The organism is Streptococcus sp. KHUD_010, assembly GCF_040207525.1.
Lineage (GTDB): Bacteria > Bacillota > Bacilli > Lactobacillales > Streptococcaceae > Streptococcus > Streptococcus hominis.
The window spans coordinates 171,129-286,471 of the sequence record NZ_CP157941.1 but is presented as its reverse complement, the minus strand read 5'-3'; the positions used below and the strand labels follow the sequence as shown (position 1 = coordinate 286,471).

General features: G+C 39.8%; 108 protein-coding genes, 2 tRNA genes, 1 other RNA gene, 4 pseudogenes and 1 riboswitch (2 of these 116 cut by a window edge). Of the genes and pseudogenes, 10 read left to right on the top strand and 105 right to left on the bottom strand.

Annotated features, from left to right (window positions below):
- The 15 genes from groL to ABKA15_RS01420 form a co-directional block, all read right to left on the bottom strand.
- Window positions 1-93 carry the 5' end (the start) of a chaperonin GroEL gene (gene groL / locus ABKA15_RS01490; RefSeq protein ID WP_049513151.1) on the bottom strand. The gene continues 1,530 nt to the left of window position 1, outside the view, so 93 of the gene's 1,623 nt are visible here — the first part of the coding sequence; the start codon lies at window positions 91-93; its stop codon lies off the left edge, out of view.
- Between the two features lie 32 nt (window positions 94-125).
- Window positions 126-407: a co-chaperone GroES gene (groES, locus tag ABKA15_RS01485; protein WP_049513153.1), complete on the bottom strand. Its 282-nt coding sequence runs from the start codon at window positions 405-407 to the stop codon at window positions 126-128.
- 144 nt (window positions 408-551) lie between these two features.
- Window positions 552-842 carry a PTS fructose transporter subunit IA gene (locus ABKA15_RS01480; RefSeq protein ID WP_049513155.1) on the bottom strand — a complete coding sequence of 97 codons (291 nt, stop codon included), beginning with the start codon at window positions 840-842 and terminating at the stop codon, window positions 552-554.
- Window positions 843-857: 15 nt separating this feature from the next.
- Entirely contained in the window at window positions 858-1,688 is an 831-nt protein-coding gene (locus ABKA15_RS01475; protein WP_003035287.1) for a PTS system mannose/fructose/sorbose family transporter subunit IID, read from the bottom strand.
- Window position 1,689: 1 nt separating this feature from the next.
- Entirely contained in the window at window positions 1,690-2,541 is an 852-nt protein-coding gene (locus ABKA15_RS01470; RefSeq protein WP_003030857.1) for a PTS sugar transporter subunit IIC, read from the bottom strand.
- 32 nt (window positions 2,542-2,573) lie between these two features.
- Window positions 2,574-3,068, bottom strand: coding sequence for a PTS sugar transporter subunit IIB (locus tag ABKA15_RS01465; RefSeq protein WP_049513158.1), 495 nt, complete (start codon window positions 3,066-3,068; stop codon window positions 2,574-2,576).
- A 23-nt stretch (window positions 3,069-3,091) separates the two neighbouring features.
- Window positions 3,092-3,526: a PTS fructose transporter subunit IIA gene (locus ABKA15_RS01460; protein ID WP_003028528.1), complete on the bottom strand. Its 435-nt coding sequence runs from the start codon at window positions 3,524-3,526 to the stop codon at window positions 3,092-3,094.
- Window positions 3,527-3,722: 196 nt separating this feature from the next.
- Window positions 3,723-5,009, bottom strand: a complete 1,287-nt coding sequence (locus ABKA15_RS01455) for an extracellular solute-binding protein (protein ID WP_049513160.1) — start codon at window positions 5,007-5,009, stop codon at window positions 3,723-3,725.
- On the bottom strand, window positions 5,006-5,689 hold the full coding sequence (locus tag ABKA15_RS01450) for a response regulator transcription factor (protein WP_049513162.1): 684 nt from the start codon (window positions 5,687-5,689) through the stop codon (window positions 5,006-5,008). Before ABKA15_RS01450 ends, ABKA15_RS01455 begins: the two co-directional genes overlap by 4 nt.
- Window positions 5,682-6,995, bottom strand: a complete 1,314-nt coding sequence (locus tag ABKA15_RS01445) for a sensor histidine kinase (protein ID WP_049513164.1) — start codon at window positions 6,993-6,995, stop codon at window positions 5,682-5,684. The genes ABKA15_RS01450 and ABKA15_RS01445 overlap by 8 nt, the downstream gene beginning before the upstream one ends.
- Window positions 6,995-7,981, bottom strand: a complete 987-nt coding sequence (locus ABKA15_RS01440; RefSeq protein WP_049513165.1) for a sugar ABC transporter substrate-binding protein — start codon at window positions 7,979-7,981, stop codon at window positions 6,995-6,997. The genes ABKA15_RS01445 and ABKA15_RS01440 overlap by 1 nt, the downstream gene beginning before the upstream one ends.
- A gap of 292 nt (window positions 7,982-8,273) precedes the next feature.
- Window positions 8,274-8,669 carry a single-stranded DNA-binding protein gene (locus ABKA15_RS01435; RefSeq protein WP_049513167.1) on the bottom strand — a complete coding sequence of 132 codons (396 nt, stop codon included), beginning with the start codon at window positions 8,667-8,669 and terminating at the stop codon, window positions 8,274-8,276.
- A gap of 80 nt (window positions 8,670-8,749) precedes the next feature.
- On the bottom strand, window positions 8,750-9,376 hold the full coding sequence (gene ytpR, locus ABKA15_RS01430; protein ID WP_049513169.1) for a YtpR family tRNA-binding protein: 627 nt from the start codon (window positions 9,374-9,376) through the stop codon (window positions 8,750-8,752).
- Window positions 9,377-9,392: 16 nt separating this feature from the next.
- Window positions 9,393-9,710, bottom strand: coding sequence for a thioredoxin family protein (locus ABKA15_RS01425; RefSeq protein WP_003028520.1), 318 nt, complete (start codon window positions 9,708-9,710; stop codon window positions 9,393-9,395).
- Entirely contained in the window at window positions 9,707-9,994 is a 288-nt protein-coding gene (locus ABKA15_RS01420) for a DUF4651 domain-containing protein (RefSeq protein ID WP_049513171.1), read from the bottom strand. Before ABKA15_RS01420 ends, ABKA15_RS01425 begins: the two co-directional genes overlap by 4 nt.
- A 119-nt stretch (window positions 9,995-10,113) precedes the next feature.
- Here ABKA15_RS01420 and pepA point away from each other — a divergent pair, with 119 nt between their 5' ends.
- Window positions 10,114-11,178 carry a glutamyl aminopeptidase gene (pepA, locus tag ABKA15_RS01415; protein ID WP_049513173.1) on the top strand — a complete coding sequence of 355 codons (1,065 nt, stop codon included), beginning with the start codon at window positions 10,114-10,116 and terminating at the stop codon, window positions 11,176-11,178.
- A 62-nt stretch (window positions 11,179-11,240) separates the two neighbouring features.
- Here the strand turns inward: pepA and ABKA15_RS01410 are convergent, their stop codons facing one another.
- The 39 genes and pseudogenes from ABKA15_RS01410 to pbp1b form a co-directional block, all read right to left on the bottom strand.
- Window positions 11,241-11,801 carry a folate family ECF transporter S component gene (locus ABKA15_RS01410; RefSeq protein WP_049513174.1) on the bottom strand — a complete coding sequence of 187 codons (561 nt, stop codon included), beginning with the start codon at window positions 11,799-11,801 and terminating at the stop codon, window positions 11,241-11,243.
- 33 nt (window positions 11,802-11,834) lie between these two features.
- A riboswitch (THF riboswitch) is annotated at window positions 11,835-11,924 on the bottom strand.
- A 54-nt stretch (window positions 11,925-11,978) separates the two neighbouring features.
- On the bottom strand, window positions 11,979-13,283 hold the full coding sequence (locus tag ABKA15_RS01405; RefSeq protein WP_065428426.1) for a folylpolyglutamate synthase/dihydrofolate synthase family protein: 1,305 nt from the start codon (window positions 13,281-13,283) through the stop codon (window positions 11,979-11,981).
- Window positions 13,284-13,348: 65 nt separating this feature from the next.
- Window positions 13,349-13,986, bottom strand: a pseudogene (locus ABKA15_RS01400) (CPBP family intramembrane glutamate endopeptidase).
- 265 nt (window positions 13,987-14,251) lie between these two features.
- Entirely contained in the window at window positions 14,252-16,111 is a 1,860-nt protein-coding gene (locus ABKA15_RS01395; protein WP_049513179.1) for a proline--tRNA ligase, read from the bottom strand.
- 33 nt (window positions 16,112-16,144) lie between these two features.
- The gene (locus ABKA15_RS01390; RefSeq protein WP_049513181.1) at window positions 16,145-17,416 is read right to left on the bottom strand and encodes a M50 family metallopeptidase; all 1,272 of its coding nucleotides are present in this window, start codon (window positions 17,414-17,416) and stop codon (window positions 16,145-16,147) included.
- A gap of 441 nt (window positions 17,417-17,857) precedes the next feature.
- On the bottom strand, window positions 17,858-18,661 hold the full coding sequence (locus ABKA15_RS01385; protein WP_049513183.1) for a phosphatidate cytidylyltransferase: 804 nt from the start codon (window positions 18,659-18,661) through the stop codon (window positions 17,858-17,860).
- Between the two features lie 8 nt (window positions 18,662-18,669).
- Window positions 18,670-19,419 carry an isoprenyl transferase gene (locus tag ABKA15_RS01380; RefSeq protein ID WP_049513184.1) on the bottom strand — a complete coding sequence of 250 codons (750 nt, stop codon included), beginning with the start codon at window positions 19,417-19,419 and terminating at the stop codon, window positions 18,670-18,672.
- 344 nt (window positions 19,420-19,763) lie between these two features.
- Entirely contained in the window at window positions 19,764-20,102 is a 339-nt protein-coding gene (yajC, locus tag ABKA15_RS01375) for a preprotein translocase subunit YajC (RefSeq protein WP_003026971.1), read from the bottom strand.
- A 102-nt stretch (window positions 20,103-20,204) separates the two neighbouring features.
- A complete protein-coding gene (locus tag ABKA15_RS01370) occupies window positions 20,205-20,693 on the bottom strand; it encodes a prolyl-tRNA synthetase associated domain-containing protein (protein ID WP_049513186.1) in 489 nt (162 codons plus the stop codon).
- 93 nt (window positions 20,694-20,786) lie between these two features.
- Window positions 20,787-22,763, bottom strand: coding sequence for a transketolase (tkt, locus tag ABKA15_RS01365; RefSeq protein ID WP_049513188.1), 1,977 nt, complete (start codon window positions 22,761-22,763; stop codon window positions 20,787-20,789).
- Window positions 22,764-22,873: 110 nt separating this feature from the next.
- A complete protein-coding gene (gene ulaG / locus ABKA15_RS01360) occupies window positions 22,874-23,965 on the bottom strand; it encodes an L-ascorbate 6-phosphate lactonase (protein ID WP_049513190.1) in 1,092 nt (363 codons plus the stop codon).
- Window positions 23,966-24,125: 160 nt separating this feature from the next.
- The gene (locus ABKA15_RS01355) at window positions 24,126-25,796 is read right to left on the bottom strand and encodes a transcription antiterminator (protein ID WP_049513192.1); all 1,671 of its coding nucleotides are present in this window, start codon (window positions 25,794-25,796) and stop codon (window positions 24,126-24,128) included.
- 196 nt (window positions 25,797-25,992) lie between these two features.
- The gene (locus ABKA15_RS01350) at window positions 25,993-26,694 is read right to left on the bottom strand and encodes an L-ribulose-5-phosphate 4-epimerase (RefSeq protein ID WP_049513194.1); all 702 of its coding nucleotides are present in this window, start codon (window positions 26,692-26,694) and stop codon (window positions 25,993-25,995) included.
- Window position 26,695: 1 nt separating this feature from the next.
- Window positions 26,696-27,556, bottom strand: a complete 861-nt coding sequence (locus ABKA15_RS01345) for an L-ribulose-5-phosphate 3-epimerase (RefSeq protein ID WP_049513196.1) — start codon at window positions 27,554-27,556, stop codon at window positions 26,696-26,698.
- A gap of 3 nt (window positions 27,557-27,559) precedes the next feature.
- Window positions 27,560-28,225 (bottom strand): 3-keto-L-gulonate-6-phosphate decarboxylase UlaD, encoded by a 666-nt coding sequence (locus ABKA15_RS01340; protein ID WP_049513200.1) that lies wholly within the window; start codon window positions 28,223-28,225, stop codon window positions 27,560-27,562.
- Between the two features lie 46 nt (window positions 28,226-28,271).
- Window positions 28,272-28,757, bottom strand: coding sequence for a PTS sugar transporter subunit IIA (locus ABKA15_RS01335; protein ID WP_049513202.1), 486 nt, complete (start codon window positions 28,755-28,757; stop codon window positions 28,272-28,274).
- Window positions 28,758-28,959: 202 nt separating this feature from the next.
- Window positions 28,960-29,241: a PTS sugar transporter subunit IIB gene (locus ABKA15_RS01330; RefSeq protein WP_003032305.1), complete on the bottom strand. Its 282-nt coding sequence runs from the start codon at window positions 29,239-29,241 to the stop codon at window positions 28,960-28,962.
- 30 nt (window positions 29,242-29,271) lie between these two features.
- A complete protein-coding gene (locus tag ABKA15_RS01325; RefSeq protein WP_049513204.1) occupies window positions 29,272-30,732 on the bottom strand; it encodes a PTS ascorbate transporter subunit IIC in 1,461 nt (486 codons plus the stop codon).
- 167 nt (window positions 30,733-30,899) lie between these two features.
- A complete protein-coding gene (locus ABKA15_RS01320; RefSeq protein WP_350015363.1) occupies window positions 30,900-33,029 on the bottom strand; it encodes an ATP-dependent Clp protease ATP-binding subunit in 2,130 nt (709 codons plus the stop codon).
- Window positions 33,030-33,460: 431 nt separating this feature from the next.
- Window positions 33,461-35,275 carry a glutamine--fructose-6-phosphate transaminase (isomerizing) gene (gene glmS, locus ABKA15_RS01315; protein ID WP_049513230.1) on the bottom strand — a complete coding sequence of 605 codons (1,815 nt, stop codon included), beginning with the start codon at window positions 35,273-35,275 and terminating at the stop codon, window positions 33,461-33,463.
- Window positions 35,276-35,667: 392 nt separating this feature from the next.
- Window positions 35,668-36,867 (bottom strand): acetate kinase, encoded by a 1,200-nt coding sequence (locus ABKA15_RS01310; protein WP_049513208.1) that lies wholly within the window; start codon window positions 36,865-36,867, stop codon window positions 35,668-35,670.
- 46 nt (window positions 36,868-36,913) lie between these two features.
- Complete coding sequence (locus ABKA15_RS01305) at window positions 36,914-37,867, bottom strand: class I SAM-dependent methyltransferase (protein ID WP_049513210.1); 954 nt, start codon at window positions 37,865-37,867, stop codon at window positions 36,914-36,916.
- A 71-nt stretch (window positions 37,868-37,938) separates the two neighbouring features.
- Window positions 37,939-38,265 (bottom strand): competence type IV pilus minor pilin ComGG, encoded by a 327-nt coding sequence (gene comGG, locus ABKA15_RS01300; RefSeq protein WP_264340993.1) that lies wholly within the window; start codon window positions 38,263-38,265, stop codon window positions 37,939-37,941.
- Window positions 38,246-38,683 carry a competence type IV pilus minor pilin ComGF gene (gene comGF, locus ABKA15_RS01295; protein WP_049513212.1) on the bottom strand — a complete coding sequence of 146 codons (438 nt, stop codon included), beginning with the start codon at window positions 38,681-38,683 and terminating at the stop codon, window positions 38,246-38,248. The genes comGG and comGF overlap by 20 nt, the downstream gene beginning before the upstream one ends.
- Complete coding sequence (comGE, locus tag ABKA15_RS01290; protein WP_049513214.1) at window positions 38,667-38,960, bottom strand: competence type IV pilus minor pilin ComGE; 294 nt, start codon at window positions 38,958-38,960, stop codon at window positions 38,667-38,669. Before comGE ends, comGF begins: the two co-directional genes overlap by 17 nt.
- Entirely contained in the window at window positions 38,932-39,360 is a 429-nt protein-coding gene (gene comGD / locus ABKA15_RS01285; protein ID WP_049507639.1) for a competence type IV pilus minor pilin ComGD, read from the bottom strand. The genes comGE and comGD overlap by 29 nt, the downstream gene beginning before the upstream one ends.
- Window positions 39,320-39,637 (bottom strand): competence type IV pilus major pilin ComGC, encoded by a 318-nt coding sequence (gene comGC / locus ABKA15_RS01280; protein ID WP_003028473.1) that lies wholly within the window; start codon window positions 39,635-39,637, stop codon window positions 39,320-39,322. Before comGC ends, comGD begins: the two co-directional genes overlap by 41 nt.
- A complete protein-coding gene (gene comGB / locus ABKA15_RS01275) occupies window positions 39,634-40,656 on the bottom strand; it encodes a competence type IV pilus assembly protein ComGB (RefSeq protein WP_185952230.1) in 1,023 nt (340 codons plus the stop codon). The genes comGC and comGB overlap by 4 nt, the downstream gene beginning before the upstream one ends.
- Window positions 40,598-41,539: a competence type IV pilus ATPase ComGA gene (gene comGA, locus ABKA15_RS01270; protein WP_049513218.1), complete on the bottom strand. Its 942-nt coding sequence runs from the start codon at window positions 41,537-41,539 to the stop codon at window positions 40,598-40,600. The genes comGB and comGA overlap by 59 nt, the downstream gene beginning before the upstream one ends.
- A gap of 69 nt (window positions 41,540-41,608) precedes the next feature.
- Complete coding sequence (locus tag ABKA15_RS01265) at window positions 41,609-41,974, bottom strand: DUF1033 family protein (RefSeq protein WP_049507022.1); 366 nt, start codon at window positions 41,972-41,974, stop codon at window positions 41,609-41,611.
- A gap of 187 nt (window positions 41,975-42,161) precedes the next feature.
- A pseudogene (gene glnA, locus ABKA15_RS01260) lies at window positions 42,162-43,504 on the bottom strand (type I glutamate--ammonia ligase).
- A gap of 10 nt (window positions 43,505-43,514) precedes the next feature.
- Entirely contained in the window at window positions 43,515-43,895 is a 381-nt protein-coding gene (locus ABKA15_RS01255; protein WP_350015362.1) for a MerR family transcriptional regulator, read from the bottom strand.
- Window positions 43,896-44,056: 161 nt separating this feature from the next.
- Window positions 44,057-44,557: pseudogene (locus ABKA15_RS01250) on the bottom strand (aromatic acid exporter family protein); the annotation flags it as partial.
- A 149-nt stretch (window positions 44,558-44,706) separates the two neighbouring features.
- Window positions 44,707-45,390 carry a CHAP domain-containing protein gene (locus tag ABKA15_RS01245; protein WP_049513227.1) on the bottom strand — a complete coding sequence of 228 codons (684 nt, stop codon included), beginning with the start codon at window positions 45,388-45,390 and terminating at the stop codon, window positions 44,707-44,709.
- A gap of 183 nt (window positions 45,391-45,573) precedes the next feature.
- Entirely contained in the window at window positions 45,574-49,284 is a 3,711-nt protein-coding gene (locus tag ABKA15_RS01240) for an antigen I/II family LPXTG-anchored adhesin (protein WP_350015361.1), read from the bottom strand.
- 217 nt (window positions 49,285-49,501) lie between these two features.
- Window positions 49,502-50,701 (bottom strand): phosphoglycerate kinase, encoded by a 1,200-nt coding sequence (locus ABKA15_RS01235; protein ID WP_049513884.1) that lies wholly within the window; start codon window positions 50,699-50,701, stop codon window positions 49,502-49,504.
- Between the two features lie 131 nt (window positions 50,702-50,832).
- Complete coding sequence (gene rpoC, locus ABKA15_RS01230) at window positions 50,833-54,471, bottom strand: DNA-directed RNA polymerase subunit beta' (protein WP_003032220.1); 3,639 nt, start codon at window positions 54,469-54,471, stop codon at window positions 50,833-50,835.
- 44 nt (window positions 54,472-54,515) lie between these two features.
- Window positions 54,516-58,082, bottom strand: coding sequence for a DNA-directed RNA polymerase subunit beta (gene rpoB, locus ABKA15_RS01225; protein WP_049513886.1), 3,567 nt, complete (start codon window positions 58,080-58,082; stop codon window positions 54,516-54,518).
- A gap of 288 nt (window positions 58,083-58,370) precedes the next feature.
- Entirely contained in the window at window positions 58,371-60,710 is a 2,340-nt protein-coding gene (gene pbp1b / locus ABKA15_RS01220) for a penicillin-binding protein PBP1B (RefSeq protein WP_049513888.1), read from the bottom strand.
- 182 nt (window positions 60,711-60,892) lie between these two features.
- Here pbp1b and tyrS point away from each other — a divergent pair, with 182 nt between their 5' ends.
- Both tyrS and ABKA15_RS01210 read left to right on the top strand, forming a co-directional pair.
- Complete coding sequence (tyrS, locus tag ABKA15_RS01215; RefSeq protein ID WP_049513890.1) at window positions 60,893-62,149, top strand: tyrosine--tRNA ligase; 1,257 nt, start codon at window positions 60,893-60,895, stop codon at window positions 62,147-62,149.
- Between the two features lie 245 nt (window positions 62,150-62,394).
- Window positions 62,395-63,231, top strand: a complete 837-nt coding sequence (locus ABKA15_RS01210) for a putative RNA methyltransferase (protein WP_049513891.1) — start codon at window positions 62,395-62,397, stop codon at window positions 63,229-63,231.
- A 57-nt stretch (window positions 63,232-63,288) separates the two neighbouring features.
- Here ABKA15_RS01210 and ABKA15_RS01205 read toward each other — a convergent pair whose 3' ends face one another.
- The 15 genes from ABKA15_RS01205 to ABKA15_RS01135 all read right to left on the bottom strand — a co-directional run bounded on the left by ABKA15_RS01205 (window position 63,289) and on the right by ABKA15_RS01135 (window position 77,307).
- Window positions 63,289-63,969 carry a rhomboid family intramembrane serine protease gene (locus tag ABKA15_RS01205; RefSeq protein ID WP_049513893.1) on the bottom strand — a complete coding sequence of 227 codons (681 nt, stop codon included), beginning with the start codon at window positions 63,967-63,969 and terminating at the stop codon, window positions 63,289-63,291.
- Window positions 63,953-64,489, bottom strand: coding sequence for a 5-formyltetrahydrofolate cyclo-ligase (locus ABKA15_RS01200; RefSeq protein ID WP_049513895.1), 537 nt, complete (start codon window positions 64,487-64,489; stop codon window positions 63,953-63,955). Before ABKA15_RS01200 ends, ABKA15_RS01205 begins: the two co-directional genes overlap by 17 nt.
- 44 nt (window positions 64,490-64,533) lie before the next feature.
- Complete coding sequence (locus tag ABKA15_RS01195) at window positions 64,534-65,664, bottom strand: N-acetyldiaminopimelate deacetylase (RefSeq protein WP_049513897.1); 1,131 nt, start codon at window positions 65,662-65,664, stop codon at window positions 64,534-64,536.
- A gap of 12 nt (window positions 65,665-65,676) precedes the next feature.
- On the bottom strand, window positions 65,677-66,375 hold the full coding sequence (gene dapD, locus ABKA15_RS01190; RefSeq protein ID WP_049513899.1) for a 2,3,4,5-tetrahydropyridine-2,6-dicarboxylate N-acetyltransferase: 699 nt from the start codon (window positions 66,373-66,375) through the stop codon (window positions 65,677-65,679).
- Window positions 66,376-66,489: 114 nt separating this feature from the next.
- Complete coding sequence (gltX, locus tag ABKA15_RS01185; RefSeq protein ID WP_049513901.1) at window positions 66,490-67,947, bottom strand: glutamate--tRNA ligase; 1,458 nt, start codon at window positions 67,945-67,947, stop codon at window positions 66,490-66,492.
- 86 nt (window positions 67,948-68,033) lie between these two features.
- The gene (rhaD, locus tag ABKA15_RS01180; RefSeq protein WP_049513902.1) at window positions 68,034-68,864 is read right to left on the bottom strand and encodes a rhamnulose-1-phosphate aldolase; all 831 of its coding nucleotides are present in this window, start codon (window positions 68,862-68,864) and stop codon (window positions 68,034-68,036) included.
- Window positions 68,861-69,043 (bottom strand): hypothetical protein, encoded by a 183-nt coding sequence (locus ABKA15_RS01175; protein WP_049513903.1) that lies wholly within the window; start codon window positions 69,041-69,043, stop codon window positions 68,861-68,863. Before ABKA15_RS01175 ends, rhaD begins: the two co-directional genes overlap by 4 nt.
- The gene (locus ABKA15_RS01170) at window positions 69,044-70,387 is read right to left on the bottom strand and encodes a PTS transporter subunit IIC (protein ID WP_049513905.1); all 1,344 of its coding nucleotides are present in this window, start codon (window positions 70,385-70,387) and stop codon (window positions 69,044-69,046) included. It abuts the gene before it with no gap.
- A gap of 24 nt (window positions 70,388-70,411) precedes the next feature.
- Complete coding sequence (locus ABKA15_RS01165) at window positions 70,412-70,690, bottom strand: PTS sugar transporter subunit IIB (RefSeq protein WP_003033436.1); 279 nt, start codon at window positions 70,688-70,690, stop codon at window positions 70,412-70,414.
- Between the two features lie 22 nt (window positions 70,691-70,712).
- A complete protein-coding gene (locus ABKA15_RS01160) occupies window positions 70,713-71,165 on the bottom strand; it encodes a PTS sugar transporter subunit IIA (RefSeq protein WP_049513916.1) in 453 nt (150 codons plus the stop codon).
- A gap of 25 nt (window positions 71,166-71,190) precedes the next feature.
- The gene (locus ABKA15_RS01155) at window positions 71,191-73,119 is read right to left on the bottom strand and encodes a PRD domain-containing protein (protein ID WP_049513907.1); all 1,929 of its coding nucleotides are present in this window, start codon (window positions 73,117-73,119) and stop codon (window positions 71,191-71,193) included.
- 328 nt (window positions 73,120-73,447) lie between these two features.
- Complete coding sequence (gene radA / locus ABKA15_RS01150) at window positions 73,448-74,866, bottom strand: DNA repair protein RadA (protein ID WP_106388356.1); 1,419 nt, start codon at window positions 74,864-74,866, stop codon at window positions 73,448-73,450.
- Window positions 74,826-75,269, bottom strand: a complete 444-nt coding sequence (locus tag ABKA15_RS01145; protein ID WP_003029453.1) for a dUTP diphosphatase — start codon at window positions 75,267-75,269, stop codon at window positions 74,826-74,828. Before ABKA15_RS01145 ends, radA begins: the two co-directional genes overlap by 41 nt.
- Window positions 75,270-75,362: 93 nt before the next feature.
- Window positions 75,363-76,394: a S66 peptidase family protein gene (locus tag ABKA15_RS01140; RefSeq protein ID WP_049513909.1), complete on the bottom strand. Its 1,032-nt coding sequence runs from the start codon at window positions 76,392-76,394 to the stop codon at window positions 75,363-75,365.
- A gap of 223 nt (window positions 76,395-76,617) precedes the next feature.
- Entirely contained in the window at window positions 76,618-77,307 is a 690-nt protein-coding gene (locus ABKA15_RS01135; RefSeq protein WP_350015360.1) for a gamma-glutamyl-gamma-aminobutyrate hydrolase family protein, read from the bottom strand.
- 251 nt (window positions 77,308-77,558) lie between these two features.
- Here ABKA15_RS01135 and ABKA15_RS01130 point away from each other — a divergent pair, with 251 nt between their 5' ends.
- Complete coding sequence (locus ABKA15_RS01130; protein WP_049513912.1) at window positions 77,559-78,575, top strand: NAD(P)H-dependent glycerol-3-phosphate dehydrogenase; 1,017 nt, start codon at window positions 77,559-77,561, stop codon at window positions 78,573-78,575.
- A gap of 28 nt (window positions 78,576-78,603) precedes the next feature.
- Window positions 78,604-79,503: a UTP--glucose-1-phosphate uridylyltransferase GalU gene (gene galU / locus ABKA15_RS01125; RefSeq protein WP_350015359.1), complete on the top strand. Its 900-nt coding sequence runs from the start codon at window positions 78,604-78,606 to the stop codon at window positions 79,501-79,503.
- A 454-nt stretch (window positions 79,504-79,957) separates the two neighbouring features.
- Here the strand turns inward: galU and ABKA15_RS01120 are convergent, their stop codons facing one another.
- From ABKA15_RS01120 to tsaB, 6 genes are all read right to left on the bottom strand, one after another.
- Complete coding sequence (locus tag ABKA15_RS01120) at window positions 79,958-80,902, bottom strand: IS30 family transposase (RefSeq protein ID WP_350015358.1); 945 nt, start codon at window positions 80,900-80,902, stop codon at window positions 79,958-79,960.
- 91 nt (window positions 80,903-80,993) lie between these two features.
- Window positions 80,994-81,317 (bottom strand): AzlD domain-containing protein, encoded by a 324-nt coding sequence (locus tag ABKA15_RS01115; RefSeq protein WP_350015357.1) that lies wholly within the window; start codon window positions 81,315-81,317, stop codon window positions 80,994-80,996.
- Window positions 81,307-82,002 carry an AzlC family ABC transporter permease gene (locus ABKA15_RS01110; RefSeq protein ID WP_049514491.1) on the bottom strand — a complete coding sequence of 232 codons (696 nt, stop codon included), beginning with the start codon at window positions 82,000-82,002 and terminating at the stop codon, window positions 81,307-81,309. Before ABKA15_RS01110 ends, ABKA15_RS01115 begins: the two co-directional genes overlap by 11 nt.
- 2 nt (window positions 82,003-82,004) lie before the next feature.
- A complete protein-coding gene (tsaD, locus tag ABKA15_RS01105) occupies window positions 82,005-83,018 on the bottom strand; it encodes a tRNA (adenosine(37)-N6)-threonylcarbamoyltransferase complex transferase subunit TsaD (RefSeq protein ID WP_049514489.1) in 1,014 nt (337 codons plus the stop codon).
- Window positions 83,011-83,451, bottom strand: coding sequence for a ribosomal protein S18-alanine N-acetyltransferase (rimI, locus tag ABKA15_RS01100; protein WP_049514486.1), 441 nt, complete (start codon window positions 83,449-83,451; stop codon window positions 83,011-83,013). Before rimI ends, tsaD begins: the two co-directional genes overlap by 8 nt.
- Window positions 83,448-84,131 (bottom strand): tRNA (adenosine(37)-N6)-threonylcarbamoyltransferase complex dimerization subunit type 1 TsaB, encoded by a 684-nt coding sequence (gene tsaB / locus ABKA15_RS01095; RefSeq protein ID WP_049514485.1) that lies wholly within the window; start codon window positions 84,129-84,131, stop codon window positions 83,448-83,450. The genes rimI and tsaB overlap by 4 nt, the downstream gene beginning before the upstream one ends.
- Window positions 84,132-84,408: 277 nt before the next feature.
- Between tsaB and ABKA15_RS01090 the strand changes: the two genes are divergently transcribed.
- Complete coding sequence (locus ABKA15_RS01090; protein WP_020999859.1) at window positions 84,409-84,639, top strand: DNA-directed RNA polymerase subunit epsilon; 231 nt, start codon at window positions 84,409-84,411, stop codon at window positions 84,637-84,639.
- Between the two features lie 3 nt (window positions 84,640-84,642).
- Window positions 84,643-86,325, top strand: coding sequence for a ribonuclease J (locus tag ABKA15_RS01085; protein WP_049514483.1), 1,683 nt, complete (start codon window positions 84,643-84,645; stop codon window positions 86,323-86,325).
- Window positions 86,326-86,548: 223 nt separating this feature from the next.
- On the opposite strand, the gene gap is transcribed toward ABKA15_RS01085, so the two are convergent.
- The 11 genes and pseudogenes from gap to rsgA all read right to left on the bottom strand — a co-directional run bounded on the left by gap (window position 86,549) and on the right by rsgA (window position 97,300).
- Complete coding sequence (gene gap, locus ABKA15_RS01080; protein ID WP_003026445.1) at window positions 86,549-87,556, bottom strand: type I glyceraldehyde-3-phosphate dehydrogenase; 1,008 nt, start codon at window positions 87,554-87,556, stop codon at window positions 86,549-86,551.
- 244 nt (window positions 87,557-87,800) lie between these two features.
- Window positions 87,801-89,882: an elongation factor G gene (gene fusA, locus ABKA15_RS01075; protein ID WP_049514482.1), complete on the bottom strand. Its 2,082-nt coding sequence runs from the start codon at window positions 89,880-89,882 to the stop codon at window positions 87,801-87,803.
- A gap of 436 nt (window positions 89,883-90,318) precedes the next feature.
- The gene (gene rpsG / locus ABKA15_RS01070) at window positions 90,319-90,789 is read right to left on the bottom strand and encodes a 30S ribosomal protein S7 (RefSeq protein ID WP_003026449.1); all 471 of its coding nucleotides are present in this window, start codon (window positions 90,787-90,789) and stop codon (window positions 90,319-90,321) included.
- Between the two features lie 19 nt (window positions 90,790-90,808).
- Window positions 90,809-91,222 carry a 30S ribosomal protein S12 gene (rpsL, locus tag ABKA15_RS01065; RefSeq protein WP_003026451.1) on the bottom strand — a complete coding sequence of 138 codons (414 nt, stop codon included), beginning with the start codon at window positions 91,220-91,222 and terminating at the stop codon, window positions 90,809-90,811.
- Between the two features lie 201 nt (window positions 91,223-91,423).
- Window positions 91,424-92,008: pseudogene (locus ABKA15_RS01060) on the bottom strand (hypothetical protein).
- A 13-nt stretch (window positions 92,009-92,021) separates the two neighbouring features.
- The gene (purR, locus tag ABKA15_RS01055) at window positions 92,022-92,840 is read right to left on the bottom strand and encodes a pur operon repressor (RefSeq protein WP_003026455.1); all 819 of its coding nucleotides are present in this window, start codon (window positions 92,838-92,840) and stop codon (window positions 92,022-92,024) included.
- Window positions 92,841-92,932: 92 nt separating this feature from the next.
- A complete protein-coding gene (locus ABKA15_RS01050; protein WP_049514480.1) occupies window positions 92,933-93,877 on the bottom strand; it encodes a 3'-5' exoribonuclease YhaM family protein in 945 nt (314 codons plus the stop codon).
- Complete coding sequence (gene rmuC, locus ABKA15_RS01045; protein ID WP_049514478.1) at window positions 93,867-95,123, bottom strand: DNA recombination protein RmuC; 1,257 nt, start codon at window positions 95,121-95,123, stop codon at window positions 93,867-93,869. Before rmuC ends, ABKA15_RS01050 begins: the two co-directional genes overlap by 11 nt.
- Window position 95,124: 1 nt before the next feature.
- Window positions 95,125-95,757, bottom strand: a complete 633-nt coding sequence (locus tag ABKA15_RS01040) for a thiamine diphosphokinase (RefSeq protein WP_049514477.1) — start codon at window positions 95,755-95,757, stop codon at window positions 95,125-95,127.
- Window positions 95,750-96,409: a ribulose-phosphate 3-epimerase gene (gene rpe, locus ABKA15_RS01035; protein WP_049514475.1), complete on the bottom strand. Its 660-nt coding sequence runs from the start codon at window positions 96,407-96,409 to the stop codon at window positions 95,750-95,752. Before rpe ends, ABKA15_RS01040 begins: the two co-directional genes overlap by 8 nt.
- 12 nt (window positions 96,410-96,421) lie before the next feature.
- Window positions 96,422-97,300, bottom strand: coding sequence for a ribosome small subunit-dependent GTPase A (gene rsgA, locus ABKA15_RS01030; protein WP_049514473.1), 879 nt, complete (start codon window positions 97,298-97,300; stop codon window positions 96,422-96,424).
- A gap of 110 nt (window positions 97,301-97,410) precedes the next feature.
- Between rsgA and ABKA15_RS01025 the strand changes: the two genes are divergently transcribed.
- Window positions 97,411-97,493, top strand: a tRNA-Leu gene (locus tag ABKA15_RS01025).
- A gap of 125 nt (window positions 97,494-97,618) precedes the next feature.
- Window positions 97,619-97,707 (top strand) — tRNA-Ser (locus ABKA15_RS01020).
- 59 nt (window positions 97,708-97,766) lie between these two features.
- Here the strand turns inward: ABKA15_RS01020 and rsmA are convergent.
- From rsmA to ABKA15_RS00925, 19 genes are all read right to left on the bottom strand, one after another.
- Window positions 97,767-98,642 (bottom strand): 16S rRNA (adenine(1518)-N(6)/adenine(1519)-N(6))-dimethyltransferase RsmA, encoded by an 876-nt coding sequence (rsmA, locus tag ABKA15_RS01015; RefSeq protein WP_049514471.1) that lies wholly within the window; start codon window positions 98,640-98,642, stop codon window positions 97,767-97,769.
- Window positions 98,643-98,660: 18 nt separating this feature from the next.
- Window positions 98,661-99,377, bottom strand: coding sequence for a hypothetical protein (locus tag ABKA15_RS01010; RefSeq protein WP_049514469.1), 717 nt, complete (start codon window positions 99,375-99,377; stop codon window positions 98,661-98,663).
- A 323-nt stretch (window positions 99,378-99,700) separates the two neighbouring features.
- Window positions 99,701-100,555, bottom strand: a complete 855-nt coding sequence (locus tag ABKA15_RS01005) for an SDR family NAD(P)-dependent oxidoreductase (RefSeq protein ID WP_049514465.1) — start codon at window positions 100,553-100,555, stop codon at window positions 99,701-99,703.
- 9 nt (window positions 100,556-100,564) lie between these two features.
- Window positions 100,565-101,137 carry a ribonuclease M5 gene (gene rnmV / locus ABKA15_RS01000; protein WP_049514464.1) on the bottom strand — a complete coding sequence of 191 codons (573 nt, stop codon included), beginning with the start codon at window positions 101,135-101,137 and terminating at the stop codon, window positions 100,565-100,567.
- Complete coding sequence (locus tag ABKA15_RS00995; protein WP_186832729.1) at window positions 101,137-101,916, bottom strand: TatD family hydrolase; 780 nt, start codon at window positions 101,914-101,916, stop codon at window positions 101,137-101,139. The genes rnmV and ABKA15_RS00995 overlap by 1 nt, the downstream gene beginning before the upstream one ends.
- A gap of 128 nt (window positions 101,917-102,044) precedes the next feature.
- Window positions 102,045-102,179, bottom strand: a complete 135-nt coding sequence (rpmH, locus tag ABKA15_RS00990) for a 50S ribosomal protein L34 (RefSeq protein ID WP_003026476.1) — start codon at window positions 102,177-102,179, stop codon at window positions 102,045-102,047.
- A gap of 154 nt (window positions 102,180-102,333) precedes the next feature.
- Window positions 102,334-102,966 carry a hypothetical protein gene (locus ABKA15_RS00985; RefSeq protein WP_049514462.1) on the bottom strand — a complete coding sequence of 211 codons (633 nt, stop codon included), beginning with the start codon at window positions 102,964-102,966 and terminating at the stop codon, window positions 102,334-102,336.
- A gap of 92 nt (window positions 102,967-103,058) precedes the next feature.
- Complete coding sequence (gene jag, locus ABKA15_RS00980) at window positions 103,059-104,096, bottom strand: RNA-binding cell elongation regulator Jag/EloR (protein WP_003028695.1); 1,038 nt, start codon at window positions 104,094-104,096, stop codon at window positions 103,059-103,061.
- A gap of 12 nt (window positions 104,097-104,108) precedes the next feature.
- A complete protein-coding gene (locus ABKA15_RS00975; RefSeq protein WP_024052327.1) occupies window positions 104,109-104,924 on the bottom strand; it encodes a YidC/Oxa1 family membrane protein insertase in 816 nt (271 codons plus the stop codon).
- Entirely contained in the window at window positions 104,908-105,267 is a 360-nt protein-coding gene (gene rnpA / locus ABKA15_RS00970; protein WP_022526011.1) for a ribonuclease P protein component, read from the bottom strand. Before rnpA ends, ABKA15_RS00975 begins: the two co-directional genes overlap by 17 nt.
- A 244-nt stretch (window positions 105,268-105,511) precedes the next feature.
- Complete coding sequence (gene glpK / locus ABKA15_RS00965) at window positions 105,512-107,023, bottom strand: glycerol kinase GlpK (RefSeq protein ID WP_049514461.1); 1,512 nt, start codon at window positions 107,021-107,023, stop codon at window positions 105,512-105,514.
- Window positions 107,024-107,176: 153 nt separating this feature from the next.
- Window positions 107,177-108,526, bottom strand: a complete 1,350-nt coding sequence (locus tag ABKA15_RS00960) for a glucose-6-phosphate isomerase (RefSeq protein ID WP_049514459.1) — start codon at window positions 108,524-108,526, stop codon at window positions 107,177-107,179.
- A 238-nt stretch (window positions 108,527-108,764) separates the two neighbouring features.
- Window positions 108,765-110,012 carry a transporter gene (locus ABKA15_RS00955; RefSeq protein WP_350015356.1) on the bottom strand — a complete coding sequence of 416 codons (1,248 nt, stop codon included), beginning with the start codon at window positions 110,010-110,012 and terminating at the stop codon, window positions 108,765-108,767.
- Between the two features lie 181 nt (window positions 110,013-110,193).
- Entirely contained in the window at window positions 110,194-111,060 is an 867-nt protein-coding gene (locus ABKA15_RS00950; protein ID WP_049514456.1) for an Rgg/GadR/MutR family transcriptional regulator, read from the bottom strand.
- 98 nt (window positions 111,061-111,158) lie between these two features.
- Window positions 111,159-111,254, bottom strand: an RNA gene (gene ffs / locus ABKA15_RS00945) — signal recognition particle sRNA small type.
- Between the two features lie 148 nt (window positions 111,255-111,402).
- Entirely contained in the window at window positions 111,403-111,870 is a 468-nt protein-coding gene (gene tadA / locus ABKA15_RS00940) for a tRNA adenosine(34) deaminase TadA (protein ID WP_049514455.1), read from the bottom strand.
- Window positions 111,867-112,085: a restriction endonuclease gene (locus ABKA15_RS00935; protein ID WP_239684968.1), complete on the bottom strand. Its 219-nt coding sequence runs from the start codon at window positions 112,083-112,085 to the stop codon at window positions 111,867-111,869. The genes tadA and ABKA15_RS00935 overlap by 4 nt, the downstream gene beginning before the upstream one ends.
- Window positions 112,086-112,150: 65 nt before the next feature.
- Window positions 112,151-112,783: a hypothetical protein gene (locus tag ABKA15_RS00930; RefSeq protein ID WP_239684967.1), complete on the bottom strand. Its 633-nt coding sequence runs from the start codon at window positions 112,781-112,783 to the stop codon at window positions 112,151-112,153.
- Between the two features lie 267 nt (window positions 112,784-113,050).
- Window positions 113,051-114,343 carry an adenylosuccinate synthase gene (locus tag ABKA15_RS00925; RefSeq protein WP_003030580.1) on the bottom strand — a complete coding sequence of 431 codons (1,293 nt, stop codon included), beginning with the start codon at window positions 114,341-114,343 and terminating at the stop codon, window positions 113,051-113,053.
- Window positions 114,344-114,632: 289 nt separating this feature from the next.
- Between ABKA15_RS00925 and gshAB the strand changes: the two genes are divergently transcribed.
- Window positions 114,633-115,343: the 5' end (the start) of a bifunctional glutamate--cysteine ligase GshA/glutathione synthetase GshB gene (gene gshAB / locus ABKA15_RS00920; protein ID WP_049514453.1), read on the top strand. Its footprint extends 1,542 nt past the window's final position; only the first 711 of its 2,253 coding nucleotides appear in the window; its start codon is at window positions 114,633-114,635; the stop codon falls past the right edge of the window.

Sequence of the window (115,343 nt, the reverse complement as noted above, 5' to 3'; positions counted from 1 at the left end):
GCCTAAGGTTACTTTAACGGTATCTGCCAAAATATCAACACCACGCACCATGGCGCTTCTTGCATCCGCTGAAAATTTAATATCTTTTGCCATTTTTACAATTCCTCTTTCTATAAATGTTTAATTTATTCAACAATCGCTAGAATATTTGCTTCATTGACAACGAGGTACTTTTCTTCGCCGTCTTTAACATCAATTCCCGCGTGGCTTTCAACAAGAACGGTATCACCAGCTTTTACGCTTGGAGCAACGAGTTCACCGTTGAGTGTACGAATCCCTTCCCCGACAGCCACAACTTTTGCCGTCTTTGTGGCATCTTGTCCTGCACCTGCAATGACAAAACCACCAACTTTTTGTTCTTTTTCTTCTACTTTTAAGACCACACGGTCGCCTAATGGTTTAAGCATTTGTTTACCTCCAATATCTTGTTTTAGCACTCCATTAGTACGAGTGCTAATATTTACATTTTCTATTGTATCACTTGGTCAGAAATAGTCAAGAAAAAAACTCTGTCAAACGACAAAGTTTTTAGGGGGAAAGCAAATAAATTTTTATCGAACCAATCTTAATTTTTCTTCAAAATCATCAATGACTTTTTTGAGATTCAATCGTCCTTTGTAAATACCATAGCCAAAAACGAGCATGGCTAATATTCCCAACACTGCTAGGATCATTCCAAGAACAAAGGCAATGAGATTGATTTGACGGGAAAAATAGACCAGAACAAGACCGATACTAGCAATGGTAAAGAAGAGACTAAACCAACGTCCGAGATTTTCAATCATGTGTTTTTGATATTGAATTTCCGTTTCATATCCTTGAATCAATTCTTGTTCTGTCATAATTTTCTCCTATTTTTAGTATTTCAATCCTGGGTTGAAGAATCCAACCAATACACCAAGGAAGGCTACTACAACAAGAAGCAACATTACTTTGATTGGTGAAAGGTTTTTCTTCGCCATCAACCACCAGCAAAAGACGATAAACAAAGCTGTCAATAGACCTGGATAAACACCATCTAATTGATCTTGCAGTACCAAGAAAGCTTTTCCTGAAGAGTCTTTCAACTTGAAAGCTGTCTTCACAGGTACCCATGTTGCTGCAACAGCACCGATGACCATACCACCGATGATAGAAACAGACTTACGAATAGCTTGTCCTTGAGGGCCTACAAGAAATTCAACTGCTTTATCTCCTAGTTCGTACCCTTTAAAGTAGGCGAATTTCATACCAAAGTAGGCGAGCAAGTTCCAAACCACGATATAGAAAATCGCACCAAGTGGCGAGCCACCATTTGACAAACCGAGAGCAATACCTAGTATAATCGGAATCAAGGTACCAACAATCAGTGAATCACCAATTCCTGCAACAGGTCCCATGAGACCAGCACGAAGACCGTTGATTGTTTCGTCATCTACTCCATCAGCGCCATTAGCACGCGCCTCTTCTAGACCAGCTGTAATTCCTACAATCAAAGCACCTAATTGAGGTTCTGTGTTGAAGAATGCAGTGTAAGTATGCATTGCTTTTGCTTGGTCTTCTTTTTTAGGATACAATTCTTCCACGATTGGCAGCATTGAAGCTAGGTAACCAAATGTTTGCATATGTTCTTGTGAGAAGCAAGTTAAGTTCCCATAATACCAATGATGGAAAGATTTTCCTAATGTTTTTTTCGTTAATTTAACCATTTTAAATATCCTCCTCATCGTCGTCATCATCAAAACTTGCACTTGCGGCTGCTTGTGCTCTTACATTTTTAGCCATTTGAATTTCATAGAATAATACTGCGAAAATCAATGAAATCACTGCACAAGATACAAGGTTAAGTCCTAGTGAAGCTGCTAATGTAAATCCAACAAAGAATGGAATGAAATCGACAGCTTTTTCAACAATTTGTTTCAAGAGGATTGCAATTCCGACACATGGAAGGAGAGAACCAACTGTGAAGAGGGTTTTCATTGGAATACCGTCCAATGGAAGTGCCGTTTTTAAAGCCGTAACTGCATCTGCACCTAATTTACACATAATGAGGGTTGGCAAGAATGAGAATACCAAGTGTGAAATCCAAGGGAAGCCCCAGTCTACTACATATAAGCGTTTAAACTCACCTTTTTCAACAGCTTTCCAACCAATATGTTGCCAAAGCAAGTTCATGGTAGCTGTACCATAGAAAAGAACTGTACCAACTGTACCAACGAGTGTTCCCATTGATTTAGCCAAGTTAGCAGCGTCTGCAGAGTCAAGTGATAGTCCTTGCGATTGGATAGCTACCATTGCCAACGGAATTCCAATATAAGAAACCGCACGAACGTCAGCCGAAACCGTACCACCAGGTGTTACCAAAGCGATATAAACGAGCTGCATCGCAACCCCACAGATGATACCTAATTTCACATCTCCTAGGATCAGTCCTGAAACTAAGCCACCTACAAGTGGGCGTCCAAGAGTATAGTTACCAATGGAAGTACCACCTAAACCAGGCATAGATGATAGACAGGCAAATAATCCTAGTAAAGCGGCTTGAAACCACGAAATTGTCATAATAAAGCCTCCTTAATGCTTATTATATTTTTTTAAAAACCAAATTTAGATTTGAAATCGTCCCAGTAGCCAATAGACACATCTGGTAAGAGTTGGAATTTCACTTTATAGCCAGCTTTTTGAATCGCTTCAAGTGCTTCCGCTTCTTCCTGTGTAATGGATTGATTATTTCCTAATTTAATAGCTCCTGGACGGTCATTGGCTGGACCAACAATAATTTCTTTGATATCGCTAGGCACAAAACCTTGATCAACTAGTATTTCTTTCATGTCAATTGGATTTTTAGTAATCAAGAAATAGCGACTATCGGAATCCAATACCTTTTGTGATTTTTCTTTCCATGCTTCTTTTGTCCAAACGAATGTTTTTTTATCAGAAGCTGCTTTGTAGGCTTGTTTCAAAACTGTATTTCCTGCTGCAGCATTATTGACAGCAACTAAGCCGTCACAAGGATATTCTTTTGCCCAACGAGTTACTGTTTGACCGTGAATCATACGGTCATCAATACGCACAAATGAAATTGTCATGATAAATCTCCTTTTATTTCTTCTTAAATGTCATCTTCGTCATCTTCATCACTAGCAGTCACATCAAATTCTTGCAGAGCTGCGGATGCTTCTGAGAGAATGGCTTGTGCCAAGTCTTTTCCTTCCAACATATCCTTCATTACTAAGCCTGTGAGTGCCATTGTCAAATTGAGACCACCAAGTACGACTGCCGTGTTTAACTTACCAAGTTCTGACAAAACGTTGCAAGCTGTCGTCAAAGGGCTTCCTCCGACAATGTCTGCCAACACCAAAACCGTATCTTCTGTTCCCAGATTTGCTAACGCTTGACGAAAGTCAAGAGCGAAATCATCAACAGACTTGCCTTCTTTCAGACCTACTGCAATGACTTGGTCGGTCTTATCACCAGCAAACATCTTCAATGAGCTTTGCACACCTTCTGCTAGTCCACCATGACTGACTAGTACTAGATATTTCATGTTCTTTCCTCCTTCATTTCTGTCTTTATTTTACTAAATATGGAACCGATTTCACATTGTCAAATGTCACTTTGTAAAGATGACATTTGTTAGTTAAAATATGACAAATGTCATATAGTTTTTCAAAAAGAAAAATAGCCAGTTTTGAGCTAAATCTCTCATCTGACTATTTTGATATTTATTCTTCGTTAAATCTCTATTTGCCTGTTTCTTCCATTTCCCTTTGAATACTTGGTAAGATACTGTCTATTTCATTGTTTTTGAGAGCATTTCCTAGTAAATAATCCAGTCGTTCCAAAGAATGATAATCTAAGTCTCTGCTAATATCTAACACCGAATGCTTCATCATATGATCCAGTCGTTGCGATGTCAGCGAATCCAGCCCAAAATCATCTGCCTGTAAAATCTTTTTCGTCTGACTGCTTTTGACAACTGATGTCAAGACAGAGGTCCCTTGTGATTTTGCAAATAGTTCTTGCTGATTTTTTTGATTTTGACACAGCAATTTCATAAACTCCCAAGCTAATTTATCCTGTTTTGTCTTTGAAGACATAGCAAAAAGAGACGTTTTCACTTGGGTCGCAGGAATGCCCGCTTTAGCGGCTGGCATAGGAATGCAGGTCCAAGAAAATCTAGAATATTTTGCCACATGGTAGGGATAGGGTTTATAGGTTCGATATTGAGCCAAACTCATGGGATAAAAGGCTACCTTACCTTCATCAAAATCATTTGACGTTACCTTGTACCGTTGATTTAATGAATCCAATTTACTGATAAAAGAGAGTGCTTGATGCATTTCCACACTATCAACATTGACACCACTTTGATTTCTCAAATGCCCATTATAAGCTACCAGAGCCTGTTTCCAAGTATAATCCGTAATGCCATACTGGTCAATCAAACCATCACCATTTGTATCCTTTGTGACTTTTTGACAAATTGCATATAAGTCTTCTAAAGTCCAATTGGAATTAGGAATCGAAATGCCTTCTTTTTCCAGCAAATCCTTATTGACACACATCATGATAGGATTGCTTTCAATCGGTAAAGCATAACTGTGTCCCTGATATTGTCCAGCTTGATAAGCAACTGGATAGTAAGCCGCAGCCTCCTCTTTACTAATCAAAGAATCCAAGGATATAAAAGCCCCAGAAGCCGCTAACATAGAAAAATCATTTTCAGGCACCATAAACACATCTGGTTGTTCACCTTTTAGAATCTTTTCTGCTAGCCAATTGTCATAGTCCTTTTTAGGAATGCCGCTCTCATAGATGACTTTGACATTGGGATGTGACTTTTCAAATTGGCGGATAATATTGTCTAATACTCTATTCTCACGACTATTCGGAACGTCCCAGCTGCTGCCTGCATACACTCCAATTCGCAAAATCTTTTTTTGATTGGAAGTCCATAAAACAAAGCTAAGGGTCACTAAAAGGAGAGCCGAGGCGAACATCGTCAAATACCTCATCCGCCACTTCATTTGTCATTGTCCTTACTAAAATCACGTTGGGTAACACCTGTCTGCACAGCCCAAATAGCTAATTGCGTGCGATCTCGCAAATTTAATTTCGTCAGAATGCCTGACAAGTAATTCCGCACTGTCCCTTCAGACAAGAACAACTTCGCTGCAATTTCCTTGTTTGAAACTCCAAAACCAATTTGTTGGATAATCTTCCACTCAGTCTGACTCATGTCTTCCACATTTTCTTCGGCAACAGAAATAGCAAAATTGGACTGTGCCATTTGTGAAAAGATTTTAAACACTTTGGTAGCAATGTTCGGATTAATCATAGCTCCGCCTTTGTAAACCGTTTGAATGGCTTGGTGCAATTCTTCAGTAGAAACTCCTTTTAAAATGTAACCAGAAGCGCCATATTTCAATGCTGAAAAAATGAAATCATCATCATCGAAAGTTGTTAGAATGATAATTTTGATATCTGGATATTGTTCTTTGACCGCCTTTGTACAGAGAACGCCATCCATAACAGGCATTCGAATGTCCATCAAAATCACATCTGGATGTATATGGTGAAGTTTTTCGAGCACTTCCTTGCCGTCACCGACTGTTCCCACCACTTCAATATCTGAATAAGCCGATAAAATAATTTGTAAAGACTCACGAATCAAGGCTTGATCATCTGCAATTAAAACTTTAATCATTCTTTCCTCCTATTTTCGGAATTTCAATATAGGTATAGAAACCGTTGCGATTTTCAAAATGAACATTCCCACCAATAATCGCCAAACGCTCCTGCATTTGTTTGAGGCCGAAACCATAGTGAAGCTCATCAAAGCCGACCCCATCGTCTTGTATGGTCATGATATAATTCTCTTTTTCTAACAATTCAATCCAAATCGTCTTGGCATGTCCATGCCGCACCGAATTTGTAATGGACTCCTGAATCACCCGAAAGACAATATCCTCTTTTGCAACATCCAAATCAATCGTATCCCATTCATAGAGAAAATGAATTTCTAAATTAGAAATGGCTTCATATTCTCGAATAATTTTGAGCAATGCTTCTTTTAAACTATTGTTTTCTAGAGCGCCGGGACGCATTTTATTGAGCGAGCCTCGCACATCACGGATACCGTCTCGCACAACCACAGAAACATTTTCTAACTGCTCCTTAGCACGATTTTTGTCAATATCCACCAATACTTTAACCGCATCAATTCCAGCTGAAATTCCTGTCAAAGCATGCCCTAATGTATCATGGATTTCTCTGGCAATCCGCTTTCTTTCACGGTCTTCTGCAATTTTTTCAGATAAGGCTAAATAACTATTTAACTCACGATTGGCTTGCGCTGCCATCCGCAGCTCTTCTTCAATATGGTGCTTTTCGGTCATTGCAGATAAAATATAAAATAGCAAAGAAATCATAAAGACAACCAGATTTAGTGAAAAGAGAAAATTCTTTCCAAAAAGGAGTGCCATGCGAATAGATTCTGGACAAAAGCGAATATAAGTATCTAACGAAGGCAATTTAACAAAAAGCGACATCAAGTCATAGTTGGATACGAGCAACATACTAAAGCTCAAAACGATAAAAGAAAACCAATATTTCCGATCTTTGGAGGTGTTAAATTCCTTAGAACCGTAAAAAATATCCGCAAAAACCAAAAGAATCAGACCATTATAAGAAGAATGCAAAACTGAAAAAATAACTAGCATCAGCAAAATTTCAATAATAGTTACTTTGTCATAAACGGATAATTGATTTGGATGTTTCTCGCGATAATAAAAAACCAACAATAAACAAGCATAAAAGGCAATCGACATCCAAAAACTAAAGCTCGGCGAGCCTGGGATAGCATCCAAACGCCCCAATAGTGAATGAGCATAACCTCTTGCGACCACGTAATTCGTCGCAAAAAGATAAATAGACGCATTATAAACAATAGCAATAAAATTGATGACCATTAAGGCAATTTTGCTATAAAAAATACTTTTATTCCGCCTCATTATTGCCACCCTGTAACTGTATATTTCCCAATATTATCTTTATTCACCAAATGAACAGGAATCAGGTACTCCTTTTTGTAAGATTGATGCTTCATCATGCGCTCAATCACTTCTGTCACCTTTCTACCCATTTGAATCGGAGACTGAGCAACCGTCCCTTGAATATCATTGGTATTCGCCAAAAAATTTTTAATATCAGGTGAGCCATCTACCCCATAGATAGCAATCTTATCTGTCACTCCTTGGTCTTTAATAGCAGCAAGAGCACCAATAGCCGCACGGTCATTCAAGGACATCACGACGTTAAATTGCATCCCTTCAGCCAACGCTTTTTTCACCTGCGGCATACTCTCTTCGGTCTGCCCCAATGTTTCCCGTTCAGAAACCACTTGATAGGCAGAGTGCCCCTTAATCGTATCTAAAAACCCTTGAATCCGATCCATAGCAGATACTGCGTTATGGTGCTCCAACAGCAAAATATTCGCACTAGACAAACGTTTCATCATGTCTTTAGCTATCAGCACACCAGCTTGATAATTGTCTGACACAATAGTAGTATTAACTTTAGCATCTTTGCTAACAGGTGCATCCACGACAATGATCTTGATTCCCGCTTTTCTGGCTTTATTTAAAGAAGTCAGAATCTTTGGACTGTCACTCTTAACTGGGTTTATAACAATCACATTCACTTTTTCTTGAACAAAATAATCAATTTGCTGACTTTGCTTGTCTTCGTCTAATTCCGGATCTCGTACATAAAGTCGACTCCCCTGCTGATTCGTTTTTTTCTCAATTTCAGCATTCAAGGTTTTATAAAAATCATTGTTCATCGTCATATAGGTCGCTCCTACCTTGACCTGCTTGCTATCTGATGAATTTCCTTTTACATAGAGGAAAATTAACCCTGTCAATACAAGGACAAACAGAGAAAATAATAGATATTTACGATAATAGCGATATTGCTTTTGTCCTTTACCTGCTCCCATTTTTTCTCCTTATCAACATCAGTCTTAAACAGAAGACTCTGTTTTATCTAGGTTTATTATATTATATTTATACAAAAAAGCAAAACCTCGCCAAGAAAAAGAAGTGTAAAAAACTTAAAAAATCTCCCTAACTTCCTTGTTTTTAAACTCAAGTTAAAACTAAATGCAATTCTCAGACTGTTGACTTCTATCTTGCCCATATTATTCATACATCATTGAAAGCATAAAATGCTAATTTTTTCGCTGACTAGAGACAAATAGACTGGATGTTGTCCAGCCTAGCTTATCTTTATTAAAATGGCAATTCCTCTTCTTCCAGAAGCAAGTCTGCCAAATCTGCACCAGCATTATTCTCACGAATAGCTCGCTGTGCACGGCTTTCTAATAGCTGGAAACCATTGCAAAGCACTTCTGTGACATAATGCGTCACTCCGTCCTTCTCATAACGGCGAGTGCGAAGTTCGCCGTCTAGTGAAATCAAGCTGCCTTTACTTGCATAACTTGCCAATGTTTCGGCTAACTTGCCCCAAACAACGACATTGACGAAGTCTGCTTCTCGTTCACCATTTTGTCCTTTGTAGCGACGATTGACCGCAAGTGTTGCACGCGCCACAGATTTATCATTAGCTGTTTTGTTTAACTCTGGTGTATTCACCAAGCGACCGATTAAAATTACTTTATTATACATTTTGTTTTCCTCCTAACTATTTATTCGTAAGAGAAAAGAAAAAAATCGTGAAAATTCACGATTAAAACTTAATTTCTATTTTACTCTTGCCAATGCTTAGTTGGATCAAAGGCTGTTCCTACTACTTCCGAACTTGCTAATTCAATAATCCCACGTTTTTGCGGAGCGTTTGGCAGCTGCAATTCGCGAGGACTACACATCATACCAAAACTCTCTTCTCCACGCAGCTCACTAGGAAAAATCAAGTTTCCTTTTGGCATCATAGCACCCGGAAGCGCCACAATCGTCTTGAGACCTACTTTAGCATTAGGCGCACCTGCTACGATTTGAACCACTTTATCTGCTGCTACTTTTACTTGACAAATATTAAGGTGGTCACTATCTGGATGAGCTACCATTTCCACAATTTCACCAACCACAAATTTCGGCTCAAGGTCATTGACCAATTCTGGCTCAAAACCTGCTTGGCTCAATTCTTGATTTAGAATTGAAATTTCTTCATCTGTCAAAAAGACTTGACCGCGTTCGGTAATATTAACAAGATTAGAAATCTGAAAAATATTCCAAGCAACCGTTTCTCCATTGTCCAAACGATAAACACGCGCTACATTGCCCTTGCGTTCAGCAGCTAACTTAGCAGCTTGACCGTCTGCAACAATCACCATCAGCACGTCACCAACGTGCTCTTTATTATATGTGAAAATCATTATTTCTCCTATATCTTCAGTTTAACTGGGCTAAAAATTCATTGATTTGCGTCTGCGTTTTTCGCTCACGATTAACAAAACGGCCAATTTCTTGTCCATTTTCTAGGACTACTAGGCTAGGAATCCCATACACATCCCACTTTTTGGCAACTTCCATATAATCGTCACGATTGACCTCAACAAAGGTAAAATCAGGATTCTCTGCTTCAATCTCAGGCAAAAAAGGTTTAATAAAACGACAGTCTCCACACCACTCGGCTGTGAAAAAGAACACAGTCTTTCCTTCGCGTTTCACAAATGATGCCAATTCTTCTATATTTGCTGGAATAATCATTGTTCTTCCTCATAGGTCAATTCGCCATTTTCATACACAAATGTGAGGTGCCAACCATCTTCATACACCACACCACCAACCAATCGATGCTCATCTGACTTGTATAATTGCACATATAGTGTGGCAATATCACCTAGCTCAGACAAACTTTTCCGAATTTCAGCAACTAATTGCTCACGCTGCTCAGCTTCTTTTCGTTCGTCCAACGTTTTTTTAGTCGCATAAGCTGCAATCCCTACTCCTGCAAGTGCAGCCGTTGTTAATAGAATCTTTTTAGCTTTCATGACAATATTTTAACACAAAAGATAAATTGGGACAAATCGAAACACTACTGTTTTTTATCTTTGAATGCTACCCAACTATGATAGAAAATGATAAAATAAGAACAGAAAGAAGGTTAAAGATGTCAGAATTATTTTCAAAAATCAAAGAAGTAACAGAAATTGCTGCCGTTTCAGGGCATGAAGCGCCTGTTCGCAATTATTTACGTAAAAAAATGACTCCTCATGTGGACGAAATCGTAACAGACGGCTTAGGAGGCATTTTCGGAGCAAAACATTCAGAGGCTATTGATGCACCGCGTGTCTTAGTAGCTGCCCACATGGATGAAGTTGGCTTCATGGTGAGTGAAATCAAACCCGACGGAACTTTTCGTGTGGTGCAAATTGGTGGCTGGAATCCACTCGTCGTTAGCAGCCAACGCTTTAAACTTTTTACTAGCTCTGGAGTTGAAATTCCTGTCATTTCAGGATCCGTTCCTCCACATTTGACTCGTGGAACAGGTGGACCAAGTCTACCAAGGATTGAAGATATTGTTTTTGACGGTGGATTTGCTGATAAAGCAGAAGCTGAAAGCTACGGCATTCGTCCAAGCGATACGATTGTACCAGATAGCTCTGCTATTCTCACAGCTAATGGGAAAAACGTTATCTCAAAAGCTTGGGACAATCGTTACGGTGTCCTCATGGTGAGTGAACTGGTTCAAGCTCTAGCTGGACAAAAACTTGGCAATGAACTCTATGTTGGAGCCAATGTCCAAGAAGAAGTCGGCTTGCGTGGAGCCCATGTTTCAACGACTAAGTTTGACCCAGAAGTTTTCTTTGCAGTAGACTGTTCGCCTGCTGGCGACATTTACGGAGATCAAGGAGCTATCGGAGAAGGGACTCTGATTCGTTTCTTTGACCCAGGTCACCTCATGTTGCCAAATATGAAAGATTTCCTTTTGACAACCGCAGAAGAAGCAGGCATCAAGTATCAATACTACTGTGGCAAAGGGGGAACTGATGCCGGCGCCGCTCATCTCAAAAACGGTGGTGTGCCTTCTACAACAATCGGTGTCTGCGCACGTTACATTCATTCTCATCAAACACTCTACGCAATGGACGACTTTTTGCAAGCTCAAGCTTTCTTACAAGCTCTTGTTAAGAAATTGGATCGCTCAACCGTTGATTTGATTAAAAACTATTAAAAAGTGCATATTTGAAAAGGCTGTGGACAGTGATGTCTCAGCCTTTTTCTGCTCTCATTTTTTTACTTATTGTTTAATCCCATTAACTTACGTAATTCGGGGATTCGTTGCAACTGTGGAACAATGAGCATCGTCACAACTACTCGTAAAGGAATTTCAAAAACAGACCATGCCCGAGTAGCGTATAGTGCAACAAAGGGTACTCCATATTGTAAATGGAGAGCTAAGGGCGTTAAGGTAAAGGTCCCTACTCCCATAACAGCGATAGTTGCTAGCGTCACCCAAAGCCAGTCTTTCTTCCGTTCAAATCGTAATTCTTTGCCATAAAAGAAATAACCATAGAGAATACCTTGCAAGGCTTCAATCAATGTAAACCAGATAATGAATGGTTGTCCCTGACTCAAAAAGAAAAAGGAAAGCATATCATATACGGCAGAAACCAAACCAGATAAAATCGGACCAGCGACACTTCCCATAAGGGTATAACCAATGAAAGCTGGGCTCAGCTTCAACAAACGAGGGATGACAAAGATTGAAAACTTCTCTAAGACAAAACAAAGAGCCACGATCATTGCGAGGGCAACCAATAGTTGCACCGATAACTTTGGCGATTTTTTTTTCATATTCGCTCCTTTTCTTTCGGGAGCCGTCAAAATGACAGCGGATGCAATGGCCTACCGCACAAATGTTTCGTTGTATGGCAACATCCCATCCATACACACTTAACGCAGACCACTTACTCTGTGCAAACAAATTGCTCTTTCATTCTATCACATTTTAACTATTTAGAAAACCTCCTTTTACCTATCGCTCATTAGATATTTTCTAACTTCTGCAAGGAAATAGAGAGAGCCTGTGATAAGCAGCAGCTCTTTCTCTCCATGCTTGGCTTTTTTGTATTGCTCCAAATAAGGCAACCACTCTACATATGCTAACTTTTCTTGCTTTGCCAAACATTGCATTTCTCCTGTTGAAAAACTCCGTGAATCCTCAAAAGTTGTCAAAAGTACACGAGATGTGGGAACCATTTTTAGTAAAGCAAGCATTTCATTCAACGCCTTAGTTTGAATACATGTAAATAAAATCGTTTTTTGATAATCTGGAAAATGGCTTTCTAGGGAAGCAAGCAGAGCTTTCAGTGCATGAGGATTGTGCGCCCCGTCCAGCAAGATCAAGGGTGCTTTTGAAATTTTCTCCAAGCGAGCAGGCCAATACGTTCGTTTCAATACCTGTCGCACCTCATTTTCACTCAACAATGGTAAACCTTTCAAGCTGCAATATTGATCACACAGTTCAATCGCCAGTCCCGCATTTTCAACCTGATGAATGCCCAAAAGAACAGTTTGATAGGCTTCTTTCTGCCGAAAGGCATTGGAAAAGAGGAAGTCTTCTCCCTCTTCTAAGCCTTGCACAGACTCCACCTGATAATCTTTCTTATATCGTATGTGGGGTGCCCGACGTTGCTGAGCAATAGTGTGAATAACTGCCAGTGCTTCTGAAGAAATCTTCCCTGTCACTACCGGCACACCTTGCTTGATAATCCCCGCTTTTTGCTTGGCAATGTCTTCTAATGTCGTACCTAAAATAGCTGTGTGATCTAGTCCGATTGTCGTAATAGCTGTCAAATCCGGTTGACACACATTGGTACTGTCCAATAAACCACCCAGACCTACTTCCATTATGACCACATCTACCTCTTGCTGGCAGAAATAATCATAAGCCAATGCCGTAATAATCTCAAACTCTGTTATTTCCTTCAATATCGTATCATCTGCCTGCTTTTTTAATAACTCTTGATAAGATTGCAACAAAGAATAAAAGTCTTCGCCTGAAATAGGCAAACCATTGATTGCAATTTGCTCATTATAGTTAAGAAGATAAGGCGATGTAAACGTTCCTACATGCAGTTTCTTTGCTTGCAATAGCTGACGTAAATGTGCAATCGTTGAGCCCTTTCCATTGGTACCTGCCACATGAATGACTGATATTTGTAAATGAGGATTGCCTCGCAGCGATAATAGTCGTCGCACTCTTTCTAAGCCCAAATGTGGCTCTTTTGTTTGGTGCTGCTGCAACCATTCTAACTGTTTTTCTTTTTGTATCATTGCTCTTCTCATCCAATCTATAATGCTCTCATTTTATCATAGAAGTGGAATTTCTACAAAATAATTTACCAAAAAATAATCAAGAAAAGAAGGGAGAAGCTATTGCGCACCAAATGACTGAAAATGGAGAATTCCAAACGAAGAGTTGGCTTGGAAATCAAGAAAGAAAGTAAACTCCCTAAACCTGTATAAACAATAAAACAAGTTAAATCAGCTGGATTTCGTAAAAGGATAAACAACAAACTCCCTATCACAAAACTCGTTCGTGCTTGACCTTTTGACACAAAAAATGAATAATGGATGACCGTACCTCAGGCACGAGAGCTACTATATCAACACCTAGTAAGAAAAGGGACGAGTGGACAAACAGGCTCAGGAGTAATTGTTGACCTTCTGACGCTACTACCATCCCCTCCAATATCATCAGATAAGCTCCTATGGCATTGATAAATACCATCATGAGATAGGATAATCGCAGTAGGGACCAGTAATGAGCCGTTAAGAGCTCTGATTTAAAATCTGTTAATTCTCTGGAAAAATAGCGAAAATAAAGCAAGCCAGCAAAAAATAAAATGAACAAAAATACAAAACTGGATTGCTGAAAACTTAATGATTTGGACAAGGGCGTCGTCAGCAAGACCAAAGTAATCTGTGTCAAAATGATTAGCAAACTCATTTGAAGAATATTTTTTATCTTTCTCATCCCAACTCCTTTTTCTACCTCTTTAGTATAAAATATTTTAAAGGCCTCCTCAGAAGATGCCCTAAAAAGTTATTTTTTATCTTCAAATAGTAAAAAATGAAAGCAAAATGAAACACATTTCCCTTAACAGTTGTTCTTTGTCCCACAACCAACAAGTTGACGCAAAGTATCAACTCAAAAAAACAGGCAAAATCTCTTTTGGATTGTATCCAATTAAGATTTTGTCTGTTTTTGAATGATAATTTAGTTCTTGTTTCAGACCTATTTATTTGTCTTTCTTCGTTAAGATTTCCAGTGTTTCAAGAAGGTTGTCAACATGAACTTCAATGATATCCCCTGTCGCTTTGATTTTGACTTCAACGATGCGATCAGCTGCTTTTTTCCCGATTGTCACACGGATTGGTAACCCAATCAAGTCACTATCACTGAATTTCACACCAGCGCGTTCGTTACGATCATCTGTCAAGACTTCGTAGCCAGCTTTGAACAGTTCTGCTTCTAGTTGTTCTGTCAAGGCAAGAGCTTCCTCGTCTTTAACATTTACAGGGATTAGATGCACATCAAACGGTGCCAATTCTTTTGGAAAATTGATCCCCCAAGCATAGCGATAATCCCCTTTAGGGGTCTTATTGACAAAGAGACGTGCGTGTTGCTCCATAACCGCTGATAAGAGGCGACTAACTCCAATGCCGTAGCAGCCCATTACAACAGGAACTGCCCTACCATTTTCATCTAAAACAGTCGCATCCATGCTTTCGGAATAACGAGTGCCTAATTTAAAGATGTGCCCAATTTCAATGCCTCGTGCAAATTTCAAAACGCCTTGTCCGTCTGGTGAAACTTCTCCTTCACGCACCTCGCGAATATCTACATATTCTGCTGTGAAGTCTCGCCCTGGATTGACACCAGTCAAATGATAACCGTCTTCATTGGCACCAACTACTGCATTGTGGATATCTTCCACTTTTCGGTCTGCAATGATTTGAATATCTCCTGGGAGATGAACTGGACCGAGTGAGCCAAAGTTTGCTCCAAATAACTCACGAACCTCGTCTTCACTTGCTGGTTCAAAGAAATCAGCCCCTAAATAATTTTTCAGTTTCACTTCATTCAATTGATCATTTCCAACAAGCAGAGCCACAATCGGTTTTTCATCAGCAATATAAACCAACGTTTTGATTGTCTGGCTTTCATCCATATGAAGAAAGGCAGCAACTTCATCAATCGACTTGCAATCTGGAGTCTCTACACGAGTCAATTCATCTTCGGCTACAACACGATTGCTTGGTTTGTATTCATTTGTTGCCATTTCAAGATTTGCAGCATAACCTGACTCACTCGAATAAACAACAGTATCTTCACCAGACACCAACCAGCTCGTCAATTCTTCTTTTATCGCTTCTTGTACATCTGTCGGAATTTCATCAAAACTAGTGACTGACTTATCTAGAACAACCCAGCGCGTAAGGTCGGTACGGTCAGGTGTAATGGCCATAAATTCTTGGCTATCCTTTCCACCCATAGCACCACCGTCACCGATAATCCCTTTGAAATCAACCTCACTTCGGGTAAAAATATTCTCGTAGACAGTCTTATACTCATCGTAAGTCACATCTAGGCTATCATAATTGGCATGGAAGCTATAACCGTCTTTCATGATAAACTCACGTGTCCGCAATAAGCCATTGCGAGGACGCTTTTCATCACGATATTTAGCCTGAATCTGATAAAGATTGAGCGGTAATTGCTTATAAGATTTTACAGAATCCCGTACAATTGCGGTGAATGTTTCTTCATGAGTGGGCCCCAAGATAAAATCTGAACCTTCGCGATTTTTTAACTTATAGAGATCTTCACCATAGGTATCGTAACGGCCTGATTCACGCCAAAGATCCGCACTAAGGAGGGCTGGAGCCAGCATTTCGACCGCACCGATTTTTTCAAATTCTTCCCGCATGATTTTTTTTGCTTTTTCGATCACGCGATTAGCCAATGGTAAGTAAGAGTAAACACCTGCTGAAATTTGGCGGACATAGCCCGCACGCAGCATAAGTGCATGACTGATGACTTGTGCATCACTAGGCATTTCACGTAGTGTTGGGATTAACATTTTACTTTGTTTCATAAATTCTTCCTTTTATTATTTTAAATGCACCTTTTAAAAGAAGGTTCTCATAATATCATTCCAGGTCACCGCAATCAGCAACACCACCATAATGGCGACACCTGCTAAAGTAACATAGGTTTCTGTTTCCTGCTTTAATGGCTTGCGACGAATGGCTTCAAGAAGATTGAGCACAATCTTTCCACCGTCAAGCGCTGGGATAGGAATGAGATTAAAAATACCAATATTCAGAGAGAGCATAGCTAAGAGAGCGATAACACTTTCAATTCCACCTTTAGCAGCGTCACTACTAGCTTTGTAAATCGCCACAGGTCCGCCTAGTTTATTGATGTCTGGGTGGAAAATTAAATTTTTTAAAGCGCCAAAGATGCGGAAACTAGCGTTCCAAGCCATGCTAAATCCGCCCGCAATCATAGAAAGAAAATCTGATTTCAAGCCCGGCATCACTCCTAATAAATATCTGCCTTGCTCTTTTTTAGGCTTAACTGTCAGCTCTTGAACTTTAGTTCCACTTTTAACCGTCACATTTAGTTCTGATTGCCCTTTACTGTTTTCTGTTTCAGACTGAACAGCCTGGGTCAAATCCGACCAATTCTTAATTTCAGCTTGACCAACTTTTAAAATCTGGTCATTATTTTTTACACCGGCCTGAGCCAAGGCACCGCCCTGTAAAACGCGAATGTGATTTGTATTGGGATTGGCAACGCCACCCTGCATAAAAATCAACAGCAGAAAAGCTACAATCCCTAAAATGAAATTATTCATTGGTCCTGCAAAGTTGGTAATGAGGCGCCCGCCTAAACTAGCATTTTGATACTGCACATCAAGCGGAGCAATCCGAACCTCTGTACCGTCTTCTTCTACAATTGTTGCATCATGGTCAACTGCATAGGTCTTTTGTTCATCTAGTACCAAACCAGTGATTTCCAGCTTGTCTTCTAAATCAAAGCCCGTCACATTCATCGGCAGAGCGGTTTGATCAATTTTCTTGCCCGAAAGATTGATTCGGACGACCTTACCTGCTTCATTTAAAGTCAAACTAGCAGGTGTTCCGGTTTTAATCTCGGTCGAATCTTCGCCCCAACCAGCCATACGAACATAGCCACCCAGCGGTAACATCCGAATGGTATACGCCGTACCGTCTTTTCCGATATGAGCAAAAATTTTCGGGCCCATTCCGATAGCAAACTCCCGCACCAAAATACCCGATTTTTTCGCAAAATAGAAATGTCCAAACTCATGAACGACCACAATAATTCCAAAAACAATGATAAAGGTGATAATTCCTATAATACCTGACTGCATTACACCAACCTTTCTACTTTCTGACACGATCATCTTACTGAATTGCACACAGCAAATCAAGAATACTTCACTCGGCTTAAGATTCCCTTATAAAGTTCATTCACAAAGAGGCTGGGATGAACGTTCCCCAGACTCTTACAATATATTATTTTTACTACAAAACGCAGTGGTGAGAAACTCTGTTAACTTTAGTCAATTTAGGGTTCCCATGCACAATTGATTAGGTACTTTAGTGCCAATCAATCACTGCTGAGTGGCAGTTTTAATCCCTTGCTACGCAAGGCATGATGACCAACCCCTAGTCAACTGCATAAAGTGAAATGACAAAATCAATTTCTTGCGAAATATTGATTCTTTACGTCATCTTCTCAGATTTCATTTTTCTGTGAGTGACTATAAAACAAGCACGTTAGTCTGTCTCACTTCATTTTACCATTCTCATTAGAACAATCCAAAGAAATGCATCAAGGGAAAGACAAACAGCATGCTGTCAAAACGATCTAACACACCACCATGTCCGGGTATAAATTTACCAGAATCTTTGACTCCAAAATGACGCTTAATCCCACTTTCTACCAAATCCCCAAACTGTCCTGCAATACTAAAGAATACTGTGAAAAGAAGCATAACAAACATATGATGAGGTGCGGCAATGTTTCTATCAAGCAACATAAAAATAAATGTTACAAGGACTGCTGAAGCAATGCCTCCTAGGCTGCCCTCAACAGTTTTATTTGGTGAAACTCGCGGAGCTAAGCGACGTACGCCATATCTCCGTCCGACCAAGTAAGCTCCGCTATCCGTTGCCCAGACGATAAACAAGGCTAAGAGCACTTTGTCAAAACCAGCCACCCGTGCATCTAGCAAAGCATTGAAGCCAATTCCCACGTAAAAACTCGCAGCGATTGGATAAGCCGCATCTTCAAAACTGTAATTTTTCCCTAGAACAGTTGAGCCTAATAGAAGAAAAACAACTAAACTATAGGCCACAACATTTCCGTCTACCGGCAAAAATTTCAAATAGTTTTCGAGTGGAATCGTCAGCACAAAACCTGCTAACATGGCTAAGACACCTTCTAGCGTGGTACTTCTCAGCCCTTTCATTTGCAGCAATTCATGAACACCCAGCATGGCTAGAAGCCCCATTCCAATTTGCAGAAGAGCGCCTCCTATCATCAAAACTGGAATGAAGATAGCAAGTGCCATTCCGCCAAAAATAACACGTCTTTGTAAATCCTTATCCATAAATTCTCCTACACGCCGCCAAATCGACGATTTCGTTTACTATATTCTTCAATAGCTGCTTTCAAAGCTTTCTCATCAAAATCCGGCCATAAAATGTCTGTAAAATACAGCTCACTATATGCACTTTGCCAAGGTAAGAAATTACTCAAACGCAATTCTCCGCTCGTTCGAATGACCAAATCCGGATCGCGCAATAATCGAGGTAGATTGCTGGTTTGTAGATAATTGGCAATCATCTCTTCATCAATCTCACCCGGACTGAACTTGGCATCTAACACATCTTGAGCAATCATTTTAACCGCCTGAACAATCTCAGCACGGCCACCATAATTCAAGGCAAAATTCAGAATCAAGCCTGTGTTGAGCCGCGTTAATTCTTCTGCTTTGCAAAGCGCATCATACGTTGCCTTAGGTAGCCGCTCTGTATCTCCAATCATTTGAATTTTTACGTTATTTCTATGCAACTCAGGCACATAACGGTCGTAAAATTCAACCGGCAAGTTCATGATAAAGCTGACTTCTTTTTCAGGGCGCGACCAATTTTCTGTGGAGAACGCGTAGACTGTCAATACTTGAACCCCCAGCTCTTTAGCTGCAATGGTAACATTTTGCAAAGTTTCCATTCCAGACTTATGCCCGAAAACGCGCGGCTGCATTCTCTTTTTAGCCCAACGACCATTCCCGTCCATAATAATACCGATATGTTTTGGGATTTGTAACGGAACTTCAATTTTTTCTTTTTTCTTAAAACTAAACATCTGCTTGTTTTCCTAATAAAGTTTTACATTTCATTATATCATAAATCCTCTAAAAATGGGATTTATGCTAAATTTCAGATAAAAAAGAAGCCGAAACATAGAAATTTTTGGCTTCAATTTCTTTTTCACATTATTTACGATAAAAATTAAATGCTTTATCTTTTTAAAATTCCTATTCTGCTAAGGGAATATTTGTTACTTGGTTGGGCTTTGGCATCAAAATAGCTAATTGGCGACATCAAAGTAGAATAAGAATTATTCTTATAAGTTGTAAAAGAAACCTTTCAAACAAAAATAAAAAGAATTGGAGAAACTCCAACCCCTTTTTCTAGTTTAAAACATTACTATTCTTCTTCAATAGCTGTATCTTCTGACATATCAACACTTCCGTCTGCACCAGCAACTGCTGTGATTCCCTCTGTGAGAGGTAATACGGTCTTGATAGCTGTTAATTCAAATGTCAAGTAAACACCGTCTACATCAAGAACAACCGTTTTCTTTTCAGTATCCACTTCATCAACCGTACCATACAAGCCACCAATCGTAATGACTTCATATCCTTTTTGTAGTTTGTTCAAACTCTCCATCCGTTTGTCTGCTTGTTTCTTTTGAGAACGTTGCATGAAGAACATCAAGCCCATCATCACAACCAACATGATTAAAATTGAAAAACCGTTACCCATTTTAGTCTCCTTTAGATTTGATATATTATCTACTATAGCAGATTCCTAGAGAATTTACAAGGAGAGGATTAAATTTCTAAAAGGATTCCTCCTTAAGCCTGACTAGCAACGAATTCTTTTGACAATATGCTCTGCTTTTTCCAAAAAACGTAAAAAGTCAGCATAAGCGATATTGAGTGTTGTTGTATTGACAAAAGGATGAAAACCCACGGTCGAGTTCGGATCAACCTCCTCGTCCACAATCAGCTGGACTTTCTTTTCCTTATCAAAAAGCAACCCAAAAGGTGTAACCGCACCTGGCTCTACCTGTAAAAGCTCCTCCAGCTCCTTATCATTGGCAAATGATAATCGTTTTTCATCAAGGATTTCTGCCAAATGCTTGATATCTGCCGTTTTTTCGTCCCGCAAAATGACCAAATAAAATTGACGTCCCTTTTTATTTTTCAAAAAGAGATTTTTGACCTGTTGCCCCGGTAAGACGACTCCCTTTTCAGCCGCCTCAATAACGGAAAAAATTGGTTCATGATCCAGACGAACATAAGAAATTTTCAATTCATCCAACAGCTGATAAATCATACTTTCCTTTGTCATCTTCACACCTCCGAGCTAAAATTTCCTATTTTCATTATAGCACCTCTAGTTAGAAAAACCGAAGCAAGCCTCGGTTCTTTTTCTTGATAATTACTATTTCAAATTTTTCACAACTTCTACGACATGAGCAACGGTGAAGCCATACTCTTCCATTACCTTAGCAGCTGGGGCAGAGGCACCGAATTTGTCAATGCCGATAACAGCTCCGTCAAGTCCGACATATTTGTACCAAGACTGGGTTGCAGCCATTTCGATTGCAACACGGCGACGAACTGCATTTGGTAAAATTTCTTCTTTGTAAGCAGCATCTTGTGCATCAAAGATGTCTGTTGACGGTACGCTGACAACGCGAACCTTTTCTCCTTGTGCTTCCAACTCTTTTGCAGCTGCAACAGCTAAGTTGACTTCAGAACCAGATGCTAGAAGGATTGTATCAAAGTCACCTGCTGTCTCATACACGACATAGGCTCCTTTTGCTACCTTGTCAAAGTCAGTTCCAGCTTCAACAGTCAAGTTTTGACGTGTGAGAACCAAAGCTGTTGGAGTTGATTGACTCTTGAGTGCCAAGTACCAAGCAGCCTGTGTTTCACGTGCATCTGCTGGGCGCAAGACATTGAGGTTTGGAATGGCACGAAGACCTGCTAAGTGCTCAATCGGCTCATGAGTTGGACCATCCTCACCAACTGCGATTGAGTCATGCGTAAAGACATAAGTCACAGGTAAGCCTTGAAGAGCTGACAAGCGAACAGCTGCTTTAACATAGTCTGAGAAGACAAAGAATGTACCACCGTAAACACGAAGTCCCCCGTGAAGTGCCATACCATTCAAAATAGTACCCATAGCAAATTCACGCACACCAAATTGAATATTGCGGTTAAGACGGTGAGCATCATCTTGCAAGCCGTCTTCTTTGATATAAGTCATATTAGAATGAGCTAGGTCAGCAGAGCCACCAAGGAATGTTGGAAGTACTTTTGCTGCGGCATTTAAAGCATCTTGGCTAGAATTACGAGTAGCTTGTGAGAAACCTGTTTCTACTACTGGGAAATCTTCTGGCTTGATCTCAACTGGATCTTTTCCAGCAATAATGGCAGCAACTTCATCAGCTAAGTCAGGATAGGCTTGTTTGTATTCTTCAACGAGTTTTTCCCAAGCATCATAGGCAGCTTTGCCGCGTTCTGCAACATTAACTCGATAATCTTCGTAGACTTCTTCAGGGATTTCGAATGGTGCGTAATCCCAAGCAAGAGCTTTGCGAGTAGCCGCTGCCTCTTCTGCACCAAGAGGCGCTCCATGAACAGCATTTGTCCCTTGTTTATTTGGAGAGCCATAACCAATCACCGTTTTGACTTCAATCAATGACGGTTTGCCAGAAACTTTTGCAGCTTCAATCGCCGCATTGATTGCTTCTAAGTCTGTTCCATCTTTAACCAAAGCTGTGTGCCAACCGTAAGCATTGTAACGGTCACGAACGCTTTCTGTAAAGGAATCCTTCGTTTCTCCGTCCAAATTGATGTCGTTTGAATCATAGAGAACGATGAGCTTATCTAGCTTTTGCAGTCCAGCATAAGAAGCTGCTTCAGCAGACACACCTTCCATTAAGTCCCCGTCACCACAGATGACATACGTATAGTGGTCAAAGATATTATAGCCTTCACGGTTGTACTTAGCAGCTAGGAAACGTTCTGCTTGCGCAAAACCAGTTGCCATCGAAATTCCTTGGCCGAGGGGTCCAGTTGTCGCATCTACGCCAGCTGTATGTCCAAATTCTGGATGACCAGGCGTTTTAGAACCCCATTGACGGAAGTTCTTGATTTCGTCCATAGTGACATCTTGAAAACCAGACAAGTGAAGAAGTGCATAGAGCAACATAGACCCATGACCTGCTGACAAGATAAAACGGTCACGATTGACCCAATTTGGTACTTCTGGATTCACACGCATTTGCTTGGTAAACAAGTCATAAGCCATCGGTGCTGCGCCCATGACAACACCTGGATGCCCAGATTTTGATTTTTCAATGGCATCAATTCCTAAGAAACGAATGGCATTGACAGATAAATTTGACATTGAATTCTCCTTTTATAATACTACCCTTTCAGTAGCAATTATTCTACACTATCATTATATGAAAATTATCCGCATATCGCAATGTATACGGATAATTCCCACTTAATTTTTTATAGTAAAGCCTTAAATTGAATATTTGAATCGTGCTCGAAGCAATCATCAAAACCACGTGGATGGTGGTATTCAATTCTGTCTTTGTCTTGCGGATAAGTGTATTTACCGCCGACTTCCCAAATGAATGGATGGAATTGGTATTGCAAGCGCTCTTTGCGCATTTTCCAGAGGGCAAGAATCTCATCTGTTGAAGCCATGAAATTAGACCAGATGTCGTAGTGAACTGGAATAATGACTTTGGCACGCAGATTTTCAGCCATACGAAGCAAATCAATCGAAGTCATCTTGTCTTGAATACCGATTGGGTTGTCACCGTAGTTGTTAATCGCTACATCAATATTGAAATCTTTTCCATGTTTGGCAAAATAGTTTGAGAAGTGAGAATCTGCGCCATGATAAATCGTACCGCCCGGTGTTTCAAAGACGTAGTTGACTGCTTTACGCGCCATTTCTTCGTCAGTTACAGCAAGCCCCTTCAGCTCACCGTCTTGAGCATCCGCACCGTCAACTGGAAGTGTCACTAAGCAGGTTCGGTCAAAGGATTCCACAGCTGTAACCTTTATATCTTTAAACTCAAAGCTTTCACCCGGTTTGATAATCATAATGCGTTCTTCTGGAACACCCCATTTTTTCCAAATTTCGCCACATTCGTAAGGACCGACAAATTTCACATGATTTAATTTTGGATTATTGACGATAGCTGCAGCAGTATTGATGTCAATATGGTCGCTGTGGAAATGAGAAACAAGGTAATAGTCCAGTTTGTTAATTGCAAATGGGTCAATCACCATTGGTTGCACGCGCAAGTTTGGTTGCAATTTACGTACACCAGCCATATTGGCCATTTGGTGCCCACGCACCATATCTTTTACTTTCTTTGTTGATTTTCCGCGGTTGGACCAGAGATCCATGACAACATTTGCACCACCTGGTGTCTTAATCCAAACACCACAATTCCCTAACCACCACATAGCAAAGTTGCCTTCTGGCACAACTTCTTCTTCAATTTCTTCATTGAGCCATGTTCCCCATTCTGGGAAAGTGGATAAAATCCAAGATTCTCTTGTGATTTCTTTTACATTTGGCATTGCTTATCCTCCTCAAGATATTTTATTCTACATTCTTAGTATAACTCCCTTCAATAGATTAAAAAAGACCAAATAAAGCACATGTCTGTGTTCAAGATTGGACTATTTTTCACAACTAAAAAAGCCGGGAATTTTATCCCTAGCCAGTCATCTTATTCTTTCATTCTTCCGTTGAAGTTGATAATAATTCTTCGTTGACAAGTTTTTGAATTTTATTTTTCAGCTCTTGTGTACGCGTTGAATCCTTGAGGTATTGTGACAAAAGTCGTTCTAAATCTTGACTAAATCGCACGCCTTTAGTAGAAAGAGTTTGATCTTTCACAAAAGAAGTAATATTCAATACATCCTCATAGTCCAAAATGGGCTGAACCTGTATCGTTGGTAGAGTAGTTTCCAGCCCATCATTTGTCGTAATTAATAAATCCACATCTAAAATGTCTTCGACACTTTTGAATTGTTCTGTCGTAAAAACAGCACTTAAATTTTCATTTGGTAGATGATACAAGCACTGTTTGAGTAGCAATTTCTGCACAGCTACTCCTTCATCACAGACTAAATAAATCCGTTTGGCATCTTGTTTTTCAGCACGATTATGTTTTAAGAATCCACCCATATGAAGAGCAAGGTAAGCAACTTCATCATCGGTTAATGAAATAAGCCAAGCTTCCTCTAAAATCACAGAACAAGATTTAGTGACTGCAAACAAATCTGCATATTTTTCCTTGATCTGTCGTGTTAATGGATTTTTAGACAGAATGCCGTAGGTTTTACGAAATAGTAGAGCTTTGCAATGTGTCAATAAATTTCGCAACAAATCTTCTTTATTTTCAATTTCAAAATGCGAACTGACTTCAAACCGCCAAATAAACTCATCAATCGCTTCTTTTAATTGGACAAAATCTTGACTGGTTGCATGAATATCCCGATCTTTCCGGTAAGAAAGCAAAAGAACAGTTAAGAGTGAAATCTCAATATCATTTAATTTCAAGCCAAATATCGCCCCTAAATTGTTATTCAAATGTTTAGCTGCTTGATATTCAATCCGCTTGCGAATCAAGGTAAACTCACGCTTCAAGTCTTCCTGCTCTTCCTCATTTAAAGCCATATTGCGACAGCTCAACAGCAGATAGGGCAAAACTTGTAGCATGAATTTGATTTCATGGCGATTGATTTTCTTGCCTAAATCCTGCTCCACATCTTGCACTCTTTGATTGAGAAAATCTTGCAATTCATCGGACAAAAGTAAATCTTCTCTGATAAATTCTTTTATCTTTTCTGTCAAAATCATCACAAAGCTATGATTCTCCTCTACGAAAATGTGATACAAGAGAGAATGAACATATTGGATTTTATTGAGTGGATGACATTTTAAAAAATATCCTTGCGCTTTCGTGGAAGCGAGATTGACTTGATACTGCTCCGAAGCCAACTGATTGCGGATTTCATTCAAATCATTGAGAACCGTATTGCGGGATACTTCTGTCAATTCCATTAGCTTTTCAATAGTCACACGCTCCTTAGCAATACAGATATAAAGCACAGTCAGCTGCATACGCTCGGTCATGCTCATGACATAGCTATAAAAGTCAACGCCTTCCAATAACGCTTGGCAAAGTTCTTTTTGGTGTGCGGTTAAGACAATCCCTACTCTCGGACGGCTACTAATGACTTCGCCGACATCCGCTAAAGCATCATTGATTTTTTCTAAATGATAATAGATTTTCCTCCGCGATTGATTGGTTGCCCGTGAAATGGTCATAATCGTTTCTGGCTCTTCCAACTGAATGAGGTATTTTAGTAAGTCACAACTTGTTTGATCCAATAATATCATCATTTACTCCTTGAAAGGGATTGCAAACCATTATAACATCTTTTCACACATCATTCACATGAAATCGAAAGAATTTATTCGTTATTTTGGTCATTTTTAGCGCTTTTTCATAGCAAAATGAGAAAAGCAAGGCGAGGAACCGGCATCATGACTGCTCTCAATCATGGTAGTCGTCCTTCTCCTTGATTTTTCATAATTATTTTTTCTGTCCGTAGTAAGCATTCTTTCCATGTTTTCGCAGGTAATGCTTATCTTTAAGATCTTGCGGCACTTCCGTCACTTCTGGATTGATAGCTTCTGTGTAGCGTGCCATACGAGCGGCTTCTTCAAGGACAACTGCATTATAGACGGCCGCTTTTTCGTCCTTGCCCCAAGCAAATGGTCCGTGATTGCGGACGGTTACACCTGCTACTGCGAGCGGATCTAAGCCACGTTTGGCAAATTCTTCGATAATGACTTTCCCAGTTTCTTTTTCGTACTCGCCATTGATTTCCTCTGGTGTCAAGGCACGAGCGCATGGAATTGGACCGTAGAAAGTATCAGCATGCGTGGTGCCATAGCATGGAATATCGCGTCCCGCCTGCGCCCAAGCCACTCCTTCTGTCGAGTGCGTATGAACAATGCCACCCACTTCTTGAAATGCTTTGTACAGCTCCACATGCGTTGGCAAATCTGACGACGGATTCAGGTCTCCTTCGACAACATTACCGTCCAAATCAGTCACAACCATATTTTCTGGAGATAATTTTTCATACGCTACACCAGAAGGTTTAATGGCAATCAAGCCCTTCTCACGGTCAATTGCCGAAACATTTCCCCAAGTAAATTTCACCAAACCATGCTCTGGAAGTTCCATATTGGCTTTATAAACACGTTCTCGTAATTCTGGTACTAACATTTCATAACCCCGCTTTCTCAATGAGTGGATAAAGGAAATCTTGCGCTTCTTTGATAGCAGCTTTGGTTTCTTCCACCGTTTCGCAATTTTCAGACCACATTTCAATCAAGAACGGACCTTGGTAATTGGTTTTCTTCAAAACAGCAAACATTTCTTCCCAATTGACACAGCCTTCCCCAAAAGGAACATCGCGAAATTGTCCTTTAGAATGCTCCGTTACGGCATAGGTATCTTTTAGATGAAGAGCCGCAATTGCCTGATGACCAAGGTAAAATTCACTCCAAAGGTCATTATGCCAAGCAGAAATATTGCCTGTATCTGGATAGACAAAGAGATAAGGTGAATTGATTTCTTTTTCCACAGCCAAATACTTCTCAATGCTGTTGATAAATGGATCATCCATGATTTCAATCGCCAACATAACTTGTGCCTGTTCAGCCCAATCACATGCTAGACGCAGATTTTTTAAGAAACGAACGCGTGTTTCAGGTGATTTTTCTTCATAATAAACATCATAGCCGGCTAATTGAATGACCCGCACGCCTAAATCCTGTGCTAATTCGATACATTGTTTCATCGTTTCAAGCGATTTGGCTTCTAGTTCAGGATTGTTTGAGCCTAATGGATAACGCCGATGACCGCTAAAGCATATGCTGGGAATCCGCACACCAGTATCATAGATGGCTTTGACAAGCTCTAGACGTTCTTTTTTGGACCAAGTGAGACGTGCCAGCCGAGCATCTGACTCATCAACCGACATTTCCACAAAATCAAAGCCCATTTCTTTGGCAAATTCTAACCGTTCCCGCCAAGAAAAATGTTTCGGTGTCGCCTTTTCATAAATTCCAATCGGACGTGCCATGACTTACCCCCAGATTCGCTTGATTTCGTCTTTGAAAGCACGCGCTGCTGCTGCTGGATTTTCAGCTTCTGTTATACCGCGTCCAGCAATAAAGGTAAAAACATCCACTCCTTCAAAGAGTTTGAGTGTATCCACATTCAAACCACCTGTTACAGACACACGGAAGCCCATTTCAATCAATTTCTTAACTTTATTGAGATCTTTTTCACCCCAAGTTTCGCCGGCAAGAAGGGCATCGCGTGATTGGTGATAAATGGCTTGCGAGATACCAGCATCCAACCAAGTCTGAGCTTGCTCATAAGTCCAATCACCGTAGAGCTCAATCTGAATTTCACCGCGTTCGCCACGTTCTTCTTGAATCGCTTTTAGAGCGGCTTTCATAGTTGGAATTGTTGCACAGCAAATGCAAGTCATCCAGTCCGCTCCGCGAACGGCATTATTTTTGGCAACCGTACCACCAGCGTCAGCACATTTAGTATCAGCTACGATGATTTTATCAGGAAATAAACTACGCAGCACTTCTACCAACTCACTGCCGACTTGCAAGAGACAAACCGTTCCTGCTTCAATGACATCCACTTCATGCCCAACCGACACAGCCGCTTTAATGGCTCCTTGCAAATCGGAATGATCCAGTGCAACTTGTAAATTTGGAAGACGTTTTGACATAATTTTCTCTCTTTCTATTTTCTAATCTAGTGAACCTAACCCATTATTAACTATCTAAATCCAATCCTTCTAAATAAGGACTATTTTTTGACTCATCAATTAAGGCTAAAACTTCTGTTTCTGTTTGACATGCTAATAGGCGGTCAATAGAATTTTCCAATTCAAACAGGGCGATAATCTGCGGAATGGCAACACTCGTATGAATTTTTGAACTCGTTGCCGCAAGAGCTAACAAGACACTCACATCTTTTCCGTCTGAGAAGGTTACAGGTTCTTTCAAAGTCACCAAAGAAAAGGCATCTCTTTGCACACCAGCTTCTGGACGAGCATGCGGCATAGCCATACCTGGCATCAAAATATAGTAAGGCCCATAGCCTTCTGTGGATTCGATAATGGCATCATAATATTCAGGTTTGACGGCCCAACTTTCAATCAATGGGTCAACAGAAAGTTTGATTGCTTCTTGCCAAGTCGAAGCAGAAAGACCCAACCGAATGGACTTGTTTTCAATCAATGCTTGCTTTAAATTCATTGTTTCTTCCTTTCGTTGGAAATGGAAGCTCAAAACAGATTATCAAAGAGAAATCCTATGTTGTTGAATCAGCACAATGGACTTCAACTTTGCTAAGTTTTCAGTTTCACGTATCCTTTTAAGCGAAGGAGGCTTGGACAAGCGTCCAAAGCCTCTATATCAATTTCTTAAGCGACGAGGCTGAGACGAACCTCTAACCGCATCATTCCAATACTTGTGATAATTTTTCAGTGATTTCTTTGTCGTCCATCAGATTATCCAGACCAATCAATTTACCATTTGTCCGTCCGTCCAATTCATGAATCAAATGAAGAGAGGCAATGACGATGTCATAACCAGAAGCTAAACTTTTAGCTTCTCCCACACTGCATGAATTGACAGTAAAATCTGTTTGCCCTAGTTTACGTAGAGCGTTTTCTACTTTCATCTTAATCACCATAGATGAACCCATACCATTTCCGCATGCTGTTAATACCTTAACCATATTATTTTCCTCCGTTAATTAAATCTATTTTTATTCTTCTTCCGCTTGGACATCACCACGATAGTAGGCTTCCTTGTCTTTTGCTTTGGCAAATTGTAGTTGCGGAATAATCAGCAAGAATACACAAACAAGAATGTAACCTACAATGCCAAGATATTTGAAAAGATAACCAAAACCAAGCCAAGGAAATTCAAAGTCAATATTTCCATGGTAACCACCGTAAGAAGCCAGACCGAGAAGTGCCACACAGAGAGCACCAAGCGCTACTTGCAATACACCTGAAATAAAGGACAGGATAACCGCCGCTTTCCAGCCGCCACGCTTATCTGCATAAACTGCAATCGCTGCATTATCAAAGAATACTGGAACGAAACCGGTGATAATGAGAATTGGATTCTTAAAGACAATCAAAAGCATAATGGTAATCAATTGTCCAATCAAACCGAAAGCAAAGCCTGAGAGCACAGCATTTGGTGAACCAAAACCGTAAGAAGCTGCAACGTCCACAGCTGGGAATGAACCAGGAAGTAATTTGTTAGAGATACCTTGGAAGGCATTCGTCAATTCTGCTACAAACATCCGCACCCCTTGCATCAAGACAAAGAGATAAACTGAGAAAGTAAAGGCTGTTTGAATGATATACATGTAAAAATCTTGCTTAGCAGGGTTGTAAACTGTACCTGATGTAATGACTTTTGCATTGGACATGATATCCGGACCCAAGATTAGGAGGATTGATCCAAAGAAGACTAGCATCAAAGTTGCAGATGCAACCACTGTATCATGGAAAATAGACAGGAATTTTGGTAATTTCAAGTTATCAAGATTTTCTTCCTTCTTACCAAATTTACCTGCAACTTTATCCACAAACCAAATCGCAAATTGTTGTTGGTGACCAATCGCAAAACCACCGCCACCTGTCAGACGTTGAGTAGCTTCTACTGTCATATTGGAGCTGACTGCCCAGTAAAGTCCACAGATGACACCAATTGCCAGCACACCCCAGCTATTCCGCAATTGAGGAACAAGGAGAAGAACCATCAATGAAACAGTCGCTGCTTGTTGAACCATGATATGACCTGTAATGAACAGCGTCCGCACTTTTGTAATTTTCCGAAGAGCAACGAGCAAGATATTGACACCAAAACCAATCAACAGCGCCGTTGTTGCTGCTCCGACAAAGTTCGGAAATTCCTCTGCAATCTTTGTATTTGCCGCTGTTAATCCAAAGTAAGGGTCAATTACCGCTGCACCAATCTTAAACTTAAAGTTCAGAGCCGCTAAAATCGGACGGAAAGTTGTTACCAAACCTCCAGCCCCAACGTTCAGCAGCATATAACCAACTGTTGCTTTGATGAAACCGGCATAGACATCATGCGCTGGTTTTTTCAATAACGCATAGCCAATGAGAACCAAGAGACCTACAAAGAAGGCTGGATTCTGCAAAATATTTTGCGAGAACCAGTTCAGAATGTTTAAAATGATGTTCATTTTAACTCTCCTTTTTCTATTTTATTTGTTCTTTATAAGTCTATTATAAACCATGTAAGCGGTAACAAAAAGACCAAGAATTACACAAGCAACTGTTCACTCTTGGACTGTGAAAAATATGGCAGCAAAAAACGCCGAGAAATTTCTCAGCGTTTGAACAATGAAATTTATTTTTCACCTTGATTATCTGTTGCTTCCTCAATGACTAATTCATCATCTTTAAGGTCAGCTAAGAGATGTTTCACATCCATATGATCCAGATGATAATCGGTTACTTTGTCGCGGATTTGTTGTTCAATCACACGGCGAAGCGGACGAACACCCATGACTTCATCGTAACCTTCTTCTGCTAGGTAAGCTTTTGCGGTATCCGTTACCGTCAGAGTGATGTCTTTCTTAGCAAGCGTTTGGTTGACTTCATCTAGCATCAATTCAACAATTTCAGCCAAGTCTTCTTTACCAAGGTGTGAGAATTCAATAACTGCATTGAACCGATTCAAGAATTCTGGACGGAAGTATGGTTTCAATCGATCCATAATTTTCATATCTTTTTCTTCGTCACCTGTAAAGCTTTCATAGCCAAATCCTGCGTTAGAAGTAGCAATAATAACCGTATTCTTAAAATTGACAGTATTTCCTTGTCCATCTGTCAAACGACCATCATCTAATACTTGCAGTAACAACGTGATGACTTGTGGGTCTGCTTTCTCAATTTCATCTAGCAGAATGATTGAGTAAGGATTGCGACGAACACGTTCTGTCAATGTATTGCTATTGTCGTCATAGCCCACATAGCCAGCTGTTGTACCAATCAACTTCGATACAGCTGTACGGTCAGAGTATTCAGACATATCCAAACGGATAATCGCGTCTTTTGTACCAAACATATCTAGCGCTAATTGCTTTGCTAGCTCTGTTTTTCCGACCCCAGTTGGTCCGACAAAGAGGAAGCTACCAATCGGACGGTTACCTTCATCAAAGCCTGCACGATTCCGACGAATAGCACGCGCCACCGCTTCAACCGCTTCATTTTGTCCAATGACTTTTGTCTTCAAACGCGCATTCATCTCTTTCAAGCGCTCAATATCACTGCTACCCATTTGGGAAACAGGAATACCCGTCATGCGCTCTACAGACTCTGCCACATCATTGACAGTCGCTGTCACTTTCATGTCTTCCGTATGATTTTCAATTTTCTTTTCCAACTCTTCAATGCGTGTCTTGGCATTCAAAGCTGTTTCAAAATCTTCTTTTTCAACCGCAGCTTCTTGTTTTGCCTTTTGTTCTGCAATTTCACGTTCCACTGCATGCACATCTGTAACGGGGTGTTGAGCTGCTAAGTGAGCCGCTGTCACATCCACTAGGTCAATCGCTTTATCTGGCAAACTGCGTTGCGGAATGTATTGAATCGAATAATCCACAGCCGCTTTTAACACTTCATCTGGCAAGATAACATTGTGGTGTTTTTCGTATAAGTCACGAATTCCTTGTAAAATCTTATAAGTATCTTCTACAGAAGGAGCATTTACCTTTACTTCATTGAAACGACGAGCCAGAGCTGCATTTTTCAAAATGGTGTTGCGGTATTCATCTTGCGTCGTCGCACCAATTACCGTTAAATCCCCGCGAGAAAGGGCTGGTTTCAAAATATCCGCCAAACCTTTAGAGCCACTATCTCCACCTGTACTGCCGGCACCGAGAATTTGATGAATTTCATCAAAGAAGAGAATAACATTGCCCGCTTCTTTTACTTCAGAAACCAAATTTTGAATATTTTCTTCAAAGCTACCACGATACTGTGTACCTGCTTCTAATCCCGAAATATCTACAGAAATAATTTCTTTATTCTTAATAGCAGCAGGAACATCACCATTAACAATCGCCTGCGCCAAACCTTCAACAACTGCAGTCTTACCAACTCCAGCATCTCCGACTAGAACTGGATTGTTTTTCGTCCGACGAGACAGAATTTCTGCTGTTTCTTGAATTTCCTTGTTACGTCCAATGACGGGATCTAGCATATCTTGACGCGCTTCCTCTGTCAAATTGCGACCCAATTTTGCTAAAATGCCATCTTGTTTTGGATTGCCTGTTTGCGTTTGCATTTGTGGATTTTGAGCCTCCATTGCCTGTTTCGGAAGTTTCCCCGTTGCACGGTATTGTGCAAATTCCTCTGGTGTTACTTCACGTCCATTGATGAGATAACGCCGATTTTCACTATTAAAACCGCCCATTCTTCCCATCAATTGATTGAAAAAATCATCCATGTTATCAAAGTTATTGTAGTTGTTGTTCATATCTGTACCTCACTTATTATTTTACATAATTTTTATAACCGCTTAAAATATAAGACAAAGTGAGTAACTCTATCTTTTGGATTTATACTTATAAGGATAGTTAATATTTTACATAATTTTAATCCTCTCTCAAAATAGAGATGAAATCTCTTTAACTGAACACAGCTAATAATTTCATCTTGTTTGAGCGAGTGTAACGGGCTTTCTTTCCGTTCACAAATGTAATTATATACTATAATAACAAAAAAGTCAATAGATTTTTAGAAAAAATTTACATAATTTTTGTTTTTCTTTTCTGACTGACTTTACTTTAATATTAGTCTTTCTAGTTTAAAATTTTATGTTTTACATAATTTTTTAAATCAGACTTCCACTTTATCTCAATGGGACAAAAAATCACCAAGCCAACACTTGATGATTCTTCATAGGTATTATTCAACTGTTACAGATTTAGCCAAGTTCCGTGGCTTATCCACGTCAAGTCCACGATGTAGGGTTGCGAAGTAAGCAATCAACTGCGTAGGCACGACCATAGAAATTGGTGATAGATATGGATGAACAGACATCAAAACAATATCGTCCCCTTCTTTTGCCACGTTTTCTTCCACAATGGTCAAGACATTTGCACCACGCGCTACAACCTCTGACACATTTCCACGAGTATGGCTGGCCAATTGCTCGTCAGAAGAAATCAAGGCTAATACTGGCGTACCGTCTTCAATCAAGGAAATAGTTCCATGTTTTAATTCTCCTGCTGCAAATCCTTCACACTGAATATAAGAAATTTCTTTTAGCTTTAGACTAGCTTCCATAGCAACATAATAATCTTGACCACGACCGATATAGAAAGCATTGCGTGTTGTAGCGAGTAAATCACGCACTTTTTCGTCAATACCGTCTTTTTCAGATAGTGTAGCTTCAATTGCTTGCGCTACAATGGATAATTCATGCACTAAATCAAACGTTTTCGCTTTTTCATTGCCATTAGCATCTCCAACTGCTTTCGCAAGGAATGCAAGAGTCGCAATTTGTGCTGTGTAAGCTTTTGTAGAAGCAACTGCAATCTCTGGTCCTGCATGAAGTAGCATCGTGTGAGTCGCTTCACGAGACAACGTTGAACCCGGTACATTGGTTACCGTCAAGCTTGGAATTCCCATAGCATTGGCTTTGACCAAAACCTGACGGCTGTCGGCTGTTTCGCCAGATTGGCTAATCAAGATAAACATTGGTTTCTTGCTAAGCAATGGCCATCTGTAGCCCCACTCAGAAGAAATTCCCAATTCGACCGGTGTATCCGTTAATTCTTCTAGCATGCGCTTGGTCGCAAAACCAGCATGATAAGAAGTTCCAGCTGCCAAAATATACAGGCGGTCAGCTTCTTGAACGGCTTGGATAATGGCTGGGTCTACTGAGACTTTATCATTTTCAGCCGTATAAGCTTGGATGAGTTTGCGCATCACAGTTGGCTGCTCATCAATTTCCTTCAACATGTAATAAGGATAAGTGCCTTTACCGATGTCAGACAAATCAAGCTCTGCCGTGTAGCTATCACGCTCAATAGGATTACCATCATAGTCTTGCACTTGGACATTGTCTTTTGTCACAATGACCAGTTCTTTATCATGAATTTCCATAAATTCACTTGTTTCACGGATCATTGCCATAGCATCTGAGCAGACCATATTGTAGCCTTCTCCTAAGCCAACCAAAAGAGGGGATTTATTTTTGGCAACATAAACTGTATCTGCATCTTTTGCATCCATCAAAGCAAAAGCATAAGAGCCTTCGATAATATGAAGAGCCTTTTTGAATGCTTCAAGAACTGATAAATCCTCTTCCTCAACGAATTTTCCAATCAAGTGAACCGCAATTTCTGTATCCGTTTGACCTTTTAAATCATGTCCAGCGAGATAAGTGTTCTTGATGTCAAGGTAATTTTCAATCACACCATTATGCACCAAAACAAAGCGTCCAGTTTGAGAAGTATGTGGATGCGCATTGCTTTCGCTTGGTTTTCCATGCGTTGCCCAGCGTGTATGCCCAATACCAGCAGTTCCAGCCACATCAATCCCGATTTTTGCACGAAGATCAGCTATGCGACCAACTGATTTCACCAAACTAGATGTTTTCCCATTGGTCACAAAAATCCCAGCCGAATCATAACCCCGGTATTCTAATTTTTCTAGACCTTGCATTAAAATATCTGTTGCATTTCGATTTCCAACAACTCCAACGATTCCACACATACTATTATTTATAGCAAACAACTTTCAGAAGTCTGCTATCTCCTCCTTCGTTTTATAAATTGGTATAGTTCAATCACAGCTATCCAAAACAAGCGAAATCAGTATATAATTTTATTACGAATTTGTCAACAAGAAAATTGGTATAGTTCAAAAAGAAAGTATAGCGGAAATCAAAAGACTTTAAAAGAGCTTATTCTCCCACCCGCACGGTTGATTCAGACATCTTTATTCACGTTTTATGTTTCAAGAGCATTAGGTAATCATTTCAACAATATTTTTTTAAACTAAAAATGAAAGAGAGTGAGACAGACATTCATGAGGGTGGCGCCCTCATGGATATCTGTCTCAGCTTCTCTTCTTAAATATTATTTATGACTTGCAAATTCCAAGTTTTATTTTTGATTTTTGAATCGCTCAACATCACGTGCAATGACTAATTCTTCATCTGTAGGAATAACAAGTACTTTCACCTTAGCAGCATCACTTGAGATGATACCTTCAGTTCCATGTACATTTTTTTCCGGTAAAATATCACAACCAAACCAAGATAGACCTGAAATAACAGCTTCGCGCACCTCATCAGAATTTTCTCCGATGCCAGCTGTGAAAATAATCGCATCCGCACCATTTAAAACAGCAAAATATTGACCGATATGTTTTTTAATGCGATCAACAAAAATGTCAAAAGCCAGTTTACAATTATGATTGCCTTCATGCATTCCTGCAATAATGTCGCGCATATCACTTGATGTTTCAGATACTCCTAGAAGCCCAGACTGTTTATTTAAAATATAATTGATGTCTTCTGGTGTATTAAAATCTTCTGTATGCTCTATCAAATAAGGAATAATCGCCGGATCAATATCCCCTGTGCGAGTTCCCATCACCACGCCACCTAGCGGAGTAAAGCCCATTGAAGTATCGACAGAAATTCCTTTATCAACCGCTGTAATGGAAGCACCATTCCCAATATGACAAGTAATTAGTTTCAGCTCTTCAAGTGGCTTGCCAAGTGCTTTAGCTGCTTCCTTGGCAACATACTGATGACTTGTGCCATGAGCACCATATTTGCGAACCTTGTTCTCCGTATAGTACTTAGTCGGTAATGGATAACGATAGGCTTTTTCTGGCATTGTTGTATGGAAAGATGTGTCAAATACAACAACACTTGTAATATCCGGTAACAATTCTTTAAAAGCACGAATTCCTGCTGCATTTGCTTTGTTATGAAGTGGTGCAAGAAGTGCTAATTCTTCTACTTTTTGAATCACCTCTTCGCTATCAACAAGTGCAGATTCTTTGAAGTATTCACCACCTGCCACGACACGATGACCAACACCCGTGATTTCATCATAGGATTTGATAATACCAAAGCGCATCAAGTCATCTAACAAAATTTTTACAGCTTGTGTGTGGTCATCAATATCCAAAATTTGCTTTTCTGCACGACTGCCAAATTTCACTGTTGAAATGGAGTCTTTGAGACCAATCCGTTCAATCAGTCCTTTGGCAATGACCTTTTCAGCTGGCATTTCGTATAATTGCCATTTTAAACTAGAACTTCCGGCATTGATTGAAATTGTTTTTGACATAAATTACCTCTTTTAAGCGTTTTCATTTATTATATCAAAAACTTGTTTAAATTTCACTTTCTCTGCTCCAATTTTGAAACTTTTCGCTAAATTCCAATAAATCGTTCTGATCTTGCAAATCGGACAAAGCATAAACAAACGGTTGAACAGCTTGTTCTTCTTGCTTTTTCAGCACAAAAATTGTCTTAGCATAAGCGGCATTTCCAAAAAGAGACTCTGGTAATGCAATCATCGCAACTATCTGCGCATGCTTTTGCAGCCAAGTTTTCAGCAAATCACTTTGCGAACTAGTCAATAAATCATTCGGTGCAAGAAAAATAGCATAGCCACCTGATTTGAGATACTTGAGTGATTGCTCCATTAACAGATGATGAGCATAAGTATGCTCCTGTGTACTAGCCACTTCATAGCGCGCCGCAATGCTATCATCAGGATAAAAGCCAACTGGTAAATCGCTAATAATCACATCGCTTTCTTTCAATACTTGCGGGCGCACTGCGTCACCTTGCACAAAACTAACTTTTGCGTCCATCACATCTGCGATACTGGCTGATATATCAATTAGCAGATCGTCCAATTCCAGCCCCAGATAATCCACATTTTTTTGTGTATTATTGAGAATTGTCTCGGCTAAATTCCCCATTCCGCTACCAATTTCCAAAATATCAATGTGTCCTTTTTTAACCAATTGATCAATGAGAAAGGTCAAAATAAACCCAATGGAATCCGGAGTGAATTGATGATTGGCTTGTAAAGGCTCTGTTTGAGCTGCTTTCATCAGCAAAAATTGATAGGCTCGACGCCATTCTTCTTTGCTTAATTTCAAAGATTTAAGAGTTTCATTATTTTTTTTGACAGTAGCTTGCTCTGTATTTCCATCTAGATAAATCCCATTTTGCTCTACCAAAGCATCATAAAAATTCGTCAAAAGCTCATTTTGGATTTCTTGGACATTTTCTAACAAGAGCGCATAGGCCTGTTCAATTTTTTCAAAATTCATAGCATCCTCCGCTCCCTATCATACCAAAATTTAACTTTTTTTGCGAGTGTACTCTGTTGCACGCACATCATTTATTTATTCAATTCTTTACCCGTCTGCTTTACTTTTTCGGTCGGAAAGGAAAATTGATAACAGCGACTAGTCTTCATTGTTACTGTCAAGATGAGCTCTTTCTCACTCTTTTGGTCTTGGACATACCCTTTATCAAATTCCCTTTGCTTAGAATTTTCGTTGGCTAGAAGAGCCATTGCATAAGCCTGTGTTCGTTCTCGGTTTAGGGTGAAATTCCTATGATTAGCAGTTTGACGATGAAGGTAAAATTGTAAAAGCAAGCTAAAAACTGCCGCCATAAAGAGGGCATAGAGCATAATACCCGCTTTAACTTTCTGTTTCCACACGATAGACAAACTCCCTTTCCAATCCTCGCCTAAACGTCAGTCTGACATGAATCAGCTCATTTTTCTGTGAGATTTCTGCTTTTTTCACATCATAAACCATCGGCTGGTAACCTTTCCCATTCGCATTGGTTTTTCTGAAATCCTGTCCACTTGACTTTCCAAATGCAATCACCTTGCCGTCCTGTTTCATATATAAACGATTATTCTCCACCTTTTCAAATGAAGAACGAGCCAACTCTGCTTCTAGTTGATCAGCAAACAAAAGCCATTCTCGTTGTTCACTATGTTGCCGGGCTTGAACTTCAAAAGCCAGAAGACGCGTCATTGACTGAAAAAGCAGCACACTTCCGCTGAGTACAAATAAGGCAATCAGAGCCTCTAAAAGGGTAAAAGCTTTCACTTTATTTGCCTTGAACACCGAGAATCAGCTCCTTCCCATGATAAATTTGAATACCTTGTTGACTTGTTTCAACACGCACTTCAATACCGTTCATTGTCAAATGGCTTTGCTTTGTCTGCAAAGCCATTTTAGCTACCCTTAAAACTTCTTCTTCTCTAAGCAAGTCATTTTCTGCTTTTCGAGACTGGTGAATTTGTCCCAACAACAGGGTCACAATTGTCGCAAAAATAGCTAACGCAAGCAGCGCCTCTAATAAAATCGTTCCTTTAACGTGTTGTTTTCTTAAATTTTCCATTTCCTAGATATAATTGATACGTAACTGTCTGCTTTTTTGTCTGAAAGACAATCTTTCCGAGCGATGAATTACCACCTGCCTTATCAAAATGAAGCGTCAAATCTTCTGGCGCTTGAATCGAATGAGGAACCGCCAAATGGTTGTAACCATTGGAAATCCTCTCGCGAGAAAAATTCATGTCCAATTGACTTTGACCTGAACTACTCAACTTCTGACTTTCCCGATAAAAATGCTCAAACTCCAGAAAGAAAATCTGCTCTTCCACCTGTTCAAAAGAAGAACGAACAGAGCCCGACACAGCAAGCAATAAGAAACTCGTTATAAATAAAGTCAGCAAACTTTCCAAAAGCGTAAATCCCTTAATCTGCAACGGAACGAGCTTCTTTTGTATGTTTCGCATAGTAAGCCTTATAAGATGCCGCTTGCTTGTCTGTAATCGTGCCTTCGTTGACTAATTTTGAGAGCGTCGCTTTTTCATTGGTGTGATTGACCTCAAACAGCTCCGCTTGGCTTTCCACAACTTTTACCACCGCTGCATTTCCTTTTTCCGTCACCGCTTCTTTTTGCTTGGTCAAATTCGGTACGAACAAGAGCATCAAAACACTGATGATAAGAAGCACGACTAACATTTCTACTAAAGTAAAACCTTTAACCTTCAAACTTTTTAATTTTTTCATAATTGAACCTCCATATTTTGATAAATTGGCAGCAGCATGGCTGCATACAACAATACAATCATTAAAGCCACAAAGACAAACACTAGTGGTTGAATGACATTCATCGCCTGGTGAACACATTTAAAAAAAGTCTCCCATGTTTTTTGAGCATAAACTTCTAATTCACGCCCCAATCTAGACTTCACTTCGCCGTATTCAATCATCAAGCCCAATTCCTTTTTAAAAAATGGATATGTTTTAACCCTTTGCGAAAATTCCTGACCATTTTGCAGTGCAACTTCTAAATCTTTCCCAATTTCTTGAAACATAGCAGAGCGTTGTCCTTGCATCATCTGAAAAATCTGACTAAGTTCTAAACCTTGACCAATCATATTTCCCCATTCTCTCGCATAATAAGCTGTCAAATACGTTTGAATAAAAGCGCCAAAAAAAGGAAGGCGAGCTAACAAACGAAATGCTGCTATTTTTGAGCTTTTTTGAAACCAATAAAAACCTATCGCTAACAAAACAAAGACTACTCCTAATGAACCCAGAAAAATTTGCGGCAAATTACTGATAATCTGCGTTGCTACATTTTGACGATCGAGTTGCGGGAGTAAATAATTACGTAATCCCAGTATAATGAATATCAAAAAAACAAACAAAATAAAGGGATAAGTCGCCACTTCAACCAACTTTTTCTTAATTTTTGAGACATTTTCCAAGTATTCCTCAATCTTACTCAGGCTGAGTGAGAGATTTCCGTGTAATTCTGCCAGTGAAAGTTGTGTTACTACATTATCTGAAAAACCTAAGCTTGCCATGATGTCCGAAAAAGGCTTTCCTGTTGACAACCCCTCTTTCATCCTGTCCACATAGACTTCTTCTAACAAGGCACTTCGCTTCAAAAAGTCGATAATTTCTGCCAAATGAAAGCCACTAGAAAAAAGATTATTCAGTAACTCTACGACCTTTTTCTGCTTAACTGTGGATAATTTTTTCCGCTTCTGCTTGTTCAAGATTGATATGTCCTGCTGCATGAAGCTGATCAATCTGCCTATTCCAGTCGATGGGCTCGTGTTCTTGATACTTTTCACTGACAAAATCCACTATTCCTCCTTTTGCAATTAAACGTTGGTAACAAATCCCTTGCAAGACAATTTTCAGATCGGCTTCTGTCACTCCCAATTCCAACAACCGTTCATAGACACCTCGTACGCTTTTAGCATGAATAGTTGAAAAAACAGTCACTCCCGTTAAGCTAGCTCGAACAACTGCCCGTGCTGTCTCCCCATCTCGAATTTCTCCGATGATTAGCAAATCCGGTCGGTGCCGTAGAGAAAGTTTAATCAAATTTTCATAAGTCAAACCAATCGCTTCATTCAATTGCAACTGTAACATGCTAGGCTGCTTGATTTCAACAGGGTCTTCAATGGACATGATTTGTTGACCAGCAAAGCGCTCTTGGGCAAGTTGGTGCATGAGAGTCGTTTTTCCACTCCCTACTGGTCCCGAAAAAAGATAAAGCCCTCGTTGTTTGAAGCATTCTTTTAACTCTGGGATTTGAGCAAACCAAAACTTCAACTCTGACTCTTCATCATGTAATAAACGAATCACCAGACTTTCATATCCACGATAATCCCCTACTGTTGACAGTCGTAATGACGTTTTCTTATCACCATATTGATAATCACAAGATCCTAACTGGCTTCTACGTTTTTCGCCGACATTCATTCCAGCGGTAAACTTGAAATGACTAATTACTGCTGCCATCTCTTCAAATGCATACTGTTGGATAAAACGCCGTTCATCGCCAATTCGCATGTATAGCTCATACATATTCTCCTTTGGAACAACGTAAATATCCTGTGCCTGTTCTTCCTTAGCTTGGCAAATAATAGCCTGTGCAATATTTTGAACCATATCTCCTCCTCACTTTATATTATTCGCAGAAGAAAATAAAAAAATGATGAAAAATCACCATTTTGTAAATTATTTAAACGTTAGAGAGCAAGCACGATGTTCCTCTTCACTATTTTGTTTATTGTAACCCGGTTGCATTTTTTCTTTGGAAATAACAGTATCATTTTCTAACAAAGCGAGAGAATGATACTGCTGAACAGAGTCGCCACATTCCTCGCACCAACGCAAATCTCCTGCATCCCAAAAAATAGACATCAAATCACTTCGACTTTTGTAGAAAGGAAAAGCATCTGCCAACTTCAGCCATTGGCGTTTATAATATTTTAAAGCAGCATAATAGTTATCAAAATGCTGTACTGATACGATATTAGCTTCCCAGCCGTCGAAAAACCACCACGGTTCATCTTTGCCATACATTTCAATAACACGATACACCTGCTTCACCTCCCTTTGTTCTGTCTATTATATCGGAAATGCTAAATTTTTTAAACAGATATGCTCCATTATACAAGTTTTTCGCCATTTGCTCAAAACTGTAGAGAAAAGTGCATTATTCTGATTGGCCGTTTTTCATTCATCAGATAAGAAAACGAGACTTTTTCTAAGCCCCGTTTCCAATTTATTAATACAAATCAAGATAGTTGTCTACTTCCCATTGGGAAACAAAAGTGGCATAGCTTGCCCATTCGATGCGTTTTGCTTCTACAAAACTTGTATAAATATGGTTTCCAAGTGCAGCTTTTACAACTTCATCTTCTGTCAGTGCTTTCACCGCATTATGTAGAGTAGAAGGAAGGTCTGTAATACCCGCTTCTTTGCGCTCTTCTGCTGTCATGACATAGATATTTTCTTCAATCGGAGCAGGTGCTTCAATTTTATTTTCAATCCCATGAAGTCCAACTTCAAGAAGAACAGCCATAGCAATATAAGGGTTAGCCATTGGGTCAACAGAGCGCAATTCCAAACGAGTTCCCATACCGCGTGAAGCTGGCACACGAACAAGCGGAGAACGGTTACGTCCTGCCCAAGCAATATAAACAGGAGCTTCATAGCCTGGAACTAAGCGTTTGTAAGAATTGACAGTCGGGTTCATGATAGCTGTATAATTGTAAGCATGCTTAATTAAGCCACCAAGAAAATAGTACGCTGTTTCTGATAATTGCATGCCATTTGGATCTTCCGGATCAAAAAATGCATTCTGACCATCTTGATTAAAGAGTGACATATTACAGTGCATACCTGAACCGGCAATACCAAATTTTGGCTTCGCCATAAAAGTAGCATATAAACCATGCTTGCGGGCAATCGTCTTAACAACTAGCTTAAACAACTGAATTTTATCACAGGCACGGAGCACTTCATCGTATTTAAAGTCAATTTCGTGCTGACCAATAGCTACTTCATGGTGACTGGCTTCTACTTCAAATCCCATTGTTGTAAGAACATTGACGATTTCACGGCGTGTATTGTCAGCTAGATCAGTCGGCGCAAGGTCAAAATAGCCGCCCTTATCATTTACCGAGTTGGATCGCCATTCTCATCAAGTTTAAATAAGAAAAATTCTGGCTCAGGACCTAAATTAAAGGATTTGAATCCTAATTCTTCCATGTGACGTAAAGCGCGTTTCAAATTTCCACGCGGATCCCCTTTAAAAGGTGTTCCTTCCGTCGTATAGACATCGCAAATCAGTCCTGCGACACTTCCGTTTTCGTCTCCCCAAGGGAAAACCGTCCATGTATCCAAGTCAGGATAAAGGTACATATCTGACTCATTGATACGCACAAAACCTTCAATGGAAGAACCATCAAACATTACTTTATTTGACAAAACTTTATTCAGCTGTTCATCGGTCGCTGGAATTTCAACGTTTTTCATTGTTCCCAGAACGTCTGAAAACATCAAACGGATAAAGGTAACATTTTTTTCTTTCACTTCGCGACGAATGTCAGCTACTGTAATTGACATGAGTATCTCCTTATAAAATTTTAAAAATTAATAAATGCATACGACCAAATGGTAGAAGGGAAGAAGCAAAGCGACCTTGTTGTAAAATGTCTTTATGAAGGGCTCGACGAACGTCTTTCTCACTCACCGGCTTCTTGTATTTCGCTTCGCGCTCGGCGTATTTTCGCTTAATCGCAGCAATATTGTAACCTTCTGAAATGTAATCTTTAATCTCCAACAAGCGATCCATATCATTTAATGAATACATGCGGCGATTTCCTTCATTTCGATCAGGCTTGATCAATTCTTGATCTTCATAATAACGAATCTGACGTGCTGTCAAATCCGTCAATTTCATAACGCTACCAATGGGAAAAACAGCCATATTGCGACGAAATTCTTTTTCCTTCATTGCAAATTCCTTTCTTATGCTCTATTATAATCTGAAAAAATTTCTATGTCAAGAACTCATGTTATATTTTCTAACATTATTCTTCGTTTTTTAATTTCAATACTTTCCGCAAGCGATTTTGACCAGCATGGCAACGAAAACCCCCATAATTTCAATACTTTCCGCAAGCGATCCACATCAGAATTGACCAGCATGGCAACGAAAACCCCCATGAACGTCTCAAAGACACGTGCAAATACATACAAAACTGTCTCTCCTGTGGGAATAGATAAAGTAATAATCAGCATGGCAGAAACACCACCAATCACTCCTGCTTTGTTGTTCATAGCGACGTTTGTCATAATCGTTAACATAGTACAAAGAGGAACGATCAGTAAGATCACCCAAAACTGCTCATGAAACAGGTTATTGATGAGAAAGAAGAGCAAGGCATACAAACCACCAATGCTATTTCCTAAAATACGAGAGGTTCCAAAATGGACGCTCTTATCAAAATCTTCGCGCAAACTGAAAACAGCTGTCAGAGCACCAATCTGTAACCCTTTCCAGCCAAAAAGCCCAAAGACAAGCAGAACAATAAAAACCGCGACCCCCGTTTTAAAGGTTCGTATTCCTAATTTAAATTTCGACTTATCAAACTTATACTTCTTAAAATAACCCATTCACGCATTTCCTTTTATCTTTATTCTAACATATTTTAGAGAAAAGATAATGAACTTTCTTATGGAATTATATTTTCCCAATAAAAAAGTGGAACAACTAACTATTCCACTTTCATTATTTAATGATTTCTATATATAGGAAAAGTTTATCAATAAGGGTAAATATAAGTTACCTTTCCATAAAATGTTGTAGGGTCAAACCAACCACGGTAATTGTTAACTTGTTTTTGACCTTTGTAATTTGACTCCAGCACTTGAATTGCGCGATTATTTGCCACAGCTGTTACATAGGCTACATGTCCAAATTGACCGCCATCCCAAATAGCAATGGCTCCAACTTGAGGAGTTGTTCCTATACGAAAGCCTGAGTATGCAGCATTGGCAGCCCAATCTTTTGCATTTCCCCACCAATTACTAGCCCAAGGTGCCAATGTTTTTACACCCCAAGTGCATTGACCAACTGGATAAGAGTTTCCTGTTGCTGTAGGTGTATTTAATACCACATCCTCTGTATCAGAACTTGGACCTGCACTTGTAGCAGTTGGTTGTGCTACTGCATTTGTCTGACTAACAGTAGTAGCCGTTGAGCCATTTACTTGTAACGTATCTCCAGGAAGGATAGTATCGTAAATTGTTTTTCCATTTTTTGCCGCTAAATCATATGGACTCATTCCAAATTTTGTCGCAATTGCATAAAACGAATCACCATATTGAACTGTATAGGTATCCGCTTTAACTGTATTTTGACTCACCATCAACAATAAAACAGCTGCTGAGAGCCCAACTGTTAACTTGCCTACATGGGGATGCTTAGATAATTGACTGACTTTCATAACCTTCTCCTTTTTCTATTTCCTATCCTATATTACTATCTAAACATTGCAGAAATTTTAATCTCATATTTAAAATTAATTACAAAAAAATAAGGTTAAAAGACAGAAGCTTAAAATCTATCTTTTAGCCTTATTAAAATAGCCATAAATTAACGGAAAATCTCAAGTCAATCCGACCAAAACTTAGTCATTCTCCTCTGTTTTCCGTTTTAACTGTCCTAAGCCTAAAACACTTAACAATGCAGCTACTCCCAAGTAAGGCATATAGCTCGCACTCGTTCCTGTTCTTGGAAGGCTTGGAACAGCTAATGCATGAAGTACTTGCTTCGGTTTAGCTGGAGTTGATGGGGTTGGAGTTTCCAGTTTTGGTGTCGTTGTACGAACCGTATTAGATGCGTAAGTCACACCATTAACCGTATTTACATAGGTATTTTCAAAAGTACCAACTGCAATCCGTTTCATTTGGACATAGCTTTCGGCTTGGAAGGCTGAATCAACTGAAACAGAACGCAAGAAATCTTCCTTGAATTTAATCGTAATGATCCCTTTAACTGAATCAACTTCTGCTTCCGTATACTTCGTTAAATCATCACCTGATTTGATAACTGTTCCATCTTTAAGAGTCATATCAATCTTGGCAAAGACCTTATACTGACCAGTATATTGATCGCCTGTTTGATCATAATCATCAGAGAAACTATATTCAAAGAGCTCTTCTGAATGATTGGAAGGAATGATACCACCGATTAGACGGTAATTAAAGACTGTATTCAGTGGAATAGTCTGACCATCAACATTATTTGTATCAGCCGGATCAAGTGTTAAGGTCACATCTTTCTTAGGGTTAATCTTAGGAACATTATTGATAACGATATTTGATGCATAACCATTACCAAAGTCAATTTGGTAAGCTTGATTTTCATAACTGCCGCCTGTTTGTCCCATTTGTTTTTTAACAACCATTGGTGATACAATCTTCAAATTGATGCCTGTTTTAACATAAGTATCATAAAATTCTCTTGGATTATCGGCACGGAAAATTTGGAAAGCACCTTTAGGTCTAATTCCTGCCTTAGAAAGAACATCTCTAATTTCTTGAGGGGCTGCTTCAAGACTAGTATAATTATCCACACTAACACCAGTAACTTCATTACCATTAGCATCTGTAATCTTCACTAAATCCTGACGCAATTCAAGCGCTTCTTCTGGATAATCATCTACATAGTAAAATCCTTTTTGAATGGTATCTGCTGACGATTTATCTCCTTTGTATTGATCCAAATCCCAAGTCAGCTCATAATAGTTGGTTGATCCTGCAAGAACAGTCTTCCCATCAATCACCACACCGTCTTTGTTCTTGTTTACTTTGCTTGGTTTGATGTAATTGTTATTTGGATTATCCGGATCGTTTGGTTTACCCGGTGTTGTCACACGAACGATATTGGATTTAATTCCATAAGCATCATTGACTGTCAGCGTGAAGTTATTCTTATAAGTTGCGCCATCGTTAAGAACTTGTCCGACCACTGTTGGATAAATCGTTGTTACTGACTTGGTCAAATCAGCATTAAACGTGGCCAAAGTTGCTGCAGTTGCCTTGAAGGTGACTGTATTAGTTGCATTATCATAAGCGACATCAAAGCCAGGGCTGGCAGCTTTTGTAGCTTCAAGATTAAATTGATAACCAGATGGTAATGGATCAATTAAAACAAAGGAAGTCGTCTTATCCCGTCCAGCAGGGAGATCTGCTGTCTTCAGCTGGAACTTAACAACAGATTGTTTCGCCACTAAGGTTCTATCAATATCTACATCATTATTATTTTTGATTTCTTTATTGACTTGTGGCTGTACGGCTAACTTAAAGTAATGGTAGTGAACAGTCGGTACAGCCGGAGCCGGAGGCGTCTTCTTATAAACAGGATCTGCTGGTGGCGTTGGTAATACCTCATAAGTTGGCTCAACAGGTTTGTTTGGTTCTGGTTGATCTGGTGTTGGTGTCGGTGGCGTTGGCTCTGCTTCGTAAGTCGGAGCTACAGGAGCTGGCTCTACTGGTTTTTCGCTCTCATAAGTTGGTTGAGTTGGAGCCGTTGGTGCAACAGGTTTCGTCGGAACCCCAATTGCATTAATGTCCGAATTAAAAGCAAACCAAACATTTCCACTTTTAGAAGAAGCCATATTAAAGCTAATCTCCGATTGAGTTATTTCACCGACAATAGCACCATACCACTTATTTGGACTAGAGGTTGTATCCCATTCCGATGTATCCCAACGAGCACCTAGCGATCTTTCTGCATTTGATGAATCTGCATAAGCAGAGTTATTTTCATGAATCTTGATAGATGAACCAGAAATTGGAATATATCGACCGTTAAAGTTTCTAACACTTTCAATTGCATCTTTATCAATTACCCCACTACCGTTACCTCTATTTAGAGATGAAAAATTAACTAATCCTCCTGTGAGATTCATAAGTTGACCTTCTTCATCATAAAACTTGACTTTTACATTAATGTTTGTAGAAGTAAAATAATCATTATACCATGCTGTCACAGTTGGATCACTCGAGGCAAACATAGTCATTTTGGTTCCATCGTTAAAACCTGTTTCTTTTAATGTGTAAGTGTAAACTACTTTTGAAATTTTCTTACCATTAAAACTTGAATTTTTTAGACCAGTATAGGTAACATCGACTGGTTTATCCTTTTCTAATACAAGCCTTGCATAAGTGTTATTCGAATTGATTGCATTGAAATATGAATACGCTGTAGATTTTGTCCTATCAGGATTTGTTGGCGAAATCCCCCATGATTTTACCAAATCATCCAATTCCTGCTGCCCATATTGATGTACAGATGAATCAATTGTTCGTATTGCATTTGGTTCTGATTTAAAGTTCAACGATTGTGATCTTGGTTCTGAAAGATAACCATCTTGCTTCTTTTTGCTCTCCGCTTCTGCGAGTGCTGCAGTATAGGCTGCGAAATCTTTCTTATATTGTTCACTATCTGCTTGATATTGGGCTAACTTAGTCTCATATTCATCTTTGGCCGTTGCATTACGCTTTCTGATTTCCTCATTAGTAGTCGCAATTTCTTTATTTTTAGCATTGTTAGCAGCTACGGCAGCGTCATATTCAGCTTTTGCTGCTGCATTAGCTTCCTGAACGCGTTTTAATTCAGCTTGATAAGCTGCAAGAGCTTTTTGATAAGCTGCTTGATTATCGGAATTCGTCTTTTGTACAACTGCTAAATCTTTTTGATATTGGGCTAACTTAGCTTCATAATCCGCTTTTGCTACTGCGTTGGCGGCATTAATCCGTTCAACCTCTGCTTTGTGAGCAGCCATATCCTTCTCATATTGTTCTTTAGTTGCTTGATTTTCAGCGTTGATCTTAGAAACTTCTGCTTCATGAGCGGCTACATCCGACTTATATTGATCTGTCGTTTTCTTGATGTCTTCAGCTTGTTTGGCATAGTCTTCTTTAATTTCAGTTTCTTTTTGATCCGCCTCTTGAGCTGTTTTTACCGTCCCTTTATCAACAGTTTCATCTTGGACAACATTAACACCAGCAGCTTGAGCATTATTTATTGCTTGATTAACATCAGTTTTAGGCACTTCTACTGGCATGGAGCCATTTGACTCTCCAGCTTGTTTTTGACTCTGTTCTGCTTCATTGCTCGCATTTCCTTGAGCATCTGGCAAATTAGTGGCTGGATTGCCTGTTTGGGTTCCAACCACAGCTGTGGTATCTACTTTACTTGTCGTTGTTGTCGTTTCATCAGCAAAAACATGTTGTCCTGCCATAGAAACCGCTGCTACGGTCCCTAGAACAGCGCCACAAAGCGTTTTGCTAATTTTACTTTTACGAAAACCAAATACTTCTCTTTTTTGCATCTTTCTTCCTTGTTTCAAATTATTAGATTATTCAAATTACTTTGAATTTGACACTTATTGTATTTTAGCAGCTTTTCAAAACATTTACAAGTATGTAGCATATTTTTTCAATTCTTTTACTTCATGAAAACCGTGAATACAACAAATTGAAATACAGAAACGAGCTAGTTAATTTACAAAAATATAAAAAAGGCGGAAAAACCGCCTTCTGTTAAAATTATTTTTCTGTAAGAGCAGCCAATCCTGGCAATACTTTACCTTCAAGAAGCTCCATACTTGCGCCTCCACCTGTAGAAATCCATGAAAACTTGTCTGCACGGCCAAGATTGATGGCTGCTGCTGCTGAGTCACCACCACCGATGATAGATTTCACGCCTGGTTGTTTCACGATAGCATCCATAACGCCGATTGTACCAGCTTGGAAGTCAGGATTTTCAAAGACACCCATTGGACCATTCCAAACAACTGTTTTCGCACCAGTCAATTCTTGGTCAAATTTAGCGATTGATTTAGGACCGATATCAAGTCCAAGGAAACCAGGGTCTACTGCTTCACCTTCAGTGTCTTTTACTTCAGTGTAGTCAGCAAATGCGTTTGCTTCTTTTGAGTCAACTGGCAAGATCAATTTACCGTTTGCTTTTTCAAGCAGAGCTTTCGCAACCTCCAACTTATCTTCTTCTACAAGTGAGTTACCGATTTCGATACCTTGTGCTTTGTAGAAAGTATAAGTCATACCACCACCGATAAGGACTTTATCAGCTTTTTCAAGAAGATTTTCGATAACACCAATCTTATCTGATACTTTAGAACCACCTAGGATTGCTACGAATGGACGAACTGGATTTTCAACAGCTTCTTTGATATAAGCAATTTCGTTTTCAAGAAGGAAACCTGCAACTGCTTTGTCCACATTAGCAGAAATACCAACATTTGAAGCGTGAGCACGGTGAGCTGTACCAAATGCATCATTTACAAAGATACCGTCTCCAAGGCTTGCCCAATATTTACCAAGTTCTGGATCGTTTTTAGATTCTTTCTTCCCGTCAACATCTTCAAAACGAGTGTTTTCAACAAGAAGGACTTCACCGTCTTTAAGGGCATTGATCGCTGCTTCAAGCTCTGCTCCACGAGTTACTCCTGGAAGGAAAGCAACATCTTGGCCTAATTTTTTAGCTAAATCGGCCGCAACTGGTGCAAGAGATTTTCCTTCTTTATCAGCTTCTTCTTTCACACGTCCAAGATGAGAGAAAAGAATAGCACGTCCACCATGTTCAAGGATATACTTGATTGTTGGAAGAGCAGCTGAGATACGGTTGTCATTTGTGATAACTCCGTCTTTAAGCGGCACATTGAAATCAACGCGAACAAGGACTTTTTTTCCTTTCAATTCAACGTCTTTAACAGTAAGTTTTGCCATGTTACAAAAACTCCTTTTTCTATTTTATACGAAACTATTATATCATATTTTCTAAAAGTTTTCTTGATATAAGGAAAATTTTCACAAAATAATTTTGAACATAAAAAGAGCCGAGAAGGCTCGACTCTTTATTATTCTACTGTAGTGGTTTCTTCCACAGGTTCTGTTACAGTTGTATCTTCGATAATTTCGACTTCATTGACAGCTTGCGGTTCAAGGTTGCGGTAACGAGCCATACCTGTACCAGCTGGGATGATTTTACCAATGATAACATTTTCCTTGAGACCAAGCAAGTGGTCTTTCTTACCACGGATAGCCGCGTCTGTGAGGACACGAGTGGTCTCTTGGAAAGAAGCAGCTGACAAGAAACTATTTGTTTCAAGAGATGCTTTAGTAATTCCCATGAGGACTGGACGAGCAGTTGCCGGAACTCCTCCAGAGATGACCACATCACGGTTAGCATCGGTAAAGTCTGTGATATCCATGAGTGTACCCATAAGAAGGTCGGTATCTCCTGGATCCATGACACGCACTTTGCGAATCATCTGGCGAACCATTACCTCGATATGCTTGTCACCGATTTCTACCCCTTGGCTGCGGTAAACTTTTTGTACTTCAGCTAGCAGGTAAGTTTCAACAGACAAGACATCACGAACAGCCAGCAAGTGCTTAGGCTGGATAGACCCTTCTGTCAGAGCAGCACCACGAGAGATTTTATCCCCTACTGCTACTTTCATACGAGCTGTAAATGGTACTACATATTCCCCTTCACCAGTTGCCCCTTTAACAAAAACTTTCTTAGTTCGAGTAGAAGCATCTTCTTCAATCGCAGTCACCTCACCTTTGACTTCAGTAATAACTGCTTCCCCTTTCGGATTGCGGGCTTCAAAGATTTCTTGGACACGAGGAAGACCTTGTGTGATATCGGTATTAGACGCAACACCACCCGTGTGGAAAGTGCGCATTGTAAGCTGTGTACCAGGTTCACCGATAGATTGGGCGGCAATCGTTCCGACTGCCTCACCGACTTCAACCGCATCGCCCGTTGCCAAGTTGATACCGTAACAGCGACGACAAACCCCATGACGTGTATTACATGTAAAGACAGAGCGAATAGTGACTTCTTCGACACCAGCGCTAACAATCTCATGCGCCATATCTTCTGTAATCAATACATCTGGACCAACGATGATTTCGCCTGTTTCAGGATGTTTAACCGATTTCTTCGTATAACGACCAATCAAGCGTTCTTCTAATGGCTCAATCATTTCCTTACCATCAGTAATTGAGCGGATAACAAGACCACGATCGGTTCCACAGTCGTCTTCACGGATAATCACATCTTGCGCCACATCAACCAAACGGCGAGTCAGATAACCTGAGTCAGCCGTCTTAAGGGCTGTATCAGTCATCCCTTTACGAGCACCGTGAGTAGAGAAGAACATTTCCAAAACAGACAAACCTTCACGGAAGTTAGATAGAATAGGCAATTCCATGATGCGACCATTAGGAGCAGCCATCAAACCACGCATACCAGCAAGTTGTGAGAAGTTAGAAATGTTACCACGGGCTCCAGAATCCATCATCATAACGATTGGATTCTTAGGATCTTGGTTGGCAACCAAACGTTTTTCCAATTTTTCACGAGCTGCACGCCATTCAGCAGTAACTGCATTGTAGCGTTCATCGTCTGTAATCATACCACGACGGAATTGTTTGGTAATTTGTTCTACACGTTTGTGGGACTCTTCGATAATTTCTGCCTTATCTTCAACGACCGGAATATCAGCAATCCCTACTGTCAAGCCTGCTAACGTTGAATGGTGATAGCCGAGATCTTTCAGACGGTCAAGGAAAGCAGATGTTTCAGTTGTACGGAAGCGTTTGAAGATTTCAGCGATGATATTTCCAAGATTTTTCTTCTTGAATGGCACATTTAATTCCAGCTTACTGATAGCTGCTTTGACATCTTGACCAGGTTCTAAGAAATACTTAGCTGGCACACCTTCTGCCATGTTTGAGGCATTTGGCTCTTGCAAATATGGTAATTCATCTGGCATGATATCATTGAAAAGAATCTTACCCACTGTTGTCAAGAGGATCTTGTGTTTTTGATTTTCTGTCCATGGTTTGTTTAAACTATCCGTCGCAATCCCAACACGCGTATGTAAGTGAACATAACCATTACGGAGAGCCATTACAGCTTCATCACGGTCTTTAAAGACCATTCCTTCTCCTTCACGACCAGCTTCTTCCATAGTCAGATAGTAGTTCCCCAAGACCATATCCTGTGAAGGGGTTACTACTGGCTTCCCGTCTTTTGGATTGAGGATGTGCTCAGCTGCCAGCATGAGAATCCGTGCTTCTGCTTGGGCTTCTTCTGACAAGGGCACGTGGATCGCCATTTGGTCTCCGTCAAAGTCGGCATTATAAGCCTCACACACAAGTGGGTGCAAACGAAGAGCTTTTCCGTCAATCAAAACTGGCTCAAACGCTTGAATTCCTAATCTGTGAAGCGTCGGTGCGCGGTTAAGGAGCACTGGGTGTTCTTTAATCACATCTTCTAAAATATCCCAGATGCGTTCATCATTCCGTTCTACCAAGCGCTTAGCAGCTTTGACATTTTGCACAATATCACGCGCGACAATTTCACGCATGACAAATGGCTTGAAAAGCTCAATAGCCATTTCACGTGGCACACCACATTGGTACATCTTGAGTGTCGGACCAACTGCAATAACCGAACGTCCTGAGAAATCAACCCGTTTACCCAGCAAGTTTTGACGGAAACGACCTTGTTTCCCTTTGAGCATGTGACTCAATGATTTGAGCGGGCGGCTACCTGGTCCAGTAATAGGACGACCACGACGACCATTGTCAATCAGAGCATCAACCGCTTCTTGCAACATCCGCTTTTCATTTTGCACGATGATTCCAGGAGCATTTAGTTCCAAAAGACGTGCCAAACGATTATTCCGATTAATAACACGACGGTAAAGGTCATTTAGGTCAGAAGAGGCAAAGCGTCCACCATCCAACTGAAGCATTGGACGTAAGTCTGGCGGAATAACTGGCAAGATGTTTAAGACCATCCATTCTGGCTTGTTACCAGATTTTTGGAAGGCATCTAAAACATCCAAACGGCGAATGGCCTTGACACGTTTTTGTCCAGTTGCCGTTTTTAATTCATCTTTGAGCTCTGCAATTTCTTTTTCCAAATCTACTTGTTTCAAGAGATCTTGAATTGCTTCAGCACCCATTTTTGCAACAAAGGAGCCTTGACCATATTCCCGTAAGCGTTCACGATATTCCCGCTCCGTCATAATGGATTTGTGCTCAAGTGGCGTATCTTTTGGATCAATCACCACATAAGCTGCAAAATAGATGACTTCCTCAAGGGCACGAGGGCTCATGTCCAAGGTCAGACCCATACGGCTTGGGATTCCTTTAAAATACCAAATATGAGAGACAGGTGCCTTTAACTCAATATGTCCCATGCGTTCACGACGAACTTTTGTACGAGTGACTTCAACACCACAACGATCACAAATGATTCCTTTATAACGAATCCGTTTATATTTTCCACATGCACATTCCCAGTCTTTCGTAGGACCAAAGATGACTTCATCAAAAAGTCCTTCGCGTTCTGGTTTTAGTGTGCGGTAGTTAATTGTTTCAGGTTTCTTCACTTCTCCATAAGACCAAGAGCGGACTTTGCTAGGAGAAGCTAGGGTGATTTGCATACTTTGAAAACGATTTACATCAACCACTATTTCTTACCTTTCTTTATTATCATTATCTATTGAATCAGTTCTTATTCTTTCCCTTCAGCATCAAAAGCGGCTTTTGCTTCTCGTGCTGCTTTTTCACGTGCTTTTTCAAGATCGTCTACATGAATCACATCATCATCCATGCCTTCGTCCAAGTCACGAAGTTCGACTTCATTGTCGTCTTCATCAAGGACACGCATGTCAAGACCAAGTGATTGCAATTCTTTTACAAGGACACGGAAGGATTCTGGAACACCTGGTTTTGGAATTGGCTTACCTTTGGTAATGGCTTCATAAGCTCTCAAACGACCATTGATATCATCAGACTTGTAGGTCAAGATTTCTTGAAGGACGTTAGAAGCACCGTAGGCTTCAAGAGCCCAAACTTCCATTTCTCCAAAACGTTGTCCACCAAACTGTGCTTTACCACCAAGAGGTTGTTGTGTAACGGTTGAATAAGGACCAACTGAACGAGCATGAAGCTTATCATCTACCATGTGGTGAAGCTTAATCATATACATGACACCAACGGATACACGATTATCAAAGGGCTCACCAGTACGTCCGTCATAAAGGATTGTCTTAGCATCGCTATCCATGCCTGCTTCACGAACGGTATCCCAGAGATCGTCTGCGCTAGCTCCATCAAAGACCGGCGTTGCAATATGGATACCAAGGTTGCGAGCAGCCATACCAAGGTGAAGTTCCATAACTTGTCCGATATTCATACGGGATGGTACCCCAAGTGGATTCAACATGATATCAACCGGCGTTCCATCTGGAAGATAAGGCATATCCTCTACTGGAACGATACGGGAAACAACCCCTTTGTTCCCATGACGTCCTGCCATCTTGTCCCCAACACGGATTTTTCGTTTTTGGGCGATGTAAACACGTACCAACATGTTGACACCGGATTGCAATTCATCACCGTTCGCACGAGTAAAGATTTTCACATCACGGACAACACCTGCACCACCGTGTGGTACTCGAAGGGAGGTATCACGTACTTCACGAGACTTATCACCGAAAATTGCATGAAGTAGACGTTCTTCTGCGGACAAGTCTTTTTCACCTTTTGGTGTCACTTTACCGACAAGAATGTCACCTTCTTTCACCTCAGCACCAATGCGGATAATACCCATTTCGTCAAGGTCTCTCAAAGCATCTTCACCGACGTTTGGAATTTCGCGCGTAATTTCTTCAGGTCCAAGCTTTGTATCACGTGTTTCTGATTCAAATTCTTCCAAGTGAACAGACGTGTAAACATCGTCTTTCACTAAACGTTCACTCATGATAACGGCATCTTCAAAGTTGTAACCTTCCCATGTCATATAAGCAACGATTGGATTTTGTCCAAGCGCCATTTCACCTTTTTCCATAGAAGGTCCATCTGCGATAAAGTCACCTTTTTCAACTGTATCGCCAACTTTTACCAGTGTACGTTGGTTGTAAGAAGTACCAGAGTTTGAACGGCGGAATTTCGTAATATGATAAACATCAAGGGAACCGTCTTCACGGCGAACTTCAACTTTAGCAGCATCAGAATAGACAACTTTACCATCGTGCTGTGCAATAATCGCAGCACCAGAATCATGAGCTGCTTGGTATTCCATTCCCGTACCAACGTATGGTGCATGCGGATCAATCAACGGTACCGCCTGACGTTGCATGTTGGCACCCATGAGAGCACGGTTTGAGTCGTCGTTTTCAAGGAAAGGAATACATGCTGTCGCCACCGCAACTACCTGCTTAGGTGATACATCCATGAAATCTACTTGATCTGAAGGAAATTCTTGGTTATTCCCTTGGTGGCGTCCCATAACAATCGCCTCTGCAAAGCGACCATCTTCTGTTAATTTAGAATTTGCTTGTGCAACGATGTATTCATCTTCTTCATCCGCTGTTAGCCAAACGATTTCATTGGTTACTATGCCAGCTTTACGGTCTACCTTACGGTAAGGTGTTTGGATAAATCCATATTTATTTAGATGCCCATAAGAAGACAAGTTATTGATCAAACCAATATTTGGTCCTTCAGGTGTTTCAATCGGACACATACGACCATAGTGGGTGTAGTGCACGTCTCGCACTTCATAACCAGCACGGTCACGTGTTAAACCACCAGGTCCTAAAGCTGACAAACGACGTTTGTGAGACAATTCAGACAGTGGGTTATGTTGATCCATAAATTGAGACAATTGAGATGAACCAAAGAATTCTTTAATCGCTGCTGTGACTGGGCGGATGTTAATGATTTGTTGCGGTGTCAACACTTCATTATCTTGCACACTCATGCGCTCGCGAACATTACGCTCCATGCGAGAAAGTCCAAGACGCACTTGGTTAGCAAGCAATTCACCAACGGCACGAATCCGACGATTTCCCAAGTGGTCAATATCATCCACACGACCCAGCCCTTCAGCGAGGTTCAAGAAGTAATTCATCTCAGCCAAAATATCTGCTGGCGTAATCGTATGAACTCGATCACCTGGGTTAGCATTCCCAATAATAGTTACCACACGATCTGGATCAGTTGGCGCCACCACTTTGAATTTTTGAAGAACGACTGGATCTGTCAACACAGCTGCATCATTTGGAATATAAGTAATTTTATTCAAATCACCGTCCAAGTATTCTGCAATGCTATCAATGACACTACGTGTCATAACAGTTCCAGCTTCAACCAAGATTTCACCTGTTTCTGGATCTACCAAAGGCTCTGCAATCGTTTGATTTAACAAACGTGTTTTAATGTTTAATTTTTTATTGATTTTATAACGACCAACTGCCGCCAAGTCGTAACGATGTGGATCAAAGAAACGAGCGACCAATAGACTACGTGAGCTATCAGCTGTTTTAGGCTCACCTGGACGAAGACGTTCATAGATTTCTTTAAGCGCTTCATCCGTACGTGAATCCATTGGATTTTTATGAATATCTTTTTCAATCGTGTTGCGAACGAGATCGCTGTCGCCGAAAATGTCAAAGATTTCATCATCGCCAGAAAAACCAAGCGCACGAACAAGTGTCGTAAACGGAATCTTACGAGTACGGTCAATCCGAGTATAGGCAATATCTTTTGAGTCTGTTTCCAGCTCTAACCAAGCTCCACGGTTAGGAATGACAGTTGAACCATAACCAACTTTACCATTTTTGTCTACTTTATCGTTGAAGTAAACACCCGGAGAACGAACGAGCTGAGATACGATAATCCGCTCACCACCATTGATAATGAAAGTTCCCATTTCTGTCATGATTGGGAAATCGCCAAAGAACACTTCTTGGGTCTTGATTTCACCAGTTTCTTTATTAATCAAACGGAAAGTCACAAAAATAGGTGCAGAATAGCTGGCATCATGGATACGCGCTTCTTCTAAGGTGTATTTGGATTCTTTAATTTCATAACCAACAAACTCTAGCTCCATTGTATCTGTAAAGTTTGAGATAGGAAGTACATCTTCAAATACTTCTTTCAAACCATGGTCAAGAAAATCTTTGAACGAATCCGTTTGGATTTCAATCAAATTTGGTAAATCAAGAACTTCCTTGATTCTTGAAAAACTACGACGAGTACGGTGTTTTCCGTATTGAACTTCATGTCCTGCCAAGTTTTTTACTCCTTCTTCTTTCTACATTCTCTATTACATGATAGAGTAGCAATTTTCATTTATCCTTTTTGAGTAATTTCAGAATCTTTAAGTTTTAATGACAAACAATAAAAATCCCAAAAATAGGCACAAAAAGAGCAGCTAAATCTGACTCTGAAAGTATGATTTAACTGCTGTAAGCTTTATATGGACAATATTTCAAATAAAGCAGACGACAAATTATTAGTAACATTATACCTTATTTTACTCTGCTTTTCAAGTTTCTTTCCTTATGAAAGTGTTTTTATTTTAACGTCCGCCTAAAAGTGCTGCCCAAGCTTTTTGATAATCACTATCTGTTCCGCCGATTCCAAATTTATAGGTGGTCATCGGAGCACCGTTTTTCGCCCAGTAACTAGTAACCGTCTGTCCGGTCAGGTTCATACTGCGACCGTTGACCGTAACTGTCCCGGCTCGTTCACCCGTTGCTTTAAGAACATTAGACTTGATGACGCTTGAATCTAAGTTGAATTTATCACCAACTCCCCAGAGACTTGGATCTGCTTGATAAATCGCATTTACCAGTTGAGCCATATACTGTGCATTGTTATTGTAACCGGTTAAAGCTGCCATTGAAGCATTGTTGTCATGACCGATCCAACCACCCAATGTTAATTTAGGGGTGGATACCATGAGCCACATATCACCATTGCTGTTAGTCGTACCCGTTTTTCCAATCCAATCAGCACTAGCTAAACCACTATTGATCTGCGTTAAACGAGATTTGAAGGTCGTCGTAGCACCCGAACTCAATACCCCACGCATAAGACTTTGCATAATCGTCGCTGTTGCCTTAGAATAAACCTGAACAGGTTTTGCTTTGTGTTCATAGACAACTTTCCCGTTTTTTGTCGTAATCTTTTCAATCATATAGCGCTCTTGGTATGCCCCATTATTGGCTAAAGTTTGGAAACCATTGGTGTGCTGGGCAACAGATACTTCAACACCACCTCCCATTGGCAGACTTTCAATATCATAATTTTCAATTTGATAGCCCATTTTCTCCATGTACCCTTGGACATTAACTCCTTTGTCACGAAGCAATTTATAGGTCCAATAAGCTGGAATGTTCCAAGAAGTATTCAAAGCTTCCTGCAAGTCCATCATGGCTGTACCACGGCTATCTACGTGCATAATTGGCTCACCGCTAGAGAAATTTGCAGGGTAATTAGACAGCATGCTGGCACTTCCCATAAGCCCTTGGTCTATGGCAATACCATAGGCTAAAATCGGCTTAATGGTTGAGCCTGGTGAGCGCTCTGTATCAAATGCATGGTTGTTCTGGTTAGAAGCATAATCACGTCCTCCCACAAACCCCAAAATAGCTCCTGTGCGATTATCCATGAGGACATTTCCAGCTTCGACTGCACCTGTTCCATCATCTAAGACACTACCAAAATTAGCTACTGCATTTTGCATTGCATTATGCACATTCTTATTAATAGTTGTGGTGACAGTGTAGCCGCCTTCACTCAACTCTTTCGCAGCTAGTTCTCTGTAGGCTTTCACCGTTGCATCATTTTTCAACTCTTGCTGTGAAACATTGTCACGTTTGATTAAATAATCATACATTGCTTTTTGAGCTTCCTTCATAGCAACGTAATATAGATAATCATGTGTTCTTGTCGAAGTCGTATCACTTGGTAAAAAGTCTCGTTTTAAATCATAATCTTTATACAATTGGTACTCGTCTTTCCTAATCGCACCTGTCCGGTACATATTGTAAATAACATTTTTCGCACGATTGAGACCAAAAGTCATATCTTTAGCACTTTTCAGGCTGCCGTCAGCTGCATAAGGAGAGTAAACAATCGGACTTTGTGGTAAACCGGCAATAAAAGCTGCTTGAGGAATTGTCAATTTGCTGGCAGGAACTCCAAAAATTCCTTGTGCAGCTTCTTCCACACCAGCAATATTTTGCCCTTTGTTATTTCTCCCAAACGGTGCCACATTCAAATAAGTCGTTAAAATATCGTCTTTGCTCATGTAGCGTTCTAAAGCCAGCGCATCAATGATTTCTGATGCTTTACGACTAAAGGTTGGAGCATCGCCAACAACTTGTTGCTTGATTAACTGTTGAGTTAAGGTAGAACCTCCACTTGAGGAACCAATCCCTGCAACAGAGCCTAACGTCGCCCGCAAAAAAGCTTTTGTGACAACCCCATTGTGCTTCCGAAAATTCTCATCTTCTGTCGCAATGACTGCTTTTTTCACATTGTCAGAAATATCTTTACTCTTAATTGGCACTCGCAACAAATCACTATCAATGGCTGAAATGGAGCTGCCGTCAGCATATTTTAATTCAGAAATGGTTGAAATATCTTGAATTTTTTTGATGAGCTCTTCTTTTTTAGGAGTTTCAACCTTGTCAAAGATTCGTGCACCATAGCCTAATGCAATGCCTCCACCAAACAAGCAACCTAAAAAAACAAACACAAAAAAGACATTTGACAATAACTTTAGAGTACGAAGGACAGTCCCGCCAACACTCCAAAGTGTCCAGCTTTCTTTTTCATTTTTGCTAGGACGATCTGTTTGAAAAAAATTCTCAAACAATCGTTTGATCTTTTCAAAAACTTGTTTACTCATTCTTTCTCCTTGAACTTTCTCTGCCTATTATAGCAAATTTATGAAACTTCTGACAATAGGAAAGGCAATCCTCGGCTGAAATCACCGTTTTTTTAAATTATTTTTGCAATTTTACTACATTCTAATGGCTGTTTGTGATACAATGTTACAATAACTAGAAATTTTATAAAGGAGAGACAGATATGCACATTTTTGATGAGCTAAAAGAACGTGGTTTGGTTTTTCAAACAACTGACGAAGAAGCGTTGCGCAAAGCCCTAGCGGAAGGAAATGTGAGCTTTTATTCTGGCTATGATCCAACAGCTGACAGCCTGCACCTCGGTCATCTTGTACCAATCCTTGTCATGAAACATTTACAGTTGGCAGGTCACAAACCCTACGCTCTCGTCGGCGGTGCAACTGGCTTAATTGGCGATCCATCATTTAAAGATACAGAGCGGAGTTTACAAACAAAAGACACAGTTGAGGGCTGGGTACGAAGCATTCAAGCGCAAGTATCTCGTTTTCTTGATTTTGAAAATGGTGATAACAAGGCTGAAATGGTCAACAACTACGACTGGTTCTCTGATATTAGCTTTATTGACTTTCTGCGCGATGTCGGAAAATATTTCACTGTCAACTACATGATGAGTAAAGAATCCGTAAAAAAACGAATTGAAACAGGGATTTCTTATACAGAATTCGCTTACCAAATCATGCAAGGCTATGATTTTTTTGAGCTAAATCGCCAATACGGTGTCACTTTACAAATCGGTGGTTCTGACCAATGGGGCAATATGACTGCTGGTACTGAATTGCTTCGTCGGAAGGCAGACAAAACAGCTCACGTTATTACAGTGCCCCTTATCACAGACGCAACCGGTAAGAAATTTGGTAAGTCAGAAGGCAACGCTGTATGGCTCAATGCTGATAAGACCAGTCCTTACGAAATGTACCAATTCTGGATGAATGTCATGGACGCTGATGCCGTTCGTTTCCTTAAAATTTTCACCCTTCTTCCGCTTGATGAAATCGAAGAAATAGGGAAGCAATTTGAAGCAGCTCCACATGAACGTTTGGCACAAAAAATCTTGGCGCGAGAAGTCGTTACACTCGTGCATGGCGAAAAAGCCTACAAAGAAGCACTCAATATCACCGAGCAGCTTTTTGCCGGAAATATCAAAAATCTTTCTGTCAAAGAGCTGAAACAAGGGCTTCGCGGCGTCCCAAATTATCAAGTGAAAGCAGATGACAATCTCAATATCGTAGAACTTTTGGTAACGGCTAGCGTTGTCAATTCTAAACGCCAAGCGCGTGAAGATATTCAAAACGGCGCTATTTATATCAATGGTGAACGCATTCAAGACCTTGACTACAGATTAACGGACGCTGACAAATTAGAAAATGAACTAACTGTTATTCGTCGTGGTAAGAAAAAATATTTTGTTTTGACTTACTAAAATAGGAAAGAGAGCAATCAACTACTACATCGTTGGTTTATTGCGCTATATACTTTGAAGCTGGAGACTTTTCGTTCCAGCTTCTTTTCATTCTCACTTAGCAAAAAGCATATTGTCATAGTGCTTGTTTTAGCTCCAACCGCTTTAAAAGTGTGGTTCATTTTAAAATTTCCTTTCTTTATCTACTTGTCAAAGCATTTCTCACGTGTTACACTAGACACAGCAATTGATGAAAGAGAAAACGCATGAAACCCAAACTTAAACGCTTTGAAACGGCTAAGCTTTTTTCTTGCCCTTTTTGTCAGCAAGCCTTGTTTTTATCAGAAAATAGTCTCAAATGCAAAAATAAGCATTCCTTCGACTTGGCAAAGTTTGGCTATGTCAACTTGGCTCCACAAGTAAAGCAATCAAAAGACTACGATAAATCCAATTTTCAAAATCGACAATTGATTCTCGAAGCAGGATTTTACCAGCCAATTTTGAAGAAATTACTAGAAATTTTATCATCTTTACCACAACATGGTAATCTGCTGGACATTGGTTGCGGAGAAGGCTATTATGCTCGAAATTTGCAAGCACAATTACCAGATAAACATATCTATGCATTCGATTTGTCAAAAGAGTCTATTCAACTAGCAGCCAAAAGTGACCACAGCCTGACGGTAAATTGGTTTGTTGGAGATCTGGCGCACATCCCTATTCAAGATACCAGCATGGATATGATTTTAGACATCTTCTCTCCTGCCAATTACCAAGAATTTCAGCGCGTCTTGAGGAAAAACGGCTTGCTCATTAAGGTTATTCCTAGCAGCCAACACTTGCAAGAAATTCGTAGTATCGTTGCCGAGCAATTAACAAACACAAATTATTCCAATCACAAAATCATTGAGCATTTTGAAGAAGCCTTTACCATTACGAATTCTTATGACGTTGCAACCACTTTCAGCTTGAGAGAAAATGAGAAAGCGGCACTTCTTCACATGACACCGCTTCTTTTTAATATTGACATTGAAAAAATAGATTGGTCACCATTAACTGACATCACGATTGCTGCAAAGATTTTAGTTGGTCAACAAATATAAAGCAAAAAGAGGTGAAAACAGATTGCTGCGAGATACAGTAGTCTATCTAACCTCTTTTTATATGCTTCGATTAAAAGCTAACCAAATCATTCCCAAAGCTAAAACAACATAAGCAATCAACGCCAATAACCGTTGCCCCACTTGATAAGCTCTTCTTTCCCCTCGAACTGGAAAAATAACCGCACACAAAGCGCCCCCGACTGCACCACCTAAGTGGCCTGCCAAACTAATTCCCGGTGTCAAGCTCAACACCAAGTTCATAACTAGAAGAACTAGGTATGACTGACCGAGTTGCTGAATATAGGGATTGCGAACTGCATAGCGCAAAGTAATAATAGCGCCAAAAATCCCAAACAAAGATGTAGAGGCACCTGCCGCCACAACATTTGGAGTGAAAAAGAAGACAAATACATTTCCTAAAATGCCAGACATCAAGTAAAGAAACAGAAAATTCCACGAGCCAAAAATGTCCTCGGCTTGCCGCCCGATAAAATACAGCGTAATCATATTCATCACAAAATGCTCCAAGCCGATATGAACAAAAATCGCCGATACTAAGCGCCAAATCTGGCTTGGGAAATATTGAATCGTTCGACCATTCATCGCTCCAAATTCGTAAATCGTTTGGGTGCTAGCATAAGCAAAACCACGCAACAGAAACATTGCTAGGAAAACTCCTGTCGTGATAAGCAATAATAAGCTCGTTACTGGATAACGTTTATCATAAATTTTTTTCACAAATCAATACCTCCTGAACGGGAATATCACAATCATCTGGTTGAAAATCAACTAACTGGTAAGGATAAATTGTACTGACTGTCATCCCTTTAAAATCAGCCAAATAGCGGTCATAATAGCCGCCTCCATAGCCAATACGATAGCCTTTTTTGTTAAAAGCAATACCTGGAACATGAATCAAATCAATATGAGATTTTTCCACCGCTCGTTCACTTCTTGGTTCCCAGATACCAAAAGCAGTCAATTCCAAGTCATTTGGATTATAATCCACAAAAGTCATGCGCCCTTGGGGATAAGTCTTAGGGACCAAAACCCGCTTGCCATCTGCTTGAGCCTGCCTGATGAAAAGCCTTGTGTCAAACTCGTGTGGCAAAGATAAATAAGTAGCAACTGTTCTAGCTTGTTGATAAGCAGAAGGTTCCAGCAAGTACTGAGTGAGCAAAGCATCTCTCTGCTGTTTTACTATCAATTCCTGCTCTTTCATTTTCCTGACTATAGTTTTGCGCAAATCTGCCTTCATTTATCTTCTCCTCAATCAGAAACATTATCAACAATCTCAGCCCATTATTCATTAACTTTTGCACTTAAAAACTTCCCAAATTTTTCAATGGCAAAAGGCAAGGCTGCTTCATCTGGCACCATTTTAGGATGATGAAGTGCGTAAGGACTATCAATTCCCAGCCAGAACATCACACCCTTGACTTTACTGAGCAGATAGCCAAAGTCCTCACCGGTCATTGCAGGTAAAATATCAATCATGTGCACACCGTTCTCTTTTTGGAAAAAATTCATGCATTGAGCAGCTAATTCTGGATGATTTTCCACAGGAAGATAACCACCTTGTTTCAGCTCCAAATCAAGTTCTACACCAAAAGACTGAGCTACTCCTTCAGCGATTTCCCGCAGGCGTTTTTGAGTGAGCAAATTCATCTCCTGCGTCAATGTTCGAATGGTTCCGTGCAGAAAGGCAGTTTCAGCAATCACATTATTCGTTGTTCCAGCATGAAATTCACCAAAGGTGACGACAGCTCCTTCAATCGGATCTACATTGCGACTCACAATGGTCTGAACCTGAGTGATAAAATAGCTAGCTGCTACCAAAGCGTCATTAGCATTATGTGGAAATGCAGCATGACCTCCCTTGCCCTTAAAGGTTAATTTAACTTCACAAGTCCCTGCAAAAAGTGTACTGGTATTCGTAGCAATATCTCCTACCTTGAGATCAGGCCGCACATGAAGCCCATAAAATTCATCTGGCAGCCAATCGCCAAAGGCCCCATCTTCATACATCAGCATACCCCCAGCTTCATTTTCCTCAGCTGGCTGGAAAAGAAAAAGTAGATTATTCTTAGGCTGCTCAGTAGTTAGTTGCTCCAACAAACCCAGAGCGATTGTCATGTGCATATCATGCCCACAGGCATGCATACGTCCCTCATGTTGACTAGCAAAGGCAAACCCTGTCTCCTCAACAATCGGCAAACCGTCAATATCTGTCCGCCAGCCAATCGTCTTAGCAGGTGTACTGCCTTTGACAAATACCAAAATTCCCGTACGCCAAGTCCGAATCTCAACGAAATCCAAACCAGAAGTCAACACATCAATTATCCTCATCAGATAGGCATGAGTCTTATACTCTTCCAGCCCAATTTCCGGAATTTGATGCAAGTCTCGGCGAATTTTTTGATAATCAATCATACATTTCCCTCTTTAAAGTGTCCGAAGAGCGTCTTCCAATGCTGTTTTCTGCCGGGTTTGTTCATCAATTTTCTTAATCACACGCGCTGGCACACCAGCTACAACAACATTTTCTGGCACATCTGTCGTCACAATAGCCCCTGCAGCGACGACAGAACCATTGCCAATCTGCACTCCTTCAATAACGACAGCATTGGCTCCAATCAAGACATTGTCCCCCACGCGAACTGGCTCAGCACTGGCTGGCTCAATAACACCGGCAAGAACAGCCCCAGCACCCACGTGGCTGTTTTTTCCAACAATAGCTCGGCCACCTAACACGGCTCCCATATCAATCATCGTTCCAGTACCAATTTCAGCTCCGATATTGATAACAGCTCCCATCATAATCACGGCATTATCACCGATTTCCACCTGGTCACGGATAATAGCTCCTGGCTCAATCCGAGCATTGACCTCGCGCTTGTCTAACAGCGGCACGGCAGAATTCCGAGCATCCTGCTCCACCACATAGGTTTTATTCTCTTCTAAATTAACCAAAAGAGGTTTAATTTCTTCCCAGTCACCAAATAGAACATTGCCCAATTTGACAATAGAATCCGGCACTTCGTCCACTAGTTTTCCTTCAAAGGTTACTTTTACATTTGTCTTTTTCTTAGCATCCGCTATAAACTGAATAATTTCCTGAGCGGTCATTTTAGTGGCTGACATAGACATTCCTCATTTCGATTTAGTATTAAGAGTTATTATAACATAAAACCAAGCATTTCATCATATAAAAGCAAAAACACCACAAGTTTAACACATGTGATGTTTTCGTTAAATTTATTGGATGTTTTTCAACATATTTTCAATGTGCTCAATAGATTTTTCACGTCCAAGCAGGTAAATGGTATCTGGGAGTTCTGGACCGTGCATTTCGCCTGAAACAGCAATACGAATTGGCATGAAGAGGTTCTTTCCCTTGATACCTGTTTCTTTTTGTACTGTCTTGATTTGTGGGAAGATATTTTCCGACTTGAAGTCTTCATCACTCATAGCTTCCAATTTTTCTTTGAATGCTTTCAAAACAGTCGGTACCGTTTCGCCTGCCATAAACTCTTTTTCTTCTGCCGTTAGCTCTGGGAAATCTTCAAAGAAAAGGTCTGTGAGCGGTACGATTTCATCTACAGACTTCATTTGTGGTTTGTAAAGTTCAACTAATTTTTCAGCTTTGTCAGTCAAACGACCAGCCGCTTCCAAGTAAGGTTTCGCCATATCAAAAATGGTTTCAAAATCCGCATTTTTAATGTATTCATTACTCATCCAGTCTAATTTCTTTTGGTCAAAAGCTGCTGGTGACTTGCTGAGACGATGTTCATCAAAGAGTTGGATCAATTCTTCGCGAGAGAAGATTTCATTTTCACCGCCAGGATTCCAGCCAAGCAGAGCGATAAAGTTAAAAACAGCTTCAGGCAAGTAGCCTTTCTTACGGTAATCCTCGATAAATTGAAGGGTGTTTGTATCACGTTTGGACAATTTCTTACCCGTTTCAGAGTTGATAATCAAGGTCATGTGACCAAATTGTGGCGCTTCCCAACCAAGTGCTTCATATACCATGAGCTGCTTAGGTGTGTTAGCAATGTGGTCATCTCCACGGATAACGTGAGAAATTTTCATCAGGTGGTCATCCACCACAACTGCAAAATTATAAGTTGGATAACCGTCTTTTTTCTGGATAACCCAGTCACCACCGATGTTGCCACCTTCAAATTCAATCTCACCTTTGACAAGATCGTTCCACTTGTAAATACCAGATTCATTGACCACAAGACGGACTGTTGGAACGATTCCTTTAGCTTCACGTTCTGCGATATAAGCTGCTTTTTCATCTTCAGACATTCCCAGATATTCATTGATGTAACGAGGTGTTTCTCCAGCAGCTTCCTGACGTTCACGCTCTGTTGCCAACTCTTCCTCCGTCACGTATGACTTGTAAGCCAAGCCTTTTTCAAGTAACTCATTGATATAACCTTGGTAAATGTCCAAGCGTTCAGATTGGCGATATTTTTCATGCGTTTCTGGACTCTCATCCCAATCAATTCCTAACCAACGCAGATTTTCCAACTGCGAACGCTCCCCGTCTTCCACATGACGTTTACGGTCAGTATCTTCAATCCGAATGATAAAAGTTCCGCCGTAGTGACGAGCGTAAAGATAATTAAAGAGCGCAGTCCGCGCATTTCCGATGTGTAACAGTCCCGTTGGACTTGGTGCATAACGCACACGAATTTGATTCGCCAATTTTATGTCTCCTCGATTCAAAATATCATTATTTTTATTATATCATAACTAAGAGGAGACGAAAAGGCTGAGCAACAGTCTCTTCATTATAGATATTTACCAGTTACATGCAAAACTTTGCAGACTGCTTGAAGGTTCTCTTTCGTTAAAATATTATTTTTTGAAAGCTCCTTACCACTAATACGTTGCAATTCCAAAGCAATATGTGCCGCTTTATCCGCTGTTTCAATCAGACCAAAACAATCCTGATAATCACGACCAGTAGATAAAACACCATGTTTTGCCCACACAACTAATCGGTGATCTACTAGTTCTTTTGCAGTCAACTCTCCAATCGTTTGGGTTCCTGGAACTTCCCAAGGTAAAACTGCAATCCCATCTGGAAAAACAACAATTGATTCCGTCAATACTGACCATAAATCAAATGTTAAAGAACGACTGGTCACCTGATGAAGTAAAGAATAAAGAACAATATTTGTTGCATGATTATGAATCACAACACGTTGCTCACTATCTTGTTGTAACCGAGCAGCATGCGCTAATATATGCATAAAAATCTCACTTGTTGGTCGCTTTCCATCTTTGAAACCAGCAATAAGTTGATAGCCTCGCTTAGTTAATTTTATGATCCCTGTATCTATCTCTGGCTGATGATGTAAATATCGAAAATGACTTCCAGAAGCTGTTATGAGAAGATATTCTCCCACCATATTATGTGGTATTTCCATTACTTGGATCTCTGTCTGTTCTTTATCCATAATAGGATAATTAGTCGCTTGCAGATCATCTTTCAAACGAAGTATTTCTTCTTTTTTTAAACGATAGCTGACATTTCCTCCATTATATTCATCCCAGCCTTTTTTCCACATATCATAAGTTACTTCCAACAATTCTGAAATATAATTTGGATAATTCATTGATTCCCCTTTCTTTTTACGAAACGCTCTTTATGACTTTCCTCCCATTCTCGAAAAATATTTTTGGGCTGAAGATACAAGCCTATTCCTAAAGCTACAGCTGTCCAATATATATTTTGAAAAATAATCGATCCTACGAATATAATGGCTGCTGCCAGTAACAATAACTTCTCTTTCATTTATTGCTCCTTTACTTTTAGTGTTTGATTATATTTTTCACGATCTTTCAAAAGCCAAATATATAGCCCCAGCCATAGAATGAACAAAACAACCGAAAGAAGTTTTCCTTGAAAAAGAGTAGCTAATATGTAGCGAATATCTGGTCCTTCAAAAGTTGACCAAGAAATCAGTCCTTGATTTTTCAATGTTCCAGTTTCTTTTGCAAGTCGTGTCATGTAAGGTGTGAAATATGTTGCTCCATAAAGGAAAAGCGGAGTAGAAATCAAACCATGAATAATCATCCGAAGAACATTGCCGTTGGTTAATAATAACGCTCCAACAACAAAGGAAAGATTGATAATTCCTGCAAATGGTAAAACGATATTACCAGGAAGTACAATCGCACCAATCAATAAGAAAGGAATCGTACAAATAACCGCTACCCATAGCTCATTGCGCCCACCTAAAATAGGCCAATCAAGTCCAATATAGACCTCTCTATCTTCAAATTTTTCTCTCATAAAGTCAGATACAGCTTCTGAAATTGGAGAAAGAGCTTGTGAGAACAGTTTGGAAACCATTGGAAAGAGAGTCAAAGCCGTCGCAGCCTGTACAGCCAAGGTAAGAGCATATTTGATACCATTACCTGAAGCTAAACCAAGTGCTAATCCAATAATAGCTCCCATAACAGAATTTTCACCAAAAACTCCAATCTTTTCCTTGAGAGTATCTGCGTCAAATTGTTTATTGAGAATAGGGATTTTCTTTAATAACTCATCAATTGGATGGAGCAAAACAGCAATAAGACAGATAAAGTGAGGAACGGTAACGCCTGGAATACCAGTTAATCGTTCCACCTCAGGTGCAAAAGCATCTCCCAATTTTAATTCTAGTACAATAATTACAGCTCCTGCTAAAAGACCAAAAATCACATTATTTGTAAAGTAAGTCACAATAACTGCTGTAAAAATTTTGTTCCAGACATTCCATAAGTCTACATTTAGAGTTTTGGTTTGATTCATTACTAGCATTAAAAAGTTAATACCTAATTGAATAGGAAAGAGTAGAAAAGCATATGGCCATGCCCAACTAATAGAAGCTGCACCGGGCCAGCCAATATCTACCGCTGGGAGAGACAAACCTGTATGGGTCGTTAAATCATTTGCTGCTTGTCCCATACTAGTCATAATGAAATTCACCAAAATCCCCATTCCTGTAAAAGCAATCCCTAAAGTAAGGGCAGCTTGAAAAGCATCTCTGAATTTCATTTTCATGCAAAGTCCGACAATCAACATCAAGAAGGGAACAAAAACAGCAGCACCCAAATCCAAAATATATTGGACAATTATTTTTAATATATCCATTATTCAAATCTCCTTTATCAACTATCAACTTTTCAAAAATTGAATAATCTTATCCAGTTCCTGTTTTTGTCCCATCCCTGTTAGAAAAGCAATACCATTAAAAACAGGAACTCCATAATCTTTCTTTGCTTTTACAATAGAAATGTAGCCGTCTGCTTGCTGGAGATGATGTTCCAACGATTTCATATCTACTGCCTCAATCTGACAAGAAATCCCTGCTTCCTTAAGTAGACGTTCTACTTTTGATGCTACTGTTTGAGAAGTAGCGACTCCTGAACCACATGCTACAATCAATTTTTTCATGATTGCATCCTCCTTTAAATATTTAGTTTCTACATAAATGATAGATTTCCTCTTCACTTTTCGCTTGTTTTAAATTAGTAAGAAAAACAGTATCTGAAAACAACTCCATCAGTTCAACTAATAATCCTGTTTGTTGTTTTGGATCACTAATGCCTAAAACCAATATAAATTCAGCATTTACAAGTACATCATCTGTCCCCATCTGCACAAAAGAAATCGGAGTTTCTAATTTGTTAAAAAAGATAAACGGTTTTAAAACATGCTCTGCATACGTATGAGGTATCGCAACAGCTGTGTTCTCTAATTGTAACCCCGTTGGAAATTCTTTTTCCCTTTCTAAAAGTGCCGCCTCAAAACTATCTTTTACGTACCCTTTCTGAATCAGCTTTTGCGATAATTTCCTAAGTAATGTTATTCTGTCTGGTGCAGTTTCAACTAGATTTATAAGATCTAGATGCATCATTTGAGTCATTATTTTCATATTCTATCCTTCTATTTTGTTAAATGGTATCAAAAGTTGCAGGAGCAAATAAAGATTTTTTAAATTCTTCTAATGTTTGTGCTTGCCCCAATTGTTCAATATAGCTGGCGCTATCCACTCGTGAGTAAATCTCAATCAATGCCTCTTTGTAAGTTTCTAAATCTCGCTCTTCAATCGCGATTAGTAAAACAACTTTAACAAAGTTTACTCCCCATAAAATGGGCTTATCAAGTGTCATCATAATCAATTGCGAATGATGAACAAATTCTGGATTTGCATGAGGGAGAGCAATTCCCGTATACGTACTTGTAATTCCTAGTTCTTCACGTTGATAAATAGAATCAGTATAGTGTTTATCAGCTAGATTCGCTGGATGCGACAATTGGATAATTTTATCTAAGCATTCTGACACATTATCAACTTTTTGATGAAGATAGATTGTTCTAGCTAATAAATGATTCACTAAAGATTGAGAATAAACTTCGTTGTTCTCTAATAATCGTAAAATCTTTCGACTACTTTTAGTAATCTTAAGATAAGATTGCTGAATTTCACGACGCTGTATATCTGTCAGTACCGTTCCAACATGGATATAATCTTTAGGATAATCAGGTAAATCAACTGAACTGATTACTAAATCTAGAGAGTCAACATCAAGCTCCACAAGCTCGGCTGGTGTTAATTTTACTATCTTATCATCACTTGAAAACAACTTTCTCAATTGGCTGACAATCAATTCTGATGTGGCAACCCCATGTTGACAGACGATATATATCGTTGACGGTTGGCTCTTTTTTTCGACTGCAATTGCAAAATGCATCGTTAGAAATGCCACTTCTACATCCGTTAATTCAATCCCAAAATAATCATTTAGAACTTTCACAGCCAACCAGACAACATGATAAAGCACACTATACTGTTGTTTGATTTCTTCAGTGATAAGATTAGATAAATGAATACGATTACGTAAACGAAAAACCATTGGCTGAATGTGGTTGAGTAACATCTGATATAAATGCTCATCATCGGAAAAATCAACATCAATTAGCTCACTCACCATTGCAATAAATGCATGAACAGTAGTTTCAAACTTTTCATCCGTTAATGGACGAAGCATCTCATAACCCACAGATAGAAGTGATCGTGTCAATGCAGCAATCTCCGCCTCTGGAAGACTAGAAATTTCTACTTTCAAAACAGAAGCTAAAAGCTCACTAGCAAAAAGGTACGATTCATACAATTTTAAATTATCTAGTATCTTTGGATTAGTTTCTTTCAAAAATGATTGACTTTGATATCGAGTTTTTGCAATCCATAAATCCCACACTAAATAGGGCTCATACTGTTCATTGATTTGAAAATGATAAGCTTTAGAAAAATGTCTTACTTTCGCTAGAATCTCTGCTTGATCTGACTTATGAATATTTGCTATCTGCTGAGAGGATACTAAATAATTTCTCAGAAAAATCCGAATATCAGCTTCATCTCCTACCACTCGAACTTTATCACCTTTTTTGGCTAACATAAGCTTTTCTCTATGCAATTTGTGCTCCAGCTTCTCTAAACTTCGCTTAACTGAACTTTCACTAATATAATGCTCTATTGACCAATCTAAAATATCAAGTTCATTATGTTCCAAGAATAAGGCAGAAACTAGATTCTCCTCTCTTTCTTCCGGTGACCATTTTTCTTTCCCTAGATCATTCTTTTTTTGTTCAATCTCTACAATCAATTGAGAACAAACCTGTTTATCTGCCACTAAGCGAGTTCCAAGACTTGGTACCTTTTCTAAATATGCATTTTTACTTACCAAAAACGTTTGAATAATTTCAAAATCCGTATAAATCGTTTTTTTGGACACTGAAAAAACTTTTGCCAATTTCTGTGCTGATACATATTTTTGCTGACGCAATAAATACTGCATGATATTCATTTGTCGAATATTCATTTGCCACCTCCCCAAGGAGTTCTTTCATTATCTATTATATGCTAGCTTTTGCTCGAAAAAAAGGCAAGATAGTTCTACAATCATGTAGTAATCTTGCCCTGATTTAATTATTTATACAATTCTGTATTATAGAAAACTTAATACAAAACAAACTATTTGATTATAATACTGTTCTAGCCGAACGGAAGAAAATATTCTATACATTTCAGAAATCAATGAAAAAACTCTAGAACAATCAGCAATTTTAATAAATTTTCTGAACTTCAAATCTTTTGCTCGCTGATTTCATTATATCACAACAACCTTTCAACTGAATTCAAAGAGAATATCACCCAAACACCTTCTTCAATACTTCTCCAATCGTTGTTACACCAATAACTTCAATAGTTTTGGGAATGTTCAATCCGTTCAGAGAGTTTTTAGGAGCGTAAACTTTGGTGAAGCCCAGCTTAGCAGCTTCATTGATACGCTGCTCAATGCGATTGACACGGCGGATTTCGCCCGTCAGACCGATTTCACCAATAAAACATTCTTGTGGATTCGTTGGCAAATCTTTATAACTCGAAGCAATTGCAACGGCAACAGCTAAGTCAATAGCTGGCTCATCTAATTTGACACCGCCTGCTGACTTGAGGTAGGCATCTTGATTTTGCAATAATAACCCTGCTCGCTTTTCCAAAACAGCCATAATCAGACTAACACGATTGAAATCCAATCCTGTCGTTGTCCGCTTGGCATTGCCAAACATGGTCGGCGTCACCAAAGCCTGCACTTCCGCAAGGATTGGACGCGTCCCCTCCATAGTCACCACGATAGAAGAGCCTGTCGCCCCATCTAAACGCTCCTCTAAGAAAACCTGGCTAGGATTGAGTACTTCAACCAGACCACCTGACTGCATCTCAAAAATGCCGATTTCATTCGTAGAGCCGAAGCGGTTTTTGACTGCCCGCAAAATACGAAAAGTATGTTGACGCTCACCCTCAAAACAAAGTACTGTATCCACCATATGTTCCAAAGTTCTAGGTCCAGCCAGAGTGCCCTCTTTCGTCATATGACCGACGATAAAGGTGGCAATATTGTTGGTTTTTGCCAGCTGCATCAGCTCCGCTGTCACTTCTCGCACTTGCGAAACCGACCCTTGCACGCTGGAAATTTCTGGCGATAGAATCGTCTGGATGGAATCTATAATCAAAAAATCAGGCTGAATTTTTTCAATCTCAGCACGAATACTCTGCATATTGGTCTCCGCATAGAGATAAAACTCACTGTCAATATCGCCTAAACGTTCCGCGCGCAGCTTAATCTGCTCGGCAGACTCTTCCCCACTGACATACAAGACCGTTCCTTTGTGAGAGAGTTGGGTCGAAACCTGCAATAAAAGGGTAGATTTCCCAATGCCGGGGTCTCCTCCGATTAGAACTAAACTTCCTGGCACCACGCCACCGCCCAAGACGCGGTTAAACTCTTCCATATCTGTCTTGGTACGGTTGACATCAATAGAAGTCACCTCTGCTAACTTCATCGGTCGACTTTTTTCCCCTGTCAGAGAAACACGCGCATTCTTAACCTCCGTAACTTTGACCTCTTCGACAAAGGACGACCAAGCCCCACAGTTAGGACAGCGCCCTAAATACTTGGGGGAATGATATTCACAATTTTGACAAACAAATGTCGCTTTTTTCTTGGCTATGATAGATTCCTCTTTCTTAATGCCCAGTGCTTCCAAAACCACCTGTCCGCACACCATCTGCTTCATCATTATCAGCAAGCAAGAACGGCGCAAAAACAGCTTGAACGATACGGTCTTCTTCTTCTAAAACCACCTCTTGATCTGTAATGTTCTGCATTTGCGCAAAAATGTGCCCTTCATTTCCCGGATTACCGTAGTAATCCCCGTCGATAACACCTACAGAGTTAATCAAAACCAACCCTTTTTTACGCGGATTAGATGAACGATCATAAAGATAAAGCACCTCACCAGCCTGCATATAGGCCTTGACACCTGTAGGCACCAATTTAATCTCTTTGGGCGCAATCACTGTACGCTCTGCTACCTTTAAGTCATAACCTGCTGCATGAGCCGTCTCACGCTTTGGCAGTAAATTTTCATTTGTAAAGCTTGAAACAAGCTCAAAACCACGAATTCCCATATTTTTCTCTTTTCTACTTTTGCTTCCCCTATTATACTAAATTCGTAAACAACACGCAAAATGCAAGTCATTCTTCAACCTGCACTTTTAAAGTTATTTCAGTTCATTCAAAAATCGAATGACTTGCTCGTTGGCGTCTACTTGAGCTTTCACCCCAAAAGGAACAATTGCTCTTGGGGTAGCATGCCCAACATTTAGATTATACAAGATTGGAATATCTGTATCAATGACATCCAGCAGAATTTGCTTGTACTCATCATAGTAAGTTTCATCCATTGGTTTTCCAACAAGCACACCATTTAAAACAGAAAAAATCCCTGTCGCCTTTAAGGTTTCTAGCATTTTTCGATATAAAGTTGGTTCTGGTTTTTCCTCACTGGTTTCCAACAAAAGAATTTTTCCTCCCCACTCTGAAAGACTGGGAAATAGCTGGCATTGAGCACACAGTTCAATGGCACCTTCATATCTTTCATCAAATATCTGATAGAGCGACTCCAAACAGCCTCCTAAAATTTCCCCTTCAAATGTTGCCTTCCCTTTCAGCAATTCAAATCCCTGATTTTCATGACGAATCCGTTTCGTTCCTAAGACTTTTTCACTAAAATCCGTCCTCTCATCATACCAGACATTGCTCGGTCTGATTTCTGAGATAGTCCCTGTTCCAATCAGTTCCTTAAAATATGAAAGCGTATAAGGCAGCATTTCTTCCTCTAACTCACAAACATCAGCAAGAAATGACTGACCATAAAAAGTCTTAACCCCCAGCTTATGGAGCATGAGGTGATTCATGGTAGTGTCTGAAAAGCCTAAAAATACTTTCTGATTCACAACCTTTTTTAATTGGTTATCTTCAAATAAATAGGGTAGCAATCGATACGTATCATCTCCACCAATAGCACATAAAATCATATCAATTGAAGGATCTTCAAAAGCTTGAATCAAATCTTGCGCTCTCGATTTAGGATGGTCTTTCAGATAATCCATTCCCTTTTGTGCATGCTCTAAAAACATCACTTCAAGTCCCAACTCTTTTAAACGCTTTAATCCTAGATCAACCTCATGCCTAACGAAATTTTCTCCAATGATTCCGCTTGATAAACTGACAATTCCTACTTTCTTTATCATCCTATTTCCTCCTTAATCAATGATTTGAAATATTATATCATAAACTAACAGGAATAACGAATGACTGTTCACAAAACAAAAAAGGCTACCTCTTTGGTGACCCTTATAGGGAGATTATTATGAAAAAGTTTAGGATTTCTATCAAATAAAGTTAGGAGGTCTTCATTTGATGATGTTATTATAAAATGATTTTCTTAAATGAAGCTTAAGCCGTATTTTAAATTTACAATTTCTGCAAAAGATACTGAAAAAGTTCTAGATTCCCTTTTTCTTCGTTGACTAAAAACTCTGGGTGCCATTGAAGCCCAATGATCCGACTATCATCTAGCGACTCAATCGCTTCAATGGTTTTATCCCTAGGATCAAAAGCCGTTGCGCGAAAATTCGGCGCCAAATCTTTAATACTTTGTCGGTGGACAGAGTTAATCTGACTAGCACGACCGAACAATTCTTCAACAATGCTGCCTTTCTCAGTTTGAATGGAGTGAGAAGTTCCAAAAGGTAAACCCTGCCAATGGTTGTCAATGTGCTGATTCAGCGTTCCACCAAAAGCAACATTGACTAGCAGCAAGCCTCGGCAAATCGCCATAATTGGTTTTTCCTGTCGAAGAGTTTCTGCTAACAGAGCTAGCTCAAACTCGTCTCGCACCATATTGTAATCATCACTCTCAATCGCCTGCTTTTCTCCATAAAAAGCGGGATGCACATGTTGTCCCCCAGACAAAATCAATTTATCAATACTTTCAACATAATCCCTCACCAAATTTTTGTCACCAACAGGGATAATCATAGGCAATCCGCCAGCGATTCTGATACTCTCAGCAAATTTACTAGAAACGGACGAGTGAATATTTTTACCTTCCTTATCAACAGGACAAAGATTAGCGGTCACTCCAACTATCGGTCTGCTCATACGATTCCCTCCTCATTGATATACACAATCTTACCACTTCCTCAGCTAGTCGTCCAATTGATTTTTTTAAAGGTTGTGATAAATAGTTTTTATACTAGCTACAATTCCTGCCTCATTACACTCTTTTTATGCACTTTAATCAGCCTTTATTCTTATAAAATAATAACTTATAAAAACAAGCTGCTACTAAACAAGAAATTTATCGCTTTCTATGGTAAAATAAAATTAGAAAACTCTATAAGGAGAAGAACATGGAAAAACAAACAGTTGCTGTTTTAGGCCCTGGTTCATGGGGTACTGCCTTGGCACAAGTATTAAATGACAATGGACATGAAGTTCGTATTTGGGGCAATATTGCCGAACAAATTACTGAAATCAACGAGCACCACACTAACAAACGGTATTTTAAAGATATTGTTCTTGATGAAAAGATCACAGCGTATTACGACTTAAAAGAAACCCTTGATGACGTGGATGCTATCCTTTTCGTCGTTCCAACCAAGGTTACACGTCTTGTAGCCAAACAAGTCGCCGAGGTGCTTGATCATCCAGTTAAAGTCATGCACGCTTCAAAAGGTCTGGAGCCTGATACCCATAAGCGACTTTCCATGATTTTAGAGGAAGAATTGCCTGAACAATTCCGTAGCGAAATCGTCGTCGTCTCTGGTCCCAGCCATGCTGAGGAAACTATCGTTCGCGACATTACTCTCATCACAGCAGCTTCAAAAGATTTAGAAACAGCTAAATATGTCCAAAATCTTTTCAGCAATCACTACTTCCGCTTGTATACTAATACAGATGTCATCGGTGTGGAAACGGCTGGAGCCCTAAAAAACATCATTGCGGTCGGAGCAGGGGCTCTTCACGGTCTCGGTTATGGTGACAACGCAAAAGCCGCTATTATCACGCGCGGCTTAGCAGAAATCACCCGTCTCGGTGTCAAACTCGGTGCCAGTCCTTTAACATATAGCGGTTTATCCGGAGTGGGAGATTTAATTGTCACAGGGACCTCCGTTCACTCACGCAATTGGCGCGCTGGTGACGCTCTTGGTCGCGGTGAAAAGCTAGAAGATATCGAAGCTAACATGGGCATGGTTATCGAAGGCATTTCCACTACCAGAGCGGCCTATGAACTCGCACAAGAGTTAGACGTCTACATGCCTATCACCCAAGCCATTTATCATGTCATTTATGAAAGCCTTAACATAAAAGATGCCATTTATGATATAATGAATAATGAATTCAAAGCTGAGAACGAATGGTCGTAATCAGTCACATTAAATAAGGAGTCGTTCTATGACAAAAGTAAGAAAAGCAGTCATTCCTGCTGCTGGACTTGGAACTCGTTTCCTACCAGCCACAAAAGCACTCGCAAAAGAAATGCTGCCTATTGTTGACAAACCAACTATTCAATTTATCGTTGAAGAAGCGTTAAAATCCGGTATCAAAGACATTCTGGTTGTAACAGGCAAATCCAAACGCTCTATTGAAGACCACTTTGATTCAAATTTTGAATTGGAATACAACCTCAAAGAAAAAGGTAAATCTGATCTTTTAAAACTCGTAGATGAAACGACTGGTATCGGTCTTCATTTCATTCGTCAAAGCCATCCACGAGGGCTTGGCGATGCTGTTTTGCAAGCCAAGGCTTTCGTTGGTAACGAACCTTTCGTTGTCATGCTAGGCGATGACCTAATGGACATTACAAATGACAAAGCAGTACCACTTACCAAACAATTGATGAACGATTACGAGGAAACACACGCTTCAACTATTGCTGTCATGAAAGTACCACACGACGAAGTTTCTTCTTATGGCGTTATTGATCCACAAGGTGAAGGAGTAAATGGACTCTACAGCGTTGAAACTTTTGTTGAAAAGCCAAAACCAGAAGACGCACCAAGTGATCTCGCCATTATCGGACGCTACCTACTAACACCTGAAATCTTCTCCATCTTGGAAACACAAAAGCCAGGTGCCGGAAATGAGATTCAACTGACAGATGCCATTGATACTCTCAACAAGACACAAAGAGTGTTCGCTCGTGAGTTTACAGGTGACCGTTATGATGTTGGCGACAAATTTGGCTTTATGAAAACATCTATTGGCTATGCCCTCAAACATCCTCAAGTCAAAGATGATATGAAACAATACATTATTGAGTTAGGCAAGAAATTAGATAAAAAAGAAAACTAACAGATAGCTGTGATGGGGGACACCTATTCCTAATCAATTGTTCCAAGGAACTCTAATTGATTAAAATCAAAAGTGCTTTTCCAATCACTACATTTGTTGGGAAAACAATAGCTTGTAAAAGGCAGGGAAAATATCATCCCTGCCTTACTTTTTGATACCCAAAATTCTTAACGAAGTAGATAATTGCTCAAAACACTGACTTGAGGTTATAGATAGAGTTTGCGAAGTAAGTCTCAATACTGCTTTTGGCAGACTCGGAAAAAGCCCCTTTGGAAATGAAAATAGTAACCGCAAATCTACTTTACAACAAACTCTCATTGCACCCAATCTAAATAAAAAACTCATTAAAATCCTGAATGGTCTGTTTTAGGTCTTAAACGGTCATTTTTAACTAAAACTCCGCCTTAGTGATTCCCTAAGACGGAGTTATTTCTATAAAGCCTAAATTGTCAAATTAAGTTAGACTTTTCAAGTAACTCAGAAAAACTTGGTATGGTATTTGATAATTCAAAGACTTTCTAGGAATTCTATTTCTTTTATCAGCTATAACTGATAAATAATTTTGAGAAATATTCGTAAAATCCATTTGTTTCGGTAGTCCATTTCGTCTTAATAAGCCATTAGAATGTTCATTGAGACCTCGTTGCCCAGGACATCCTGGATCCGCAAAGAAAATATCAATGTCATGTACATTCGAAATAGATTTCCAATTAGAAAATTCTTTCCCACAATCAAAAGTGATCGACTTAAAGAGATGGCTGGGGATTTGAGACAACCATTGATTGATGGAGGCCTCAATATCGCTTGCTTTCCGTCCATTGGTTTTCAGTGTGATGATGGCTTTTGAGCAGCGTTCTACTAAGGTAATGACTGCACTTTTGTGTTTTTCTCCCACAATTGTATCCCCTTCTAGATGACCGAATTCCGTCTTAAAATTAGGATAACTGTCTGCTCTCTCACGTAAATCTCTGCGAAACGCTTGTTTTCCTCGTTTTTCGCTATGACCATTTGGTTTTCTTTTGCCTTTCCAAGGGAGATCCTCTTTCTTTAAAATACCACGGTCTGCTAGTCGATAGAGAGTTCTCATAGGACAAGAAACCCTATCTGGATAAGTTCCTTTAATGACATCAAGGCTCCAATTTTGTTCTAAATGAGTTTGGATAAAATCTTTTTCTGATTGCGTAAGACTTGTTTTATTCCTGCCACAACGTTTCTTATTGACTTTATAACGGTTATAATAATCATATGCAGAGTGCCCCTCTTTCAGATAGTTGATGACATTGTAGATTGTCTGTTTTGATCTGCAAAGTGAAGTCACAATATCTGAAACTTTTGTGTTTTCCTGATAGTAAGCCTCTATCATTACGAGCTCGTTTGTGGTAAGATGAGTATAGGTCATTTATGTTAGTTCCTTTCAGACAAATGTGGTGTTTATCTGAGCCTAACATAGATGGCTTTTTCTGTCTAGCTTAATTTTACAATTTGGGAAGTTAAAAGATAAATCGCAAACCAGCCACCAATACCACACCAAAAATCACAGTTACCACTAAGTTACGATAGCGAAAAGCAATATAAATTGTTGGAAAAACAGCTATTAAATCTAGCCATTTAAAGGTTGGCAACTGCCCTACCTTCCCATTTGTAAGGCTGGATAAAATCAATGCAAAAATAATAGAGACTGGCAAGTACTGTAAAAATCGTTCTACAATTTTAGGTAAGCCGCGATATTTTACCAAGATAAAAGGAGTCACCCGCGCTAGCCATGTCACCAAAGCTGAGAGAAGAATGGCGACAAAAATATAACTATTTATCATCTAACATCACCCCCGCAGCACAGCCTAATAAGGTCGACATTAAAACAGCTAAAGACGAAGAAACAAGCATGCTTAAAGCATAGAACGATAAAGCTACCACAGACAACATCACTAATAGTTTTTGAAATTTTGTTTTATGTAACATCACTAAAAATTGGGAAGAAAAAATCCCAATAAACATACCCACCAGCGCAAAATCCAAGCCAAACATTTCTGGATTTGGCAATAGACTTCCTAATGTCGTTCCGACCACAGATCCGACAAACCAAGCAAGATAGCTCGTAATGTTATTGCCGTACATCCACTGAAGCGAAATATCCTTTGTATGAACACGCTCACTTAGTAAAACGCCGTATGTTTCATCTGTCAAGAGTATTCCGATACCAATATTTTGCAAGAGACTTGCATGCCGAAAAAAAGTAGATGTATGAAGACCTAGCAAAAATAGACGCAAATTGATTAAAAAAACTGTCAGAGCAATAGCTGTTACCGGGGCGTGAATCACAAGAAGTGCTAGCATAGCAAACTGAGCACTTCCTGCATAGACTAAACTGCTCATCAGTGCCATTTCAAGAGGGCTGACATAAGAAGCACCAATAATTCCACAAGCTAGTCCAATACTAACATACCCAAGAGCCGTTGGCATCGCTGCCTTAGCCCCGTCCTTAAAACTTTTTCCTATCATATTTATACTTCCATTGTGTCAAATGCCAGACTTGGCTTAGCATTCAAGCTTAATGTTGCAAGATTCCCTTTATTCCACTCACTGACGCTCGCATAAGCAATCATTCCTGCATTGTCCCCACAGAGACGCAAAGGCGGTATGATTACCTTGATATCTGTCATTTCAGCTGCTAAACGTTTACGTAAACCTTGATTAGCAGCAACACCGCCCGCAACGACTAAGGTCTTAACAGGATATTTCTCCAAAGCTTTTTTTGTTTTTGCCATGAGAATATCTAAAACAGCAGCTTGAAAACTAGCAGCCAAATTTTCTTTTGACAAACTTTCACCCCTTTGCTCTGCATTGTGACAGAGGTTGATAAAGGCAGACTTCAACCCAGAAAAGGAAAATTCCAAATTATCCTCTTTGATCATCGCCCTCGGAAAATCATAAATATCTTGTCCTTTATGGGCCAATTCATCTATCTCACGCCCTGCTGGATAAGTCAAGCCCATCACGCGACCAACTTTATCATAAGCTTCTCCAACTGCATCATCGCGTGTTTCCCCGACAATCTGATAATCACCGGCTTCGCTGACATAAACCAACTCAGTATGCCCCCCGCTGACTAATAACGCTAAAAGAGGGTATTCTAATTTCTCAACACTTTGAGCCGCCATAAGATGACCTGCCATATGATTGACAGGAATAAGCGGTAAATGATGCGCCCACGCAAAGGACTTGGCAGCTGCCAGCCCGACCAAAAGAGCACCGACTAGTCCCGGTCCATAAGTTACTGCTACTGCAGTCACTTCTTTTTCTGTAATACCGGCTTTCGCAAGAGCCTCCTCAATGCAAGCCGTGATAACTTCCACATGGTGACGGCTAGCCACTTCCGGTACCACGCCACCAAAACGTTTATGGCTCTCAATCTGGCTCGCAATAACATTGGATAAGAGTTCATCGCCATTCTTTAAAACCGCTACGCTAGTCTCATCGCAGGACGTCTCAAAAGCTAAAATATATTTATCATTCATTGTTTTCTCTTTTCATTACAATCGCATCTTCCATTGGCTCATGATAGTAATTCTTACGCCGAGCGATTTCTATAAATTTCTCTTTTTGGTAAAATAGCAGAGCCGCTTTGTTGGATTCTCTCACTTCGAGGAAAATCTCTTTGTCAATTGGCAGATGTTCAAACAAAGCGGTCGCAATTTTCTTTCCTTGATAGGCTTTCTTAACCGCAATTTGTAAAACTTCTGCTTCAAAGTCCAACTCTTGAAAAGCCAGGAACCCGATTAAATTTTGAGCTTGCAAAGCCAAAACATAAACTGACAAAGGATTTTGTAAATCTTTCTCAATCTGCTCTATATTCCAAGGACTGACAGCATACACATCTTTCAATACTTGGTAAATTTGCTCCGCTAAATTAGCAACCTGCTTTTTTTCATCTTTTTTAATCTCAATCATAAACGCTTGATGTAAGAATCTTTTGTTTCTTGATGATTTTTCAGCCAATTCTCTTCTGCTTCCACTCGCTTGAGGTAATTCGGCACGAAATCATGAACAGAGCGAGCTGGTAGTTGCAGACCAATTTTAGCAAGGAGCACAGCGCTTGGCAGAGTTGCTTTGATAAGAGCTTCTGGCAAAGCGGATTGAATCTGCTCCGCAAAATTTTTCACCTCTCCTACAAAAGTTACCTGAGAAGCAGACTTGGCTTTTTCTAAAACTTCTTCAAAAGATAAATGAGCTTCCGGCTGAGTTGCTCTGCCATTTTCATAAAAACCAGCATAGACATTGTTTCGTCTAGCATCCATGAGAGGAATGACCAAGCCGTCAATGTCCTCTGGCACCAGAATCCGCAAGCTAGAAACTCCCACCAAATCTATTTTAAGCGTATGTGCTAACGTTTTGGCTGTTGCCACAGCAATTCGCAAACCTGTATAACTACCAGGACCTTCTGCAACTACAATGCGACCTAAGTCACTTGGTTTCAAATTCAAACTTTCCATTAAAAAATCAATAGCCGGCATCAATGTAACGCTATGATTTTTTTTAATATTTATCGTCATCTCAGCAAGCAAACTCTCATCTTCTAACATTGCAATCGCGAGTGTTTTGCTGGATGTGTCAAAAGCTAAAACTTTCATTCTTATCTTTCCTTTGTGATAATCTACTTTCTATTATACTACAAAAAATACGGATTTCCTTAATATGATTTCCAAAAAAACAAGACCTTTTGAAAACCGCTTTCCTAGATTTTCTCACTTCTTTCTTTTACTAAATATCCTTTTTATGATATAATGATTATAGTTGTAACGTATCAAAATCAATTTATTACCCGGAAAATCAAATAGATGAAGACCGCCCTTGAAAATAAGGTGGCTATTTTCTGGTAGATTGATCATGAATGAGAAAGGAATTGAAATGATTTACAAAGTTTTTTATCAAGAAACAAAAGAACGCAATCCACGTCGGGAAAACACGCATTCTCTCTACTTGGATATTGACGCAAAAGACGAATTAGAAGGACGCATCAAAGCTCGGAAACTCGTCGAAGAAAAAACACCTTACAATGTTGAATTGATTACACTTTTGTCTGACAAACATTTAGAATACGAAAAAGAATCAGGCAACTTTACAATTACGGAGCTCTAAACCATGTCATATACTTTAAAACCCGAAGAAGTCGGTGTATTTGCCATTGGTGGTTTAGGAGAAATCGGGAAAAATACCTACGGGATTGAATATCAAGATGAGATTATCATCGTTGATGCAGGGATTAAATTTCCTGAAGATGACCTCTTAGGGATTGATTATGTCATTCCTGACTATTCTTATATCGTAGAAAATATTGACCGTATCAAAGGAGTGTTGATTACTCACGGTCATGAAGACCACATCGGAGGGATTCCCTTCCTTCTCAAGCAAGCAAATGTTCCTATTTATGCTGGACCACTTGCCCTTGCACTGATTCGTGGTAAATTGGAAGAGCACGGACTTTTACGTGACGCTAAACTCTACGAAATCAATCAAAATACCGAACTTCAATTTAAAAATTTAAAAGCAACCTTCTTCCGCACAACTCACTCCATCCCAGAGCCTTTGGGAATTGTCATCCACACACCTCAAGGGAAAATTGTTTGTACGGGTGACTTCAAGTTTGACTTTACACCTGTTGGCGAGCCAGCAGATTTACATCGAATGGCAGCACTTGGTGAAGATGGTGTTTTAGCACTTCTTTCTGACTCCACCAATGCAGAAATTCCAACTTTCACAAATTCCGAAAAAATCGTTGGTCAGTCTATCATGAAAATCATTGAAGGCATTCACGGGCGGATTATTTTTGCCTCCTTTGCCTCAAATATCTTCCGTCTCCAACAAGCTGCGGATGCTGCGGTTAAAACTGGCCGAAAAATTGCTGTTTTTGGACGTTCAATGGAAAAAGCCATTGTCAACGGAATTGAACTAGGGTATATTAAAACCCCAAAAGGAACGTTCATTGAACCAAATGAAATCAAAGATTATCCCACAAATGAAATTTTAATCATGTGTACAGGAAGTCAGGGAGAACCGATGGCAGCCCTTTCACGTATCGCGAACGGAACGCACCGCCAAGTCCAACTCCAACCGGGTGATACAGTAATTTTCTCTTCTAGTCCTATCCCTGGAAATACCACCAGTGTCAATAAGCTCATCAACACCATTTCAGAAGCTGGCGTTGATGTTATCCATGGAAAAATCAATAACATCCATACATCTGGACACGGTGGACAACAAGAGCAAAAATTGATGCTCCGTTTGATAAAACCTAAGTATTTCATGCCAGTCCATGGTGAATACCGCATGCAAAAAGTTCATGCTGGACTTGCAATGGATACAGGCATCCCTAAAAAGAATATCTTTATCATGAGTAATGGAGACGTCCTTGCTTTAACTGCCAATTCGGCTCGCATCGCAGGAAGTTTCAATGCCCAAGATATTTATGTTGACGGTAATCGTATCGGAGAAATCGGTGCTGCAGTCCTCCGCGACAGACGTGACCTTTCCGAAGATGGCGTTGTCCTTGCAGTAGCTACCGTTGACTTTAAATCAAAAATGATTTTGGCTGGTCCCGATATCCTTAGTCGCGGTTTTATCTATATGCGTGAATCAGGCGATCTCATTCGTCACAGCCAGCGTATTCTTTTCAATGCGATTCGTATTGCATTAAAAAATAAAGATGCTAGCATTCAGTCAGTCAATGGTGCTATCGTAAACGCTCTCAGACCATTTTTATATGAAAACACAGAGCGTGAGCCCATTATCATCCCAATGATTTTAACACCAGATGAAGAAATCTAGCAATACAATCCTTACATAGTAAAAAAACAACTTGATTTGGGTAAAGTCAAGTTGTTTTTATTGTAGCTTGGTCATAACGACCAAACGAGTGGAAACTCTGGAGTTTTATCAACATTCTAATTTGCTTTTTATATATATTCAACTCTCAACTTCCACAAGTCTGAACCGAGGAGCGAATGACAACAAAAAAGAGAGGCGAACCTCCCTTTTCTATACTGATGAATTATTTAGCAATTTTTGCAAAGTATTCAAGAGTACGTACAAGTTGTGCAGTGTATGACATTTCGTTATCGTACCAAGATACAACTTTCACCAATTGTTTTCCGTCAACATCAAGAACTTTAGTTTGAGTTGCATCAAACAATGAACCGAATGACATACCTACGATATCTGAAGATACGATTGGATCTTCTGTGTAACCGTATGATTCGTTAGCTGCTGCTTTCATAGCTGCATTTACTTCATCAACAGTAACGTTCTTTTCAAGAACAGCAACCAATTCAGTAACTGATCCAGTTGGAGTTGGAACACGTTGAGCTGAACCATCAAGTTTACCGTTCAATTCTGGGATAACAAGACCGATAGCTTTAGCAGCACCAGTTGAGTTAGGAACGATATTTGCAGCACCAGCACGAGCACGGCGAAGATCACCTTTACGATGTGGACCGTCAAGGATCATTTGGTCACCAGTGTAAGCGTGGATTGTTGTCATTAAACCTTCAACGATACCGAAGTTGTCTTGAAGTGCTTTAGCCATTGGAGCCAAGCAGTTTGTAGTACATGAAGCACCTGAGATAACTGTTTCAGTACCATCAAGAACATCGTGGTTAGTGTTAAATACAATTGTTTTAACATCGTTTCCGCCAGGAGCAGTGATAACAACTTTCTTAGCTCCACCTTTAAGGTGTTTTTCAGCTGCATCTTTCTTAGCAAAGAAACCAGTTGCTTCCAAAACGATTTCTACACCGTCAGTAGCCCAGTCGATTTGTTCTGGGTCACGTTCAGCAGAAACTTTAACGAATTTACCGTTAACTTCGAATCCACCTTCTTTAACTTCCACAGTACCGTCGAAACGACCTTGAGTTGTGTCATATTTCAACAAATGTGCAAGCATAACTGGATCTGTAAGGTCGTTGATACGAGTAACTTCAACACCTTCTACGTTTTGGATACGACGGAATGCAAGACGACCAATACGACCGAAACCGTTAATACCAACTTTAACTACCATTCGTGATTTCCTCCTTATGAAAATCAAAAAATTTTTATGTGAAAAGAGTAACTTGAGTTGCTACAAATCACCTTTCAACATATCTATTATATACTTTATCCCTTAAAATTGCAACTGATTTCAGCATTATTAACAAGGAATATCATTTCTTTCACAGATTTTCACTTCTCTTTCATTTCCGGAAGCTAAGTAGGAGATATGCAAAAAGCACCTGCTTGCGCAGGCGCTCCAAAATCAGCTTATCTTAAGCCTCACCTTTGTTTTTCTTAATAATTTCTTCTTGTACTGACTTCGGTACATCTTCGTAGTGGTCAAATACCATCATGAAAGTACCGCGTCCTTGTGATGCTGAACGAAGAACTGTTGCATAACCGAACATTTCAGCAAGTGGAACATAGGCACGAACGATTTGGCTGTTACCATGAGCTTCCATACCATCAACACGTCCACGACGAGCTGTTACGTGTCCCATGACATCACCGAGATTTTCTTCTGGTACAGTAATTGTAACAAGCATCATTGGTTCAAGAATGGTTGGTTGCGCAGTCTTAGCAGCTTCTTTAAGAGCAAGAGAGGCAGCAACTTTAAAGGCTGTTTCAGATGAGTCGACATCGTGGTATGAACCGTCATACAGTTTTGCTTTCACGTCAACGATTGGGTAACCAGCAAGAACACCGTTTGCCATTGACTCAATCAAACCTTTTTCTACAGCTGGAATGAATTCACGTGGAACGACACCACCAACAATAGCATTTTCAAATTCGAAACCTTTACCTTCTTCGTTTGGAGTAAATTCAATCCAAACATCACCGAATTGACCTTTACCACCTGATTGGCGTTTGAAGAATCCACGTGCTGATGTTTGTGCACGGAAAGTTTCACGATAAGATACTTGAGGAGCACCTACGTTTGCTTCAACTTTGAATTCACGACGCATACGGTCTACAAGGACATCCAAGTGAAGTTCACCCATACCAGAGATAACTGTTTCACCAGTTTCAACGTTAGTTTCAACGCGGAAAGTTGGGTCTTCTTCAGCCAATTTTTGAAGGGCAATACCCATCTTGTCTTGGTCAGCTTTTGACTTAGGTTCAACCATCAATTGGATAACTGGTTCTGGAACTTCGATCGATTCAAGGATAATTTTTGCCTTTTCATCTGTCAATGAGTCACCAGTTGTAGTATCTTTCAGACCAACAGCTGCAGCGATATCACCTGCGTAAACAGTTTCGATTTCATTCCGGTGGTTTGCGTGCATTTGCAGGATACGTCCGATACGTTCACGTTTTCCTTTAGAGGTATTCAAAACGTATGAACCTGAGTTCAAGACACCTGAGTACACACGGAAGAAAGTCAAACGACCAACAAATGGGTCTGTCATAATCTTGAAAGCAAGTGCTGCAAACGGTTCGTCATCAGATGCTGGACGAGTTTCTTCTTCGTCTGTATCTGGGTTTACACCTTTAATAGCTGGAATATCAAGTGGGCTCGGAAGGTAGTCAATAACTGCATCAAGCATCATTTGAACACCTTTGTTCTTGAAGGCAGAACCAGCAAGGACTGGGAAGAACTCAACATTAATCGTTGCTTTACGGATGGCAGCTTTTAGTTCTGCTTCAGTAATTTCTTCCCCTTCAAGGTATTTCATCATCAAGTCTTCGTCAGTTTCAGCAACTGCTTCGACTAATTTTTCACGCCATTCTTGGGCTTGTTCAAGATAATCAGCTGGAATATCTTCTTCAAGAATATCTGTTCCAAGGTCATTTGTATAGATTTCAGCTTTCATGCGAACCAAGTCAATGATACCACGGAAATCATCTTCTGCACCGATTGGTAATTGAATTGGATGAGCATTTGCTTGAAGGCGATCGTGAAGAGTGCTTACTGAGTAAAGGAAGTCTGCACCGATTTTATCCATTTTATTAGCAAATACGATACGTGGAACGCCATATTCAGTTGCTTGACGCCAAACTGTTTCCGTTTGAGGTTCAACACCTGATTGTGAGTCAAGGACAGTTACGGCACCATCCAATACACGAAGAGAACGTTGTACTTCAATTGTGAAGTCCACGTGCCCTGGTGTGTCAATAATGTTGACACGGTAATCTTTCCATTGTGCTGTTGTTGCAGCAGATGTGATGGTGATACCACGTTCTTGTTCTTGTTCCATCCAGTCCATTTGTGAAGCACCTTCGTGTGTTTCACCGATTTTATGGATTTTACCGGTATAGTAAAGAATACGTTCAGTCGTTGTTGTTTTACCAGCATCGACATGAGCCATGATACCGATGTTACGAGTTTTTTCAAGTGAAAATTCGCGAGCCATTTGGTTGTTTCTCCTATTATTTTATTTACAGTTTATTATAACATATTTTAAGAAAAGCGAGTAGGCAAATCCTACCCGCTCCTCCTGAAGTTTTTGTAGTTGATTGGGTTAAGTGCAATGCCTAACGCTTTTACGATCCTAACAATTTTGATTAAGCTAAAAATCTAAAGAAAAAGATAGATCTCATTGGTTGCAATCGCAACCTGCTTCGATTTCCTATTTTTTCTTGGACTCTTTTAACGCTTTCGCATCTTAAATTTGAGTTCGGACTAAAATCTCAAAAACTCAATTGAACTCGGGCTAAAAACTTTTAGTATCTTAAATTTGAACGAGAACGGGATACTGTGCAAAAAAGATAAACTTCCTTGTATTCATCGAATACAGCGTCAGTTTCCTATTTTTGCTTTGTATCCTTTTCGTTCTTCGTATCATGTTTTTACCAGCGGAAGTGAGCAAAAGCACGGTTAGCTTCAGCCATACGGTGAGTATCTTCACGTTTTTTAACAGCTGCACCAGTATTGTTAGCTGCATCCATGATTTCTTTTGCAAGGCGATCTTGCATAGTGTGTTCTCCACGTGAACGTGAAATAGTTACCAACCAACGAAGTCCAAGAGTTGTACGACGTTCTGGACGAACTTCAACTGGGACTTGGTAGTTAGAACCACCGACACGGCGAGCACGTACTTCAAGTACAGGCATGATGTTTTCCATAGCTGTTTCAAATACTTCAAGTGCATCATTTCCAGTAGCTTCTTTGATTTGCTCAAAAGCACCATATACGATTGAAGCTGCTGTACCACGTTTACCATCAAGCATAACGCGGTTGATAAGACGTGTCACTAATTTTGAATTGTAGAGCGGATCTGGCAATACTTCGCGCTTAGGCGCACGGTTTTTACGACTCATTGATCTTTATCCCCTTTCCTTATGCTTTTGGTTTTTTCGTACCGTATTTAGAACGGCCTTGTTTACGATCAGTTACACCTGCAGTATCAAGTGCACCACGAACAATATGGTAACGTACCCCTGGAAGGTCTTTTACACGTCCACCACGAAGAAGCACAACGCTGTGTTCTTGCAAGTTATGTCCGATACCTGGGATATATGCAGTTACTTCGATCAGATTGCTCAAACGTACACGAGCAAACTTACGAAGAGCTGAGTTCGGTTTTTTAGGTGTCATAGTACCAACACGAGTTGCTACACCACGTTTTTGTGGTGAGTTTTCACGAGTAGGTACACGCTTCAAACTATTATAACCAACATTTAAAGCTGGTGATTTAGATTTTTCTACTTTTGATTTACGCGGTTTGCGAACCAATTGGTTAATTGTAGGCATCTACATTTCTCCTGTATTTTTTTAATTTTGGTGATGATACACTTGGTGACAGCTACCATCTACGTGTACTTTTGCAACATTTGTCAGCACGTCTCTGTACACTTTTGAGAGACCAAAAGTAAAAAGTACCGTCTATTAGTATAACACGACGGCACTTTCTTTGTCAATATATTTTTTATAGTTTCCCTATTGAAATCCCAGCTATTGTCCAGTAGTATTTGTGGTTGGGACACTTGCTCCGTTTCCGTTAGTCGTTGGAGTTTGAGCTGAATTGGTCTCAGCCTGTCCTGTGGTAGCTGAAGCTGCTGGTGCTTGATAGGTTTGAGGATAAGTTTGTTGGTACGTTTGCCCTGCATCTGTTTGAGGCGTCACAGCATTTTGACTTTCTGTAGCAGCTGCTTCGCTGGCTTCACGCGCAGCAATCGCATCACTGACTGCCTTGATTCGTTGTTGAAATTGGGCTTTTTGAGCTGCGTCTTTCAACTTGTCTACTTTTTCCTGAGCAGCTGTTACATTAGCTGTTGTCTGCTCCGCTTCCAGTTTTTTAACAGCCTCTTCTGCTTCTTACACAATTTTTGCCTGTTCTTTTTTGTCCTTTTCTGCTTTCGACTCTGAAGGTTTTGACGTTAAAACTGTTCATCTTACAGTCGGAGCGGCTGCACGCGCCGCGTCATCTTGCTTTTTAACGAAAAACAATCCCGCAGCAAGAATGAGCGCCAAAACTGTAACAATCGAAATTCTCAGCCACAAGGAGCTTTGATCCAATTTATCCAATATATTTTTCAAATTTTCACCTCATCTATTTGTCAAAAATATTGCCAACTTCTACGCTGATTTTATTGGACTTCACATCAATAGCTGTCACTTTCAACAATGATTTGTAGTCCAAATGTTCACGTTCTGTCTGTGCATTTTCCGCAAAGACTGCTACACCAGCTAACTCTGAATCAAATTCTCGTAAAAGACTAATCATACCATTGACTGTCCCACCACCTTTTAAGAAATCATCTACTATTAAAACACGGCTTCCAGCTTTCAGGCTGCGTTTCGACAAGAACATCTTTTCAATACGGTCACCGCTCGAACCTGACACATAATTGACGCTAACCGTCGATCCCTCTGTGATTTTCAAGTCGCGACGAACAATGACAAATGGAACATTTAACACATTTGCCACTGCATTTGCCAACGGCACTCCTTTTGTAGCAACAGTCATTACGGCATCAATTTTTTGATTTCGAAACGTCTTGGCAATAATGCGCCCAATGTTATTTAATATAGAAGGCGTACTCAACAAATCCGACAAATAAATGTAGCCGCCAGGTAAAATCCGATTGCTTTCAGACAATTTCGTGCGGAGGTCTTCCACCATTGCTCTAGCTTCTTTATCTGAGATAGAAGGTGTAAAAATAACACCTCCCCCTGCTCCTGTAATGGTTTCAATATGCCCAATCTCCATTTCTTCAAAAGCACGTTTAATAATGACAATATCTTCAGAAATAGATGATTTTGCGGACTCATACTTTTCGGCAAATGTATTGAGACTAGTTAGCTCATACGGATGATTGATTAGGTAGTTGGAAATGACTACCATACGTTCACTTCTTCTTAATTTCATGTTTTCACCAATTTTATTTTATTTTCTTCATTATATCATAATAAGCTCAAAAAACGAACATTATTTTTGCAATAACATTCGTTTTTCGTTTTTTACTTATCAAAATTAGGCTTATAGAAAGAGCGGTTGTCCATAGCAAAGATTCGATTGGTCATCTCACCCTCGCCAACCAAGGCTAGAGCCGAAGTCATCATCATCATTTCCGCATCTAAATTATCAATCATGTGGATAATTTCAGCTTCCATGATTTTCGGACGCACTGGACTACCGTATTCCAACAGGCCGTGATGACTTAGCAAAACATGACGGAGAATAATGACATCTTCTCTAGTGTCGTCAATTTTTAATTCTGCCAACACTTTTGTTATTTCTTCATCAATCAAAGCGATGTGTCCGATGAGATTGCCTCGAACAGTGTATTCTGTTTGCTCTGGGCCTGTCAATTCCAGCACCTTTGCTAAATCATGGAGCATAATTCCTGCATAAAGTAAACTCTTATTTAGTTGCGGGTAAATCTCACCAATAGCATTTGCTAGCCGCACCATAGTCGCAGTATGAAAAGCAAGTCCTGCCTCAAAAGCATGGTGATTGGTTTTCGCTGCTGGATAGGAGTAAAATTCTTTATCGTATTTAGCATACAAAGCCCGTACCACACGCTGCCAAACTGGATTTTCAATTTTAAAAATCATTTGCGAGAGATAGTCACGTAACTCTTGGACATCAACCGGTGGTTTTTCCTTAAAATCAGCCGGATTGTTTGGCTCGCCAACTTTAGGCAATCGCAAGGTAATTTGATTGACTTGAGGGGTGTTGTTATACACTTCTCTGCGCCCTTGCATGTGAACGACTTTCCCAGCAGTAAATTCTTCCACATTGTGTGGTTGTGCATCCCACAATTTTCCTTCAATCGTTCCTGTGTCATCTTGAAAAGTAAATGCCAAATAATTTTTTCCAGCTCTTGTCTGACGCAGTTCAGCGGATTTGATGAGGTAAAACCCCTCAAATAGCTCGTCTTTTTTCATTTGGTTAATCTTCATATTCTTCCTCTTCATCTTGGAAATCTAGTAGACCGTTGAAGTCCGACTTGTCCGAAATTTCAATATGGCGCAAAGTTCGCTCGATAGCATTGGTTCTGCGCGTCAGCAATTCATCAATATTGCCAGAAGCATGTTGCAGATGTTTTTGTGCCTTGAGCAAAATGCCACCAAATTTATTAAATTCTGATTTGACATTGCCCAAAACCTTACTGATGTCATCTGCACTTCGTTGAATGTTGAGCGTTTTAAAACCAACCGAAAGCGAATTGAGTAGGGCAGACAACGTAGACGGTCCTGCGACCACAATCTGCTCGTCTCGACGCAAACTGTCAAAGAATTCCGGATTGCGAACGACTTCTGAATAAAGCCCTTCCGTTGGTAAAAACATCACGCCAAAGTTTGTTGTTGCAGGAGGTGCTAAGTATTTCTTATTGATGTCCTTGGCAAAACGTTTGACACTCGCTAGCAAAGACTTGCGGTACAAATCAATCTCTTCTTTGTTTCCTGATTCGTAAGCATCCTCTAATCGATAGTAGTCAGCAAGCGGAAACTTGGAATCAATCGGCAAATAGATATATTCTTTTTCCACTTGTCCCGGTAATTTAATCGCATACTCTACGCGCTCACTAGATCCTGCAACCGTCGCAAATTCGCGTTCATACTGGCTCGGTGTCATAATATCTTCAATAATCTGACCAAGCTGCAATTCTCCTAAAATTCCACGCGTTTTGGTATTGGAGAGCACTTTGTTTAAAGTACCGACATCACGCGCCACACTTTGCATTTCTCCCAAGCCACGATTGACCGACTCTAATTGTTTTGAAACTGTTTCAAAAGACGTTTGCAATCTCGCCTGCAACGTTTTCTCTAATTTTTCTTCCACTGTTTGGCGCATTTGCTCTAAACGACGGTCATTTGACTCTTGAATCTGACGCATTCGTTCGTCTGTCTTATCACGATTTTTAGTTAGATTCTCGCTTATCTCTAACCGCATTTCCGTTAAATTTCGATGTAAATCCGTGCGCACCTCACCCAAACGATCTCCCAGAGCCAATTCCAGTTGTTGTTGTGTCAGAAGACTTCGTTGCCGTTCTTGCTCAAAACGGTAATCCAACTGATCAGATAAGTGATCAGCTTGATCTTCCAGCAATTTCTGTACCTGATCTGTCTGTTGCTGATTCTTTTGCCACAAAAGAAAGGTTACAATAAGATTTCCCAACAATAAGAGGATGATTACAAACTCCATACTAACTCCTGTCTTTGCTATAAATGACAATAACATAACCTGATTGGCACTCTAAAAAAACGGGCTCATCTATAAATTCGTTAGAAGCATACACTTTTTTGAAAAAATAATTGGATTCGTTTAAAGGATATTTGGCTCCTTCAATGCTCAACCGACTATTGTCCGCAGGCATAAAAGCTAAATAGTTCATACCAGCTACTGGCTTTATCTCATGACGACCTTGAGGGAAATAGCGGAGCTCATTTTGTGCATTGCGCAGTCGAATTTGCTGCATATAAGGAGTAATTTCTGGATTACTCGGCAAGAAAATATTTGCCAAAGTATGATCCAAGCGCCCGCCAAAAGCACCAAAAATCGTCACTTGCGCCTGTGGAGAACGTGCAAAAACAGCTTTGACAGCCAACTCTAAATCCGTATCATCTTTTTCAGGTTGTGCTTGAAGTACCTCTTTCGATTGAGAACAAATCAAAGCCAACTCTTCCTCCGAAACAGAATCAAAATCACCGACCGATAAATCTGGGCAAATGCCTTGTTCAATGAGAAACAGGCTTCCTCTGTCCACTCCGATAAAAATGTCAAAATCCATTTGAAAGCTATCTATCGTCCCACCAGCAAAGAGAGCAATTTTAATCATGCAATGCTTCTTTCAAGGTTTGAACCTGATGAGCGACATCACCTTTGAACACATAACTACCTGCCACAAAGACATTAGCACCGGCCTCTTTGGCAATGCGAATGGTTTCATCATCAATACCACCGTCTACTTCAATATCAAAGTCTAGTTGGTTCACTTCTCTCAAAACGACTAATTCGCGTACTTTATCCATTGTTTCTGGTAGAAAAGCTTGTCCACCGAAACCCGGATTGACAGTCATTACTAAGACTTGGTCAACCAGATTAAGTACGTTTTTCACCGCTTCAACGGGCGTTCCCGGATTGATAACAACACTTGCCTTGACACCAGCTGCCCGAATCTTTTGCAAAGCTCCGTGAATATGTGGTGTTGCTTCAGCGTGGATGCTGATAATATCTGCACCCGCACGAGCAAAATCTTCAATATGGTGTTCTGGATTGGATACCATAAGATGACAATCAAATACCAATCTACTGTGTGGTCGCATGCTCGCAACCACACCTGCGCCGAAGCTGATATTGGGAACAAAATGTCCGTCCATAATATCAATATGAGCGTACTCTGCCCCTGTGGCTTCTAATTTTTTCAATTCTGATTCAAAGTTTGCATAGTCTGCACTTAAAATAGACGGTGCAATTTTATAAGATTTCATTTAGCTTCCTCCTCATTTAGGTTGCTTTTTAACTGCTTTTTTATAGATTTCACGACGATGTTCAATTTCACTCAAAAATTGCAAGTAATCTTCAAATCGAAAGGCTGCAATTGTTCCATTTTCAACCGCAGGTTTCACCGCACAATTCGGTTCATGCGTATGAGTACAGGTTCGGAATTTACAGCTGCGACTGACTTCAGCAATTTCGGGAAATGCTCGGTTTAAATCCTCCGCATTGTCCACTTCGTAATCCAAGGAAGAAAATCCCGGGGTATCCGCAATTTTTCCTCCATTAAGATTGTAAAAACTGACAGCTCGTGTCGTATGACGACCGCGACCTAGACTCTCTGAAATCTCACCTGTTTCTAATTGCAAATCTGGTGCGATTTTATTGAGCAAAGTGGATTTGCCAACTCCTGTCTGCCCCATGAAAACCGTCTTTTTACTTGTCAAAAATGGCAACAGTTCTGTGACCGTTTTGGCAGTATCATAACCAATCGCTTGGTAAACCTCAAGGAAAGCATCTAACTCTTTATCGTCCTCCAACAAATCCAATTTACTGATATAAATAATCGGATGAATGGCTTTCTGCTCCAAAAGAACTAAGAACCGATCCAAAAGATTGGGATTAAAATCTGGCTCTTTGGCACTCATTATCACGACAGCCTGATCGATATTAACAATAGGTGGGCGTACCAGACTGTTTTTTCGCTCTGCTATTTTTAAAATGTATCCTTCAGAATCTTTCTCAGCAGAAAATTCGACCTCATCTCCCACATAAGGCGTTTGACCTTTCTTGCGAAAATTCCCTCTAGCTCTGGTCTGATACACCTTGCTTTCCGACTCTACATAATAGAAGCCAGCTAAGGCTTTCACGATTGTTCCTTTCAAATGAACTCCTTTAACCTTAATAAGTTCATTATATCAAAAAAACAAGTATTTTGCTTTTTAGTGCAAAAAAATGATGAAAAACGTCGCCAATGTGGTATAATAGATACCGAGCGGAAATGGCGGAACGGCAGACGCGCATGCTTCAGGCGCATGTGTCCATTCGGACGTGAGGGTTCAAATCCCTTTTTCCGCATTTTTATTTTGTTAGGTGTTTTGGTATTGCAGCTTATGCTGCGCTTTGCTTTCTCGCCTAAAACAAAATAGCCTATTTTGAATGCTTCTATCGAGCCCATTCAAAAATTGCTTATTCTAAATTGTGGAAAGGTGGCCCAGCTTGGTACGGCACCGGACTCGAAATCCGGCAAATGGATTTTATTCATGCGCGGGTTCAAATCCCGTCCTTTCCTTATAAAGAGCCTCACTAAGACGAACTTAGCGAGGCTTTTTGTTTACAATATTATTCAACTTATCTGAATCCTTCATCATATAAGCTGTCTGCTAAACGCGCAAATTCTTGCAAATCAAGCGCTTCTCCTCGTACACTTGGAGATAACTCAGCATTGTCCAAAGCGGACTCTAGCTTTGTTTTGACTTCATTAGACTTCCCAAAATAACTGGTCAGATTATTCCAGAGGGTTTTCCGGCGGTGGGTAAAACTAGCTTTTGAGACTTTGAAGAAGAAAGCTTCATCTTTGACCCCAACTGCTGGCTGGTCTCTGCGGACCATCTTGAGGATAGCCGAATCCACATTTGGGGCAGGAACAAAGACTGTTCGTGGTACGATAAAAGCGACCTTGGCGGTCATATAATACTGCACTGCTATTGACAAACTGCCATAAGATTTACTATTGGGCTGCGCCGAGATACGATCAGCCACTTCTCGCTGCATCATCACGACAAATTCACTAAAAGGAATGCCACTCTCAATCAAGTGCATGAGGATAGGAGTGGTAATGTAGTAAGGCAGGTTGGCCACCACTTTGATAGGAAGATTTGGATTAGCAAATTCCTTGATTCGGGCTTGCAAGTCTGACTTAAGAATATCTTCATTGACCACGCGCACATTGTCAAAATCCCGCAGAGTATCTGCCAAAATCGGCACCAAGCGATCATCAATTTCAAAAGCCATGACTTCGGCTGCATTTTCCGCCAAAAACTCAGTCAGTGCCCCGATGCCTGGTCCGATTTCGATAACATTAACATTCTCATCAATCTCAGCTGTGTCCACAATTTTTTGTAAAATATTGGTATCAGTCAAGAAATTCTGACCGAACGATTTTTTAAAAGTAAAGCCATGACGCTCAAGCACAGCCCGCGTCACACTATAATCCGCAATTCTCATAAATCTCTTTTCTATCTGTTATCTGAATAAAATATATAAAATTCGCATAATTCCCAGCACAAGCAAAATCCAAAATGCCGGATGAATACGGCGTTTAGTTTCTGTTGAAGTAGATTCAGTCACATCAGTCATTTGCTTGTTTTTTTGATTTTTACCTTTCTTCAACTCATCTTGGTAGGCAACCGAATTTAGAATATTATCTACTGGCAACATGTCTGAAGCATAATCATCTGGGAAACCCATAGCTATCCCAAGCAAATCTTTATCTGTTAAAGAAAAATCCAAATCTTTCGGTTGATTTTGCTGAATAGCACGGACATTTTTTAAAAGTTTGTCAGAAGCAATAGGCAACTCGTCCATAGAAATAATTTCTAAAACGTCAAATCCTAGCGTATCGCCCTCTTTGATATTTGCAGTAATGTAACACACAAAGTCATCGTACAGTTGCAAAGTTTGTGGAGCATGCTGCTCTAAAAAGGAGCGATTGCGACGAGCATTCTGATGAAAGTTTTCAACAGAAAGAGTAATCCCCATATCCTGTGTCCGATAAAATTCTTCTGTTTTTCCTTTATCTTCTTTTTCAAGCTCTTCTGCTTTTTGCCATAGAGCAATGGCTGTTTGCAACTCTTCTTCACCCCAAAACAGTTGCCAGAAATAAGGAATCATATAAATTCCCTCTGCTAAAACACGTGCCTCATCTCCGTTTTTTAAATAAATATAGCTTCTATTTGCCATCTCGCTTCCTTTCGTATTTTTTTCATTCCATCTCAACATCTGTCAATCCAATCTCAAATAATTCTAGTCGTTTGAGCAATTGTTTCTCATTTGGATAGCCCATGCAGAATTCTTCAACTCAGAATCCACAACATTTTTGGACATCAACTTCATATGAAACCAGTAGTACATAATGTTTCATTAGTGACATCAGTCATCATCACTGTCAAGCACTTCAAACACAATCTTTTGTAAATATCAAAATTGACATATTATCGCCAGCTAAATCCCCCTTACCACTCATCATGCTTAAAAAACATACTAAACGCTATAATATTCGACTATCATTCTCCGGTTTTCTCTGTTGTTAGTTGCGTCAAAATTCGGTAGAGTTTCTCTTGTGCCTCTTGATCATAAACCGAGCGATTGGCTTTGACCTCTTGGCATTTTTCATTGTATAAAAAGCCGTTATAGCTGTTTCCCGTGGCGAGAGCGACATAGGTTTGTGCCATTTCTTCAGGCGAAATTGAGAATCGAGATTTCAGTTTGTATAGGTTTTTCATAAAGGAAGAAAGGTGACTATAACGCTTCATATCTACCTTAACACTAGGTACTCTGATAGCCTGAATTGTAACGTCTTTGTACCTTGCTCTCATAGCTAAGGTCAGCATCAGAAGCGCTAATTTGTTCTGGTAATAAGTTTTTGAAGGGGTGTAAGATTGTTCGCCCTTTAGATTATCAAAATTCAATTTAATAAAAGGATAGGCTTGTAAACCTTGCGATGAAATATTGAGAATGCGACCACTCTCGGACTCTTTCAATAAGGGAATAAAAGACTGGGATAGCAAAAAAGGAGCTACAACATTGGTCGCAAACTGCTTTTCCAATCCATCTTTGGTTAAAACTGGTTGCTTAATTGATAAATCAAAGTCAGCAGCATTATTTATCAAGACATCAAGCGCTCCTTGAGTCTGGATATAATTTTCAATAGCTGTTTTGGTACTCGTTAAGTCAGAAAGATCTGCTAATAGGTAGCTGACATGAGAATTACCAGTTTCACTAATGATTGTCTCACAGGCGCTCTCAGCTCTCTCTTTACTACGACAAAAAATCGTTACCTGCCAGCCTTTATCAGCTAGCTGTTTAGCTGCTTGATAACCTATCCCGCTATTTCCACCTGTTATAATACATTTTTTCATACTATTCCTTTACCTTTCACTTTCTTGATAATGCGCCATCACGCTCTCAACTTTTGCTAAATTTATCCCAAATAATTCCAAGCGTTTAAGCAATTGTTTCCCATTTGAATAGCCAATACGGAGTTCTTTCCCTAAAAACTCACGACGTTTGCGGCTATCATTTCCAGCTAGAAATCCTAAACGAATCAAATCTGAGCGCGTAATGTCAAAATCAGTCGTTTTTTCAAAATTCTTAGTCACCTGCGAAAGAGCTGTCCTCAAATCTTCATAAGAAGCATGCTCAATACCTAATGATTTTCCTTTACTTTTAGACTTGGGAGCTGCCTCATTGCGCTTTAAAAAAGCATGCTGAACGCTAGGAATCTCTGTCATAATCATTCTACGAATCCGCTCGCCATTGACATCTGGATCGGTAAAAACGATCACTCCATGCAAGTTATGGAGATGTTTGATGCGTTGAATGTCTTTTTGACAAATCGCAGACCCTCTCGTTTCATAAGTTTCTACGTCAAAGTATCTTTTAAGGTTAGCTGTATCATCTCGACCTTCTACAACGATGACTTGAGAAATTTTTTCTTTCATCAATCTTCTTTCAAATTAAATATTCGCAGCGCATTTTCATAGGTCGCTTGCGCAACTTCTCCGACAGTCAAACTACGAAGTTCTGCAATCTTGTCTACAACATAGCGAGTATAAGCCGTCCGGTTTTCACGACCACGTTTTGGAACAGGAGCTAAGTAAGGTGCATCAGTTTCAACTAGGATTTTATCCAAAGGGAGGTTTTGCGCAGCTTCCTGCACATCTACAGCCTTCTTAAACGTGACCACACCCGAAAATGAAATCATCATACCAAGCTGGATAAAACGCTCTGCCATTTCCAAAGAACCTGAATAAGAGTGCACAATGCCGCCGCGAGGACCAACACCTTCATTTTTAATAATCTCATATGTGTCGTCCAAGGCATCACGAGTGTGCACTACAAAAGGCAAGTCAAGATCTTTTGATAATTGAATCTGCCGCCGAAAAACTCGCTCTTGCATCTCTTTCGGTGTTGTCATCCAATGATAATCCAATCCAATTTCACCAAGGGCAATAACTTTGGGAGCATGCAAATGACTGACAAGCATGTCCTCCACTTCCTGCGTGTAAGAACCTGCCTCCGTCGGGTGCCAGCCAATCGTACTGTAAAGCTCATCATATTGACGAGACAGCGCTAGCGACTTTTCAATGGTTTCTGCATCAAAACCCACAATATTCATCTTGGTAACACCTAACTCGCGTGCAAAAGCAATTTCTTCAGCTTCTTTGCCTGCAAAATTGTCCACGTTGAGGTGTGTGTGCGTATCAAAAATATTCATCATTCATTCCTCTTTATATCAGTTTCTATTATATCAAAATCTCTGAGCAAATGCAGATTGTCCCTTTGTTCTCCAACAAAAAACCAGCGGTCTCGAGTTTCCGTTGGTTCTTCATCTTGTATTCGTTTGGATTATGCAGCCAAAACTTTGCGTCCCTTACGACGACGGCTTGCAAGTACGCGACGACCGTTTTTAGTTGCCATACGATGACGGAAACCATGTTTGCGCGCACGACGGATTTTACTTGGTTGATAAGTACGTTTCACTTTGAATACCTCCTCTTAGATTCTTGTATTCGTTTAGCCGGCTATTGTGATCAGTTACTAAACATACTTTACTATTCTATATGATTCTACGCCTTTTGTCAATAGCAGCGTGGAATTGTTTTTGGTAAATCTAAAGAAAGGTTGCTTAAACCTCTTACAATTTTCTGGTTGCCTCATAAAAAGGAATGAGAGTTGTCATAGCTTTCTGGAGTTGCTCCAACACTTGTCTTACTGATGTGGCTTGGGCTAAATCTACATCGTATTTTACTAAGACTTTACGGACTTGCCCTATTTTTACTTGCTGGCTCAAATACTGCCGATTTTCTTCTGTCCCAGCAAATCGTTGACTGACACCATTTATTTGAGCCAAGTAATAAACTGGAGTTGCGATTGGCACCTGCAAAACTCGATTTTGCTTCGTCAGACTGGTTTCATCTTTCTTGCGCTCGATAAAGCTGACTTCTAACGATACTCCAAAATCTCTTGGCTTCCCATATAAACGCAGCGCAAACATTGGTTCTGTGATATCGCCATAACCACACAAATAGTTCCAAAAATGGGGACGCAAAATTTGAGCTTGATTCATCCAGTTGCTGGTACGCTCCAGAGTTAATTTTGGATAAGATGTTTGAAATTGCTTAACCAAGTCTGAAAATTCCGTACGTGCTGTCTGACCTTTCTGTTTAACATCAAGCATCGTCTCTCTCAATTCTCCCGCTTTATCAGGAGAAATATATTTATGTCCTTGTAATGCTAAGTAAGTTTCAATAGCTGGAAAAATAGACATGTAAGCTCCTTTCTTCTCAATCTCAAGCACGTCAATTAGTGGACTAAGCGGAAAGAAAGACTGAAAAGAAATTCTTCTCAGTCCTTAGTTTATTATTCACTGTCAATATCCACGACAACATAACGATTTGGCTCATCACCTTCTGAATAGCTGGTAAGCCCGTCCATTTTAGAAATGATACGGTGGATAATTTTCCGCTCATTGTTGGACATTGGGTCGGTTTTTTGACTATGCTGGTATTCCAACACACGGTCAGCCAATTTTTGAGCGTAGCTTTGTAGAACTTCTGCTCGATGTTCTACATAATCATTAACATTGATAGAAATGTAAAAACTCTTAGAATAGCGATTATAAAGATAATTCTGTGCCAACAATTGAAGAGCTTTCAGCACTTTTCCGTGATAGCCGATAATGCGACCAGGCTCATTGGTATCAATCTGCATATTGATTGTCCGACGATTATGAGCACTTGCAATGCTAGCTTCAACGTCCATTTCGTCCACGATGTTTTGCACATAACCTGTCACACTCGCAACAACTTCTTCAACATCATAATCTTCTTCCACTTGAATGCCCAAATCTTCAAAATCAGCCGGCTCCTCAGCTATCGGTTGGACTTCCGAGTGCTTTTCTACAGCCTGCCCAAAAGCAATAATCTTGTCAGTTGGCTTTTCTTCTTGAGCGACCGATTTTTGAAAATTTACGATGTCACTATCTTTCAATAAGTCAATTGTGCCTGTTTCTTCAAGAATCGTGCTGGCTTCTTTTTCGTGCTTCAAAATTTCAGCTTTCACATCATCTGAGATTTCCTTGCCTTCTTCTTCGATTTTTTTAATGGCTGCAACAACATGTCCTAAGTCAACAGTTGCTTCACTCACGCTTTTAACGGGCTCATTTTGAGCATTGATTGCTTCCGGAACACCTTTGACAGCCTTTTGATTTGCCTTTACCACCGTCGTTTCGTTAATGGGCTCCACATCAACTTGGGCTAATTTCTTGCCAAATAATCCTAAAAATCCTTTTTTCTCACGAGAAATCACTTTGATATGTGCTTTCATCCGTGGAATATCTAACTCGCGCAAGCCATTTTGAATGGCTTCTTCAACACTCGCTCCTGTAAATAATACCATACAAGTGCCTCCTTACTTTCTCTTTTTTTGTGCTTTACGATAAGCACGTTTTTTCTTTTCTTCACGTTCCCGCTCAGCAGTCGCTTTCGCTTCTCTTTCTGCAATGATTTTATACGGATTGCTTAGTAAAAGCGTTTGGAACACCTGATACGCATACGATGTGCTCCAATATAAAGCAACCCCACTTGCTACACTCATGGCAAAGAAGAAGACAAATAGCGGCATGACAAACATCATTCCTGTCATCAAGCCATTACGCTCTGCCATTCCTTTATTGCTCAACCAAGTACTCAAAAAGGTGAAAACAGCTGCTAAAACTGGCAAAATATAATAGGGATCTGTCGCGCCCAGATTCAGCCATAGAAAGTGCCCTACTTTAAGAAATTCAACACGCGTCAAAGCATGATACAAGGCAATCAACACAGGCATTTGAATGAGCAAGGGCCAAAATGATGCCGATGGCTTTACTCCTAATTCCTTATACAGCTTTTGTGTTTCTTCTGCCAAACGACTGCGACTTTCCATGTCGCGTCCTGGATACTTCGCCTGCAATTCTTTCACTAACGGCTGCGCTTCCTGCATTTTCCGAGAAGCATTGATCTGCAATTGGAAAACAGGCAAAAGAACTGTCCGAATAATCAATGTGAAAAGAATAATCCCAATTCCTGTACTTCCATTGAATGACAGGAAACGAATCGTTACGGCGAAGAAATAGACAAATCTCTCCCATAAATCCGGCGAACTCGCTGTGACCTCACTCGTCCCACACGCCGTTAAGATGAGCGAAGCTAAAACTAAAAGCCCCGCCAGTTTACTTTTCTTTTTCACTACTCAAACCTTCCTGATAAATTTTTGCTATTTTTAGTACATGAAGTAAATTTTGTTCCAATTCTTGATAGGTCAGAAATTCTACACCTTTCCGTGCAATGACGACAAAATCAAGCGTCGCTAGCTCTGCTTGATGAGCTATCAAAACGTGTCGAATACGGCGCTTAATCTTGTTGCGCATTACTGCATTTCCCAGTTTTTTACTGACAGATATTCCTACTCGAAAGTGTTTTTGCTTCTTTTCTAATGTATAAATGACGAATTTTCTGTTGGCAAAACTTTGCCCACTTTTGAAAATCGCATTAAAATCTTTCTCGCTCTTGACGCGATAGCTTTTCTTCAAAACTCAACTCCATCTACCAAAATTATATCTATTATACCATAATTTTCAAAAAAACCAATAAGAGCAGGTATATTCACCATTTTGACATATTCCAACGGAAGCGAAAAGGCATTTAATTCACTCTTATTCTGTTAAAGGAATCGTAAAGCCAAAAAAGAGCGACTAAGATTGTCTCCTAGTCCCTCCTCTTGTATCTTATACTAAATGATTACCGACACTTGTAACTCATAGTTATATTTTTCAACTATTTGCTAGATTCTTTTGCAAAAAATTGCGTAGCTGCAACTGCTGCTTTCCAGCCTTTGTACAATTTTTGGCGCTCTGCTTCTAGCATAGCAGGTTGGAACGTTTCCCCGACCGCATTTAATGTTTTCAACTCCTCCATGTCTTTCCAATAACCAACCGCAAGTCCTGCTAGAAAAGCTGCTCCAAGAGCCGTTGTTTCCAAATTTGCCGCACGCGCTAACTCAATTCCCAGAATATCTGCTTGAAACTGCATGAGGAAATCATTCATGGCAGCACCACCATCTACCTTCAGGACTTGGATAGCTGTACCTGTGTCCATTTGCATCGTATCAATGATATCGCGCACTTGATAAGCAATGGATTGCAGAGTTGCTTTGATAAAATCTTCTTTACTCGTTCCACGTGTCAAGCCAAAAATAGAACCTCTTGCTTCTGGATCCCAATAAGGCGCTCCAAGCCCCGTAAAGGCTGGAACAATATATACTTCATTTTCATTAGTTGATTTTTTTGCATATTGCTCAGATTCAGGTGAGCTAGCAATCATACGAAGGCCGTCACGAAGCCACTGAATGGCACTACCTGCAATAAAAATCGAACCTTCCAAAGCATAAGTCACTTTGCCATTTATCCCATAACCAATAGTCGTCAAAAGATTATTTTTTGATAAATTGCATTCCTGACCAGTATTCATAATGATGAAAGAGCCTGTCCCATAAGTATTCTTCACCATTCCTGGCTCAAATACTAATTGCCCAAAGAGAGCTGCCTGCTGATCGCCCGCCATTCCTGCAATTGGTACCTCTCCACCATAAAAATGATAGGGTGCTGTTTTGCCATAAATTTCTGAATTCGAGCGAACTTCTGGCAACATAGCCTTAGGGATATTGAGCAAGGATAAAATCTCATCATCCCATTGTAACTCTTTGATATTGTATAGCATGGTCCGCGCTGCATTTGAATAATCTGTCACATGAGCCGCACCATCCGTTAATTTCCAAACCAACCAGGTATCAATCGTACCAAAAAGCAATTCTCCTCGCTCTGCACGTTCCTGCGCGCCCTCTACCTGATCCAAAATCCAGCGTACCTTGGTCGCAGAGAAATAAGCATCTATGATTAAACCTGTTTTTTGATGAAAGAAATCTACATATCCATCTTGCTTGAGCTTTTCTGCTAAAGGAGCTGTTTGCCGAGACTGCCAGACAATGGCATTGTAAATGGGCAAACCCGTTTTCTTATCCCACACAACTGTTGTCTCCCGTTGATTAGTAATGCCAATTGCTTCCATCTCTGTGGGCTTGATGCCACTTTCAATAAAAGCATTTGCAATGACCGACTGCACAGAATTCCAAATCTCATTTGCATTGTGCTCAACCCAGCCCGCCTGTGGAAAAATCTGAGTAAACTCTTTTTGACTCGTAGCAACCTTCTCACCTTTCTTATTGAAAATAATCGCCCGTGAGCTGGTTGTTCCTTGGTCAATCGCCATGATATAAGTTTCTTGTGACATAAAGCGCCTCCGTTGTATAATCTGCTTTTATTATACATAATAAAGCGCTTTCTTTCTATCTTTTTCTTCTGTTTTTGTGAAAATTTCACTTAAACTTTGTTTCAAGTATATAAAAAACGACTTCCTTCCAGAAGCCGTTCCGTTATTTACACATTACAAGCGAGCATTCAATTCTTTGCTCAATTCTTCAAATCCCGGTTTTCCAAGAAGAGCAAACATATTTTTCTTGTAAGCTTCTACACCTGGTTGGTCAAATGGGTTAATAGCATTCAAGTAGCCAGAAATAGCGATAGCAAGCTCAAAGAAGTAAATAGTGTAACCAAGAGTAAAGGCGTCTTGCTCTGGAAGAGTGACATACATATTTGGCACGTCACCGTCAGTATGAGCTAAAAGTACACCGTCTGTCGCTTTCTTGTTAACAAAGTCAACATCTTTTCCTTGAAGATATCCAAGTCCGTCTAAGTCTTCTGCCAATTCAGGAATCGTCACGTTTTTGCGTGGTTTGTCCACACGGACAACTGTTTCAAACATAATACGCGCACCTTCTTGGATAAATTGTCCAAGAGAGTGAAGGTCTGTTGAGAAGTTAGCTGAAGTTGGGTAGATTCCTTTTTGGTCTTTTCCTTCTGACTCACCAGCTAATTGTTTCCACCATTCTGAGAAGTATTGCAGAGATGGTTCGTAGTTAACCAAAATTTCAGTCGCATAGCCTTTGCGATAAAGGATATTACGAAGAGCTGCGTACTGATAAGCTTCGTTTTCTGCAATCTTGTCTGAAGTGTAGTCCTTACGAGCAGCATTGGCACCTTCCATAAGGGCTTTGATGTCAGCGCCTGATGCAGCGATTGGAAGCAATCCAACTGCTGTCAATACTGAGAAGCGTCCACCGATGTCATCTGGAACCACAAATGTTTCCCAACCGTTAGCATCTGCTTCAACCTTAACAGCACCTTTTTGGCGGTCAGTTGTCGCATAGATACGTTTGTTAGCTTCTTCTTGACCGTATTTATTAATCAAGAGTTCTTTGAAGACGCGGAAAGCAATAGCAGGTTCTGTCGTTGTCCCTGATTTAGAAATCACATTAACTGAGAAATCTTTATCCGAAACGTATTCCACCAAGTCTGCAAGGTAAGTAGATGAGATAGAGTTTCCAGCATAAAGAATTTGTGGAGCTTTGCGTTCTTCTTTGGTTTGCAAGTTTGCAAAATGATTGCTCAAGAAATCAATCGCTGCTTTTGCTCCAAGGTATGACCCACCAATCCCAATCACGACCAAAACATCGCTGTCTGATTTGATTTGTTCTGCCGCTTTCAAAATGCGAGCGAATTCTTCTTTGTCATAGTTTTCTGGAAGGTCAAGCCAGCCACGGAAGTCACTTCCTGCACCAGTTCCTTTGCGCAACAGTTCATCTGCCGCAGAAACTTGTGTTTGCATGTAATCTACTTCATGCGGTGCAACAAATTTTCCAAGCACGTTTGAGTAATTAAACTGAATATGTGTCATTATAGTCCTCCAATTTTTCTTATCTACTATGATACCGCTTTACTACTTTTTTATCAAGCAATTTTCTTGACTAAAACGTTTCCAAATTGTTTTTTTATAATTAACTTTCAAAAATCGCAATCTCATACCAATCTTTAAAGCAATCGTTTGCGTAAATCAAAAAATAACCACCCACAGAATACTTCTAAAATAAAAAATAGAGGAAAATAAATAGTAGCCTAATCTTAGGTTCTAGAGTTTAACTAATGTTTCCTTTTTTGAGTCGATTATTTTGCAGAGACAGCAAAAGTGCCAACAGTGAAAAGACAACAAAAATAAACCAACACAAATAGATATTGTAGGCAGAGAGAACTGAAAAGATGACCGTTCCTAAAGGCAAAGAGAAGGTAAACAACAATCCGATAAAATTATTGCTTTGAGCCAAGACATCAGATGGTAGATTTGCCATTAACATAGCATCCAGTTTAGGCGTGGATTTCCCCATTATGTAAGCAGAAAAAGCTAAGATAATAATCCCAATAATTGGTGGCAATCCTACTAAGTTGCTAATGCCAACTAGTCCAAATGAAGAACTATTCATTATGAGCAGAAATGAAAATGATTTTTTTGAAAAATAATCGTGAGGTGTTAAACTTCCTAAAATAGCACCAACCAATAAAACCACTTCTACAATTAGGATAGATTGTGCATAAGTCAGGTAAAAAATGGCATGTTTTAAAAAATAAAAATTGTAAATACTATTAACAGCTCCTCCTATCATATTCAAGGTTAAAATTGCAAGTAACAGGTGAATGAATGAAGTATTTTCGGATTCTTGAAAAATCAACTCCATATTTTGATAAAGCATTTTAAATTGCGTAAAAAGAGAAGTTTTTTCAGGAGTTGCTACCACAGCTTCATGAGTTAATTGACGACGCTTGTGCAAAAGCACTAAAGAAGAAGCTAAAAATGACAGCGCATTAATTATGGCAACTAGTGCAAAATTATTGTCTAAAGTTGCGAGCAACCAGACCCCTACTGTTTGTCCAGTAATGCTGCATAAATAAGTGATAAATTGCGTAAAGGAATAGGCTTCAAATAAATCAGCTTTTTCTAAATTCTTTTGCAAAATCGGCATTCTTAACCCACCAGCATAGTCACTTAACATATCTGTTATCACATTCAACAAACAGATGATTGCAAAAATGAGAAATGTTTTATTAGAAATCAGAAAAGCTACTCCTGTAAATAGAAGTGCCTGAACAAAGCCGATAACAATCATGAAATCGCCTTTTCTACCTGTCCTATCAGCTTGTACTCCTATCCAAAATGTGAAAAGTGTAGGAATAATTGTAATGATATTTGCAATAAACACAGCTGTATTGGCATAAGGCAAACTAGCAGCATAAATCACAAACACAATATTGTATAAATAAGACCCCATTAGGTTAAGCATCCGAGAGAGCGTAATACTTCTATATAGTGCATTTGAGAAGAATAATTTCATATCAAGTTTCCTTTCAAACTTTTGTTGCACTAAGTATAACTTGAAAAGCGACTTCCAAAACAAAATTGTCATATATTCAACTCCGTTTTTGAGCAAAAAAATAAGGAAAGCAGTCTATTTTTGATTCTACAGACTCATTTCCTCACTTTAAATTTTTTTGCAAAAAAGTTCCGATTGTCATTTATTCACATTCTTTTAACCAGTCAGACATATTTTTGGAGTAATAATCAGCACTCTGCTTGCAACCTATGATTTCAAGAGTTGATATAGCATTTTTCATTTTTGTAAGACCTCCATCTCTCTTTCCCAAAATATAATCATGCTGTCCATCTGCAAATAAATAGACAATTCTCAGGTATGCATCATTTTCATCAAAAAATTTTTCTTTGATTTTTGTATCAAAATAAGCAGCTTTTGTTAAACTTTTTTCTGCAATGGATTTAAACAAACCATTTAAAAGAATCGTGTAAATATAGTTTTTGTTTTTCTGTAAATCTCCTAAAAAATCAACCTTTTGAAGCATTTCTCGAGCATATCGAAAGTAAAGATCAAGAGGGAGCAAGGTGGCAATATCTGAAAACAAGCGTAATTCATACTCTCCCCAGATTTCAACAGAAAATAAATAATCATATAAAAAATTCAACTCAATCTCTGTTGCTTGAATGGTTTCATCTAAGAAAAACATGTGACCTTTGATGACAATCGCATTTAGGATATGCTTATCTTCTTTTGCAGATTGATATTGAGTCATTTCATTGTGGTACATTTCCCATAATGTATTCATATCCTTCTTTTCTTGAGCTTGCCACAGTTTATTTTTTAACAAAGTATAGGAAGTGGGCTGGAAGCCACGTACCAAATAGACAAATTCTTCTAATTCTGTTCTAATATTCTCTAGACCAATTAGCAGTTTTGAAGCCGAAATATCTGACGTCCCATTTTCAAATTTACTGAGCATGGAATAGGAAAATTCTTCTCCTGTTGCGGCTTTAAGAGAGATGTGCCGACCTGTTCGCAATTCTCTAAAAATTTCTCCCATGTAATACATATGTCTTTCCTTTACTGAAAAATGATATTGATTCATCACTGAATGTTGTCTTTCGAAAAATTCTTTCAACACACACTTTAGCAATCGTTCATACTTCTTCATATACAAAAAGAGCACACAATCCACACTCGCTTAGGGCTGCTGGATTCCTCCCCTGACCCGCTTCACGCAGAATTGTTGCTCCGATAAGTATTATACCATAAATTTGTTTTTATGCCAATCACGATTTTCTTTTTTCTCAAAAAAGAATAGATATTCAGAGCGAAAAATTGCTAATCTACCAATAATAACATTAACTCTGCTACTATCTGGATAAGAGCATAGCCTTCTTAACAAAATGCTTCATTTTTGTCTCCTCTTTCTAAAAAAATCTTGCATCATCTGAGCACATTCTGCTTCCAAAATCCCACTTTCAAGCTCAACTCGGTGATTGAGTCGCTCATCTGTTAGAATATCATAGAGGCTACCGGCAGCACCAAATTTTTGATTTTTTGCTCCGTAAATAACCCACGGAATGCGAGCTAGACCAATAGCACCGCTACACATGACACAAGGCTCAATAGTGACAAATAGAGTCGTATCTAGCAAGCGCCAGCTTTTTTCATGAGCGTTGGCTTCTTCAATCGCCATCACCTCAGCATGCATGACAGCGCGCTGCAGCTCCTCACGTGCATTATGTCCACGACCGATAATCTTCCCGTCCTTGACAATAACACAACCAATCGGAATTTCATCATTAGCAAGCGCAATCTCTGCTTCTTTCAAAGCCTCCCGCATGAAAAACTCTTTTTCTTCAACTGTGTAGTTCATCTTTTAACCGTATAATCCTCTGTATGATAAAAATCTCCTAATTCATAAGTCGTGACTTCTCTGACATGAAGTTTATATTTGGCAACTAGATCCGCAATATCCTCGCCATTGATTAAAGTAATGACTCTAGTCCCTTGACGAACTGCTTCAATAGCACTTCTTGAAAAATCAGAAGTTGTAATAAAAATACCATATTCTGCATTGTATTTATCCATTGCACCACGGAATTTATCAATCTCCGGAGAAGGAACATTGTTTTCCTAACGCTTTGCTTGGATAGCTACACGATTGGTTCTGAAGTCATCTGTACTAGTAATAAGCCAAAACCATCTAAACCACCATCATTAGTATAACTAACTCCAATTTTTTCATCTAGTTTGACACCCATCTCCTTGACTAGACCACGAGCAAAAGTTTCAAATTTTTGTGGTGACATAGATTTTAAAGCTCTTGTCAACTCAACTCTCCAATTTTCTTTTGAGTCATCTAGTGAATGTTTTAATTCCTTTTCAAAGGATAACTTGAAGAATTGTTTTGACTTCTTCTCATTTTTCCAAAATTGAATGGCTTTCTGTTGAATATCGCTAGCAAAATGCTCATCTAGTTTCACTTTTCTACCTAATTCTGTCAATTCAAAAGTCGATTGCTTGGGTTTAGAAAGATAGCCCGTGATAAGCAAACTTTTGGCAGAAAAATTAAAAGTGTAATCACTAGGTTTATAAATTTTTCCACTTTTTTGAGACACTTTTTCTTCCTCAAAAAAATTCTCATCTATCGTATTTTCTCCCTTTTTAATAGCATCTAGCAACTCTCGTTTGGTTGCATAGCCACCTAGCTTTTTTAAATTCCTGATAATTTCACTTATCATTATTTTTTCCTGTTCTTTATTAGACAAATCTGCAAAGTTCATCATTTATCTCCTTTGTTCTCCATTTATTATATCATGTTATAAACCCGAAAATATAAAAAAAGCCACCTTTCGATGGCTTTCAGGAGATTATTATGAAAAAGTTTAGGATTTCTATCAAATAAAGTTAGGAGGTCTTCATCTGATGATGTTAGTATAAACCCGCTAGCTTAAAATTAACTTAAGAAGAGACGTATTATTTAAAAATTTTTAAATTCTTTGTTTTTTACGCATAAAAAGCGAGCTTGAACTCGCTTCCGACTATAATTTCTATTACAAACTTGACCAAACGCTTTCTAAAATATTAGTTTGTTCACGACCTGGTCCAACAGAGAAAGTGGAAATGCGAACACCAACAAGTTCACTCACACGGCGGACGTAGTTGCGGGCGTTTTCTGGCAACTCTTCTAAACTGCGAACGCCTGTAATGTCCTCTGACCAGCCTGGTAATTCTTCATAGATTGGTTTGCAGCGTTTGAGTTGCTCTAAACTAGCTGGGTAATGGTCAATACGTTCACCGTCTAGGTCGTAAGCTACACAGATTTTAACTATATCCAGTCCCGTCAAAACGTCAATTGAATTGAGAGAAAGGTTTGTAATCCCAGACACACGGCGACTGTGACGCATAACAACCGAATCAAACCAACCAACACGACGAGGACGCCCTGTGGTCGTTCCATATTCATGTCCAACTTCACGAATGCGGTTGCCTACTTCATCAAACAGTTCTGTAGGAAATGGTCCGTCACCAACACGACTGGTATAGGCTTTGCAAACCCCAACAACCTTGTCAATTTTGCTTGGACCCACACCGGAACCAATCGTCACACCACCTGCAACAGGATTGGAAGAGGTAACAAATGGATAAGTGCCCTGGTCAATATCTAGCATCACTCCCTGCGCTCCTTCAAAAAGGACACGTTTACCTTGATCAAGAGCGTCGTTCAAGATAACCGACGTATCTGTCACGTATTGTTTAATCTGTTGACCATAAGCGTAGTATTCTTCAAAAATATCGTCAAATTGGATAGCTGTGCTGTCGTAGAGTTTTTCAAAGAGACGATTTTTTTCAGCTAAGTTGCGCTCCAAACGTTCTCTGAAAATATCTTTATCCAACAAATCCGCAATGCGGATTCCCACGCGAGCTGCTTTGTCCATATAAGCTGGACCAATCCCCTTGATAGTCGTTCCGATTTTGTGATCACCTTTGGCTTCTTCTTGCAGACGGTCCAACTCGATATGATAAGGAAGAATCACATGTGCACGATCTGAAATGCGCAGATTATCTGTTGTGACATCTTCGCCATGCAAATAAGCTAATTCATTTACCAAAGATTTTGGATTGACTACCATTCCATTTCCGATAACAGAGATTTTCTCTGGGAAGAAAATACCTGACGGAATCAAGTGCAATTTATACTTTTTACCGTCAATTACAATGGTGTGACCGGCATTGTCTCCGCCTTGATAACGGGCAATAACTTCGGCATTAGCTGAAAGGAAATCTGTAATCTTTCCTTTTCCTTCATCTCCCCACTGGGTTCCTACAACTACAACTGATGTCATAATCTTGTCTGAGCTAAGCGCTCGTCCTTTCTTGTCTACATGGCAGGAGTTTCACCTGCAATTATGTCTTACACTCTATTATAAGAAAAATTCCTTCTTTTTTCAAGATAAGACTATCGCAGTTGTTTGCAAATGACGAAGTTTGAGGCCCCCTCTTTTGGAAAATTCTTATCCTATCTAAAATAGAATCGTTTTCTTTTAAAAAAGGTTCGGAAAACGTAGTAGAAATTTGTTTTCTGAGCATTTTTATAATAGACTAAAAGTATTAGAAAACAAACAGGTATTTCTCATGAACATCAATCACTTATTCGAAAAATTAGCAGCAGATGCACCTATTTTACAAGCTACTTTCGGGTTGGAAAGGGAGGGCTTGCGCATCAATCAAGACGGAAAATTAGCGCAAACTCCTCATCCTCAAGCATTTGGAAGCCGTAATTTTCACCCGACGATTCAGACCGATTTTAGTGAGCAGCAATTAGAACTCATCACCCCGACTGCAACTTCTACAAAGGAAGCAATGCGTTTTCTTGCTGCAATTACCGATGTAGCTGGACGTACCATTTCCAAAAGCGAAGCAATCTGGCCGCTCTCTATGCCTCCAAAATTGTCACCAGCAGAAATTCAAATTGCTCATTTAGAAAACGATTTTGAGCGTCATTATCGAGAAAGTTTAGCAAAAAAATATGGAAAAACGCTACAAGCTATCTCAGGCATTCACTACAATGTGGAATTGGGATCCGACTTGATTCAAGCTCTTTTCAAGGTCAGTGATTACCAAAATATTCGGCTTTTTAAAAATGACCTCTATCTTAAATTGGCTCGAAACTTTTTACGGTTCCGCTGGTTTCTGACTTATTTATACGGGGCAGCACCAATTGCTGAAGAAGGGGGGGTGACGAGAAAGATTTCTCAGCCTGTACGCTCTATCCGCAACAGTGATTTGGGATATGTAAATGATAAAAAGATTCACATTTCCTATGCTTCACTAGAGTCTTATGTG

Bases quoted from the DNA above. Each gene is read 5' to 3' on its own strand.
- ABKA15_RS01450 (WP_049513162.1), bottom strand. From the start codon at position 5,689: ATGATTAAAGTTTTAATTGCAGATGATCAAGCCTTGATTCGTGAGTCT.
- ABKA15_RS01320 (WP_350015363.1), bottom strand. From the start codon at position 33,029: ATGAACAACAACTACAATAACTTTGATAACATGGATGATTTTTTCAAT.
- ABKA15_RS00930 (WP_239684967.1), bottom strand. From the start codon at position 112,783: ATGATGAACTTTGCAGATTTGTCTAATAAAGAACAGGAAAAAATAATG.
- tsaB (WP_049514485.1), bottom strand. From the start codon at position 84,131: ATGAAAGTTTTAGCTTTTGACACATCCAGCAAAACACTCGCGATTGCA.
- comGB (WP_185952230.1), bottom strand. From the start codon at position 40,656: ATGCAGCAGGACATATCAATCTTGAACAAGCAGAAGCGGAAAAAATTA.
- ABKA15_RS01235 (WP_049513884.1), bottom strand. From the start codon at position 50,701: ATGGCAAAACTTACTGTTAAAGACGTTGAATTGAAAGGAAAAAAAGTC.
- ytpR (WP_049513169.1), bottom strand. From the start codon at position 9,376: ATGATTTTCACATATAATAAAGAGCACGTTGGTGACGTGCTGATGGTG.
- ABKA15_RS01210 (WP_049513891.1), top strand. From the start codon at position 62,395: ATGAAACCCAAACTTAAACGCTTTGAAACGGCTAAGCTTTTTTCTTGC.
- purR (WP_003026455.1), bottom strand. From the start codon at position 92,840: ATGAAATTAAGAAGAAGTGAACGTATGGTAGTCATTTCCAACTACCTA.
- ABKA15_RS01120 (WP_350015358.1), bottom strand. From the start codon at position 80,902: ATGACCTATACTCATCTTACCACAAACGAGCTCGTAATGATAGAGGCT.
- ABKA15_RS01140 (WP_049513909.1), bottom strand. From the start codon at position 76,394: ATGATAAAGAAAGTAGGAATTGTCAGTTTATCAAGCGGAATCATTGGA.
- ABKA15_RS01155 (WP_049513907.1), bottom strand. From the start codon at position 73,119: ATGAATATTCGACAAATGAATATCATGCAGTATTTATTGCGTCAGCAA.
- ABKA15_RS01345 (WP_049513196.1), bottom strand. From the start codon at position 27,556: ATGGCACGTCCGATTGGAATTTATGAAAAGGCGACACCGAAACATTTT.
- ABKA15_RS00955 (WP_350015356.1), bottom strand. From the start codon at position 110,012: ATGAAATTATTCTTCTCAAATGCACTATATAGAAGTATTACGCTCTCT.
- radA (WP_106388356.1), bottom strand. From the start codon at position 74,866: ATGGTGTGCGGACAGGTGGTTTTGGAAGCACTGGGCATTAAGAAAGAG.
- ABKA15_RS01115 (WP_350015357.1), bottom strand. From the start codon at position 81,317: ATGATAAATAGTTATATTTTTGTCGCCATTCTTCTCTCAGCTTTGGTG.
- ABKA15_RS01005 (WP_049514465.1), bottom strand. From the start codon at position 100,555: ATGAAAAAATGTATTATAACAGGTGGAAATAGCGGGATAGGTTATCAA.
- ABKA15_RS01480 (WP_049513155.1), bottom strand. From the start codon at position 842: ATGACAGAACAAGAATTGATTCAAGGATATGAAACGGAAATTCAATAT.
- ABKA15_RS01440 (WP_049513165.1), bottom strand. From the start codon at position 7,981: ATGGGAGCAGGTAAAGGACAAAAGCAATATCGCTATTATCGTAAATAT.
- ABKA15_RS01340 (WP_049513200.1), bottom strand. From the start codon at position 28,225: ATGTCAAAACGTCTTCCAAATTTACAAGTTGCACTGGATCATTCCGAT.
- rimI (WP_049514486.1), bottom strand. From the start codon at position 83,451: ATGATTGAGATTAAAAAAGATGAAAAAAAGCAGGTTGCTAATTTAGCG.
- ABKA15_RS01170 (WP_049513905.1), bottom strand. From the start codon at position 70,387: ATGGATATATTAAAAATAATTGTCCAATATATTTTGGATTTGGGTGCT.
- ABKA15_RS01145 (WP_003029453.1), bottom strand. From the start codon at position 75,269: ATGGGAATTCGTGGTTTTGAGCTTGTTTCAAGCTTTACAAATGAAAAT.
- ABKA15_RS01470 (WP_003030857.1), bottom strand. From the start codon at position 2,541: ATGACAATTTCGTGGTTTCAAGCCGCTTTACTAGGATTATTTGCCTGT.
- ABKA15_RS01305 (WP_049513210.1), bottom strand. From the start codon at position 37,867: ATGAATTTTGAAAAAATTGAACAGGCCTATGCGCTCTTGTTAGAAAAT.
- rpsL (WP_003026451.1), bottom strand. From the start codon at position 91,222: ATGCCTACAATTAACCAATTGGTTCGCAAACCGCGTAAATCAAAAGTA.
- ABKA15_RS00935 (WP_239684968.1), bottom strand. From the start codon at position 112,085: ATGGATAAATACAATGCAGAATATGGTATTTTTATTACAACTTCTGAT.
- tkt (WP_049513188.1), bottom strand. From the start codon at position 22,763: ATGTCAAATTTATCTGTCAATGCCATTCGTTTCTTAGGAATTGATGCC.
- tsaD (WP_049514489.1), bottom strand. From the start codon at position 83,018: ATGAATGATAAATATATTTTAGCTTTTGAGACGTCCTGCGATGAGACT.
- gap (WP_003026445.1), bottom strand. From the start codon at position 87,556: ATGGTAGTTAAAGTTGGTATTAACGGTTTCGGTCGTATTGGTCGTCTT.
- ABKA15_RS01325 (WP_049513204.1), bottom strand. From the start codon at position 30,732: ATGAACATCATTTTAAACATTCTGAACTGGTTCTCGCAAAATATTTTG.
- ABKA15_RS01200 (WP_049513895.1), bottom strand. From the start codon at position 64,489: ATGAAGGCAGATTTGCGCAAAACTATAGTCAGGAAAATGAAAGAGCAG.
- rpe (WP_049514475.1), bottom strand. From the start codon at position 96,409: ATGAAATCTTATAAAATTGCACCGTCTATTTTAAGTGCAGACTATGCA.
- ABKA15_RS01310 (WP_049513208.1), bottom strand. From the start codon at position 36,867: ATGTCAAAAACAATTTCAATCAATGCCGGAAGTTCTAGTTTAAAATGG.
- pbp1b (WP_049513888.1), bottom strand. From the start codon at position 60,710: ATGAGTAAACAAGTTTTTGAAAAGATCAAACGATTGTTTGAGAATTTT.
- ABKA15_RS01110 (WP_049514491.1), bottom strand. From the start codon at position 82,002: ATGATAGGAAAAAGTTTTAAGGACGGGGCTAAGGCAGCGATGCCAACG.
- yajC (WP_003026971.1), bottom strand. From the start codon at position 20,102: ATGGGTAACGGTTTTTCAATTTTAATCATGTTGGTTGTGATGATGGGC.
- ABKA15_RS01445 (WP_049513164.1), bottom strand. From the start codon at position 6,995: ATGAGGCGGAATAAAAGTATTTTTTATAGCAAAATTGCCTTAATGGTC.
- ABKA15_RS01390 (WP_049513181.1), bottom strand. From the start codon at position 17,416: ATGCAGTCAGGTATTATAGGAATTATCACCTTTATCATTGTTTTTGGA.
- ABKA15_RS01130 (WP_049513912.1), top strand. From the start codon at position 77,559: ATGGAAAAACAAACAGTTGCTGTTTTAGGCCCTGGTTCATGGGGTACT.
- ABKA15_RS01410 (WP_049513174.1), bottom strand. From the start codon at position 11,801: ATGAAAAAAAAATCGCCAAAGTTATCGGTGCAACTATTGGTTGCCCTC.
- tyrS (WP_049513890.1), top strand. From the start codon at position 60,893: ATGCACATTTTTGATGAGCTAAAAGAACGTGGTTTGGTTTTTCAAACA.
- rsmA (WP_049514471.1), bottom strand. From the start codon at position 98,642: ATGAGAATTGCGGATTATAGTGTGACGCGGGCTGTGCTTGAGCGTCAT.
- jag (WP_003028695.1), bottom strand. From the start codon at position 104,096: ATGGTATTATTTACAGGAGCGAGTGTTGAAGAAGCCATTCAAAATGGC.
- comGC (WP_003028473.1), bottom strand. From the start codon at position 39,637: ATGAAAAAATTAAAAAGTTTGAAGGTTAAAGGTTTTACTTTAGTAGAA.
- ABKA15_RS01395 (WP_049513179.1), bottom strand. From the start codon at position 16,111: ATGAAACAAAGTAAAATGTTAATCCCAACACTACGTGAAATGCCTAGT.
- dapD (WP_049513899.1), bottom strand. From the start codon at position 66,375: ATGTCAGCCACTAAAATGACCGCTCAGGAAATTATTCAGTTTATAGCG.
- ABKA15_RS01380 (WP_049513184.1), bottom strand. From the start codon at position 19,419: ATGTTTAGTTTTAAGAAAAAAGAAAAAATTGAAGTTCCGTTACAAATC.
- ulaG (WP_049513190.1), bottom strand. From the start codon at position 23,965: ATGCCAAATGTAAAAGAAATCACAAGAGAATCTTGGATTTTATCCACT.
- ABKA15_RS01330 (WP_003032305.1), bottom strand. From the start codon at position 29,241: ATGGTTAAGGTATTAACAGCATGCGGAAATGGTATGGGTTCATCTATG.
- ABKA15_RS01475 (WP_003035287.1), bottom strand. From the start codon at position 1,688: ATGGTTAAATTAACGAAAAAAACATTAGGAAAATCTTTCCATCATTGG.
- ABKA15_RS01355 (WP_049513192.1), bottom strand. From the start codon at position 25,796: ATGATATTATTGGATCAAACAAGTTGTGACTTACTAAAATACCTCATT.
- ABKA15_RS01405 (WP_065428426.1), bottom strand. From the start codon at position 13,283: ATGATACAAAAAGAAAAACAGTTAGAATGGTTGCAGCAGCACCAAACA.
- glpK (WP_049514461.1), bottom strand. From the start codon at position 107,023: ATGTCACAAGAAACTTATATCATGGCGATTGACCAAGGAACAACCAGC.
- rmuC (WP_049514478.1), bottom strand. From the start codon at position 95,123: ATGGAGTTTGTAATCATCCTCTTATTGTTGGGAAATCTTATTGTAACC.
- ABKA15_RS01425 (WP_003028520.1), bottom strand. From the start codon at position 9,710: ATGATTATTCCAGCAAATATAGAAGAATTGGCATCATTTGTGAAACGC.
- comGA (WP_049513218.1), bottom strand. From the start codon at position 41,539: ATGGTTCAAAATATTGCACAGGCTATTATTTGCCAAGCTAAGGAAGAA.
- ABKA15_RS00950 (WP_049514456.1), bottom strand. From the start codon at position 111,060: ATGTATTACATGGGAGAAATTTTTAGAGAATTGCGAACAGGTCGGCAC.
- ABKA15_RS01350 (WP_049513194.1), bottom strand. From the start codon at position 26,694: ATGTTAGTACCAGAATTACGAGAACGTGTTTATAAAGCCAATATGGAA.
- ABKA15_RS01245 (WP_049513227.1), bottom strand. From the start codon at position 45,390: ATGAAAGTCAGTCAATTATCTAAGCATCCCCATGTAGGCAAGTTAACA.
- rpsG (WP_003026449.1), bottom strand. From the start codon at position 90,789: ATGAGTCGTAAAAACCGTGCGCCTAAGCGCGAAGTATTGCCAGATCCG.
- comGD (WP_049507639.1), bottom strand. From the start codon at position 39,360: ATGCGAAACATACAAAAGAAGCTCGTTCCGTTGCAGATTAAGGGATTT.
- ABKA15_RS01165 (WP_003033436.1), bottom strand. From the start codon at position 70,690: ATGAAAAAATTGATTGTAGCATGTGGTTCAGGAGTCGCTACTTCTCAA.
- glmS (WP_049513230.1), bottom strand. From the start codon at position 35,275: ATGTGTGGAATCGTTGGAGTTGTTGGAAATCGAAATGCAACAGATATT.
- ABKA15_RS00995 (WP_186832729.1), bottom strand. From the start codon at position 101,916: ATGATGAATATTTTTGATACGCACACACACCTCAACGTGGACAATTTT.
- pepA (WP_049513173.1), top strand. From the start codon at position 10,114: ATGTCAGAATTATTTTCAAAAATCAAAGAAGTAACAGAAATTGCTGCC.
- ABKA15_RS01085 (WP_049514483.1), top strand. From the start codon at position 84,643: ATGTCATATACTTTAAAACCCGAAGAAGTCGGTGTATTTGCCATTGGT.
- galU (WP_350015359.1), top strand. From the start codon at position 78,604: ATGACAAAAGTAAGAAAAGCAGTCATTCCTGCTGCTGGACTTGGAACT.
- ABKA15_RS01040 (WP_049514477.1), bottom strand. From the start codon at position 95,757: ATGATTAAAATTGCTCTCTTTGCTGGTGGGACGATAGATAGCTTTCAA.
- ABKA15_RS01435 (WP_049513167.1), bottom strand. From the start codon at position 8,669: ATGTATAATAAAGTAATTTTAATCGGTCGCTTGGTGAATACACCAGAG.
- ABKA15_RS01050 (WP_049514480.1), bottom strand. From the start codon at position 93,877: ATGAAGATTAACCAAATGAAAAAAGACGAGCTATTTGAGGGGTTTTAC.
- ABKA15_RS01370 (WP_049513186.1), bottom strand. From the start codon at position 20,693: ATGACAAAGGAAAGTATGATTTATCAGCTGTTGGATGAATTGAAAATT.
- rnmV (WP_049514464.1), bottom strand. From the start codon at position 101,137: ATGAAAGAAAAAATTTCTCAAGTCATCGTTGTAGAAGGTCGAGATGAT.
- ABKA15_RS01420 (WP_049513171.1), bottom strand. From the start codon at position 9,994: ATGAAAGCTAAAAAGATTCTATTAACAACGGCTGCACTTGCAGGAGTA.
- tadA (WP_049514455.1), bottom strand. From the start codon at position 111,870: ATGAACTACACAGTTGAAGAAAAAGAGTTTTTCATGCGGGAGGCTTTG.
- ABKA15_RS00985 (WP_049514462.1), bottom strand. From the start codon at position 102,966: ATGTCTATTTTTCCAGCTATTGAAACTTACTTAGCATTACAAGGACAT.
- ABKA15_RS01335 (WP_049513202.1), bottom strand. From the start codon at position 28,757: ATGAATTTAAAGCAAGCATTGATTGAAAACAAGTCCATTCGGTTGGGT.
- ABKA15_RS01175 (WP_049513903.1), bottom strand. From the start codon at position 69,043: ATGAAAGAGAAGTTATTGTTACTGGCAGCAGCCATTATATTCGTAGGA.
- ABKA15_RS01385 (WP_049513183.1), bottom strand. From the start codon at position 18,661: ATGGATAAGGATTTACAAAGACGTGTTATTTTTGGCGGAATGGCACTT.
- ABKA15_RS01240 (WP_350015361.1), bottom strand. From the start codon at position 49,284: ATGCAAAAAAGAGAAGTATTTGGTTTTCGTAAAAGTAAAATTAGCAAA.
- ABKA15_RS01255 (WP_350015362.1), bottom strand. From the start codon at position 43,895: ATGAAGGAAAAAGAATTTCGTCGCAATATGGCTGTTTTTCCCATTGGT.
- ABKA15_RS01195 (WP_049513897.1), bottom strand. From the start codon at position 65,664: ATGATTGATTATCAAAAAATTCGCCGAGACTTGCATCAAATTCCGGAA.
- rhaD (WP_049513902.1), bottom strand. From the start codon at position 68,864: ATGAATTATCCAAATTATATTTCAGAATTGTTGGAAGTAACTTATGAT.
- groES (WP_049513153.1), bottom strand. From the start codon at position 407: ATGCTTAAACCATTAGGCGACCGTGTGGTCTTAAAAGTAGAAGAAAAA.
- ABKA15_RS00925 (WP_003030580.1), bottom strand. From the start codon at position 114,343: ATGACATCAGTTGTAGTTGTAGGAACCCAGTGGGGAGATGAAGGAAAA.
- fusA (WP_049514482.1), bottom strand. From the start codon at position 89,882: ATGGCTCGCGAATTTTCACTTGAAAAAACTCGTAACATCGGTATCATG.
- ABKA15_RS01010 (WP_049514469.1), bottom strand. From the start codon at position 99,377: ATGGCAAATAGAAGCTATATTTATTTAAAAAACGGAGATGAGGCACGT.
- ABKA15_RS01460 (WP_003028528.1), bottom strand. From the start codon at position 3,526: ATGAAATATCTAGTACTAGTCAGTCATGGTGGACTAGCAGAAGGTGTG.
- ABKA15_RS01090 (WP_020999859.1), top strand. From the start codon at position 84,409: ATGATTTACAAAGTTTTTTATCAAGAAACAAAAGAACGCAATCCACGT.
- ABKA15_RS01465 (WP_049513158.1), bottom strand. From the start codon at position 3,068: ATGACAATTTCATTTGTGCGTATTGATGACCGTATGATTCACGGTCAA.
- comGE (WP_049513214.1), bottom strand. From the start codon at position 38,960: ATGGAAAATTTAAGAAAACAACACGTTAAAGGAACGATTTTATTAGAG.
- ABKA15_RS01455 (WP_049513160.1), bottom strand. From the start codon at position 5,009: ATGAAGTGGCGGATGAGGTATTTGACGATGTTCGCCTCGGCTCTCCTT.
- ABKA15_RS00960 (WP_049514459.1), bottom strand. From the start codon at position 108,526: ATGACACATATTCAGTTTAATTACTCAAACGTGCTTGGAAAATTTGTT.
- ABKA15_RS01135 (WP_350015360.1), bottom strand. From the start codon at position 77,307: ATGAGCAGACCGATAGTTGGAGTGACCGCTAATCTTTGTCCTGTTGAT.